Source organism: Amycolatopsis sp. NPDC047767 (genome assembly GCF_040704195.1).
Classification (GTDB): domain Bacteria; phylum Actinomycetota; class Actinomycetes; order Mycobacteriales; family Pseudonocardiaceae; genus Amycolatopsis.
The window spans coordinates 281,834-394,303 of the sequence record NZ_JBEYSJ010000001.1 but is presented as its reverse complement, the minus strand read 5'-3'; the positions used below and the strand labels follow the sequence as shown (position 1 = coordinate 394,303).

The following is a 112,470-nucleotide window of genomic DNA, read 5'->3' as shown; positions in this document are numbered from 1 at the left end:
ACCTTGGCCGCCTCGGTGCAGTCCGTGGTCGTCGAACGCGCCGCCACCTACGCCGAACGCTGGTCCGACCACGCCCCCGTCACCGCGACTTACGACGTGCCTTTCCCCCGCTGACCCGCGGTCGAGGCGCAGCTCCGGCGCCGGGGCTGATTTCCTTACCGGCCAAGCAGAAGGGCTCCTCAGCCGCCACTGAGGAGCCCTTCTGTCGAGCAACCTGCAACAGCCTCAGCAGCTGAGGTTGCCACCCGGGTCGACGCCCAGGATGCCGGTGATCTTCTGGTACGCGTCGATGCGGCTCTGGACCTGGGCGGGGTTGCCGCCGTTGCATTCGATGGAGCCGTTGATGCTGCGGATCGTCTCGCCGAAGCCGCGGCCGTTGACCATGGCGTCGTGCGGGGTCATGGTGCCGGGGCCGGACTGGGTGTTCCAGTACCAGAGGCCGGTTTTCCAGGCGACGGCCGAGTCGTTCTGCACGAGGTTCGGGTTGTTGAGCAGGTCGATGCCGAGCGCGTCGCCCGCGGCTTTGTAGTTGAAGTTCCAGCTGAGCTGGATGGGGCCGCGCCCGTAGTACGCGGCGGTGCCCGCCGGGCAGCCGTACGACTGGCTGGTGTCGCAGTAGTGCGGGTAGTTCGCGGTGTTCTGCTCCACGATGTACACGAGGCCACCGGTTTCGTGGCTCACGTTCGCCAGGAAAGCCGCGGCTTCCTGCTTCTTCACCGTGTCACTGCCCGAATTCGCGAAGCCCGGGTACGCGCCGAGGGCGTCGGTCAGTCCACTGTAGCTGTAGAACGAGTTCCGCCCCGGGAACATCTGGTTGAACTGCGACTCGCTGACTACGAAGCTCGCGGCCGGTGCGGCGTTCGCGGCCGTGGTGGCCGGCACGAGCACCGTGATCGCGGCCGCGGCGGCCAGCCCGACGGCGGTGAGGATCCTTCGGAGAGACATGGGCTCACTCCTTTGTTCGCCCCTGAAGTGGTCTATACCACAGAGGTATAGACCAATCACAAGAGCGACAACAGGCCCCGAAGGTCAAAAAGACGCGATCAGACCAACAAGGTTGGTGAATAACTTGCTTTCCGTAGTTCGGCGCCGCCAAACGGGTGAACGTTTTTCACGTTTTGCTCGCGCCGTGCGACCGGAACCGGACCAAGCCGACACTCGAGACAGCCGTTCGAGCGACCCGGACGGTCCGGAAAACCGGCAGCAGAGCGCTGACCACCAGTGACACCGTCAGCCCGGGGGTGGTCACCCGCCTTCCCCGGACGGGCGCTAGTCTCGGCGCCCGAGTTGATCAGAACCGACAGGTCTTGACACGCTCGGTAGTTTTTTCACTGTATGACTCATCCTTACGGGTGAGAGATCTCGCCAGGAACATCACTTCGCGGGAGGCACTCCGGTGCGCAACCCAGGTCATCTCCTGTTGCGGTCCACGCTGCACTCGGCCCGGTCGGCGACGCTCGTCGTGCTGCCGGCCGTCCTGCTGCTCGCGGGCAGCGGCACGGCGCTCGCCGATGACGGCGTGGTCCGTGCGGAGACCCCTTCGGCGGCGGGCTTCGGCTTCCTCGGCCCGGTCGGGCTGGTCGCCGTGGCCCTGGGCATCGTCGGCATGGCCCTCGGCGTGCTGCGCCAGCGGCGCAAGGCGCGCGCGGCGACAGCCACGGCTCTGCCCGCCCCTGAGCCAGCCGACGCCGAGGAGCCCACCCGGCCCCTCGCGCCGATCCAGCACCCCTAGAAGCCCGCCGGAACCCCCGCCGAAGCGCCTCAGGGAGACCTCCCTGTGACCCGCCTCTCCGGCTCCTGAAAGAATCGCCGACGTGTCCGACGAACAGAACGGGCGCCTGCGGGTGCTTTCCGGGATCCAGCCGACGGCCGACTCGTTCCACCTCGGCAACTACCTCGGCGCCCTGCGGCAGTGGGTGAAGCTGCAGGACACGCACGAGACCTTCTACTGCGTCGTCGACCTGCACGCCATCACGGTGGAGCAGGACCCGAAGGTGCTGCTGGAGCGCACGCGCCGTTCGGCCGCGCAGCTGCTCGCGATCGGCGTCGACCCTGACCGAAGTGCCCTGTTCGTCCAGAGCCACGTGCCCGAGCACGCGCAGCTCGGCTGGGTGCTGGAGTGCCAGACCGGCTTCGGCGAGGCCAGCCGGATGACGCAGTTCAAGGACAAGTCGGCCAAACAGGGCGCCGACCGCGCCAGTGTGGGCCTCTTCACGTACCCGATCCTGCAGGCCGCCGACATCCTGCTCTACCAGGCCAACGCCGTGCCGGTGGGCGAGGACCAGCGTCAGCACCTGGAGCTCACGCGCAACCTCGCGCAGCGCTTCAACAACCGCCTCGGCAAGACGTTCACGGTGCCCGAGCCCTACATCGTCAAGGACACCGCGAAGATCTACGACCTGCAGGACCCGACGGCGAAGATGAGCAAGTCGGCGTCCGCGGCCAACGGTCTCGTCGAACTGCTCGAAGACCCCAAGCGTTCGGCCAAGAAGATCCGCTCCGCCGTGACCGACACCGGCCGCGAGGTCAAGTTCGACGCGGAGAACAAGGCCGGCGTCTCCAACCTGCTGAGCATCTACTCGGCGCTCACCGAGCGCTCGATCGCCGACCTCGAAGCGGCGTACGAGGGCAAGGGCTACGGCGACCTCAAGAAGGACCTCGCCGAGGTGCTCGTCGAGTGGGTCACGCCGCTGCAGACCAAGGTCCAGTCCTATTTGGACGACGTTGCCGAGCTCGACAAGGTGCTCGCGCGAGGGGCGCAACGCGCCCGGGAGGTGGCAGCGCCGACGCTCGCCACCGTATACGAGCGGTTGGGCTTCTTGCCCGCTGCTCGCTGAAAATCACTTGCCGGGGGGCAAAAGTGAAGAAACACCTGTCCATTTTGGCTGCCGTCGTGCTGCTCGCCGGGTGCGGTGAGTCCACTCCGGACAGCCAGAAGGCGATGGCGGTCTCGGACGGCCAGACCATCCAGCGGCCCGGCTACGAAGGTTCCGACTACCCGGACGCCGGGCCGCTGAAGGAAACGGCGGACCCACAGGTCGCGCAGGTCGGCGGGAAACCGGTGATCGAGGCCTGCAACCTGTTGTCGCTGAACGACCTGAAGGACTTCGGCATCCGGGTCGGCTCGCGGCCGGACCCGAACATCGTCAACTTCGAGCGCGTCTACCTGGTGGGCGACGGCACCGGTCCGCTCAAGAACTCGTTCCCGTCCTACTCGAAGGCCGACGGCGAGGCGCTCAACAAGTGCACCTACGCCCTCGAATCGAAGGACGGCACGCTGCAGGAAACCCTGGCGGTCGCGGTGTCTCAGCCCGCCTACGTGCCCGACACGGCCGAGGCGGCCGCCGCGTTCGACGGCGCTCCGGCCGGCATCACGCTCGGCCCGGTGCACCTCTATTCGAAGCGCCGTCCGGTTCCCGAGCCCGACGCGTCGGGCCAGGCGACCGTGATCCTCGGCGACACCATCGCCAGCTTCGACTTCGACCTCAAGGGCAACGGCAGCGCCGGCAAGCTGCAGGACATCGCCAAGCGCGTGATGCAGAACCTCGAGAAGCAGACGAACGCGCCGGCCGGCCCGAGCACCGTCGACTACTCGAGCCCGGTGTTCCCGAAACCGGTCGCCCAGCCGTGCCCGCTGCTCCCCGCCGGTGTGGTGAGCCCCGCCATCGGCGCCGACGTGTCGCCGTTGGTCTCCGAGATGCCGGGTACGGCCGTCGGCGACATCGTGTTCCCGAAGGACCCGCAGCAGCGCAACTACGTGCAGCTCGAGTGCGAACGCGGCACCGGCGAGGACGACCCGCTCTCCCGCAAGGCGCTGTCCCTGACGGCCACGAGCTTCCTGTCCGACGACGCCGCCAAGGAATACGTCGACAACACCGCGGGCGCGCACGGTGGCCAGGCCCCGTCGGCCGCGATCGGCGACGAGTCGCGGATCATGACCGACACGATGTCGGTGAAAACCCAAGGCGTGCTGATCTTCCGCAAGGGCCGCTTCGCCTTCGAGCTGTACCTCGACGACCACGACGCGCACCCCAACGGCATCAGCCTGGCCGAAGCCAACACTCTGCTGGTGCCGGCCGGGCAGAAGATCGCCCAGGCTTTTCAAGGGGTCTAGGTGCGGCTGATCGTCCTCAACGGACCGCCCGCCATCGGCAAGTCGACGCTGGCGGAGCGGTTCGCCGAGGACCATCCGCCGACGCTGAACCTCGACGTCGACCGCGTGCGTTCGCTCGTCGGTGGCTGGCGCGCGCAGCCGGCAGAGTCCGGCTCGGCGGCGCGCGCGTTGGCCCTCGCGGCCGCCCGCGCGCACCTGACCGCGGGCCACGACGTGGTCGTTCCGCAGCTGCTCGCACGCCCGGAGTTCCTTGTGCAGCTGGAAGAACTGGCTCACGACGTCGGCGCTGAGTTCCACGAGCTGATGCTCACGGACACCCGCGAAAACGTCCTCGACCGCTTCGCCGCCCGCGCGCCCGGGCCGCACCACCACGACACCACCGCGGCCGACGTCGCCGCGTTCCACGACCGCCTCGAATCCCTCCTCGCGGACCGGCCGCGGGCGCGGGTCATCACGACGTCGGCCGGTCACGTCGACGCCGCCTACCGAGCGGTGCTCGCCGCTCTGGACTGACCCTCGGGTACCCGCTCGCGTTGCGGCTCTCACTCACCGTGGTTAGCGTTTTACGGTGGCGACAAAGACTGGTGACCAGGAAAAGCTGCTGCCTCGGCTGCGGCGGAAGTACCCGTGGCTGGATCACCTGATCCGAGCCAACGAATCCTTCGGCGAGCACTACGGCAACCACTACGCCGCCGCCATCACCTATTTCAGCGTGCTGGCGGTATTCCCGATCTTCATGGTCGCGTTCGCGATCGTGGGCATCGTCGTGGGCGGCGACCAGGCGGTGATCGACCAGATCACCAACGGCATCAAGAATTCCGTGCCCGTGGCATTGCAGGACCTCGTGAACACGATCGTCGACGCGGCGATCAAGTCCGGCAGCGGCATCGGGATCTTCGGTCTGCTGCTGGCGCTCTATTCCGGCATCGGCTGGATGTCGAACCTGCGCGACGCGCTCACGGCGCAGTGGGGGCAGGAGAAGAAACCACAGCCGATCGTGTCGACGACGATCAAGGACCTGCTTTCGCTCGTCGGGCTCGGCGTGGCGCTGATCGTGTCGTTCGCGGTGACGGCGGCGGGCGGCGGGGTGGGGCAGTACCTGCTCGAGCTCGTCGGCCTGGAACACCAGACGTGGGCGGTGTGGGTGCTGCGCGTGGCCACGATCATCCTCGGCCTGGCGGCCAACACGCTCGTGTTCATGTGGGTCATCGCGCGGCTGCCGCGTGAGCACGTGGCCATGCGCAGCGCGGTGAAGGGCGCGATCGTCGCCGCGATCGGGTTCGTCATCCTGCAGCAGGTGGCGTCGATCTACCTGGAGAGCGTGACGAAGTCCCCGGCGGCGGCGATCTTCGGGCCGATCATCGGTCTGCTCGTGTTCGCGAACCTCGTGTCGCGGTTCCTTCTCATGGTCACCGCGTGGACGGCGACCGCGAAGGAGAACCAGCGCAAGGTCGTGCGGCCGCCGGCGCCCGTGCTGCTGGAGCCGAGCGTGACCGTCCACCGCGGGTTCGGACTGGGCACGGCCGCGGGCGTGTTCAGCGTGGGCGCGCTGCTCGGCTGGATGGGTCGAAGGCGGGACTAGGCTCGCGCTACTGCCGGGCCTGCTTCTTGCGCTGGTGGCCGATCACGAACCCGCCGACGATGATCAGGGCGACCACCAGCGTGAGGATCCAGCCCGTGGTGCCGAACGGGTCTTCCTTCGCCTGGGCGGCCGACGAAGCGGCGCCGGCCGCGACGTTGGCCGGCGGAGCGGGCGGCGCCGTGGCCACCAGGGCCTCGTACGCGATGCGCCCGACGGGCTCGGCGTGGTCGGCTTCGAGGGCGAAGCCGTAGTCGAGCAGCTTGCCCGCCTGGTCGACGACCTTCGTGGGCCGTTGCTCCGCACGCATCATCACCACGGCGAGGCGGCGGCCGTCCTTCTCCGCGGCACCGACGTAGGTGTGGCGGGCGTCGTCGGTGAAGCCCGTTTTGCCGCCGAGGAAGCCGGGGTAGACGCCGAGGAGCTTGTTGTCGTTGTAGACCGGAATGGCGGGTTTGCCGCCCGCCGGCGGAATCGTGTACGACTGCGTGGCCACGGCCTGCGCGATCTCCTGCTGCTTCATCGCGTAGTGGAAGATCAGGCTCAGGTCGTAGGCCGAGGTGGACATCCCGGGCCCGTCGAGCCCCGACGGCGTCGCCGCGCGCGTGTCCATGGCGCCGATGCGCTTGGCCAGCAGGTTCATCTTCGTGGTCGTGACGTCGACGCCGCCGAGCGCGGTCGCGAACGCGTGGGCGACGTCGTTGCCCGAGTGCATCAGCAGGCCGTGCAGCAACTGGTCGACCGTGTAGGACGCCCCGGCGACGATGCCGACGCAGGTGCACTCCTGCTCGGCGTCCTCCTTCGTGGGCACCACGATCTGGTCGGGCTTCATCTCACTGGTCACGACCAGCGCGAGCAACGTCTTGATCAGCGACGCCGGCCGCTCCCGCGCGTGCGGGTTCTTCGCCGCGATGACGTCGCCGGTGTCGAGGTCCTGCACCACCCACGAAGCGGCGGTGTTGCCGTCCGGCGGGTTGAGCGCGCCGTCGGGCAGGATCATCCCGCAGCCGCCCATGCGCAGCCCGCCGACGGGCTCCGCGGGCACCGGCAACGGTGGCGGCACCGTCTGCCCGGGCGCCGGCTTCTCGGAGGTGTCCACCGGCGCCGGAGGTGCGGCCTGGTCCTGACAGGGTTGAGCCTGGGCTACCGCCGCGGTGGGACTTCCTGCGCCGAACAGCCCAAGGGCCACCACCGCGACGAGGACCGGGAGCGACCGGGAGAAAACGCTGTGCACCCACGCAATCTAGCGTCGAGAGCCCGGTTGCATACTCAGGGGCATGCGCATTTCACGAGGTACTGCGGTCTTCCTGCTGTTGTTCGGCGTGTGGTCCTGGATCATCTGGATCACCTTCGCCAAGAACCTCTGGGCCAGCTCCCAGTCCTGGTCAGCCGATGGGTCCCCCACGGCGTACTTCATCGTGCACGCGGTGCTGACGGTGGTGTCGTTCGTGCTGGGGACGATCATCGGGATCCTGGGCTGGCGAGCGCTGCGGTCCACCCGATCGAAGGAACGTTCCCCGGCCGACTCCTGATCAAGGGGCAGGGTGGCTCGGCGGTCGCCGGATACGGCCGTCCGCCGGTATGACAGCGGGGCGCAAATGGAGTAGGGTCAGCGCTCTCGCGAGCCACTCCAGCGTAGGCTCGCACTATCCGAATGGAATTCGTATGTCCGGCGGTTCCGAAACGGGTGGCAACTGATCGGTGTTCCGATCGCGCACCCGAAAAACCCGGAGTCCGCACTCCGGGTTTTTTTATGACCGTCACGAATCCGGTGAATAGTCGGCGATGAATCCCATGTACTGAGACATTTTCGGGTTCGCCGCGGAGAACTCCACGATCACGTCCTTGCCCTGCCGGAGCCGCCGTAGCCCTTGCGCGCCCTGGTTTCGCACGACGAAGGCGGAGTCGCGTTTGACGTTGCGGAAGATCACCCGGTGCTCGAACTTGCTGATTTCCTTGCGGAACATCACGTCGAACGATTCGGGCTCGGTGCCCGACATCAGGTCCACCGAGTACTTCGGCCACGTCCATTCCACGGTGACCACGTCGCCTTCCTGAACGATCGTGCCGAGATGGATGTAGATGTCCAGTTTCGGTTTCCCGTTCGCGGACGTGGACCAGATCGAAGTCGCGTTGGCGCGGGTCTTCTGGTCGATGTCTTCGGTGCCGGCGTGGAAAGCCTTGCACTGCACCAACCGGCGGTCGCGCTCGGTCATCGGCGTGGTGCCGTAGTAGACGAGGTTCACGGACAGATAACGCGGGATGTTGTCGTTCGCCTCGTGGAGCACGAGCACCCGGCGGCAGAACGCGTCGCCATTGTCCTCAATGGTCACTTCCTGCATCCACTCCTGCACGGCGATGGGCTTGCGCGTGCGCATGGCGAGCGCGTCGGCGTACCTGTGCAGCAGCTCCTCGCTGTGCTGCACCTGGTTGCGGAGCTTGTGGGTGCCGGCGAAGGAGATCGCGCTGGCGATCACGAACAACCCGCCGGCGATGCTGGCGAACGTCGTGCGCAGCCACTCCATGCCGACCACCTCGCCGATCAGGCCCACGCTGCCGAGCATGGCGACCGTCGCCGCGAACACCCGCAAGTAGCCATGTCGGAACACGAGTTCTTCGAGATCTGCGATGAACGGTGTCAGGTGTTGGGAAAGCACCTTCCGCAGTTCCGTACCAGCACTCATCTGTTCGTTCCCCGTCGCACGACCGTCCGAGTCATCGGTAACGGGTAAGAATAGCTCAGTCACGCAGGGTCGCGTTAGCGCCGAACAGGGGAGTTTTGTCTGTCTTGGCTGCGAATCGGCAACGAAAAGGCCCCCACCCGGCGAACCGGGCGAGGGCCTCCCCGCAACGAAATTCTCAGACGCGCTTGAACAGCAGCGCCCTCTTCACTTCCTGAATCGCCTTGGTCACCTGAATCCCGCGCGGACAAGCGTCCGTGCAGTTGAAGGTCGTGCGGCAGCGCCAGACGCCCTCGGAGTCGTTCAGGATGTCGAGGCGCTCCTCGGCCGCGTCGTCGCGGGAGTCGAAGATGAAGCGGTGCGCGTTGACGATGGCGGCGGGGCCGAAGTACGAGCCGTCGTTCCAGTAGACCGGGCAGGACGACGTGCAGCAGGCGCAGAGGATGCACTTGGTGGTGTCGTCGAAGCGGTCGCGGTCGGCCTGCGACTGGATGCGCTCGCGGGAGGGCTCGTGGCCGTAGTTGATCAGGTACGGCTTGACCGACCGGTAGGCCTCGAAGAACGGGTCCATGTCGACGTAGAGGTCCTTCAACGTCGTCAGGCCCTTGATCGGGGCGATGGTGATGGTGGTCTTCTTGCCGCCGGTCTCCAGCAGGTCCTTCATGAGCACCTTGCAGGCCAGCCGGTTGATGCCGTTGATCTGCATGGCGTCCGAGCCGCACACGCCGTGGGCGCACGACCGGCGGAACGAGAACGTGCCGTCGATGTAGTCCTTGACGTAGAACAGCAGGTTCAGCAGCCGGTCGGTGCGCTGCGCCGGGACGTCGTAGGACTCCCAGTGCGGCTCGGTGTCGACCTCGGGGTTGAAGCGCAGGATCTTCAGCGTGACCGTGATCGGCGTGTGGTCCTGCGAGGCCGCGGGTGCTTCTTCGGTGGTTGCCGCAGTCATCAGTACTTCCGCTCCATCGGCTCGTAACGCGTGAAGGTCACCGGCTTGTAGTCGAGGCGGATGTCGGCCGAGAGGCCCTCACCCTGCTTGTACGCCATGGTGTGGCGCATGAAGTTCGTGTCGTCGCGGTTCGGGTAGTCCTCGCGGGCGTGGCCGCCGCGCGACTCCTTGCGCGCCAGGGCGCCCACGATCAGGACCTCGGCCAGCTCCAGCAGGAAGCCCAGCTCGACGGCTTCGAGCAGGTCGGTGTTGTACCGCTTGCCCTTGTCCGACACGGTGATCCGCGTGTACCGCTCCTTCAGCGCCTGGATGTCGGTCAGCGCCTGCTTGAGCGTGTCCTCGGTGCGGTACACCGAGGCGTGCGAGTCCATCGTCTGCTGCATTTCCTTGCGGATGTCGGCGACGCGCTCGTCACCGTGCTCCGACAGCAGGCCGGCGATCTGGTCCTCGACGAGCTTGGTCGGCAGCTCCGGCAGCTCGACGTGCTCGTGTGCCAGCGCGTACTCCGCGGCCGCGATGCCGGCGCGGCGGCCGAACACGTTGATGTCGAGCAGCGAGTTGGTGCCCAGGCGGTTCGAGCCGTGCACCGACACGCACGCGACCTCGCCGGCCGCGTACAGGCCCGGGATCACGTTCTCGTTGTCCCGCAGCGCTTCGCCGTGGATGTTGGTCGGGATGCCGCCCATCACGTAGTGGCAGGTCGGGAACACCGGCACGGGTTCCTTCACCGGGTCGACGCCGAGGTAGGTGCGCGAGAACTCGGTGATGTCCGGCAGCTTGGTCTCGAGGACCTCCACCGGCAGGTGCGTCACGTCGAGGACCACGTAGTCCTTGTTCGGGCCCATGCCGCGGCCCTGCAGCACCTCCTGGACCATCGAGCGGGCGACGATGTCGCGCGGCGCGAGGTCCTTGATGGTGGGGGCGTAGCGCTCCATGAACCGCTCGCCGTCGGCGTTGCGCAGGATCCCGCCCTCGCCGCGGACGGCTTCGGAGATCAGGATGCCCAGGCCCGCGAGGCCGGTCGGGTGGAACTGGAAGAACTCCATGTCCTCCAGCGGCAGGCCCTTGCGGAAGATGATGCCGAGGCCGTCACCGGTGAGGGTGTGCGCGTTCGACGTCGTCTTGAAGATCTTGCCCGCGCCGCCGGTGGCGAACACGATGGACTTGGCCTGGAACACGTGCAGCTCGCCGGTGGCCAGCTCGTAGGCCACGACGCCCGACGCGATCGGGTTGCCGTTCTCGTCCTCGCTGGTCACGAGGTCGAGCACGTAGAACTCGTTGAAGAACTCCGTGCCGTACTTGACGCAGTTTTGGTACAGCGTCTGCAGGATCATGTGGCCGGTGCGGTCCGCGGCGTAGCAGGCGCGGCGCACGGCCGCCTTGCCGTGGTCACGGGTGTGGCCACCGAAGCGGCGCTGGTCGATCTTGCCCTCGGGCGTGCGGTTGAACGGCAGGCCCATCTTCTCGAGGTCGAGGACCGCGTCGATGGCCTCCTTGGCCATGATCTCCGCGGCGTCCTGGTCGACGAGGTAGTCGCCGCCCTTGACGGTGTCGAAGGTGTGCCACTCCCAGTTGTCCTCTTCGACGTTCGCCAGCGCGGCGCACATGCCGCCCTGGGCGGCGCCGGTGTGGGACCGCGTCGGGTACAGCTTCGTGAGGACCGCGGTGCGGGCGCGCTGGCCGGCCTCGATGGCCGCGCGCATGCCGGCGCCGCCGGCGCCGACGATCACCACGTCGTACTTGTGGAACTGCATAGGGATTGCTCCGCTTATCAGGAATCGAGCACTGTATGTGGTGGGTGCGCCTAGCTGGCGGGCATCTCGGGGTCGAACGTGAAGATCACCAGCGTGCCGACGGCCAGGATCAGGACCATCGAGACGTACAGCAGGATCTTCAGCCAGAACCGCGTGGAGTCCTTGCGGGCGTAGTCGTCGATGATCGTGCGCAGCCCGTTGCCGCCGTGGATCTCGGCGAGCCACAGCATCGCGAGGTCCCAGAACTGCCAGAACGGCGAAGCCCAGCGACCGGCGACGAAGCCCCAGTTGATGCGGTGCACACCGCCGTCGAGGATGTTCATGATCAGCAGGTGGCCCAGCACCAGGATGATCAGCGCGAGGCCCGAGATGCGCATGAACAGCCAGCTGTAGAGCTCGAAGTTGCTGCGGCGGGCCGCCGGGCGCTTGGGGGTGCGCGGCGATTCGATGACGAGCGAGTCGGCCATGGTCAGTTACCCCCGAAGAGCGTCTCGACCGTGCGCTTCAGCATGAAGAACGCACCCGGAATCATCACGACGACCCACACGACACCGATCACCCACAGCATTGTCTTCTGGAACTTCGGGCCCTTGGACCAGAAGTCGACCAGCATGACGCGGACGCCGTTGAGGGCGTGGAAGAGGACCGCCCCGACCAGACCGACCTCGAGCAGGTTCACGAGCGGCGTCTTGTACGTCTCGATCACCTGGTCGTAGGTGTTCGGCGACACGCGGACGAGCGCGGTGTCGAGCACGTGCACGAACAGGAAGAAGAATGTCAGCACGCCGGTGATGCGGTGCAGTACCCAGGACCACATGCCGGGGTCGCCCCGGTAGAAGGTCCCCTGCCGGCGTGAGGCACCCGCCCGATCGCTCGCTCCTGCCTCGGTGGCAGTGCTCGCCGTGGTGGACATCGGTGAACGGCCTCCAACGTCATCTGTTGTGCCCGGCTGACCGGTGAGGTCCGCACCCGCTTCAGCGTCGGTCCACTGGGGACAACGCCGGCAGCGGTGCCGAGATCTAAGGCCATCGAGCGTGGATGAAAGGATGCTAGACCCGCCATCTGGACCCGGCTCACCTCCGGGTTCGTCTCTGTGATGGACCAGACACCCCGAGCGTCCCGCACCACTCGGACGTGTGGCGCCGGCCACGCTCCACGGGCGGTCCAGGGCGAATCCGACCTGGGGCTCCCGGCCCGGTCGATTCGATTCAGCAGACCGGAACCGGATCCGGTCGCGAGTGAAAAACCAGCCGGGCCCGAACGGGTTTCGTGATGTCCGCAACGCCCGTCCGGCGAGGCCTTCGCCGGGCGGTGGACGAAGATCGTCCGGACGGGTTCCGTCGCGCGGCGACGACGGGCCGCGGTGCCCCGGACTGTGACAGCTGGTGAGCACTTGCCTGATTCAGTTGATCACCGTAAGTACACGATCGGTCGCGAATCAGACCGCTGAGTAAACGTTTGTGTTACGTAGCGTGCCTTTCCTATGGCGGTTGTCTGGCGGTTGGGTACGGTCTGGCGGTTGAACTCGGCACTGACGAAGAACTGCCGGGTCGCTTCCACTTAGTCCGCTGGATCAGCGGGGAGGGAGACACACGTTGCGTCGCATGCGTGGAACCGCGCTGGCCGCCGCGACCATGGCCGGGGTCCTCACCTTGGCAGGGTGCGCGAAGGACACCGGCGGGGGCAGCAGCAACAACACGGCCGCGGCCGGCAGCTCGGACTCGAGCTGCGTCACCGCGCCGAAGCCGCCCGCGGCTCCGGCGGCAGCCACGACCAGCAGCTCGTCCGGCGAGAAGGTGGACGGCAGCAAGCTCAAGGTCGGCCTGGCGTTCGACATCGGCGGCCGGGGTGACGCCTCGTTCAACGACGCGGCCGCGGCCGGCGTCGACAAGGCGAAGTCCGAGCTCGGCATCACGACCGTCAGCGAGAGCACGGCCAGCCCGAGCGAGAGCGAGTCGGCCAAGCAGCAGCGGCTCGAGCAGATGGCGTCGCAGGGCCTGAACCCGATCATCGCGGTCGGCTTCGCCTACGCGCCGTCGGTGGCCGCCGTCGCGCCGAAGCACCCGAACACCCGCTTCGCGATCGTCGACGACGACACGATCAAGCTCCCCAACGTGACGCCGCTGGTGTTCGCCGAGGAACAGGGCTCGTTCCTGGCCGGCGTCGCCGCGGTCTACAAGAGCAAGAACTGCCACATCGGCTTCGTCGGTGGCGTGGACACGCCGCTGATCCAGAAGTTCGAGGCCGGCTACCTGCAGGGCGCCAAGGCCGTGTCGAACAAGGTCAAGATCGAGGACGAGTACCTCACGCCGGCCGGTGACTTCTCCGGTTTCCAGGACCCGGCCAAGGGCAACGTCAAGGCCGCCGCCGAGATCAACAACGGCGCGGACGTGATCTACCACGCCGCCGGTGCCTCCGGTAAGGGCGTGTTCGACGCCGCCAAGACGTCGGGCAAGGCGTTGGCCATCGGGGTCGACTCCGACCAGTACAACCAGGCCACGGTCGCCGCGGACAAGGACATCATCCTCACCTCGATGATGAAGCGCGTGGACGTCGCGGTGTTCGACTTCCTGCAGGCCGACGCGAAGGGCGACCTGAGCGTGCTGCCGAAGCGCTTCGACCTGAAGGTCGACGGCGTCGGCTACGCCACCTCCGGCGGCAAGGTCGACGACATCAAGGACGTGCTGGACGGTTACAAGGCCCAGATCATCTCGGGCGCCATCCAGGTTTCGGACAAGCCGGCCAAGTAGTACCCGCCACGTGCCAGGGCTCGGAAGGATCTTCCTTCCGAGCCCTCACGCGTTTCGACAGAACTGGATGCCCCAGCAATGAGCACTGCCGAGGCCGATGCCGTCCCCGACCGGGGCACGACGGCCGTCCAGCTGACCGGGATCACCAAGCGCTTCCCGGGTGTGGTCGCCAACTCCGACGTCAACCTCACCGTGGCCGCGGGCGAGGTGCACGCCCTCTGCGGCGAGAACGGCGCGGGCAAGTCGACCCTGATGAAGATCCTCTACGGGATGCAGCAGCCCGACGAGGGAACCATCGCGATCAACGGCACCGAGGTGAAGCTGCGCAACCCGCAGGACGCCATCCAGGCCGGGATCGGCATGGTGCACCAGCACTTCATGCTCGCCGACAACTTCACCGTCTCCGAGAACGTGTTCCTCGGCGCCGAGGCCCTCCACGGCATCGGCGGCGCGGCGCGCGCCCGGCTCAAGAAGCTCTCCGAGCAGACGGGCCTGCGCGCCAAGCCCGATGCGTTGCTGGAGGAGCTCGGCGTGGCCGACCGCCAGCGCGTGGAGATCGTGAAGGTCCTCTACCGCGGCGCGAAGATCATCATCCTCGACGAGCCCACCGCGGTGCTCGTGCCGCAGGAGGTCGACGCGCTGTTCGCCACGGTCCGCGAGATGCAGGCCGACGGCTACACCTTCCTCTTCATCTCCCACAAGCTCGACGAGGTGCGCTCGATCGCCGACACCGTCACGGTGATCCGGCGCGGCACCACCGTCGGCACGGTCGACCCGAAGTCCATCACCAGCCGTCAGCTGGCGGAGATGATGGTGGGCTCGGAGTTGCCGAGCCCGGAGACGCGCGAGTCGACGGTGACCGACCGCGGCGTGCTGCGCCTGACCGGCATCAGCCTCACGGCCGAGAACTCGTCGCTCCAGCTGCTCGACGATATCGACTTCACCGTGCACGCGGGCGAGGTGCTCGGCATCGCGGGCGTCGAGGGCAACGGCCAGACCGAGCTCGTCGAGACGATCATGGGCATGCGCAAGGCCAGCGGCGGGCACATCGAGCTCGCCGAGGCCGACGGCAAGACCCACGACCTGGTGAAGCTGGGCACGCTCGCGCGGCGCGAGGCCGGCATCGGCTACATCGCCGAAGACCGCACGCGCCACAGCCTCCTGCTCACTCAGCCGTTGTGGGCCAACCGGATCCTCGGCTACCAGACGCGCAAACCCGTCTCGAGTGGACAGTTGCTCGACATCGCCGGCGCGCGTCGCGACACCGAGCGCATCGTCCGCGAGTACGACGTGCGCACGCCGGGCATCGACGTGCCGGCCGCCGCGCTCTCGGGCGGCAACCAGCAGAAGCTGATCGTCGGGCGCGAGCTGTCGGGCAATCCCGTGCTGCTCATCGCTTCGCACCCGACGCGCGGCGTCGACGTCGGTGCGCAGGCCATGATCTGGGAGCAGATCCGGCAGGCGCGCGCCGACGGGCTCGCGGTGCTGCTGATCTCCGCCGACCTCGACGAGCTGATCGGGCTCTCCGACACGATCCGCGTGATGCTGCGCGGGCGCCTGGTGAGCGAGGCGAACCCCGCCACGGTGACCCCGCAGGAACTCGGTTCCGCCATGACCGGTGCCGAAGAAGGTGAAGAAGCGTAATGACTTCGTGGCGCACGCGGCTGCTGCCGCCCCTGCTCGCGATCGTGTTCGCCGTGCTGCTCTCGGCGATCGCGCTCGTCATCTCCGGCGCCAACCCGCTGGAGGCGTACGGGACCATGGTGGGCCAGCTCTTCAAGGGCTCCACCGCCGTGGACACGGTGAACCTCGCGACGGTGTACTACCTGTCCGGGCTCGCGGTGGCCATCGGCTTCCAGATGAACCTGTTCAACATCGGTGTCGAGGGCCAGTACCGGTTCGCGGCCGTGGTCGCCGCGATCATCGGTGGCGCGCTGCAACTGCCGCCGGTCCTCCACACCCTCGTGATCCTGATCGTCGCGGTCGCGTCGGGTGCGCTGTACGCGCTGGTCCCCGCCGTGCTGAAGGTGACCCGCGGCGTCAGCGAGGTCATCTCGACGATCATGCTGAACTCGATCGTCGCCGGCATCATCGCGTTCCTCGTCAACGCCGACCAGTTCGGCGTGCAGACGGGCAACAACATCGGCACGCGCACGATCGCGCCGTCGGGCCGGATTCCCGGCATCCCGCTCGGCTCGGGCGTGCTGTTCGGGTTCTTCTTCATCGCCATCGTGATCGGCATCGCCTACTGGTTCATGCTCAACCGCACGCGGTTCGGCTTCGAGCTCAAGGCGAGCGGCGAGTCGTCGACGGCCGCGGCGGCCGGTGGCGTGAGCGCGAAGCGGATGACGCTGATCGCGATGCTGCTCTCCGGCGCGGTGGCGGGTCTCGTCGCCATGCCGGAGCTGCTCGGCCGCGACTACAGCTACGGCATCACGGCCACGCAGATGTACGGCTTCACCGGCATCGCCGTGGCGCTGCTGGGCCGCAACCACCCCGGCGGCATCGCGTTCGGCGCGCTGCTGTGGGCGTTCCTCGACACCTCGGCGGTGTCGCTGGAGCAGATCAACGTGTCCAAGGAGATCGCGACGATCATGCAGGGCATCATCGTGCTGTCGGTCGTCGTCGCGTACGAGATCGTGCGCCGCGCCGACCTCGCGGCGGAACAACGCAGGGTGGGCCGCGCGCTCGCCGGCAACGGGCGCAAGGGTTCGTCCGTCGCGGAAGGCGGTGCGGTGTGAGCCAGGTGACGGAGTTCCCGATGCCGGATCCCGCCTCCGGGATCACCGAGCCCGTGAAGCCCCGGCGGCGGATGCCCGGCTGGCTGCGCGGCGCGATCTGGGCCGTCGTGGCGATCGCGGTGATGTCCACGGCGTCGTACTCGACCGGTGTTTCGGCGCTGACGTCGAGCAACACGGCGTCGACCGCGCTGCGGCTCGCGCTGCCGATCCTGCTGTGTGCGCTCGGCGGCCTGTGGTCGGAGCGCGCGGGCGTGGTCAACATCGGCCTCGAGGGCATGATGATCCTCGGCACGTTCGGCGCAGCCTGGGGCGCTTACTACGGCGGCGTGTGGGTCGGCCTGATCTCGGCGATCGCGTTCGGCGCCATCGGTGGCCTGCTGCACGCGGTGGCGACGGTGACCTTCAACGTCAACCACATCGTCTCCGGTGTGGCGATCAACTTGCTGGGCTTGGGCGTCGCGAAATACCTGGCGAACCTGATCTTCGAGCCGATCTCGGGCAACCCGCGGCAGTCGCCGCCGGTGCCGAAGTTCGACACGTACTCCGCGTCGGGCCTGTCCGACTGGCTCGGCACGCTGGAGAACGAGCAGCGCGTGGGGATCTCCGACGTCGCCGGCATTCTGCGTGGCCTGGTCACCGGCATCGCGCCGCTGACGATGATCGCGATCATCCTGGTGCCGGTCAGCTACTGGATCCTCTGGCGCACGCGGTTCGGCCTGCGCCTGCGTTCGTGCGGTGAGAACCCGGTGGCCGCGGAGTCGCTGGGTGTCAACGTGTACCGCTACAAGTACCTCGGCGTGCTGATCTCCGGCGGCTTCGCCGGCATGGGTGGCGCTTCGCTGGTGCTGCTCAAGGGCGGCGCCGACTACCTGGAGAACCAGACCAACGGCCGCGGGTACATCGGTCTGGCCGCCATGATCTTCGGCAACTGGCGCCCGGGCGGCCTGCTCGGAGGTGCGGCGCTGTTCGGGTACGCGGACGGCCTGCAGCTCGCCGGCGGTGGCACCGCGGTGCTGGCGCTGTTGTACGGCGCGGTGATCCTCGTGGCGATCATCGTGATCGTGCAGCTGTTCCGGAAGCGCTGGCTGTCGGCCGCGCTCGGCGTGATCGCCGCCGGCGCGCTGTACGCGATCTACTGGACCAACGACACGTTGCCGAGCGACCTGATCCCGTACACGGCGCACTTCGTGACGCTGATCGTGCTGGCGGTGGCGTCTCAACGGCTCCGTCCGCCGAAGGCCGACGGCGCACCGTATCGACGAGGGGAGGGCGACTGATGTCGTTCGACTGGGACGCGCTGCGGGCCGCCGCGGTCACGGCCGCTGCTTCGGCGTATGCCCCTTACTCCGGCTTGCACGTCGGCGTCGCGGGCATCGTGGACGACGGCCGCATGGTGACGGGCTGCAACGTCGAGAACGCTTCGTACGGCCTGGGTCTGTGCGCCGAGTGCACGATGGCGGGCCAGCTGCGGCTGTCCGGCGGCGGCCGCTTGGTGGCCGTCGCCTGCCGCAGCGGCGCGGGTGAGCTGCTCATGCCGTGCGGGCGGTGCCGGCAGATCCTGTTCGAGCTGGGCGGGTCTGCCTGTCTGGTCGACACGCCACGCGGAATCCTGCCGATGTCCGACGTCCTGCCCGACGCCTTCGGGCCCGAGGACCTCCCGTGACCTTCGCCGCGGTCGACATCATCCGAACCAAACGCGACGGCGGCGAGCTGTCCGACGCGCAGATCGACTGGGTGGTGGACGCCTACACGCGCGGGGTTGTGGCCGAGGAACAGATGGCCGCCCTGGCGATGGCCATCTTCCTGCGCGGGATGGCCCCTTCGGAGATCTCCCGCTGGACGGGCGCGATGATCGCGTCGGGCTCGCGGTTGTCGCTGCCGGTCGGGCGCCCGACGGTGGACAAGCACTCGACGGGCGGGGTCGGCGACAAGATCACCTTGCCGCTGGCGCCGCTCGTCGCCGCTTGCGGTGCCGCCGTGCCGCAGCTGTCCGGCCGCGGCCTCGGCCACACGGGCGGCACCCTGGACAAACTGGAGTCCATCCCGGGCTGGCGCGCGGCTCTGTCGCTGGACGAGATCACGGCGCAGTTGTCTTCGGTGGGCGCGGTCGTGTGCGCGCCCACCGAGGGCTTGGCGCCGGCGGACAAGAAGCTGTATGCGCTGAGGGATGTCACTTCGACCGTGGAGTCGATCCCGCTGATCGCCTCGTCGATCATGTCGAAGAAGATCGCCGAGGGCGCTTCGGGCCTGGTCCTGGACGTGAAGGCGGGCTCGGGCGCCTTCATGAAGACAGTGGCGGACGCTCGTTCGCTGGCCTCGACTCTGGTCTCGATCGGCGCGGCTCACGGCGTCGCGACGACGGCTCTGATCACGGACATGAACGTGCCCTTGGGCCGCGCGGTCGGCAACGCCGTGGAAGTGGCCGAGGCAGTCTCGGTCCTCCAGGGCGGCGGTCCGGCCGACGTGGTCTCCCTGACGATCGCCCTGGCCCGCGAGATGCTCGCTCTGGCCGGTTTGTCCTCAGTGGACCCCGCGGCCGTACTGGCTTCGGGCGAGGCTTACGAAACGTGGGCCCGCATGATCACCGCTCAGGGCGGGGATCCTTCGGCTCCGCTTCCTACACCTGCGCACGTCCACGTGGTCCCGGCTCCTTCGTCGGGGGTGCTGGCCTCGCTGGACGCCTACGCGGTCGGCGTGGCGGCCTGGCGCCTCGGCGCGGGCCGCGCCCGCAAGGAAGACCCGGTGCAGTCGGCGGCCGGCGTGCTGTGCCTCGCGAAGCCGGGGGATCCGGTTGTCGGCGGCCAGCCTTTGCTGGAGCTGCACACCGACACACCTGACGCAGTGGCCGGCGCTCTGGCGGCTTTGGAGGGGGCTTTCTCGGTGTCGGACACGGCTCCGGCTGTGGGGCCGATCGTCCTGGAGACCATCCGCTCCTGACTCGCGGCCGAGTTGTTCACACCATCCCTGAGTTGTGGACAACTCGGCCCCCGATCGCCTTGGCCACCGTTTTTGTCGGTGGGGGCCGATAGATTGGACCAGCCCCGAACACAAGAGTGTCCCGCAGGAAGCCTGCGGGACACGTTCGCCAGGTGGTCCAGACGAAGAAAGCCCCCGCCGAGGCAGGGGCTTTCTCCAAGAGGACTAAACCTCACTCACCAGCAGCGTCTTCCGGCTCAGACCCGTTCTTCGCCTTCGGGTCCACCGCCTTCGGGGACCGGCCGTTGCGCGAGCTGCGGCGCGGCTGGCGCGGCGCCGGGGCGGGCGGGGCGATCTGCTGCACGGCCGGGCCGCCGCCCAGCATCAGTTCGGCGAAGGTGGCCATGGCCTCGTCCAGCTGGCCGCCGATCCGGCGCACGGACTCGTCGTTCGAGCGGCGCACCAGGGAGTCGACGGAGTCGGTGTCGGGCTGCTTGGCGAGCGTGCCCTCGACCTTGGAGAGGCCGGTCTTGATGGAGCCGTCCAGGTCGCCCAGCTGGGAGACGAAGCCGTCTTCGACCTTGTCGAGGCGGTTGCCCAGGTCGTCGAGGCGCTGGGTGACCGTGTCGAGGCGGTTGACCAGACCTTCGAGGCGCTCGGAGGCGTCGACCATCTCGCCGGTCTCGGTGATGGCGGTGCGCAACGCGTCCGTGGTGCTGCCGAAGCGCTCGCGGGTGGCGCGGTCGAGCTCGTCGACGCGGGTGCGCAGCTCGTGGTCGGCCGTCTCGATGCGCTCGCGCAGGCTGGCGTCCGAGATCTCGATGCGCTCGCGCAGGGTGGCCTCCGCCAGCTCGATGCGCTCGCGCACCGGGCCCTGCGTGGTCTGCGGGATCGAGTCGAGCTTCGCGTCCTGCTTGTCCAGGTGGCCGCCCAGCTCGTCGAGCCGGCGGTGGATGTTCTGCAGCTTGTCCTCGAGCCCGTCCATCCGGCCGGCGACGCCCTCGAAGCGCGCGGCGACGCCGTCGAGCCGGCCGTCGAGCTGCGCGAACGGCTTGGCCAGCTTGTCGACGATGCTCTCGACCGCGTGGGTCAGAGCGGCGATCGCGTTGTCCTGGGCCTCCAGGCGCGTCATGGCCTCGTCGAGCCGCTCCGCGATCACGCCGACCTCGGTGCGGTCGGGCATCTCGGACAGCCGCTTGCGCACGGCGCCCAGCGAGTCGACCGGGGCGAGGCGCGCGTAGATGTCGTCCAGCGCGTCGAAGATCTGCTGCTGTTCGCTCTCGCGCACTTCGGCCGCGCGCACCAGCATGTTGCGCATCCGGTCGAAGGACGGAGCGGCAATGTGGTTGTCAGTGGTCACTGCTGTGTCCTTCGTCGGCGGGGAAATGGAAGGGACGTGGCCCGAAGCTTATCCAGTGAAAAATTGCTGTGTGTATGGGCCCCGCTAAGACCGGATAACGGCGGCGTTACCCGGATGGCCGATTCCTTCCTTGATCGTCAAAGCTCAGGGTTGCCTCGACGCTCAGAGTTACCGCCATGTAGGGGAATGACAACAAGACTACCGTTGGTGCATGTCAGACGTAACCCCGCTCGACGCAGCGACCCTGCTCCGAGCCCCCAAGGTCCTGCTGCACGACCACCTGGACGGCGGCCTTCGCCCGGCCACCGTCGTCGAGCTCGCCGAAGCGACGGGCTACGACGCCCTGCCGACCACCGACGTCGAGGCCCTCGGCCGCTGGTTCCGCGAGGCCGCCGACTCCGGCTCGCTCGTGTCCTACCTGGAGACGTTCGCCCACACCTGCGGCGTGATGCAGACCGAGGAAGCGCTGGTCAGGGTCGCGGCCGAGGCTGTGGAAGACCTCGCGGCCGACGGGGTGGTCTACGCCGAGCTGCGCTACGCACCGGAGCTGTTCGTCGAACGCGGCCTGTCACTCGATGCGGTGGTCGAAGCGGTCCAGACCGGTCTCGACGAGGGAACACAGCGCGTGGCCGCCGCGGGCGGTGCGATCAAGGTCGGCACGTTGCTCTGCGCGATGCGTCAGCACGCCCGCGCGCTCGAGATCGCCGAGCTGGCCGTGCGCCACCGCGACGCCGGCGTGGCGGGCTTCGACATCGCCGGCCCCGAGGACGGCTTTCCGCCCACCCGAAATCTCGACGCATTCGAATATCTGCGTCAGAACAACGCGCATTTCACGATTCACGCCGGCGAGGCATTCGGTTTGCCGTCCATTTGGGAGGCCCTCCAGTATTGCGGCGCCGAACGGCTCGGCCACGGTGTCCGGATCGTCGAGGACATCAAGACCGATTCGGACGGAACGGTCCACCTTGGACGGTTGGCGAGCTACGTTCGGGACCGCCGCATACCCCTGGAGATCTGCCCGACGTCGAACGTCCAGACCGGCACCGTCTCCTCGTTGGCCGACCACCCGATCGCGCAGCTCGCCCGCCTGCACTTCCGGGTCACGGTGAACACCGACAACCGGCTGATGAGCGGATGCACGATGACCAGTGAATTCACCGCTCTGGCGACCACGTTCGGGTTCGGTCTTGATGATCTTCGCTGGTTCACGATCAATGCCATGAAATCCGCGTTCCTCGATTTCGACGCCCGGTTGTCGCTGATCAACGACGTGATCAAGCCCGGGTACGCCGCTCTGGCCTGACGCCGCTTGCTGCCGAACGCGACCGCCCGCCTGGTGGTTGCGTTCGTTAGCATGCCCAACTAAAGTTCAGAATGTAGGAACTAATTCTCAATATGTGAGACGGTGAGGAAGATGTCGCAGGTCGCGGCCGGGGAGTCGATACGCGAAAAGCCCAGTTCTCGACGGTGGCTCATCCTCGCGCTCGGCCTCGCCGCGCAGACCGCGAGCTGTTCCTTCCTCTACGGCCTGCCGTTCCTGGTCCCCGCGATGCGCGCCGCCGACGACCTGACGCTCGCCGAGGCCGGCACTGTCGTCGCCGCGCCGAGCATCGGCCTGCTGCTCACCCTGATCGTGTGGGGCGCGGCTGCGGACCGTTACGGAGAGCGTCTGATCATGGCCCTCGGACTTGGCGTTTCGGGGTTACTCCTGGTGTACGCCGCGCTGTGGCATCACCCGGTCGGGCTTCTCTTCGGCGTGTTCCTTGTTGCCGGAGCGTGCACGGCGTCGGTCAACGCGGCGAGCGGCCGGGTCGTGATGGGCTGGTTCTCGAAGTCCGAGCGCGGCATGGCGATGGGCATCCGGCAGACGGCCCAGCCACTGGGCGTCGGCGTCGCCGCGCTGGGCCTGCCGCCGCTGGCCGCGCGCTGGGGGTTCCAGGCCGCGATGCTGTTGCCGGCCGTGCTGGCGATCCTGGTCGCGTTGCTGGTCGCGGTGTTCGTGATGGACCCGCCGCGGCCGCCGCGCCCCGCCGCCGGAGCTTCGAAGCCGCCTTCGCCGTATCGCAAGCCGTGGTTGTGGCGCGTGCACGGCGCGAGCGCGCTGCTGGCCGTGCCGCAGTTCACGGTGTCGGCGTTCGCGCCGGTCTACCTCGTGTCGCAGCAGCACTGGAGCCCGTCGGGCGCCGGCGTGTTCCTCGCGGTGGCCCAGGTGCTCGGCGCGGCGGGCCGGCTGGCATCGGGCTACTGGTCCGACCGCGTCGGCAGCCGCCTGCGCCCGATGCGCCAGCTCGCGATGGCCGGCGTGGTCGTGATGCTGCTCGTCGCCCTCGGCGACGCGACCTGGTTGTGGCTCGTGCTGCTCGCCCTGGTCCTCGCCGCGATCATCACGGTCGCTGACAACGGCCTCGGCTTCACCGCCTCCGCCGAACTCGCCGGCGTCGCCTGGTCCGGCCGCGCGATGGCCACCCAGAACACCGCGCAGAACATCGCGGGGGCCCTCACGCCACCCCTGCTCGGCCTCCTGATCGGCGACAGCCGCTACGCGCTGGCGTTCTGCGTGGTGGCGGTGTTCCCGGCGCTGGCGATCGCCGTGGTGCCGGTGCGCGCGGAGGCCGAAGCACACCACTGAGCGGGACGGATTCCGAACCGTTGTGCGGTGGGCCGGGCTCACGCGGGCCTGGAAAGACGCCGGCGGCCGCACTCTGGATTCGAGTGCGGCCGCCGGCGGTGCGTCAAGAGGTTCAGACCACCGTCAGGCGGTTCTCGAACGACTCCACCAGCTTGCGCCACGCGCTCTGCTCGGTGTCGAACGGCGCGCTCGGCTCGAGGCGGGTCGGGTCGGGGCGCAGGACGAACGAGACCAGCCAGCCGAGGCTTTCGTTCTGGGACAGGGCGGTCTCGACCGAGTCGTCCTCGGCCCAGTCGGCGGCGTCGGTGATGAGCTCGACCGCCAGCTCCAGCTGGTTGGGGTCGATGGACTCGACGCCCGCGGCGATGTCGTCGTCGAGGCCGGTGAGGACGTAGGTGTTCTCGGCATCGATGTCGATCTCGAGGTCGTCCGCCGCGGCCTTGGTCAGCACGTCGTCCCAAGTGGACACGTCGGCGAGGTCGGTGTCGGCCACGTCCTTGCCGTCCTTGAGAGCGGCGAGCAGGGCCTTCTCGGAGGGGAAGACGTCGATCTCGCCCTCGCTGCCGAGGAAGATCGGCTTGTCGTCGAGGTAGCAGCGCAGCGTGTAGTACTCGGCGCCGGCCGTGACGATCTTGATCGGGTCGATGCCGACCTCGCCCCAGAAGCCGACCGGCTCGTCGTCCTCGTCCTCATCGGAGTCGGGCGCGTCCACGGCTTCGAGGTCCTCCGGCTGCGCGGCCTCGGCCTCGGCCGACTCCTCGTGGAACGCAGCCAGCTCCTCGGCCGTCTGCTCCAGCACGGCGGCGTCGACCTCGGGCACGGTCACGAGATTGTCGATCGCGTCGAGCACGATGTCCCACTTCTCGGACACGGCCTTCGACAGGTCGTTCCACAGGGCCTCGCCCTCGCGGCCGGTGAACGGCAGCCGGCCCTGCTCCAGGAGCGAGAAGCCCTCGTACGCGTCGAGGACCTCGTGCACCTCGTCGAGCTCGCAGACGTCGGCGAGCGACCGGACGATGCCGACGATCTCCGCGAGCTCCGCGATCGTCCACGAGTCGGGCTCCTCGGCGACCAGCTCGGGCACGCCGACGAGGTCGTAGGAGTGGTCGTCGTCCGGGATCAGCTCGGGCACGTTCAGCGCCGGCACCGCGTCCCACGCCGGGTGGTCGAGCAGGTCGTGCTGGTCGGACGTGCGCACGAAAGCGGCCAGGTGAGCGGCGTCGGGGAAGGCGTACAGGTCGTCCTCGTCGCCGAGGAACGCTTCCCACTCCTCGCCGTCCTCCCGCCACCGCGGAGCCCACAGGGTGACGACGTCGCCCTGCGGCAGCCCGAGCTCGATCGGGATGATGTCCTGTGCCATTCTGCGAACCCTCCGGAGTACCGCCCGTGTACGCGCGCCCGCCCGGAAGTATCCCCCGGTCGGTGCGCGGTACCGCGAAGCCTACGGGTTGGGGCAAGCAGCCGCGATCGCCCCTGGGGAACTGGCGGCCCGGGGATGGCACGATGGGCACCGCGATGACACTCACAGACCTCCTGCCAGCGGATCCCGACGCCGACTCCCTGTTCGAAGCCTTCTCCACGTGGACGGCCGAGCGGGGCATCCAGCTGTACCCGGCCCAGGAGGAGGCGCTGATCGAGGTCGTCTCCGGCGCCAACGTGATCCTCTCGACGCCCACCGGTTCCGGGAAGAGCCTCGTGGCCGTCGGCGCCCACTTCACGGCGCTCGCCCACGGCCGCCGCAGCTACTACACCGCCCCGATCAAGGCGCTGGTCTCGGAGAAGTTCTTCCAGCTCATCGAGATCTTCGGCGCCGACAAGGTCGGCATGATGACCGGCGACTCCAGCGTCAACGCGGATGCCCCGATCATCTGCTGCACGGCGGAAATCTTGGCGAACATCGCGTTGCGCTTCGGTGCCGACGCGCCCGTGGGCCAGGTGGTCGCCGACGAGTTCCACTTCTACTCCGAGCCCGACCGCGGCTGGGCCTGGCAGGTCCCGATCATCGAGCTGACGGGCGCGCAGTTCGTGCTCATGTCGGCCACGTTGGGCGACGTCTCGTTCTTCCAGAAGGACCTCACGCGGCGCACGGGCCGCTCGACGGCCGTCGTGACGTCGGCGCAGCGGCCGGTTCCGCTGACCTTCCGGTACGCGCTCACGCCCATCCACGAGACCATGTCCGAGCTGCTCCACGGCGGCCAGGCGCCCGTGTACGTGGTGCACTTCTCGCAGGCCGCGGCCATCGAGCGGGCGCAGACGTTGATGAGCATCAACGTCACGACGAAGGCCGAAAAAGACGCGATCGCCGACCTGATCGGTGATTTTCGCTTCTCCGCGGGCTTCGGCAAGACGCTCTCGCGGCTCGTGCGCCACGGCATCGGCGTGCACCACGCCGGCATGCTGCCGAAGTACCGGCGCCTGGTCGAGACGCTCGCGCAGTCCGGGCTGCTCAAGGTGATCTGCGGGACGGACACGCTCGGCGTCGGCATCAACGTGCCCATCCGCACGGTCGTGTTCTCCGCCCTGACCAAGTACGACGGCGTGCGCCAGCGCCACCTCAAGGCGCGCGAGTTCCACCAGATCGCCGGCCGCGCGGGGCGCGCCGGGTACGACACCGACGGGTACGTGGTCGTCGAGGCGCCCGACCACGTCGTGGAGAACGCGAAGGCCCTGGAGAAGGCGGGCGACGACCCCAAGAAGAGGAAGAAGATCGTCCGGAAGAAGGCGCCGGAGGGGTTCGTCAACTGGACGGAGAGCACGTTCGACCGCCTGATCGCGGCCGAGCCCGAGCCGCTCACGTCGAGCTTCCAGGTGTCGCATTCGATGCTGCTGAACGTGATCTCCCGGCCGGGCAACGCGTTCGACCACATGCGGCACCTGCTGGAGGACAACCACTCCGACCGGCCGACGCAACGGAAGCTGATCCTGCGGGCCATCGCCATTTACCGGGCGCTGCTGGCCGCGGGCGTCGTGGAGCGGCTGTCCACTCCGGACGCCGACGGCCGGATCGTGCGGCTGACGGTGGACCTGCAGTTCGACTTCGCGCTGAACCAGCCGTTGTCGCCGTTCGCGTTGGCGGCGGTGGAGCTGCTGGACGTGGAATCGCCGTCGTACGCGTTGGACGTCGTGTCCATTGTGGAGTCCACCGTGGACGACCCGCGACCGGTGCTGTCGCAGCAGCAGTTCAAGGCCCGCGGCGAGGCCGTGCAGGCGATGAAGGCCGAGGGCATCGAGTACGACGAGCGCATGGAGCTGCTCGAGGCGGTGACGTACCCGAAGCCGTTGGAGGAGCTGCTTTCCGCGGCGTACGCCAGCTATCGGCAGGGGCACCCGTGGGTCGCGGACTACGAGCTGTCCCCGAAGTCCGTGGTGCGCGACATGTACGAGCGCGCGATGAACTTCGTGGAGTACATCGGCTTCTACCAGCTGGCGCGCTCCGAGGGCCTGGTGCTGCGCTACCTGGCGGACACCTACGACGCGCTGCGCCACACCGTCCCGGACGAGGCGAAGACCGAGGCGCTGCAGGACCTCATCGAATGGCTGGGCGAGCTGGTCCGCCAGGTCGACTCCAGCCTGCTGGACGAGTGGGAGGCCTTGCGGCACCCGTCGGCCGACGGTTCTCCGCTGGAGCGCACGCCTTCCGAACCACCCGCGGTCACCCGCAACGAACGCGCCTTCCGCGTCTTGGTGCGCAACGAGCTCTTCCGCCGCGTCGAACTCGCCGCCCGCCGCAACTACTACGCCCTCGGCGAGCTCGATGCCGCCACCGGCTGGGACGCCGACGCCTGGGAAGACGCCATCGAGGACTACTTCGACGAACACGACACCCTCGGCACCGGTCCCGACGCCCGCGGCCCGGCGCTGCTGCTCATCGAACAGGAAGCCGACTTGTGGCGCGTCCGCCAGATCTTCGACGACCCCGCCGGTGACCACGACTGGGGCATCAGCGCGGAGGTGGATCTGCGCGCGTCGGACGAGGTGGGTTCGGCCGTGGTGCGGATCGTGGACGTGAACCAACTCTGACGGCCGCGTCCGTTTGAGTGAGGTTTGTCTGAGTGGTCGTGGGGTCCTCCGGTGCGCTCTAACGTTTGGGCGAGCCGAGAAGGAGGAGGGGGCCATGGTGGAGGACAAGAACAACAGCGGTGGTGACGTCGAGGCCAAGCCGGCGAGCGGCGGAGATGTGGAAGCGAAGCCGGCGAGCGGTGGGGACGTGGAGGCCAAGCCCGCCAGCGGTGGGGACGTCGAGTAGACGAGCGTCAGGCCACGACCAAGCGCTGCCGCCGTCCGCTGAGCAGGACGACGAGCATCACCAGCGACAGCGCGGGCAACGGGTAGCCCAGCACCAGACCCGCGGTGGTGTCGAGAACCGGCGCGACGATCGCCGCCACGAACACCCACGTGGGCGCCGTCGCGGGTTTGGTGGTGGGGGACCAGGGCGTGCGGGACCAGGGCTTCGCCACGGAAATCCACGCCTGCACGGCCAGTCCGCCCGCCATGAGCCCGGCGCCGGCGGCCTGTTGCCACGTCGGGGTGGCCGTCGCGGCGGCGTTCTCCAGGGCGGGGGACAGCAGGAAGATCCCGGCGTACAGCTGCACGAGCGTGAGCCCGAACTTCACGAGCACCCACCAGTGCCGGAAGAAACCCCAGGCGGTCGCGCCTGCCAGGACGAGGCCGGTGAACGCGGCGGCGTTGGCCATGGGCGCCAGCAGCGCCGTGTCGAGGTGCTGCGCCATGTTCATCGCGGCGGCGCGGGTGGTCCCGTCGCCCCGCAGCGCCACGACGGTCAGCGTCATGAGCCCGAACGCCTGGCTCATCCACGCGATCGACGACACCGCGTGCAGCCACACCACCGCCTGCCGCCACCGCGGCGAAACCCTTGTCACACCAGTAACAATCGCCTGGACACCACCGCGGGCACATCCGGTGAACACCCTGAGATCACCCCGAGACGAACGCCGCCCGCGTGTCGAAGCCGGCGCGCCACAGACCGATCGCGAACGCGGCGGTCGCTTCCAGCAACGTGGCACGCTCCAGGCGGCCGGCGGCCAGGGGAGTGCAGCCGACCACGGGCGTTGTCGCAGGCTGCTTGTGCTCGCGGCGGTCCGGGAAGTCCGCGGATTCGCTGGTGTTACAAGTCCGCGTATCGGCGAGCTGTGAACCCGGTGGGCTCTTCCCGCGACGTGTTCTGAGTCGCGGCCGGCTGCGAGCGCACTACGCCACGGCCCGCGCCGCCACGGTGAGCTGCTCGCGCGCATCGGCGGGATCAGCGCGAAGGTGCTGACCGAAGCCGTCCGCCGCCTCGAGCGCGACGGGCTCGTCCGCCGCGTAGACGGCCGCTACACCCTCACCGCGCTGGGCGAGAGCTTCCTCGGGCCGATCGAGGCGTTCGGCCGATGGGCTGACAATCACGGGGATGAAGTGGTCAAGGCCCAGAACGCCTGAAGGCTTCGTCACAAACCCAGCCCCTGCCGGACAAACGCGGGTTACCGTCCCCCGGAACGAAATCCGAGGAGGCGAGCGATGGTCGACTGGGCCGGTTTTGTCCCCGCCGCGGTCCTGGTGTCGCTCATCCCGGGCGCCAACCAGCTGCTCGGCCTGCGCAACGCCGCCCGCTACGGCATCGGCTACGCCATGGCCGGCATCGGCGGCCGGTTCGCGGCGTTCGTGGTTCTGATCGGCCTCGTCGCGGCCGGTCTGGGGACGCTGCTGGCCGCGTCCGCCGAGCTGCTCACGATCCTCAAGTGGATCGGCGTCGCCTACCTGCTGTGGCTCGGCATCAGCAGCATCCTGCGCGCCCGCCGCGAGATGAGCCAGGCGCCGGAACCGCCGAAGAGCAAGAACCTGCGGGCCGTCGTGGTCAACGAGTTCGCCGTCGCGATCAGCAACCCCAAGGCGTTGCTGCTCTTCGCCGCCCTCCTGCCGCAGTTCACCACCACCGGCAGCCCGACCGCGCTAGCCGAGCTCGGCGCCGCCTACCTCGGGGTCGAGCTCGTCGTCGGCCTCGCCTACGTGCTGGTCGGCCGCGCCATCGGCGTCGCCGGCGTGAAGGCCAGGACCCAGCGCAAGGTCGACGCCGGCTCCGGCATCTGTTTCGTCATCCTCGCCGGTGTGCTCGCGGTCGACAGTTCACTCTGACAGCGGCCGCTTCTCCGCCAACTCCAACAGCGGCACCGCAGCCGCCGCGTCTGTGATGAGCGTGGACACCATGCCGGACCGCAGCACGGCGTCCACAGCGGCCGCCTTCGGGGCGCTGTAGCCGATGGCGATCACCTCCGGTACGGCGAGCAGTTCTTCCGTGCTGATGGCCAGGACGTGGTGCGCCAGGCCGGTCGACAGGGCGTTGCCCGAGGCGTCGAACAGGCGGGCGGCGACCTCGGCCGTCGCGCCGCGGGCGGCGATGGCGGCGCGCTCGGCTTCGTCCAGGGCGTCGTAGACGGTGGACTCGCCGGGTAGCCAGGCGCCGATGCTCACGACGGCCTTGGTCAGCTTGCCGAACTGCCCGAAAGTCTCCGCGATGCCGGGCTGGTGGCGCAGGATCTCCGTGGTCCGGCGGTCGGGGAGCACGAGGGGGCCGAAGATCGGATAAGCGTCGCCGCCGGAGACCGAGGTCACGCGGCTCACGGTTTCGACGGAGCGCCCGCGCATGTCCATGCCGGCCTGCACGCCGCACAACTGCACGATCGGGCAGCGCGGAAGTGTTCTGATGGCCTCGGTCATCGCGTTGACCGACCGGGCCCACGACAGCCCGATGACGTCCGTCGGGCGGGCGATCTCCTCGAGGAGGTGAGCGGCGAGCGTCCCGACCTTCTTGCGCACGACCTCGCGCGGCTCCTTCGCCGCCGCTCGTTCGAGCACCAAAGCGCGCCGCAGCCCGTAGGCGCGCCTGACCTCGTCGGACAGCTCCACGTCGAGCGGCGCCGGCAGGTCGAACTCCACCCTGACCAGGCCCGTTTCGCGGGCGGTGTCGAGCAGGCGCGCAACCTTGAACCGGCTGACGCCGAACTCCTCGGCGATCTCCAGTTTCGACCGGCCCTGCACGTAGAAGCGGCGGGCCATGGTGGCCAGCTCCAAGCTCTCGGTCAGCAGGGGCCGAGCCTTCTTCCTGCTCATATGAGCACTATACCGCAGAATCCCACCCAAAAGGTTGACGAAACCCCTAGAAAACACCTGTAATGCTTCCACCAATTAGCTGCGTGATACGTCAATACTGCTCAGATGAGCGCCTAGGAAGGGGATGAGGCATGCGTGCCGCGATCGTGGACCGGCCCGGGGAAATCCGGGTCGGCGACGTTCCCGATCCGAAGCCCGGAGAGCGCCAGGTCGTCGTGAAGGTCGGCGCCTGCGGGATCTGCGGGACCGACCTGCACATCGCCGACGGGCACTTCCCGCCGACGCCGTACCCCATCGTTCCCGGCCACGAGTTCGCCGGCGAGATCGTCGAGCTCGGCGCCGACGTGCCGGGCGAGTGGAAGATCGGCGACCGCGTGGCCGTCGACCCGTCGCTGTACTGCGGCTACTGCACGCCGTGCCGCTCCGGCCACGGCAACCTCTGCGCAAACTGGAACGCCACCGGCGACACCGTCAACGGCGCGTTCGCCGAGTACGTCGCCGTCCCGGCCGACACCTGCCACAAGATGCCCGACTCGATGACGTGGGAACAGGGCGCGCTCGTCGAACCCGTCTCGTGCGCCGTGCACGGCGTGCGCCGCATCGGCGTCGGGGCGGGCGAACGCTTCCTCGTGGTCGGCGCCGGCACGATGGGCCTGATCATGCAGCAGCTGCTCCAACGAGCGGGTGCCGAAGTCACCGTCGTCGACCGCAACGCGAGCCGCCTGCCGCGTGCCACCGACCTCGGCGCGACCGCCGTGGCCGAGGACGTGTCCGCTTTGGACGGTGAGCTCTACGACGCCGCCGTCGACTGCACCGGCGCCGCCCCCGCCATCGAGTCGGCCTTCGACGCGCTGCGCCGCGGCGGCCGTCTGCTGGTGTTCGGCGTCGCGCCTGCCGAGGCCCGCGTGGCGCTGTCGCCGTTCCGCATCTACAACGACGAGATCACCATCGTCGGCTCCATGGCCGTGCTCAACAGCTACGGCAACGCCCTCGGCCTCGTCAGCAAGGGCTACATCGACACCGAAGCGCTGATCACCGACACCCTTCCGCTGGAGCAGTACCCCGACGCGCTGGCCAAGATGCGCAGCGGCTCCGGCCTCAAGATCCAGGTGTTCCCCGGAGGCGGCCGTGCGTAAACTCCTGTGCCTCCTTGCCGCAACAGCGTTGTTCGTCACGGGATGCGCCGGAGCCGGGTCGTTCGGCAACGGTGGGCGGACGCTCGTCATCGCGATCGTCTCGAACCCCCAGATGAAGGACGCCATCTCGCTCTCGAGTGAGTTCGAGAAGGCGAACCCGGGCGTGCACCTCAAGTTCGTCTCCCTGCCGGAGAACGAGGCGCGCGCGAAGATCACCGCCTCCACCGCCACCCAGGGCGGCGAGTTCGACGTGGTGATGATCAGCAACTACGAGGCCCCGCAGTGGGCGGCCAACGGCTGGCTCGAGAACCTCGAACCGCACATGAAGGCCACCCCGGGCTACGACGAGAACGACTTCATCCCCAGCATCCGGCAGTCGCTCTCGTACGAGAACCAGATGTACGCGGTGCCGTTCTACGGGGAATCGTCCTTTGTGGTCTACCGCAAGGACCTCTTCCAGAAGGCCGGCATCACCATGCCGGCGCACCCGACGTGGCAGCAGATCGCGGACTACGCGGCGAAGCTCGACGACAAGAACGCCGGCATCGCGGGCATCTGCCTGCGCGGCAAGCCGGGCTGGGGCGAGAGCCTCGCGCCGTTCACCACCGTCGCCAACACCTTCGGTGCGCAGTGGTTCGACAAGGATTGGAACGCCAAGCTCACCAGCCCGGAGTTCACGCAGGCGGCGAACTTCTACGTGAACCTCGTGCGCGACCACGGTGAGGTCGGCGCCTCCAGTGCGGGGTTCTCCGAGTGCGGCACGCGCTACGCCCAGGGCCAGGCCGCGATGTGGTACGACGCCACGTCGATGACCGGCACCACCGAAGACCCCACCAGCAGCAAGGTCGTCGGCAAGAACGGCTACGCGCCGGCCCCGGTCGAGAAGACGCAGGCCAGCGGCTGGCTCTACACGTGGGCGTTGGGTATCCCGAAGGTCGCCAAGGACAAGGACGATGCCTGGAAGTTCATGGCGTGGATGACCGACAAGGCGTACGCGAAGAAGGTCGGCGAAACGTACGGCTGGAACCGCGTACCGCCGGGCACCCGCCAGTCGACGTACGAGATCCCGCAGTACCGCGACGCGGCCAAGGCGTACGCCCAGCCGACGCTCGACGGGATCGCCGACGCCAACCAGCAGAAAGCCATGGTGAGCCCGGTGCCGTACCCGGGGATCCAGTTCGTCGGGATCCCGGAGTTCCAGGACCTCGGCACGCGCGTCAGCCAGCAGTTGTCCGCGGCGATCGCGGGCCAGACGTCGGTGGCTGATGCGCTCGCGCAGTCGCAGAAGTACGCCGCAACGGTCGGCAAGTCCTACCAGGAGGTGCAGGGATGAGTACGATCTCGGTCCCCGCCGGCACCGCGCCGGCCCGCACTCGTACGAGCACCACCAAGAAGGCCACCGGGACGGCCGGCAAGCGGCGCCTGCCGTTGCTGCCCGCGTTGATCTTCGTGATCGCGGTGACGCAGATTCCGTTCCTGCTCACCATCTACTACTCGTTCCAGTCGTGGAACCTGGTGCGGCCGGGCTCGTTCCACTTCGTCGGCTTGCAGAACTACGCCGACGTCTTCACCGACACCACGTTCCTCGGCGCACTGCTCAACACCGTGGTGCTCACCGTGGTGTGCGTGTTCGTGTCGCTGCTGCTCGGGCTCGGCCTGGCGATCCTGCTGGACCGCAAGTTCGTCGGCCGCGGTTTCGTGCGGACGTTGCTGATCACGCCGTTCCTCATCTTGCCGGCGGCCGGCGCGCTGCTGTGGAAGACCACGATGTTCGACCCGACGTACGGCTTGCTGCACTTCGTGTTCGGCACCGACGTCGACTGGCTTTCGCAGTTCCCGCTCGCCGCGGTGATGGCGCAGATCATCTGGCAGTGGACGCCGTTCATGATGCTGCTGACGCTCGCCGGCCTGCAGAGCCAGCCGAAGGACGTGCTGGAGGCCGCCTCGGTCGACGGCGCCGGCCGCTGGCGCACGTTCGTGTCGATCACGCTGCCGCACCTGTCGCGGTTCCTGCAACTCGCCACGCTGCTGGGCGCGATCTACATCGTGAACAGCTTCGACGCCATCTTCCTCATGACGCAGGGCGGTCCCGGCACGGCCAGCACCAACCTGCCGTTCTACATCTACCAGCGCGCGTTCGAGGGCTTCGACATCGGCCAGTCGTCGGCGATGGGCGTGGTGGTCGTGATCATCACGATGATCGTCGCGACGTTCGCCCTGCGCCTGATGTTCCGCGCGTTCTCCGTGGACGGAGGGACGAAATGACCACGGCTGTTTCCGGGATTTCCGGGCGCAAGCGCCGCTACGGGGCGGGTTCGCTCACCGTCGCCACGTGGATCGTCGCCATTCTTTTCGTGTTCCCGCTGCTGTGGATGATCCTCACGGCGTTCAAGCAGGAATCCGACGCCTACACGGACCCGCCGAAGCTCTTCTTCAGCCCGACGTTCGACCAGATCTCGGGTGTGCTCAAGGGCGGTTTCCTGCCGTACCTGGCGAACTCGGCGTTCGTCACGGTGGTGTCCACGCTGCTGGTGCTGCTGCTCGGCATCCCGGCGGCGTACGCGCTTTCGCTGGCGCCGGTGAAGAAGACGAAGAACGCCCTGAGCTTCTTCCTGTCCACCAAGATGCTGCCGATCGTCGCGGCCATCATCCCGCTGTACGTGATCTCCCAGAACACCAACCTGCTCGACACGGTGTGGGCGCTCATCATCCTGTACACGTCGATGAACCTGCCGCTCGCCATCTGGATGATGCGCTCGTTCTTCCTCGAGGTCCCCGGCGAGATGATCGAAGCGGCCCACATCGACGGCGCGAATCTGCCGACGTTGCTGCGAAAGATCATCATGCCGGTGGTCGCTCCGGGTGTTGCCGCGACGGCTTTGATCTGCGTGATTTTTTCTTGGACGGAGTTCTTCTACGCGGTGAACCTGACAGCGGCTCGGGCTGGGACTGTGCCGGTGTTCCTGGTCGGGTTCATCACCAGTGAGGGGTTGTACTGGGCACAGCTGTCGGCGGCGGCGTTGCTGGCTTCGCTGCCGGTGATGATCGTGGGGTGGTTCGCGCAGAACCACCTGGTGCGAGGGTTGTCGATGGGGGCGGTCAAGTAGGTTCTGTTTTCGGGTGGCCGTCCTTGTTGGTTCGGGGGTGGCCACCTTTTTACGCGAGAACACCCGACAGCACTGCCGCGACCATGGGGCGCAACGACGACGCCTCGGTGGAGCGGTCGGCAAAATGAAGATGCCCGGCGCCCACCAAAGTCGGGGCGAGGGTGTCGACGTCGGCGTTCGGGGTGAGGCGGCCGAGGGTGCGTTCGGCGGTGAGGTAGCGGGCGAGCATGCGGGCGGCGTCGGAGGCGAGGGGGACGCCGGTGCCCGGGCGTGCGGTGCGGAGGCGGGTGCGGAGTTCGTCGCGGAAAGTGATGAGGGCGACGATAGAGATGGCGACCGAGGTGAAGACGTCGTGCAGAGCGGAGCAGACGTTGTCCACCACTGAGCCGGTGCCGGCGGAGGCGGCCAGGGTGTCGGAGAGGGCGTGGACCTGGGCGATGCGGTCGAGGACCAGCTCGGTGAGGAAGCCGTCGAAGTCGGTGAAGTGTTTGTGCAGCACGCCTTTCGCGCAGCCGGCCTCGTCGGTGACAGCGCGGCTCGTCAGGGCGCTGGGGCCGCCTCGAAGCAAGACGCGTTCGGCGGCGTCGAAGAGCTGGGCACGCACGTCGCGGAGGTGGACACCGGTCGGCAAAGCAAACTCCGGTAGCTAAGTGGGCGAGTGCCCATTAGAGTGGGCGCATGCCCACCTTACCGGAACAGCAAGGCGAGTCGCGGCCTGAGCCGCACGAGTTGAGGCAGACGGCTGAGTCGTTCGGGGTCGACGCCGCGCGCTACGACCGTGCGCGTCCGGCGTATCCCGAAGGGCTGATCACCGAGATCATCGGAAACGCCTCCGGCGCGAGCATTCTTGACGTCGGCACCGGCACGGGCATTGCCGCGCGGCAGTTCGAAGGCCGAGGTTGCCGAGTGCTCGGAGTGGAACCCGACGGGCGCATGGCCGACTTCGCCCGAACCACCGGGATCGACGTCGAAGTGGCCACGTTCGAAGAGTGGGACTCGAAGAACCGCACGTTCGACATCCTCGCCGCCGGCCAAGCCTGGCACTGGGTGGATCCGCAGAGCGGCGCCGAGAAAGCTGCCCGAGTGCTCAAGCCGGGAGGCACCTTCGCGGTCTTCTGGCATCTCTTCCTGCCACCGGACGACATCGCGGAAGTCTTCGGGGAAGCGTTCCACAAGGTGGCCTCGAACTTCCCCATCAAGGTCGGCAGAACACCGAACAGGGAACCATACAAACCCATCATCGACAAAACCGAAGAAGCCCTGGACAAAATCGGCTTCCACAACCCGAAGAGGCACCTCTACACCTGGCAACAGAACTACACCCGCGCCGAGTACCTCGACCTGCTGCCCACCCAGGGCGGCCTCACTCGCGTCCCGCAGGCACAGCAGGAGGAAGTGCTGACTGCCGTGGGTGCCGCCATCGACGCTCGCGGCGGTCAGTTCGCCTGCGACTACACCACGGTGCTCTTCACCGCGACCCGCTAGTACTGCAACGGCAGTCAGGTGAGTGGACAGCCGCGTTGTTCGTAGTGGCTGAGGCGTGCTTGGTGTTGTCGTCGGCGGACCCAGCGAGATCAGGACCAAGCGTGCTCGATGGCGTCGGCGACACGCAGGATCAGCTTGGCGAGCAGGCGTCGGATCTCCGGTAGCGTGAAGCCGATCATGTGCGGCTCGGCGGCGCAGATTCCCCTTTTGTGGCAAGAGATCTGGCCATGGCGAGCCACGCGTGAGCGAGCGCGGCCAAGGCGATGTGGGCATACCACGCCCGCCAGGATCGGACCTGGTAGTGACCCAGCCCGGCCTCGGTTTTTGGCCTGCTGGGAGCATTCCTCGATCCGCTGGCGGACCCTTGCGATCCAAGCCAGGTCCAGCAGCGTGGACCGGCGGGGTCCATGGCAGACGTAGTAGGCGATCTCGCTCGGATCGGTGACCTTGCGGCGGGCGAGTAGCCAGTGCCCGCCCCGGGCTGCCAGTCGATCCGGATCGGCGTCCGCGCCCACTCGTACTCACGCGGCCCGTGCGCGCCCGCGCCGATCGACAAACGCTGCCGCGGCCGGCCAGGCAACGCTGAAATGAGCTCATCGGCGGGGACGTCGCGACCGTCGGTGGTGACCAGGGTGTCGTTGACCTTGGCGGGAAGCACACAGGAGGCATCGTGGGCTTCCAGCCACAATCGCAGACACTTGACAGAACGGCACACCCGCTGCGAACGCCCGAGCCGGCATCGACATCGCCTGCTGCGGCTTCGTTTCAAACCCGACCTCGTTCTGGGACCCCCGCCAGCAGCGGTCCCGATCGGCGATCCACGGCTCGGGCACGTACGACGCCTGGTCGGTCAGTGCATGCCTGCGAGACGACGCATAGCCAAAAATGTGCCGATCTGGCAGCACTCGATCCAGCCCGCCCTTCCCGAGTACTGGCGCCGCATCCCGTCCGGCGACACTTCACCGGCTTGCTTCCAGCCGGTCTTCCGCTCCGAGCCCGCAACCAGCCCGGACACGTACCCCCGGCAGGCGCCCGCGGCTGTTAGTCGGTTGGCGCTGGCGCGGGGGTTCCGCGTTTCTTGGCCGCAGCGGTGAGGTGGCAGCCGAGGTTGATGCGGAGGCTGGTGTTCTGTGCGGTGCCGAACGAGATCTCGCCGTCGTCGTGTGTGTTGTGGAAGATGGCGTCGTGAGATCCGGGACTGTCGTGCAAGCGCTGAGGTTGCGGTGTGAACCCGTACTTCTGCGCCACGGTTCCAATCACGGTCAAAGCCTTCTCATAGTCGCTGTCGGGCAGGTTTCCCGCGACGATGTGACTTGCCAGACTGGCGGTGACGCCGTCGGCGTCGATTCCGGGGTAGTCAGCGGCGCAGGAGGCCCGTGAACCTTCGCTGCCGTTGGTCCAGGTTTTCAAGGATGCGATCTCGCGCGACAGCGATTGGCGAAGCTCGGTATCGATGGCGAGGTATTGCTGCGTCGCATCTTCGATGTTCGGTCGTTGCATCAGCGCCGCGAACGTCTTCGCGGTATCCGCGTTCACGTTTCCTCCTGAAGAGTCGTCGGTCGCGCCGCATGCGGCAGCGCTGCCTACGGCAAGGACGACCAGCAGGTTCATCGTCCACCGCGCGCCGCGGTGACGCCTCATCGGGGAGCTCCAGCGATGACAGTGCCCTTGTATTGCGCAAGGTCGGGGTGTCCGGTGGTGATAGCAGCCATGTTGTAGAGACTGGTGGATTTGCCGTCGAGGTATCCACTGTGGCCGCTCGTGGCGTTGAGCTGGCCGAGCTCTGTAGCGCTGGCGTCGGTGGACATCTGGTGGTACTGCGACATCGCGTCCGGGCTGTAATAGGGGCTCGGTCCGAGTGTCCCGTGGATGTTCGGCACCAGGTCGTCACCTGCGTCGTGTTCGTTGAACAAGTGGCCCCGCGGAACGTTGAGATGGTCGGAACCCTGTCCGGGGGAGCCGAACAGCACGGCGTCGTCGACAGGGGTGTCGTGTCCGAGAGCGAACCCGGTGGTGGTCGAGCCGTAACTGTGTCCGAGAGCGGTGAGGTGCAGTGGCGTATTCGATGCGTCGTGACCGGCGCCGATTCCGTTGTAGAACTTCGCGAGGCTGTCTCCCCCGGCCTTGGCGAGTTCGGGGCTGGCCACCGACTGGCTGGGATCCGCGACACCGTCCCACTGTGGAGCCTGATATCCGATCCAGGTGACTGTCGCGGTGGGGCCGCCTCCGTGGCGGTCGGTGATGTCGTTGGCCATTCCCTTGAGGTCGTTCATGTTCTGGTCGTACTTGCCCAGGGAGCCGTCGACTGTCGTGGTGAAGCCCGGGGTGAAGACCGCGACGTTTCTGGCCTTGTCTACGTCGCCGACCGCGATCGCGGCTTCGACGCGGGGATGGGTGGTGTCCAGCAGGAGAAGTTGGCGACCCCCCTGGCCCATTGTTGTCGCGATCGCATCCAGTGACGCGAGTTTGTCGTTGGCTTGCTGCAGTTGGCCCAGGGCTGCCTTCATGATTCCACCCGACGGGTCATAGACCGCTTTCGCTTGTTCGATCATGGCCTGCGCGGCGGTGCGTTGTTGCTCCAGGGCAGCGCGTTCGGCCGGCAATCGGGCCATGTTGGCCTGGGAGCGTACGGCGGCGGGCAGCCCGTCGCGGTTGCCGAGCCAGTCAGGGTGATCACGAAGCAGGATCGCCTGCCCCGCGGCTGAGAGGGTGGCCCACCAGGCCGCGTTCTCGGCCGGGGTCGCATGGGGTGGGGGTTCGGGCAGGGTGAGCCCGGGATCTTTGACTCCGTCTGCGGCAGCGGCGGCGACCGTGGATTCGTCGCCGGTACCGAACTGGCCTGCCGCTGCCCGGTCCAGCACCGAGGCCAGGTCCGTGTCGATGTCATCGGCGGTGCGCAGGATCTGCGCGACGTCGTCCACCAGCTGGGTGTGGGTGCGTGCCCGGTCCTGGGGGTTCAGGTCCGGGGGCACTTGCTGTCCGGCGAAGGCGTCGGCGACAGCACCGGCGTCGGTGATCTGGTAGCCGTATTTGTGGGCCAACTCCTCCGCATTGGTGAGGGCGCTCTGGACACCGGTGATGGCGTCGGCGGCTTGCGCGATCGTTTTGCCGAGGGCTGCGGCTCCCGCGGCGACGGTATCCAGCCCGCGTGTCAGGGCGCGGTGCTGGGCGGCGGCGTTGTCAGCGGCATCGCCGCTCCATCCCACGACGGGGAGGGTCTTGGCGAAGTCGTCCCCGTCATTGATCAGGGTCTGGGTACGAGCCTGCAGCAGCGAGAAAATGTCCTCCAACGCGGCGGGGCTCCAGGCCCGGACATCGGCGAGCGACACCATCAGCGCGGCCCTCTCATCCCCGGCGCCGCCCGCGGGAACACCCCAGCCAGTGCATGATCGCCCTGACGGTAGCGGTCAGCCGCCGTGCCCAGGTGCTCGGCCAGCCGCTGCGCTTCGTCGCACCACTCCGTGAACGTGGCCGCCAACGCCTCCCGGCACCGCCCCGCCGCGGCCGCAGCCTTGCCCCCGGGCACCGCCGCAGCCACTCGTCCGGCCGGCTCAGCGCAGTCAGCACCACGCAGGCCGTCCACCTTCTCCCCGGCTGCCCGGCCCGCCGCACTGAGCGCGTCGGGCACCGCCGTGAAGCCTCCCGACGCCATCGCCCCGCCTCCCCTGCCACCAAGCCCTGTCGCCAGTGGCGTCGTGTCACCGCATGGTCACCGTACGACAGTGATCACGCCGGGTTCAACGCCGCAGGTCACGGACGCGTAGATCTACTCAAGCCCGCCGGGGCCGATCTCGGGTCCCGTTCCACCACGGCCAGGTACAGGGCCACTACTGGGCGCTCTCCCGGTTCGGTGATGCCGGCGAGCCTGACACCTCCAGCCCAAGGGCGTGTACGACAAATGCTGCGTGGTGTTGCCGGATGGCCTGGGACGGCACGTGGCACATCGTGTTGCGGCGGCTGTTCACCGCTGCGGACGCGGCCGGATGGTGGAGTGGTCGGCGTCGGTGGATTCGACGATCGCGCGGGTGCAGCAGCACGCCACCAACGTCAGGCGTGTCACGGGGCTGGGTCGAACTACACGGATCTGCTCGCCGAGCCGCTTGATCCTGCGATCGCCCGCTCCCGCGGCGGCTGGAGCACCAAGGTCCACCATCTCGTCGACGGCAACGGCCGGCCGCTGGAAAGTCTGGTCGGTCCCGGCCAAGCCGGAGACGCGCCGATGTTCCCGCACCTGATGCGACATCTGCGCGTCGACCGAACCAGGTCGGGCCGGGCGCGCACGCACCCGGCCCGACGTGGTTCGGGGCGACAAGGCCTATCCGTCGCGGGCGATCCGTTCGACGCCCGCGATTACCGTGGGCGCAACGTCGTCGAACACGGCTTCAACCTGCTCACGCAATGGCGCAGCTTGGCCACCCGCTACGACAAGCTCGCCGTCGTCTACCGCTCCGCCACGCTCTCGCACGCCGTGATCGCCTGGATCAAGGCATTGTCAGACACGGCTTAGCTCACTCCTGCAGCGAAAGCGCCTGGCTCGGGCAGACGTTCACGGCCTCGCGGGCCTTGTCCACGAGCTCGCCCTCGGGCGTCTCGTTCAGCACGATCACCGTGCCGTCGTCCTCGCTCTGGTCGAACAGGGCGGGCTCGGTGAGCACGCACTGGCCGGCGCCGACGCACTTGCCGGTGTCCGCGATGATCTTCATGGTTCCTTCTTCCTTGCTCGTGGTGGGAGCGTTGTGATGTTTACCAGCTCACGGGCAGCCGGCGCAGCCCGTAGACCGAGGCCTTCTCCTTGCCGGGCAGGTCGTCCACCGCAGTGGCCAACTTCAGCGTCGGGATGCGGCGGAACAGTGTTTCGAACACGATCTGCAGCTCGGCGCGCGCGAGGTTCTGGCCCAGGCACTGGTGTGGCCCGAATCCGAAGGCCACGTGGTGCCGGGCGCCGCGAGTGAAGTCCAGCTCCGAAGGCGAAGAAAACGCCGCCGGGTCCCAGTTCGCGGCGTAAAGCGACGGGAGCACCCCGTCACCCGCCTTCACGATCACCCCCGCGACCTCGACGTCCTCCACTGCGATGCGCAACGGCACCGTGTCCGTGATCGAGAAGTACCGCAGCAGCTCCTCGACGGCGTCGGGCACCGCGGCGGCAGTCAGGGAGGCCGGCAGGTGCTCCAACAGCCCGAGAACGCCCAGCGAGATCATGTTCGCCGTGGTCTCGTGGCCCGCCGCGAGCAGCAGGAACGCGAGCCCCACCAGGTAGGTGTGGTCGTGGGCGCCCGCGGCGATCTGGCGGCTGAGCAGGTCGTCGCCGGGCTCGGTTTCCTTGGCCTTGACCAGCTCGCCGAGGTAGCCGTAGAGCCGTTCGAACGCGGCCGCCGCGACCTCGGGCGGCATCTCGCGCGCGAACAGCGTCGCGGTGCTCTCCTGGAAGAAGCTGTGGTCCGCGTACGGCACGCCGAGCAGCTCGCAGATCATCAGCGACGGCACCGGCAGCGCCAGCATTTCCACCAGGTCCACGGGCCCGCCGGCCGCCAGCATGTCGTCGACCAGGCCGTCGACGATCTCCTGGATCCGCGGCCGCAGCGCGGCGACCCGTCGCAGGGTGAACTCGCCGAGCACGGCGCCGCGGGCGGCCCGGTGCTCCTCCGCGTCCATGCCGAGCATCGTGCGCATGGACTCGCCGCCGCCACCGGCCGACAGGCTCGGGAAGCCCGGTTTCGAGCGGTCCGAGGAGAACCGCGGATCGCTCAGCACCGTGCGCACGTCGTCGTAACGGGTCACGAACCACGCGGACCGGCCGCTCGGGGTGCGGACCCGGGCGACCGGTTCGTGCTCACGCAAGCGCGGGTGCAGCTCCGGTGGCGCGAACGGGCACGTCCGCGCCACCGGCAGCTCCGGAATGGTCATCTACCAGGTCACCGGCAGCCGGTAGAGCCCGTAGATCGACGCGTCCTCCTTGAACGGCAGGTCGGCCACGTCGACCGCCAGCCGCAGTGAAGGAATGCGCCGGAACAGCGTGTCGAACACGATCTGCAGCTCGGCGCGCGCGAGGTTCTGGCCCAGGCACTGGTGCGGCCCGAACCCGAACGCGACGTGATGCCGGGCGCCGCGAGTGATGTCCAGCTTCGCGGGCTCGTCGAACACCGCCGGGTCCCAGTTGGCGGTGTACCCGAGCGCGAGCACGCCTTCACCCGCCTTGATGGTGACGCCGTCGAGCTCCACGTCCTCCACCGCGACGCGCGCGGTGGCCGTGTCGACGATGGTGAAGTAGCGCAGCAGCTCCTCCACCGCGTCGAGCGTCTTGCCCGGGTCGGCCTTGATCGTCTCCAGCTGCGACGGGTTCTGCAGCAGGCCGACGGTGCCCAGCGAGATCATGTTCGCCGTGGTTTCGTGGCCGGCCACAAGCAACAGGAACGACAAGCCCAGCACCGCGCCGTGCTCGTAGTTGCCTTCCTCGCGCAGCTTCACGATCTGCCGGCCGAGCAGGTCGTCGCCCGGGTCGGCTTCCTTCTTGGTGATCAGCTGGTCGAGGTAACCCCGCACGCGCTCGAACGCCGCGCGCCGCTCCTCGAAGCTCACCGTGCGCTTCAGGATCTTCGCGGTGTTCTCCTGGAAGAAGTCGTGCTCGGAGTACGGCACGCCCAGCAGCTCGCAGATCACGAGCGACGGGACCGGCAGCGACAGTTTCTCGACCAGGTCCACGGGCTCGTCGGACTTGAGGATGTCGTCGATCAACCCGTCGACGATCTCCTGGATCCGCGGCCGCATCGCGTTCACGCGTTTCACCGTGAACTCGCCCAGCACCGACTTGCGCGCCGGGCCGTGCTCCGGCGCGTCCATCGTGATCATCGTGCGCTCGGCGTTGGTCTGGCGGAAGACGTTGCCGCCCTTGACCAGGATGGGGAAGTTCGGGTTGAAGCGGTCGGAGGAGAAACGGCGGTCGTTGAGCACCGTCCGCACGTCCTCGTGCCGCGAAACCACCCAGGCTTCCTTGCCGTCGGGGATCTTCACGCGGGTGATCGGCTGTTCCTCGCGGATCTGCGTGTACTCCTCGGGCGGTGCGAACGGGCACTTCCGCGCCACCGGCAGTTCGAGTTCTTCGGCCGTGGTCATCGCTCCTCCTTCACCGGGTCACGGGCAGTTCGTAGAGGCCGTAGATGAGCGCGTCGTCCTTGAACGGCAGGTCGTCGACGTCCTGGGCGAGCTTCAGCGTCGGGATGCGGCGGAACAGCGTGTCGAACACGATCTGCAGCTCCGTCCGCGCGAGGTTCTGGCCCAGGCACTGGTGCGGCCCGAACCCGAACGCCACGTGGTGGCGCGCCCCGCGCTCGATGTCGAACGCCGACGAGTCCTCGAACACCTCCGGGTCCCAGTTCGCCGCGTACGTCATCACCACCACGCCGTCGCCGGCGGGGATGGTGACGCCGCCGATCTCGACGTCCTCCTTCGCCATGCGCGTGGTGTTGTCCACGATGGAGAAGTAGCGCAGCAGCTCCTCGACGGCGGTGAGCGTCTTGGCCGGGTCGGCCTTGATCAGCGCCAGCTGCTCCGGGTTCCGCAGGAACGCGACGGTGCCGAGCGAGATCATGTTCGCCGTGGTCTCGTGCCCGGCCGCGAGCAGCAGGAACGCGAGGCTGACGAGCTTCGCCCGATCGTAGGTACCTTCTTCGCGCCGCTTCGCGATCTGCCGGCTGATGAGGTCGTCACCAGGGTCGGCTTCCTTCTTCGCGATGAGCTCGCCCATGTAGGCCTGTACACGCTCGAACGCGGCCCGCCGGTCTTGCGCGGTGGTCGCGCGGTTGATCAGCTGTTTGGTGTTCTCCTGGAAGAAGTCGTGGTCTTCGTAGGGCACACCGAGCATTTCGCAGATCACGAGCGAGGGGACCGGCAGCGCGAGCTTCTCCACGAGGTCGACGGGTCCGTCGGCCTTGAGGATGTCGTCGATCAGGCCGTCGACGATCTCCTGGATCCGCGGCTTCAGCTCGGCGACGCGCTTGACGGTGAACTCCCCGAGCACCGCCTTGCGTTCCGGGCCGTGCTGCGGCGCGTCCATGGCCAGCATCGTGCGCTCGGCCTCGGTGCGGCGGATGACGTTGCCGCCCGGGACGAGCGTCGGGAAGTCGGGGTGGAGGCGGTCGGCGGAGAACCGCGGGTCGTTGAGCACGGCTCGCACGTCCTCGTGCCGCGAGACCGTCCAGGCTTCCTTGCCGTCCGGGATCTTCACCCGGTGCACGGGCGCCTCTTCGCGCGTGGCCGTGTACTCCTCCGGCGGCGCGAACGGGCACTTCCGGGCGACCGGGAGTTCCTCCATCGTGCTCATGCTTCCTCCCTCACCAGGTGACGGGCAGACAGTGCAGACCGAAGATCGCGGAGTCGTGCTTGAACGGCAGCTGGTCGACCGGGGCGGCCAGCTTCAGGGTCGGGATGCGGCGGAACAGCGTGTCGAACACGATCTGCAGCTCCATGCGCGCGAGGTTCTGGCCGAGGCACTGGTGCGCGCCGAAGCCGAACGCCACGTGCTTGCGCCCGCCGCGGGTGATGTCGAGCTTTTCGGGCTCGGGGAAGGCGTCGCCGTCGAAGTTGGCGGCGTAGCTGAGGCCGATCACGCCGTCGCCGGCGGGGATCGTGACGCCCGCGAGCTCCACGTCCTCGGTCGCGACGCGCGTGGTGGCGAACTCGGCGATGGTGAAGTAGCGCAGCAGTTCTTCGACGGCGTCGAGCGTCTTGCCGGGGTCGGCCTTGATCGCCTCGAGCTGGTCCGGGTTCTCCAGCAGGGCGACGGTGCCGAGCGAGATCATGTTCGCCGTGGTCTCGTGGCCGGCGATGAGCAGCAGGAACGCGAGCGACGTGAGGTCGTTGCGGTCGTACTCGCCCTCTTCGCGCTTCTTCGCGATCTGGCGGCCGAGGAGGTCGTCGGTGGGCGTCTCCTCCTTGGCGGCGACCAGCTTGTCGAGGTACTCCTCCAGGGCGAGCACGGACTCGAGCCGCTCGTCGGAGGTGATGTCGCGGCTGAGGATGCGCGAGCTGTGCTTCTGGAAGAAGTCGTGGTCGCTGTAAGGCACGCCGAGCTGCTCGCAGATCACGAGCGACGGGACGGGCAGCGACAGCGCCGAGACCAGGTCGGCGGGCTTGTCGCCGGCCAGCATCGCGTCGATGTGCTCGTCGACGATCTCCTGGATGCGGGGCTGAAGCGCCTTCATCCGCTTCACGGTGAACTCGCCGACGACCTCGCGGCGCGCGGGGCCGTGCTCCGGCGCGTCCATGTTGATCAGCGACGGGTTGAGCTTGCGTTCGCGGCGCGGTGCGCCGTCGCGGAACAGGACCGGGAAGCCGGGGTTGAAGCGGTTGGAGCTGAACCTGGGGTCGTTCAGCATCGCGCGCACGTCCTCGTGCTTCGACAGCACCCAGGCGCGCTGCCCGGAGTCGAGCTCGACGAGCTTCGCCCGCGCGTCCTCGAAACGCTCGTACTCCGGCGGCGGCGCGAACGGGCACGTGCGCGCCATCGGGAAGCTGGCGAGCTCGGGTTCGGCAACTTCTGTCATGGTGGGATCCCCTTTTGGTGGTTTTGAACCTTTACGCAATGTATGTGGAGGATTACATTCCGGTTCATTGCCCACGGTACCGAAGCGGAGGATCTCCGTCCACTAGCAAAGGGGTGACGGGTTGTGGTTGCAGTGCGTGGAGCGGTGTCCATGCGAGAATTTGCGCGCGTAACGAGTTCCCGGCGAGCGGAAGGTGGGCCATGAGTGCGGATCCCCAGGTCCCCTTGCGTGCGGACGCGCGACGCAACCGCGACCAGATCATCGCCGCGGCGCGCGCGATCTTCGCGGAGTTCGGGCCCGAGGTGCCGATGGAGGAGATCGCCCGCGCGGCCGGCGTCGGCGTCGGCACGCTGTACCGGCGCTTCCCCGACCGCGACGCGCTGATCCGGGCGGTGGCCGTCGACAACTTCTCGCGGGTGCTGGACGACGCTCGCGAGGCGGCCGAGCAGGAGCCCACGGCTTGGCGCGCGCTGGTGCGGCTGCTGCACCAGTCCGTTGAGCTGCACCTTTCCGTGCAGCTGGCGATGTTGTCGAAGAAGGCGCACGAGATCCTGAAGGAAGACCCGGCGATCGCGAGGTTGCGCGAAGAGCTGCTGGTGGAGCTCGAAGCGATGGTGCAGGGCGCGCAGAACGAGGGGACGTTGCGCCCGGACGTCGCCGAGGGCGACGTGGCCATGCTGTTCGCGCTGTTGCTGCGTCAGCTGGAGTCTCGTTCGCCGGAAATCGCCCGGATGTCCACGGCGCGGAGTATCGCGATCATGATCGACGGGCTGCAGGCCCGGCCGGGGACGCCGCTGCCGGGTCGGCCGTTGGGACGGCACGACATCAACTGACCCGCGCTCGCGCGCGTGTTCACTCTTTGTGACGCTTCGGGGCGGTTGGGGTTGCGTTTCTGCGGCTGATCCCACAGCCGAACATCCCACGTGTGGCGTGGACGTCTTTCCCGGTGAGAGCGACGGAGGGGAATGAATCACCAAACCGGTCGTTCTGCCGGGCAGAGAGGCTGCCCGGGGTTCGAACAAGGGGAGAGTCCGACATGACCACACGCAAGACCATCAGCCGCGTTGTCGCCGCCGTCGCCGTGGCCGGGATCGCCGCCGGGGCAACGGCTCTGGCTGCCGGGACCGCGAGCGCCGCGCCTGCTTCGGCTGCTTCGGCCGGGTCGTCTGCGTCGTCTGTGCAGCCGTGCACGTCGAACCAGTTCACCTCGAAGCTCGTCTACGGCGGCGCGGGTGCGAGCAACCGCTACGGCGCCCTGCAGTTCACCGCCAACCCGGGCGAGCGCTGTTACCTGCCCGGCAACCTCGAGGTGGACCTCGTCGGCGCGCACAACGTGCTGATCAACAACACGGCCCCGGCCGACGCGCCCGCCGTGGCGCTCGTCGACGGTTCTTCGGCCTACGTGCCGCTGCACTGGACCGGCATCGAGCCCTACGCCCAGCAGCAGACGCCCAACGCGGTGAACGTCGTGGCGCCGTCCGACTCCAACCAGCACGGTGACTACATCAACCCGAACATCACCGTCGACTGGACCCTCGGCGTGGTCGACGCCGACTCGGTCAGCCACACCATCGACGTCGGCGCGGTGACGCAGGGGCTCGCGCCGACCGCGTGACGGTTCTTGTTCCAGGAGCGGGCGGCACACCAGGGGGTGCCGCCCGCCCCTTTCTGTTGATCCAGGCCGGCTGTTGGTTTGGGCCGGCTGTTGGCCCGGGTTGGCTCAGACGCCCAGCGGGTGCCAGACGGTCTTCGCCTCCAGGTACCGGCGCAGCCGCGAGAGGTCCGGCGTCGGCGTCCAGTCGGGTTCGGCGTCGGGGACCGTGAGCACGCGCTTGACCGTGCCCGCCGCCTCACGCGCCAGCGTGATGCGGTCCTCCGGCGTGGCGCCCGTCGGGTCGAGGGCGTTGACGTCACCGTGCGAGGCCAGCCACGGGCCGAGCTCGGCCGCGCGGCCGGTCAGCACGTTGGCGACACCGCCCGGCAGGTCGGACGTCGCGAGGACCTCCGACAGCGTGATTGCGGGCAGCGGCCGCTCGGCGCTCGAGACGACGACGGCCGTGGAGCCACCGGCCAGCACCGGCGCCAGCACGCTGACCAGGCCGAGCAGCGACGACTCCTGCGGCGCGAGCACGCCGACCACGCCCGTCGGCTCGGGCACGGTGAACGAGAAGTACGGCCCGGCAACGGGATTCGCCGCGCCGAGCACCGACGCGATCTTGTCCGTCCAGCCCGCGTACCACACCCAGCGGTCGATGGCAGCGTCCACAAGGGACTCCGCCTGGCTCGGCGCGAGACCTTCCGAGGCGGCGACCTCGCTCACGAACTGCTCGCGCCGGCCCTCCAACATCTCGGCGACGCGGTAGAGCACCTGGCCGCGGTTGTAGGCCGTGGCGCCCGACCAGCCGGGGAAGGCTTTGCGCGCCGCCACCACGGCGTCCCGTACGTCTTTGCGCGACGCGTGCGCCGCGTTGGCCAGGAACTTCCCCTGCGGGTCGGTGACGGGGTAGACCCGGCCGGACTCCGAGCGGGGGAAGGCCCCGCCGATGTAGAGCTTGTACGTCTTGGCCACGGAAATCCTGGACTCAGACATCGAGGTAAGCCTCCAGACCGGTGCGTCCGCCCTCGCGGCCGAACCCGGACTCCTGGTAGCCGCCGAACGGCGCGGCGGGGTCGAAGCGGTTGAACGTGTTGGCCCAGACGACGCCGGCCCGGAGCTTGTTCGCCATCCAGAGGATGCGCGAGCCCTTCTCGGTCCAGATGCCGGCCGACAGCCCGTACGGCGTGTTGTTGGCCTTCGCCACGGCCTCGTCCGGCGTGCGGAACGTGAGCACCGACAGCACCGGCCCGAAGATCTCCTCGCGCGCGATCCGCATCGACTGGTGCACGTCGGAGAACACCGTGGGAGCGAAGAAGAACCCGCGGTCGGGCACCGGGCACGGGCTGGTCCAGCGCTGCGCGCCCTCGGCGTCGCCGGATTCCACGAGCCCGCGGATCTTCGCCAGCTGCTCGGCGGAGTTGATGGCGCCGATGTCGGTGTTCTTGTCGAGCGGGTCGCCCATCCGCAGCGTCGAGACGCGGTAGCGCAGCTTCTCCATGACCTCCTCGGCCACGGATTCCTGCACCAGCAGCCGCGAACCCGCGCAGCAGACGTGGCCCTGGTTGAAGAAGATCCCGTTGACGATCCCCTCCACGGCCTGGTCGAGCGGCGCGTCGTCGAACACGACGTTGGCCGCCTTGCCGCCCAGCTCCAGCGTGAGCTTCTTGCGCGTGCCCGCCACCGTGCGCTGGATCAGCTTGCCGACCTCGGTGGAGCCGGTGAACGCGATCTTGTCGACGTCACCGTGTTCCACCACGGCCGCACCGATGTCGCCGGCGCCCGGGAGGATGTTCACGACACCCGGCGGGAGTTCCGCCTGCTGGCAGATCTCGGCGAACACCAGCGCCGTGAGCGGCGTGGTCTCCGCCGGCTTGAGCACCACGGTGTTGCCGGTGGCCAGCGCGGGCGCGATCTTCCACGCCAGCATCAGCAGCGGGAAGTTCCACGGGATCACCTGACCGGCGACGCCCAGCGGCTTCGGGTTCGGGCCGTAGCCCGCGTACTCCAGCTTGTCGGCCCAGCCGGCGTGGTAGAAGAAGTGCGCGGCGGCCGTGGGGATGTCGGAGTCGCGCGATTCCTTGATGGGCTTGCCGTTGTCGAGCGACTCCAGCACCGCCAGCTCGCGCGAGCGTTCCTGGATCAGGCGCGCGATGCGGAACAGGTACTTCGCCCGCTCGCTGCCCGGCATCCGCGACCAGACCGTTTCATAGGCGGCGCGCGCCGCGCGGACGGCAGCGTCCACATCGGACACCGACGCCGTGCCGACCTCGGCGAGGATCTCCTCGGTGGCCGGGTTCACCGTCTTCAGCGGCTCGCCCGAACCGTCGACGAACTCACCGCCGATGAACGGCCGGTAGTGGTCCTTGAGGTTCGCGATGTCGCGCGACTCGGGGGCGGGGGCGTATTCGAAGATGCCCATGGTCAGTCCACCGTCACGTAGTCGGGGCCGCTGTAGTGGCCGTCCACCTGGGTGCGCCGCTGCAGCAGCAGGTCGTTGAGCAGGCTGGACGCGCCGAAGCGGAACAGGTCCGGGGTCAGCCACTGCTCGCCGGCCACCTCGTGCACGGCGACGAGGTACTTGATCGCGTCCTTGGTCGTGCGGATGCCGCCCGCGGGCTTGACGCCGCGCAGCTCGCCGGTCTGCTCGTGCCAGTCGTGTACCGCCTGCAGCATCACGTGCGTGACCGGCAGCGTCGCCGCGGGGGAGACCTTGCCGGTCGACGTCTTGATGAAGTCACCACCGGCGAGGAGCGCCAGCCACGACGCGCGGCGGACGTTGTCGTACGTCGCCAGCTCGCCGGTTTCCAGGATCACCTTCAGGTGCGCTCCGCCGCACGCCGCCTTGATCGCGCGGATCTCGTCGAAGACGTCCATGTAGCGGCCCTCGAGGAACGCGCCGCGGTCGATCACCATGTCGACCTCGTCGGCGCCGTACTCCACGGCCAGGCGCGTGTCGGCCAGCTTCACCTCACGGCTGGTGCGCCCGGACGGGAACCCGGTCGCGACGCTCGCCACGTGCACGGCACTGCCCTTGAGCGCGTCGACCGCGGCCTCGACCATGTCGGGGTACACGCACACGGCGGCCACGCGCGGGCAGTCCTGCCGCTCCGGGTCGGGGCGCAGGGCCTTCGCCGCGAGCCCGCGGACCTTGCCCCGCGTGTCGGCGCCCTCGAGCGTGGTCAGGTCGACCATCGAGATGGCGGTGTCGATCGCCCAGCGCTTGGCGTCTTTCTTGATGCTGCGTGTGCCCAAGGCCGCCGCTCGCTGCTCGACCCCGACCTGGTCGACGCCGGGCAGCCCATGCAGGAACCGCCGCAGGCTCGCCTCGTCGCGAGTCACGTCCGCCAACGGCGCCGGGGTGTCCGGCACCGCGTTCGGGCTGGTGGTTGTGGTCATGCCTGTGAGTGTAGGTGGGCCACGTCCTGTGCCGGGTCACTCACGGAAATCTGTGGATTACTCGTCGGTGGTGTGCACAACTCCGGGCTGGTCCCCGCTCGCGAGGAACTCGTGCAGCCCGCGGCGAACTGTGGCCACCGGCACTTCGACGCCTGCGAGGACTTCGGGCACGTTGCCCTGGTACACGTACTCGACGAGCTCCCCGGGATCGCCGTCGCCTCGGATGCTGCCGCCTCGGGTGTCGTGGTGGCGATGAAGCCGAGGTTTGCGCCGAGGCCGACTTCGAGCACGGGGTCGAGCAGCTGGTCGAGCGCCGTAGGAGTGGCCACGACGATTGCCGGGCCACCCTCGGCGAAATCGTTGTCAGGTTCCTGGTCGTACCAGATCTCTGGCTCGACCACTTGTTCCTCGCCAGAACCCTGCGCTGTGCCGGGTAATTCATTGGGTGAGTTGTCCACAGATTTCGATCGAGGGCTTGCAGCGGCGAAGGGTAAGGCGGGTCATCGGTACCGCAACCTTCGCTGGACCTTGTTGGCGAATCGTCGGGTGGTCGAAACGTGAGACGACTCCACGAGATCGAGTCCTCTGGTGTGGGATTCGCTTCGCCCGCTGAAGCGAGGAGGTTTGCGAGCTGTGTCGGAAGAGACGAAATCAGGCTGGGTGCATCGCTGTGCTGCAGCAGCGCCAGCAGGAGGTCGGTGCTTCGGACCGCGACCGAGGTGCTGGTGCGGGTTCGGGTGTTTTCCCATGCCGCGCGAAGGATCTGCTTTGTCGTCGCGGAAAACGGAGGAGGCGAAACATCACCCGGTGTCGACGTTTGTCGCACGGCGACCAGCCGCTTCTCGCTGCGCAATCGACACAGCCTGCGCTGCGGCCGTGCTGAACCGCTCGAACATCGGCCCGCTCCTGTGCCGGCTTTCGTCAGGTCGCGCGTAGCGCCGCTGTAGGTCTCTCGCGGTCAGGACTCCAGCTGCCGGTTGTCCTTCTTCGCGGGTTTGCGGTAGACGACCACGCCGCCCCAGAAGGCGAGGCCGTTGACGGTCAGGGTGGGGGCCGTGGGGGGTGCGGGTGGGGCGCCGGACTTGTCTTCGAGGATGAAGCCGCCCATGAGGCCGAGGCCGGTGACGTCGACGTTGATGTCGTCGGGGACCGTGATCTCGATGCCGCCCATGATGGCGACGGCGGTGATGGTGGACTGTTTGTCGGCGAAGCGGGCGTTGCGGAGGTCGATCTCGGCGCCGCCCCAGAAGGCGACGCTCGTGTGTTGCGGCGGGAGGACCCAGCTGCCCTTGCGGACGGCGCCGGAGAGGACGCCGATCGAGACGTTCGAGCCCGGGTGGCCGCCGATGCGGCTGTCGGGGAGGCCGAGGGCGCGGCTGGTGGCCGGCTGCAGAGCCGAAGAGGGCGTTGACGGCGTGGCGCCGATCGGCAGGTCGCGGGTCACGGGCTTCAGCTCGCCGATGGTCTTCGCCGCGTAGACGGTGGAGAGCCGTTCCTCGAGCTCCGTCATCGTGATGCGGCCCTCGGACAGCGCTTGGTGCAGAACCTGCGCGACCTGCTCGCGGTCGGCGTCGGAGGCCCGCATCTGGTCGGGGCTCGGAAGGGCTGCGTCGTCACTCACCCGGGGCAGCCTAGCCCGATCGTGGGTGGTCCGGGGTCCATCGAACGACGGATAAGGGCCAAGATGGGGCGATGGCATCTGCTCTGGTGGGGACCCTCGCACTGCCCGACGGCGCCGTCGTGCGCGGCCGCGGCCTCGGCCGCCCCGCGCCGGAAGGCCCGGCTCCCGCTTACGGCCTCTACCTGGGGTCCAACCGCCTGCGCCGCAAGCACGACAACGCGCTCACCTGGGACCACGACTGGATCCGCTGGCCGGACTTCCTGCTACCGCTGAACTGGGCCGACGCCCGGCGCAAGATCCTCGCGCTCCACGCCCGCGCGCTGGCGGGCGAATCGGTGGAGGTGGCCTGCTACGGAGGCGTCGGCCGCACCGGCACGGTCCTCGCCTGCCTAGCCACCGCCGCCGACTTGTCCCCGGACGACGCCATCAAGTGGGTACGCGAGAACCACCACCACCGGGCCGTCGAAACGGCCTGGCAGCGGCGGTGGGTTCGCTGGTTCGCTAGCGCGCGGAGCTGAGGAAGGCGGTCCACGCGGTCGGCGACACGGTGAGGTGGCCGCCCGCGCGGTCCTTCGTGTCGCGGATCCCGATCTCGACCGGCGAGGTGGCGACCTCGACGCAGTTCGACTGGTCTGTGCTGTGCGAGCTCTTGTGCCAGGCCGCGAACTCGACGCAGTTGGAGTCGTTCGTGGTGTAGGAACTCTTGCGCCACGCGGCCTGGGCGAAGTCTGGGGCGATCATGGTTCGTACTCCTCAGCTGGTGTCGGCTCGCCGATGATATCGGCAATCATCCGGGCCGAGTCGCCAGTTGACAGCGCGATGGAGCGAATATCACGCCAAGCGGCCTTGACGTTGTCGACAAAGTCATCCTCTTCGAGGAAGCTGCTTGTCCCTCGGCTCTCGACGTGTGCCAGCGTGGGTTCGTTGAAGAACTCGAGGAGAACGAATGGACCGCGAAGCCCGGCATGTGCACGAGTTGAAAAGGGCACGATCTGGAACGTGACGTTCGATCTGCGCCCAAGGGTCAGGAGGTGGCGAAGCTGGGCGCGCATGGTTTCCTGATCGCCGATCGGTCGGTGCAGAGCCATCTCATCGACCATGACATGGAAGGCAGGAGCGTCTCTTCGGCTCAGAATCAGCTGGCGCTTGATCCGGGCGGCGACTAGCCCTTCGAGTTCAGGGTCGGTCAGGTTGTGATCGCCACCGTGAAGCAGCGCTCGGGTGTACTCGGGGATCTGCGCGATGCCGGGGATCAGCAGAGTCTCATAGTTCTTGATGGCCGAAGCCTGCTCCTCGAACCGGATCAGGTCCTTCCACGTCGGTGGCAATTTCCCGTTCACTTCATGCCAGTTGCGCTCCTCGCCGCCCCTCACGAGGGCCATGAGCTCTTGCCGCAGATCCGACGGGGCCTGCAGGAAACCCAGGATCGCGGCGACGTCGTCGGGATACAGGCCGCGGTCGCCCGTTTCCATGCGGGAGATCTTGCTCTCCGAGAAGTCCACGCCCTGCGCCACCTCTTTGCAGGTCATCTTCCGGAGTAACCGCAGGCGGCGGAGTTCGCCGGAAACTCTGCGTTGGCGAACCGAAACGCCTTTGTTCTTCGTCATGGGCACACTTTGTCCTCTTGCCACGGTGGCACGAAAGATCGCTCACCTGAAGGAAGGTTGCGTGCGGTTCTGGCATCGGGAGAACGTTTGGCTCGTGTTCTCGCGGAGGAGGAAAACCATGCGCCAGTCTTGGAAGATCAGTGGAGCGTACGCCAACTGGAGGATCATTGTCAGCATCGAGCCGCCGGATGACGCGAACGGTCCCGATGTGCCGGAGTGGCCGTACGACAAGCTGGCGCCGGTCGTCGGGCATTTCTTCGAGGCGGTGAACTACTACGAGATGAGCCGAGACGCGGACGACACCCGGCAGCTAAGTTAGGCGGCATGGATGTGCACGTCGTCGATCACCCGCTGGCCAAGGCCCGTCTGTCCACGATGCGTGACGCGCGGACGGACAGCGCGGCGTTCCGGGCCGCGCTGCACGAGCTGACCATGATGCTCGTGTACGAAGCCACCCGTGACGTGCCCGTGCGCACCGAGCGGATCCACACGCCCGTCGCGCGCACGGAGGCCTACCGGCTGGCCAGCCCGCCGCTGCTGGTCCCCGTGCTGCGCGCCGGCCTGGGCATGGCCGACGAGGCGCACAAGATGATCCCCGACGCGCAGATGGGGTTCGTCGGGCTCGCGCGCGACGAGGAAACCCTCAAGCCGACCCCGTACCTGGAGTCGCTGCCGGAGTCGCTGGCCGACCGGCCCGTGATGGTGCTCGACCCGATGCTCGCCACCGGAGGCTCGATGGAGTACACCATCCGGCTGCTCACGGACCGGGGCGCCACGGACGTCACGGCCATCTGCGCGCTGGCCGCGCCCGAAGGTCTGGAGCACCTGGAGAAGACCGGGCTGCCGGTGCGGGTGGTCACCGCGAGCATCGACGAGCGGCTCAACGACTCCGGCTTCATCGTCCCCGGGCTCGGCGACGCGGGAGACCGCCAGTACGGCGCGGTCTGAACCAAGCAGCCCGAACCAAGCAGCCTGAACCAAGCCGTACTGAACCAAGCGGCCTGAACCACCAGAAAGACACCCACAACACTTCCGAGGTTCCCGGCCACTTCCCGGTGTGACCATCCAAGGGGTGACCGTGGACGCCGAGCTCTTCGGGCGCGCGGCAGGCGGGGACGAGAGGGCGTTCGGCGAGCTGTTCGAACGCCACGCGCAGGCGGTGTGGAACCACGCCTACCGGTTGACCGGGTCGTGGGCGGTGGCCGAGGACCTGACGTCGAACACGTTCCTGATCGCCTGGCGCAAGCGGGCCGAGCTGAAGCTGATCAGGGACAGCGCGTTGCCGTGGCTGTACACGGTCGCGGGCAACCTCGCCCGCACGGAACACCGCGGCGCGCGCCGTCGTCTGCGGTTGCTGACGCGCATCCCCGAGCCGCCGGCGGTGTCGGATCACGCCGACGAAGTCGCGGCCCAGCTCGACGGCGAAGCACGCCTGAAAGAAATCATCGAGGCCGTCTCCGGATTGCCGAAGGCGCAGCGCCAGGTCGTGGAGCTGTGCCTGCTGGGCGACCTGCCGACCGCCGACGCGGCGGCGCTGCTTGAAGTCGCCGAGGTCACCGTCCGCTCGCACCTGTCCCGGGCGCGAGCCCACCTGCGTGCCCTCCTCGACGACAAGACTCTGGAGGACAAATGATCGACAACCTCCCGCCGCGCCGCGAACTCCCGCCCGAGGTGCGCGACCGCATCCGGCTGCGGGTACGGGCCGGGCTCGCCGAGGAGAAGAGGCCCGCTCACCGGCGGCGTTCCGTGTGGCTCGTGGCGGCGGCCGTCGTGGTGGTGGCCACCGGTGTCGTGTTCGCGGCCGGCGTACCGCGCGATGACTCGGCGGGTCCGCTCGCTCCCGCCAGACCGCGCGACCCGGGCCACGACATGCTCGACCGCTGCTGGAACGCGATGAAGCCCTACTACCCGACCATCGCCGATCCGAGCGCGTGGGACATCCCGTTCATCCTGAGCCACGGCGCCGCGACCCTGACCGCGGCGATGATCGACGGCCGGCCGCTGTTCTGCGAGACGACCGCGACGACGGTGACCGTCTCGGACCCCGACGCGGTTCCTTCGCCCGTGCCCGGGTCCCAGGCCAAGGTGTACCTGCGCACGGCCGACGGCCTGGTGGCGGGGATGGCGGACCCGGCGTGGCAGGGCGTGCGGGCCGTCACGCCCGACGTGACGCTGCAGCCGGACGGGCCGACGGCAGAGTGGGTCTCGCCGCTGTCGCACCAGTTCGCGTTGTTCACGGGCGCGGGCCCGGCGGTGCGGCTCGCCCTGGGGCCGGATGGCAGCGAGGTGGACCCGTCCGCCCTCGTCTCGGCCCCGGCCGCGCTCACCATCAGGGTCGACCGGCCGGCGTCGGCGGATCGCCGGTCCGAGGCCGGCAGGTTCCTCGACGAATGCCTCGCGTCCGCTCCACAGCAGGTGCCCGACCGAGGCGCCTACGTCGCCGGGCCGTACCTCACCTGGAACGACCGCAAGCTGGTCGTCGCCCGGCTGGGGCAGCACATGCTGGCCTGCTCGGCGCGACCGTATCCGGGACGGGCCGGAGCGACCTACTACGCGATCGACCCTTCCTCGGTGCAGGAGCTGAAGGCGGGCGCCGGCGGCGCTGCGCTTATCCCCGTGTCAGCGCCGGTGAAGGACACGGGCGAGCCGGAGCGGCTCGTGCTCGCCGGGGGCGTGCCGGACAACGTGACGAGGGTTTCGGTCACCTACCCGGGAGGGACGCCGAGGGATGCGACGGTGGCGCACGGGACGTTCGCGGTCTGGCACACCGACGCCGACAATTCGTCCACAGTGGACGCCAGGACCAATGTGAAGGCCTACGACGCCGCGGGCAACTTGGTGATCGAGGCGTCGCTCAAGCTGTTCTGACCGGCTTCGACCCCATCACCCAGCGGATCTGGGCGATCGGGTCGTCGACGGTCGGGTCGGGGCCGCGGCCGTAGCGGGTGGTGAAGTCGGCGACGGGGGAGCTGGTGACCGTCCAGCCGGCGGCGCGCAGGGAGGCGGCCGAGTCGGGGCGGGTGCCGTCGTCGAAGAGGCGGCCGATGTTGGTGCCAGTGCCGGCCTCGGTGGCGGCGTAGAGGTCGTGGGAGCGCAGGGACTCGTCTTCCTGGCCGAGCACGATTTCGTAGCCGATCTGGCTGTCGGGCGCGGAAAGGCGGTCGACGGTGGCCATCAGCCGGGCCTCGGCGGCGCCGGAGAGGTAGGGCAGCACGCCTTCGACGAGCCACGCGGTGGGCTCGCCGGGCTCGAAGCCGGCGTCGGTGAGCACGGCGGCCCAGTCGTCGGTGAGGTCGGCGACCAGGAACTCGTGGCGAACCCGCGGCGCCGCGCCGGCGAGGACGCGGCGTTTGAAACCGAGGACGTCGGTGCGGTCGAGCTCGAAGAACCGCAGGCCGGCGGGCAGGTCGAGGCGCCAGGCGCGGCTGTCGAGACCGGAGCCGAGCAGCACGGCCTGGGTGACGGTTTTGCTCGCGGCCAGGAGGAAGTCGTCGAAGACGCGGGTGCGCAGGCCGGAGTAGGCGCCGCCGCGGCCCCAGAGCGGGTCGGCGTCGCCCTGTTCGACGTCCTCGATGCGGGTGGGCAGATCCACCGCCCGCGCGGACGAAGCGTTCGGCCCACTCGTCGCGGATGAGGCCGTCGGGGCGGTTGGTCTCTATGGCGCGGGCGGCGGCGATCATCAGCGCCGTGGCGCTCACGCCGGGTTCGGTCACTTCAGCCAGCCGGAAGCGTTGGCGCGCAACGCTTCCTCATACGCGCCGCCCACGCTGAACTCCGGCGGCAGGTTCCCCGACAGCTCCAGAGACACCAGCCCGTGGGCGATGCCCCACGAGCTGACGACGATCACCTCGGGCGCGACGTCGACGAGCTGCCCCGACGCGATGCCCCGCCGCACGGCGTCCTCGAGTGGCTCGAGGGTCGCGCGGGCCTGGCGGTCGGCCTCGGCGTTGGGCTCGAAGCCGGGCACGGAGCGGGTGAACATGATCGCGTACAGGTGCGGATCCGCCTGCGCGCTCGCGCGGTAGGCGACACCGAGGCGCACCAGGTCCGCGACGGCGTCGGCGGTCCGCGCCACGGCGTTCAGCCGCGCGCCGAAGCGGCGGAAGCCCTCGACGTACAGCGCGTTGACCAGGTCGGGCTTGCTGCCGAACAGCGAGTACACGGCCGTGGTCGACGTCCCGGCGTCGGCGGCCAGCTTGCGCAGGGACAGGGCCTTGGGGCCGTCGGCGGAGATCAGCTCGCCGGCCCGGTCCAGCAGCTTCAGCCGGAGGGCTTCGTCGTGCGTACGGGGACGGGGCATGTGCTCAGGGTAACGCAACGGTGTTACGGTACGCGACCCTTCGCGGGGTGATCTTGGGTGCGGGAACCGGTTCCGCCTCGGCCGATCCGCTCCGCGGGGCCGACATTGTGGCGCCGGTCGCCTGCTGACCTGCACAATCCAGGCATCACCCCACCCGGTCGGGATTTGACCTGGAGCGCACTCCAGGTCGTACTGTCGAGCGCATGAGCTACTCGATAGCGGAAGCCGCACGACGTAGCGGCCTGTCGATCGACACCCTTCGGTACTACGAGCGGATCAAGCTCCTGGACCCGCCGGCCCGCGACGCGGCGGGGCGGCGCGCGTATTCGGACGACGATCTGAACTGGCTCGGGTTCCTCACCAAGCTGCGGCTCACCGGCATGCCCATCAAGAGCATGCGCGAGTACGCGTCACTGCGGCGCCACGGCGTCGCGAGCGCCGGACGCCGCAAGGCGATCCTCGTGGAGCAACGCCAGTCGGTCGCCGACCGGATCGCCGAGCTCCAGGGGTGCCTGGACATTCTGGACTACAAGATCAGCAACTACGACCAGGTGGAACGCAAGGTCCTCGGCCACGTGTCCGCCATGGAGGAGATCTCCGCGTGATCGCTACGAGGAAACTCGGTGAGCTGGAAGTAAGCGCCCAGGGGCTGGGCTGCATGGGGATGAGCCAGGCGTACGGGGTGCGCGACGACGAGGGTGAGTCGATCGCCACCGTGCACCGCGCGCTGGAGCTGGGCGTGACGCTGCTGGACACGGCCAACGTGTACGGCGCGGGAGAGAACGAGAAGCTGGTCGGCCGCGCGATCGCGGACCGGCGCGACCAGGTGGTGCTCGCCACCAAGTTTGGCATCGTCTGGAAGGACGGCGGCATGAGCGCGCGCGGCGACGCCGCGTACGTGAAGCAGTGCTGCGACGAGTCGCTGCAGCGCCTGGGCGTCGACCACATCGACCTCTACTACCAGCACCGCGTGGACCCGGACACGCCCGTCGAGGAGACGTGGGGCGCGCTGGCCGAGCTGGTGGCCGCCGGAAAGATCCGCTACGCCGGGATTTCCGAGGCGAACGCCGACACGATCCGGCGCGCCCACGCGGTGCACCCGGTCACGGCGCTGCAGAGCGAGTGGTCGCTGTGGACCCGCGGCATCGAGGACGAGATCCTCGCGACCTGCCGTGAGCTGGGCATCGGCGTGGTGCCGTTCTCGCCGCTGGGCCGCGGTTTCCTGACCGGCGCCGTGACGTCGGTGAAGGACCTGCCCGAAGACGACATGCGCCGCGGGATGCCGCGCTTCGCCGACGGGAACTTCGAGCGGAACATGGCCATTGTGGACGCTCTGCGCGCGCTGGCCGAGCAGAAGGGCGTGACCGCCGGGCAGCTCGCGCTCGCGTGGGTGCAGGCCCAGGGTAACGACGTGGTGCCGATCCCGGGGACGAAGCGACGCAAGTACCTGGAAGAGAACGTCGCCGCGGCGCAGCTGGAACTGTCCGAAGAGGACATCGCCGCGATCGAGCAGGCGGCTCCGGCCGACGCCGTGGCCGGGGCTCGCTACCCCGAGCGGCTCGCGCGGGCCGCCGGCAAATGAGCAACCGCCACTTCACTAATCGGGAGACGACATGACGCTGCCCGCCCGCCGCCTCGGCACGCTCGAAGTGAGCGCGCAGGGCCTCGGCTGCATGGGGATGAGCGAGTTCTACGGCGAGGGTGACGACACCGAGTCGATCGCCACCATCCACCGTGCGCTGGAGCTGGGCGTGACCCTGCTCGACACCGCCGACATGTACGGCATGGGGGCCAACGAAGAGCTCGTCGGCCGCGCGATCGCCGACCGGCGCGACCAGGTCGTGCTCGCGACGAAGTTCGGCTTCGTGCGCGACCCCGAGGACCCGAGCAAGCGCGGGGTGCGCGGCGACGCGGCGTACGTGCGCGAGGCCGTGGAGAACTCGTTGCGGCGCCTGGGGATCGACCACATCGACCTCTACTACCAGCACCGCGTGGACCCGAACGTGCCCATCGAGGAGACGGTCGGGGCCATGGCCGAGCTGGTGCAGCAGGGCAAGGTGCGCCACCTCGGCCTGTCCGAGGCCGGCGCCGAGACGATCCGCCGCGCCCACGCCGTGCACCCGATCTCGGCCGTGCAGACGGAGTGGTCGCTGTGGTCGCGCGACATCGAGGACGCCGTGGTGCCGGCGTGCCGCGAGCTCGGCATCGGCCTGGTGCCGTACTCGCCGCTGGGCCGCGGGTTCCTGACCGGCAAGTTCACCTCCGCCGCGGACTTCGGCGAGGACGACTTCCGCCGCCGGACGCAGCCGCGCTTCGCGGACGAGAACCTGGCGAAGAACCTCGCGATGGTCGAGGCGCTGCGGGCGCTGGCCAAGGAGAAGGGTGTGACCGCGGGGCAGCTCGCGCTCGCCTGGGTGCAGGCCCGCGGCGAGGACGTGGTGCCGATCCCGGGGACGAAGCGGCGCAAGTACCTCGAAGAGAACGTCGGTGCCGTCGCGCTCGAACTGTCCGAAGAGGACATCCGGGCGATCGAGACCGCCGTGCCCGCCGCCGAAGTGGCCGGCCCGCGCTACTCCGAGACGGCGATGAAGCTGCTGTCACGCTGAGCCACCAACGGTGAAGGGCACCTCGAGGGACAGTGGTTCCCGCGAGGTGCCCTTCCCGGATTTTCGCCCGCCCGCTGATCGGGATCTCTGAGCCTTTTCTGAGATCTCCGGATCAGGCTGTCGGCCGTCAGGCGAAGATCGAGGCTGGAGGCCGGTGTGGTGGACGACGTTCTGGACTATCTGGTGGTCGGCGCGGGGCCCGCGGGCCTGCAGCTCGGCCGGCAGCTCGAACAGGCAGGCCACCGCTACCTCGTCCTCGAAGCGGGCAGCACGCCGGCCACGTTCTTCACGAGGTTCCCGCGTCACCGCACGCTGATCTCGGTGAACAAGAAGCACACCGGCTGGACCGACCCCGAGCTCAACCTGCGCGTCGACTGGAATTCACTCCTCGACGACGGTCCCGACCCCCTGCTGTTCACCGACTACAGCGCCGAACTCTTCCCGCCGGCCGAGACGTTCCTGCGTTACACCGCCGACTACGCGGCGAAGCACAAGATCGCCATCCGCTACGGCACCCGGGTGACGCGGATCGGCCGTGACGCGGAAAGCGCTCTCTTCACGCTCACTGACGGCGACGGAAACACCTACACCACGAAGCGCCTGATCATGGCGACGGGCGTGACGAAGCCGTACATCCCCGACGTTCCGGGCATGGAGCTGGTCGACCAGTACGCCGACTTCGACACCGACCCCGCGCAGTTCACCAACAAGCGCGTGCTCATCCTCGGCAAGGGCAACTCGGCCTTCGAGACCGCCGATAGCGTGAACGCGTACGCGGCGGTGCTGCACGTCGCCGGTCCGCGCCCAGTGAAGCTGGCCTGGCGCACGCACTTCGTCGGCCACCTGCGCGCGTTCAACGCCGGCGTGCTCGACATGTACCAGCTCAAGCTGCAGCACGCGATCCTCGACGGCGACGTGCGTGAGATCCGCAAGGACGAAGACGGCTACCACGTGAAGTTCGCCTTCGCCCGCGCCGACGAGGTGGTGAAGGAGATCCGCTACGACCGCGTGATCGCCGCCACCGGCTTCCGCTTCGACGCCTCGATGTTCGACGAGGACTGCCGCCCCGAGCTCGCGATCAACGGCCGCTTCCCGGCGCAGACGTCGTCGTGGGAGTCGGTGAACGTGCCCGGCCTCTACTTCGCCGGCACGATCACGCAGGTCCGCGACTTCAAGAAGGCCACCAGCGCCTTCATCCACGGCTTCCGCTACGGCGTGCGCGCGCTGTCGAAGGTGCTCGAAGAGCGCTACCACGACAACGAGTGGCCGCAGACCGTGCTCAAGGCCGAGACCGGTGAGCTGGTCGACGCCGTGCTCAAGCGGATCAACCGCACGTCGGGGCTGTTCCAGCAGTTCGGGTTCCTCGCCGACGTCCTCGTCGTCGAGGGCGGCCAGGCGCGTTACCTCGAAGAGATGCCGGTGGCCCGCTTCGCCGACACTCCGCTCAGCGAAGCCGAGAACGCGTTCCTCATCACGCTCGACTACGGCCCCGACCACGACAAGGTCGACCCGTTCGACTTCACCGTGAAGCGGGCGAGCCAGGACGTCGCCAACGACAGCGGCGAGGGCCACTACCTGCACCCGATCGTCCGCCACTACCGGCGCGGCGAGCTCGTGGCCACCCACCACGTGACGGAGAACCTCGACAACGAGTGGGACCGGCCCGTGCACGTGGAGGCGCTCACGAAGTTCTTCACCGGCCAGCTGGCCTGAGCCGTGCGCACGATCGCGGAGCTCGAGGCCGCGGCGCGCGAGCGGCTCGACCCGGTGCACTACGACTTCTACGCGGGTGCCGCCGGCGACGAGCTGACGCTGCGGGCCAACGAAGAGGCGTTTTCCCGGCGTGTGCTCGTGCCCCGCGTGCTGCGGGGCGCGGCCAAGCGCGACCTGGCGACGGAGCTGGTGGGCTCGCCGCTGTCGATGCCGGTGCTGGTGTCGCCGACTGCGTTCCACCGGCTCGCGCACCCCGAAGGCGAGCTGGCGACGGCTCGCGCGGTGGCGAAGGCCGGCACGGTGCTGGTGGTGAGCATGGCCGCGACCACGGCCGTCGAGGACATCGCCGCCGCTGCGCGCCAGGCCGCGGCCGACCCGGCGCTGTGGTTCCAGCTGTACCTGCAGCCGGACCTGGAGTTCACGGAGTCCGTGGTGCGCCGGGCCGAACGCGCGGGCGTGCGGGCGTTCGTGGTCACGGTCGACTCGCCGGTGTTCGGCCGGCGCGAACGCGACCACCGCAACGGGTTCCACGACCTGCCGCCCGGGCTGGTCGTGGAGAACCTGCGTGACGGCTCGGGTCGCGTGCGCGACATCGAGATGTCGGCCGAGTTCACATGGGAGCACGTCGCCTGGCTCAAGCGGACGACGGCGCTTCCCGTGCTGCTCAAGGGAGTGCTGCACCCGGACGACGCCCGCCTCGCGGTGGAGGCGGGCGTCGACGGGCTCGTGGTGTCGAACCACGGCGGCCGTCAGCTCGACACCGCCGTGTCTACTGTGGACGCTCTGCCCGCGCTGGCCGAGGCCGTGGCGGGCGCGATCCCGCTCGTGCTCGACGGCGGTGTGCGGCGGGGCACCGACGTGGTGAAGGCGCTCGCGCTGGGCGCCACCGCCGTCGGCGTCGGCCGGCCCGTGGTGTGGGGCCTCGCCGCGGCGGGTGAGGAAGGGGTGACGGAAGTGCTGGAACGCCTCCGGGAAGAGACCGACCACACGCTCGCGCTGTGCGGGGCCACCGCACTCGGCGACCTGACCGCGGACCTCGTCCGATGAGGCGCCTGCTCACGGCGGCGCTGGCGGCCGGGCTCGTCGGTTCGCTGCCGAAGTGGCTGCCCGGCCGCGTGGTCGCGTTGCGGGTGAAGATCTTTGCACTGGTCAACGGCGAGGAAGGCCTGCCGATCCCCGGCGACCGCGTGGGCGTCGAGAACTTTCGCCGGGTGTACGCCGATCCGGCGGCCAATGGGCGCAGCAAGGGCGCGGCGCTGTCGGACCTGTTCTGGTACTGGCTCGCGCCCGGACCCGAGGTCCACCAGGAGCACCTGGAAGCGGGACCGCGTTACGACGAGGTCGCCAAGACCACGCGCCACATCCTCGTGAAGACGCGCGCGGAGTCGGAGGAGCTCACGCGCCGCGTGACCGAGCACGTGCTCGACGGCCTGGAGGTCGGTGACGGCCGGCTGATCCGGTTGCGCGACGAGATGATGCCGATCTGGGCCGAGCTGTACTACGAGCTGGTGTTCGGCGAACCGTGCCCGCCCGAGGCGCGCGACCTCATCGTGGGCCACGCCGACGACGTCGTCTCCGCGCTGAAGTGCGTGCGGCCCCGCAACATGCGCCGCCGCGCGAAGCTCACGAAGTACCTGCGGCGCCGCCTCGGCGACATCCCGCACGCGCTGCCGTCCCGGCTCACACGCGACGAGCAGGTCTTCTACCTGCAAGGCACGTTCTTCAACACCGCCGTGGTGCAGATGTCGGAGGCAATGGCGCACCTGCTGATGATCATCGCGCAGCACCCGGACGTGCAGCGTCGGCTGGTCGCCAACCCGGACGACGACGAGTACCTCGACCGCGTGATCGACGAAGGCCTGCGCACCTACCCGCTCTTCGGCATCGCCCACCGCATCACCACCGGCGACATCGAGCTCGACGACACGACGATCGACGCGGGCACCGTGCTCCTGTTCAGCTACCCCGACTTCCACCACGCGGGCTTCGAACGGCCCGAGGAGTTCGATCCGTCGCGCTGGGAGCCGCCGGCCGGTTGCCCGGCGCACGCAGGATTGTCGAAGAAGGACGCGAACTTCCTGCCCTTCGGCGTTGCGCAGAACCGCGCGTGCCCGGCCCGCGGGCTCGCGCCGATCACCATGCGCGTGGTGACGCGGGAGTTCCTGCGCCGCTACTCCGTCGCGTCGAGCGCGGCCCACACGCGCTCGATCCCCAACCGCGGCCCGGTGTTCCTCACCCCGCGTGGCTCGGCGCGCTCGACCCGCGGCCCGCTGGCGTACCTCGCCGTGCGTGACCGCTGGGAAGACGTGTGGCGCAGCCTCGCCCAGCTCGTGTTCGGCACCTACATGGTGCTCGACGCGCGGCAGAAGCGTTTGTGCGTGAACTACTTCGCGAACCACGGAGGCGAATGATGACCCCGACCGAGGCCGCGCCGGCGTTCTTCCTGGCGGTGGTGGTGATCCTCGCCGTGGTGCGGCTGGTGAGCGCGCTCGCGGTGAAGGTGGGCCAGCCGCCGGTGGTGGGCGAGATGATCTCCGGGGTGTTGCTGGGACCGTCGCTGCTCGGGCTGGTGCTGCCCGGCGTGCAGGCGGCGCTGTTCCCCGACACGGTCCGCACGTTGCTGTACCTCGGCGGGCAGATCGGGCTCGTGATCTACATGTTCGGGGCCGGTTACGAGTTCCGCGTGGGCTCCATCAAGGATTCGGCCCGGTCGGTGGCGGCGGTCTCGGCCGCGGGCACGGTGGTGCCGCTCGCGCTCGGAGTCGGCGTCAGTGTGCTCGGCGCGAGCTGGGTCGGGATCCTCAAACCCGGGGTCTCGCCCGTGGTGTCGGCGGCGTTCGTCGGGGTGGCCATCGCGATCACGGCGTTTCCGATGCTCGCGCGGATCATCACCGAACGCGGCCTCGGCAGCACGCGGTTCGGCTCGCTCGCGCTGGCGTGCGGCGCGCTCGACGACGTGCTGGCGTGGATCCTGCTGGCGGTCGTGCTCGGCATGCACGCCGGCTCGGCGGGGCCGGTCGTGACCGCGATCGGTGGGGGGGTGCTGTTCGCGCTGCTCGTGTGGCTCGTGGTGCGGCGGGTCCTCGTGAAGACCATGGCGAGCCCGCGGGTGAGCGAAAGCCAGCGCATCCTCGTGACGGCGATGATCCTGTTCGCGGCGGCGTGGTTCACCGACACCATCGGGCTCTACGCGGTGTTCGGCGCGTTCGTGATCGGCATCGCGTTCCCGCGCGGCGAGGCGGCGGACAAGGTGCTCGCGAAGATGATGCCGCTCGGGCAGATCGTGTTCCTGCCGCTGTTCTTCACCTATTCGGGCCTCAACACGCGGTTCGCGCTGCTGGCCGACCCGAACCTGTTGCTGTTCGCGGTGGTCTGCGTGGTGGTCGCGGTGATCGGGAAGCTCGGCGCTTCATGGGGCGCGGCGCGGCTGGCGGGGGAGCCGCAGCCGATCGCCGTGCGCGTCGGGGTGCTCGTGAACGCGCGCGGGCTGATGCAGCTGATCGCGCTGAACGTCGGGCTGGCCGCGGGGATCGTGTCGCCGGCGTTGTTCACCGTGCTCGTGCTGGTGGCTCTGGTGACGACGATCATGACCTCGCCCGTGCTCGGCTGGCTCGACCGACGGGATCGGCGGAAGTACTCCTCCGATCAGCTGCCGGAGTTCCTCCTTTCGGCCCAACCGGCGGGTAAATGATCGATTCCCTACGAAAGTTGAGGGTTCAATCGACGCTCTGACTGCGAGTATGGACACGTGCACGGAGAGGCAGGAACCGCAGCCCGAGTGCTCCTCGTGGAGGACGATCGTGAACAGGCCGGAATGCTGTCCGAGCTGCTCACCGACGAGGGCTACGAGGTCGAGCTCGCCCACGACGGCCAGCGCGGCCTGCACCGCGGCCTCACCGGCCACCACGACGTGATCATCCTCGACCGGCGGCTGCCGGTGATGGACGGGCTGGAGGTGCTCGCCGGGCTGCGGCGCCGGGCCGTGACCGCGCGCGTGCTGGTGCTTTCGGCGCTGGGCGAGCTGGCCGACCGCGTCCACGGTCTCGACGCGGGTGCCGACGACTACCTGGTGAAACCGTTTGAGACCGACGAGCTGCTGGCCCGGCTGCGCGCGTTGTGCCGGCGGGATCTCGACGGCGCCGAGTGCCTGCCGCTGGGCACGGCGGCGCTCGACCTGCTGCGCCACGAGGTCGTGCTGTCCCGCGGCGAGCGCGTGACGCTGTCGGGTCGTGAGTTCGAGCTGCTGCGCACGCTCGCGCAGCGGCCGAAGGCCATCCACCCGCGGGAGGCGCTGCGCACCCACGTGTTCGCCGACTCGACGGGGGAATCCATTGTGGACACCTACGTGTACTACCTGAGGCGCAAGCTGGGGCGCGAGGTGGTGAAGACCGTCCACGGCCTGGGGTACCAGATCGGGGCTATGTGACGGTGATCGTCGATCCCGACGCGCGGGCGCTGCGGCGCGCGCGGCGGACGATCGCGAGCCAGATCGCCGTCGTGATCACGCTGGTCGTGCTCGCCGCCGGCGCCATCGCGTACTGGGTGCTGGTGCACGGCCAGCGCGAGGAGGTCGACCGGCAGATCGACTACACGCTGGCCCAGGGCCTGTCGGCGACGCCGCCGGGCTGCGTGTTCCTGGTGACGCCGGCCGGGCACGTGCCCGCCGCGTTGCCGTTCGTGCCGCCGCCCGCGCCCGCCGTGCCGCCCGGCAGTTCCGTGACTACGGAGCAGGAGCTGGCCGGCTCGACGTTCACGGTCCGCGCGGTCGACCACGGCGGCCAGGTGTGGCAGATCTTCGTCGACCAGCGCTACCAGGCCGCCGACCGGCAGCAGCTGCTGATGGGCCTGGTGATCGCGGAACTGGTGGTGCTGCTGGTTTCCGTCTTCAGCGGCTACGTCCTGGCCGCGCGCGCGATCCGGCCGCTGGGCGAGGCGTTGCGGCGCCAGCGCACCTTCGTCGCCGACGCGTCGCACGAGCTGCGCGCGCCCCTCACCCGCCTGCACACGCGCGCGCAGCTGCTGGCGCGCCGGGCGCGGGTAGCGCCGGTGCCGTCGGACGACCTGGACCTGCTGGTGTCGGGCACGCGCGAGCTGGGTGAGGTCGTGGAGGACCTGCTGCTGTCGACGCAGGCGTGCAACGAGCGGCCACTGCTGGAGCCGGTGGAGCTGGGTCTGCTGGCCGAACAGGCGGTGGAAGCCGAAGCCGTGCGCGCGGGGGACCGGCGTGTGCGGATCGAGGTGCGCCGTTCGCCGGGGCTGCTCGACGTGGTGCCAGGGGTTCCCGCGGCACTGCGGCGGGTGCTGTCGGCGTTGCTGGACAACGCGATCGGCCACACCCCGCCGGGCGGCTCGATCGAGGTGACGCTGGAGAACCCCGACGATCGCCACGTCGAGATCCGCGTCGCCGACACCGGAGTCGGCTTCGCGCAACGGGACGCGGAGCGGCTGTTCGAGCGCTTCGCCCACGGCGGCCAGGGCGAGGGCCGCCGGTTCGGCCTGGGCTTGGCCCTGGTGCACGAAGTCGTGACAGGCCACGGCGGCACCATCGCGGCGGCGGGGGTTCCGGGTGTCGGGGCGACGTTCACGTTGAGGTTCACGCGGGCCTGAGTGCTCGATCCCGAGGTCAACGATGGGCGCGGCATTAACCGTGACAGTGTTTTAAAACAGTGTTACGCTCCCGGGGAACGCTCTGGGAGGAGAAAGCCATGCACGGACCGGTCCAGCTGTTCACCGTCATCGCCCTCGTGTCGCTGCCCACCGTGATGTACGGGGGTTACGCGCTGATGGGGCTGCTCAAGCGCGGGGTGCTCAACGACCAGCAGAAGAGCTTCTTCCGCGCCGGCCACGCGCACGCGGGGGTGCTGCTGGTGCTCGCGCTGGTGGCGTTGCAGGTGCTCGACCGCAGCGGGCTGTGCGATACCGGGCGGTGGGTTGCCTGCTTCCTGCTGCTGTTCGGCGTACTGGCGCAGTCGGGTGGGTTCTTCCTGGCGATGCTGCGCACGCGGGTCGGCATGTCGATCACCACGGTCGGCGCCGTGCTGCTGGGTGCGGCGATGCTGCTCACGGCGTATGGGGTGGCGTTCCTCTAACGGTTGGGCGCGGTCGTTAAGCTTGATGACGTGCCTGAATACCTGTCGACCGCGCCTGTCAAGGGGACCCGAGACTTCCTCCCCGCCGAAATGTCCGTTCGCACGCAGGTGTTCGGCCATCTCTACGAAGTGCTGGAGCGCTACGGCTTCCTCCGCTACGACGGTCCCGTGCTGGAGCCCGCCGAGATCTACGAGCGGAAGTCGGGCCAGGAGATCGCCGACCAGCAGCTCTACACGCTGACGACGAAGGGTGGCGAGCGCCTCGCGCTGCGCCCGGAGATGACGCCGTCGGTGGCCCGGATGATCGCCGGCAACGCGAAGTCGCTGTCGTTCCCCGTGCGCTGGTACAGCCACCCGAACTGCTTCCGCTACGAGCGCCCGCAGCGCGGCCGCGTGCGCGAGCACTGGCAGATCAACGCGGACATCTTCGGTTCCGAGAGCGCGAACTGCGAGATCGAGATGTTCGAGCTCATCCACGACCTCATGCAGTCGGTGGGCGCGTCTTCGGACATGTTCGCCGTGCGCGTGAACGACCGGAACCTGCTGACGTCGGCGCTCACCGACGTCGTGGGCGTCTCCCCGGAGCACCTGCCGGCCGTGTTCGGCCTGGTGGACCGCTGGGAGAAGACGTCGGCGGAGGAGCACGCCACGTCCGCCGAGGAGATCGGGCTCACGGACAAGCAGTTCGAGAAGCTCACCGAGGCCCTGGGCTCCGGCGCCGCGCTGCTCGACGAGCTGCCCGCGGAGGTCAAGGAGCGGTCCAACCTGGTGCGCGTGCTGTCCAGCTCGGCCGCGAGCCTGGTGAAGTTCGAGCCGATGATCGTGCGCGGGCTGGCCTACTACACGTCCACGGTGTTCGAGGTCTTCGACACCTCGCCGAAGAACCGCCGCGCCCTCTTCGGCGGCGGCCGCTACGGCGACCTCGCGTCGCTCTTCACCAAGGAACGCATCCCCGGCATCGGCTTCGGCATGGGCGACGTCACGCTCATCGACTTCCTCGACACCCACGGCCTTACGCCCGCCCCGCGCAACGAGGTGGACGTGATGGTCATCCCGGTCACGGAGGACCTCGCCGACGCCGCCCGCCAGGTCGCGACCTCCCTGCGCCGCGCCGGGCTCCGCACGTCGACCCCGATCGAGCACCGCAAGCTGGGCAAGGAGCTGACGCGCGCCGACAAGGCCGGCGCCGCCGCCGTGGTGATCGTGGGCCAGGAGGACTGGGACGGTGGGAACGTGACCGTTCGCAGCCTGGCCACGCGGGAACAGCAGCAGGTCGCGCTGGCGGATGTCGCCGCGATCGTGGGCGGGATGGTTACGCCGGCTTGAGTTTTTGCTGGTAGATCAATCGAAAAACAGCCCCGCCGGCGCGATGCCGGCGGGGCTGTTTCGTGCCTCCCGTTGCCACTGCGGCGGTCCCGCCCCCTCGGCGGGGCCGGGTCAGGGCGCGAGGGAGAAGGAGGCGACCAAGGCGGCCACTTCGGCCGGCTGGTCGGTGAACGGGGTGTGGCCGGCGTCGAGGAAGGCGACGTCGGCGCCGGCCGCGCGGTAGCGGGTGGCGCTGCCGGTGTGGTCGTAGAGGCGGTCGCGGCGGCCGAGGACGGCGAGGGTGGGCAGGCCGAGCGCGGAGACCTGCGCGTCGAGCGGAGTGGCGGCCAGGAGGCGGCGCCGTTCGGTGAGGACGGCGTGGGCCATCGCCGGGCTGGTGGCGGAGAAGTCGGCGTGGGCCTGGCGCAACGGGGTGGGGCGCAGCACGAAACCGAGCGGGGCCAGTGAAACCAGCCGGTGCAGCGAACGCCCGATGAACGGTGCCGCGAGCAAACCGTTGCCCGGCGGGAAAGTGGCGTGGCTGTAGTCCGGTGCCTGTCCGATGAGGACGGTCCGGGTCACGGCCCCCGAAAGCGCAGCGAGCGCCAGGACCACGTCGGCGCCGAAGGAGTGCCCGACGGCGGTCAGCCCTTCGGCGCCCACGATCTTCAACGCGCCGGCCAGGGTCGTGGCCTGGGAAACCGCGTCGAGGCCGGTGTGGCCGCCGGTACAGCCGTGGCCGCGCAGGTCGGGGCGCAGCACGCGGAAGCGGTCGGACAGCAGGGGCGCCAGCCGGTCGTAGGAGTGCAGCGAGCCGCTGAAGCCGTGTACGAGCAGCACGGCCGGGGCGTCGGCGGGTCCGTCCTCACGCAGGTGCAGGGCGATCCCGTCGACGTCCAGGACCGTGCCCGTCGTCCGCCGCGTCACTCCACCGCCCGGGCCATGGCGCGCCCGGCGGCGCGGCCCGAGAAGATGCAGCCGCCGAGGAAGGTGCCCTCCAGCGCGTTGTAGCCGTGCACGCCACCACCGCCGAAGCCCGCGACCTCGCCCGCCGCGTACAGGCCGGGCAGCGGCTCACCGTCGGCCCGCAGCACGCGCGAGTCGAGGTCGGTCTGCACGCCGCCCAAGGTCTTGCGCGTGAGGATGTTCAGCCGCACGGCGATCAACGGCCCGTGCGCCGGGTCGAGGATCCGGTGCGGCTTCGCCACGCGCGCCACGCGGTCGCCGACGAACTTGCGCGCGTTGGCCACCGCCATCAGCTGCAGGTCCTTCGAGTACCGGTTGCCGACCTCCAGGTCCCGCGCCACGATCTGGCGCTCCAACGCGGCAACGTCCAGCGCCGGCCCGCGCGCGATCTTGTTCATCCCGTCGACGAGCGTCTCCAGGTCGTCGGCCACCACGAAGTCGACACCGTGCCGCTTGAACGCGTCCACCGGTCCCGGCGCGCCCTTCGCGGCGCGGCTGAGCAACGTCTGCTTCAGGTCCTTCCCCGTGATGTCCGGGTTCTGCTCGGAGCCCGACAGCATGAACTCCTTCTCGAGGATCGACTGCGTGAGCACGAACCACGAGTAGTCGTACCCGGTCGAGAGGATGGTCTTCAGCGTCCCCAGCGTGTCGAAACCCGGGAAGTTCGGTGCGGGCAGCCGGACCCCGTTGGCGTCGAACCACATCGACGACGGCCCGGGGATGATCCGGATCGCGTGGTCCGGCCAGATCGGGTCCCAGTTGTGGATGCCCTCCACGTAGTGCCACATCCGGTCGCGGTTCACCACACGCGCGCCCGCGGCCTCGCTGATGCCGATCATGCGACCGTCCACATGGGCCGGAACGCCCGGGATCATCGTCTGCGGCGCCGGGCCCAGCCGGTCGGCGGGCCAGTTCTGCCGCACCAGCTCGTGGTTGTGGCCGATGCCGCCGGAGCTCACCAGCACCGCCGGCGCCGACAGCTCGAACTCGCCGGCCGCGACGCGCGAAGACTTCTTGCCCCGCGGCAGATCGCTCGGCTCCAGCACGGTTCCGCGCACGCCCGTGACCACGCTGTCGGTCTCCACCAGCTCGTCGACCTGATGCCGGAACGCGAAACGCACCTGGCCGCGCTGCTCCGCAGCCAGCACCGGCTCGGCGAACACCCGCACCACCTCGGGCCCGGTGCCCCACGTCAGGTGGAACCGCGGCACGGAGTTGCCGTGCCCGCCGGCCTTGCCGCCGCCACGCTCCGCCCAGCCGACCAGCGGCGTCACGCGCAGGCCCAGCTCGTGCAGGTAGTCGCGCTTCTCGTACGTGGCGAAGCGGACGTACGCCTCGGCCCACTTGCGGGCCCACAGGTCCTCGTCCTCGCGGTCGAAACCGGCCGAGTCGAGCCAGTCGCGCAACGCCAGCTCGTAGGAGTCTTTGATCCCCAGCCGGCGCTGCTCGGGGCTGTTCACGAACAGCAGCCCGCCCAGCGACCAGAACGCCTGCCCGCCGAGGTTCGCGCGGTTCTCCTGGTCCAGCACGAGCACACGGCGCCCGGCCTTCACCAGCTCGTGGGTCGCGACGAGACCGGCGAGGCCGGCGCCGACCACGATCGCGTCCGCTTCGAAGTCCAACTCAAGTCTCCTCGGTGTAGGCCGTGATCACCTGTACGCACAGGTCGCGGCGCCGCTGCCACACGAGCGGGTTGTCGGGGTCCATCAGGCACTGCACGCTGGTGCCGTCGTGCATCGCGACGAGCGCCTGGCCCAGCGCCACCGGGTCGGGGATCGAGCGGCCGGCCCGCGCGAGCAGCTCGACCATCAGCGGCATGAGCGCTTCGGCGATGGCTTCCTCGCGCGCGGTCATCACGCGCCGCAGGCCTGGGTTGCGCAGGGCGTGGGCGGTGAACTCGGCGCTCACGCGGAACCACGCGTCGTCCACGGGGATCGCGGGCAGCACGCGCTCCACGATCGCTCGCACGTCGGGCAGCTCGACCGGCGCGAACGCGTCGAACGCCGCGCGCACGGCCGCGATCATCGCCGCCGACCGTCCTTCCCACATGGCCAGGAACAGCTCGTCGAGCGAGGCGAAGTTCGAGTAGAACGCACCGCGCGTGTAGCCCGCGCGCTCGCAGATCTGCTCCACTGTGGACCGTCCGAAGCCCTCCTCGGCGAACACCGGGAGAGCGGCTTCGAGCAGACGCCGGCGGGTCTCCGCACGACGGCGCGGCACGCGGTCCGCCGTCGGTTCGATCATCAGGCCTCCCGCTTTCGATACACGAGCGTACTCAATACGTCGGTGTATCGAAAGGGAGCGTGATCAAGGTCAAGATCGACCCTGCTCAGAAATTCAGGCGGCCACGACGCCCTGCGCCATGACCAGCAGCGGCTTGCCCAGCGCCGCCAGCTCGGCCAGCGGATCACCGTCGACCACCAGCAGGTCGGCCGCCAGCCCGGGCTCCAGCCGGCCCGTGACCGAGCCGAGGCCGAGGCCCGCCGCGCTGTCCTCGGTGGCGATCTCGAGGATCCGCCGCCGCGAGAAGCCGAGCCATTCGTACAGCTCCAGCGCGCCCACGGGGTCGTCGAACGGGGAGCCGGGCAGGCCCGCGTCGGTGCCCGAGAGCAGGCGCACGCCGTGTTCCTCCAGCCACGGCAACCGCCCGTAGACGCGGCGTGCGAGGTCCTCGCCCATGCGCTCGACCATCATCCGCCAGTTGCGGCTGCTCGTGGAGCACGCCGAGACGCCGCCCTTGGCCATGCGGCGCGCGACCTCCGGGCGCAGGTCGGTCTGCTGCGGCCCGGTCATGAACGTGCAGTGCTCGATCGTCGCGACACCGGCCTCGGTGCAGTCGGCGATCGCGTCGGCGCCGTGGGCGTGCGCGGCGACCGGCAGACCGCGGCGCGCGGCCTGTGAGACGACCACGCTCAGCTGCCGCGCGTCGAACTGCGACTCCCACATTTCCGCGCCACCGGGCGTGATCTGGCCGCCGCCGGCCATCACCTTGATCACGTCGGCGCCCGCGGCCGCGTTGGCGTCGATCCGCGCGCGGATCTCGGCGTCGGAGGAGACCACGCCGCCGAAGAAGTGGCAGTGTCCCTCCGGGACGGTCAGCGGCGGCCCGGCCGCGAGCACCCGTGGTCCGCCGGCCGGCTTCAGCACGGTACGGCCGCCGAGGTCGCGGACGGTCGTGACGCCGGCGCGCAGCAGCTGCCCGAGCCGTTCCTCGGCGCCGATCGCGACCTCGGTGTCGTCACTGGCCAGGAAGTTCGGCAGCATCTCGCGGGTGGCGTCGAAGCACAGGTGCACGTGGGAGTTGACCAGCCCCGCCAGCACCGTCGCGTCCGGGAAGTCGCGCACCACGGGGTTCACGGCCGCCGCGGCCACCTCGTCGGGCCGGCCGACCGCGACGATCTCACCGTCGCGCACCAGCACGGCGCCGCCGTCGATCGGGGTCGAGGGCCGGGGCAGCACCCGGGCCGCCGTGATCAGGGTGTCCACCGTTCAGCTTTCCTTTCCCACCAAAGAAGTCGACAGCGACAGCAACGGCCGCACGTCCGATTCCAGGTCCGCGCCACCGCCCGGCAGCACGAGCTTGGCCCGCCCGTCGCTCACCTCACCCGACGCCTGCCGGGCCAGCGCGGCGCGCAGTGCCGCGGCCGCGGCGGACGGATCGTCGGCCGCGAGCGAGGCCAGGTCCGTCTCCAGGTACGGGCTCAGCTGCACCAGCCCGTCGCGGATCTCGATCACGCGCCGGTAGTAGCGGCGGTGCACGGCGAACCGGTCGCGCAGTCCGCTGCCCGGCGGCGTCCGCAGCACGATGCTCGGGTACGCGGCCACGAGCAACGTCCACAGTGGAGCGAGCCGGTGGTGGTCGGCCCGGTGCCGGCGCCGCCGGACGACGGCCGCCACGCGGGCGCGCACGCCGGGGTAGGTGATGCCGGCCAGGAACAGCACGCTGCCGAGGATCACCAGCGGCACCCCGAGCCACAGCAACGCCGGCACGGTCACGTCGAACACCCACGCCAGCACCAGGTACAGGGCCCGGAACACGCTGCCGGCCGCCGCGGCGACGAGGCTCGCCGCGCCGATGCGCAGGCCTGTGCGCAGGTGCGGGTCGGCCACGCGCTGGTAGCGCCCGATCCACACCGCGCACGCCGTGATCGCGTAGATCAGGTACGCGCCACCACCGAAGTAGAACAACGCGATCCCGGGCTCGTGCACGGTGTCCGGCCCGAGCGCGGCGCCCCGCAGCGGCACCGGCGTGATCGCCAGCGCCACCGTCATCACGGCGATCGCGGCGGCCAGCGGCACGAGCTCCAGCGCGACGCGGCGGGCCTGGCGCGGGCCGAGCGCGGAGCCGAGGAAGAAGATCAGCAGCGAGCAGACGCCGCACGAGAGCAGCACGTTGTTCGCCAGTCGCGCGCCACCGGGCGCGGTCAGGCCGTCGAACCACGTGGTGACCCCACGTTGCTGGGCGAGGAACGCCAGGGCGAACGCGGCGATCGTGACCGTGACGGCCCAGTTCGGCAGCCGCGGCGAGCGCACCAGCTGGTAGACGCGCCAGGCGAGCGCAGCGGAGAAGAGGACGAAAAGCGCGGCGGTCACAGCCAGCCCTGGTGGTCGCCCAACGTGCCTTGGATGCGCCGCAGGTCGTGGTCGGCCGCAGCGCGCGGGATCGTGTAGTTCAGCACCGACGCCCACTCGAGGATGATCGTGGCCACGGTCTCGGCCTCCCACTCGTGGGCCTCGTCGTAGGAGGTGCGACGCAACGCGCGGCGCACGGCGTCGCCGTCGAGGCTTTCCACGGCCGGGCCCCGCAGGAAGTCGGCCGGCTCCGCGTCGCCGCCCGGCTCGTGGTCGGCGAGCAGGTGGCCGAGCTCGTGCAGGATGATGTGGTCCTGGTGGGCTTTCGTGGTTTCCTGCTGGAAGAAGATGTAGTCGGCGGTGGCGGTCGCGATCCAGCAGCCGAACGGGCCGGGCACCTCGAGCGGGTAGGCCATGAGCCGGATCGGGCGGCCGCGGCGCTCGCCGAGGCGTGCGCAGAGCTGCCCGACGTCGAGCGGCGGGCTGATACCGAGGTCCTTCAGCAGCCGCCGGCAGCGTTTGCGGAGTTCGCGTTCCTTCACGGTCCGCTGTGGCCTTCCCGTTCGGCGCGCTCGTAGCGCTCGACGAGGTCGAGCAGGTCCATCACCTGCCGCCGGCCCTGCGGAGACAGCTCTTGCGCCCGCATGGCCATCAGCTTGGCCTCGAGGGTCGGGGCGTCTCCGGAAGCGCGCTCGTCCTCGTCGTCGAAGAAGTACGTGACCGGCACCCCGAACAGCTTCGCCAGCGCCTCGACGTAGTGGATCTTCGGGTTGATCCGCTTGCCCGTCGCCAGCTGCTGCAGGTATGCCGGGGACATCGCGGGCCCGCCCGCACGCTCGATCGCCGCCGACATCTCCCGGTAGCTGTGCGGTGCGCGGCCGTCCGCCCGGGACGAGTCGATGAGCGTGCTCAGCTTCTCCGCGAAGGTGCGTTGGCGTGGCATCACCGCCCCCTTCTCCCTTGTCCGGATAGTAGCGCCGAGTCCACTGTACGCACCTGTTGACACCACCTGTATGCAGTGGTTTACAGTGGCCGTGTCCCGCTTCGGACACGTCCGCACTCTGGGGGTGTTCGGAACCCGGAGCGGGATCTTGTCCTGCGCCTGGCTCGCCGTGATCAGCCATTTGTAGTACGCTTGCGTGGTCAAGGTTGATCGCCTCGTAGCGAACCCTTGATCTGGCCTGTTGCCGGAGGTCGACCCCCAGGGCTTCCGGTGACAGGCCCCTTTAATTTCCGGGTTGTCTCTCCGGGCCGGTCAGTCCATGAGCGTCGCGGCCACCGTCGCACCCAGCTCCTGCAACGCTTCTAGCGCCGCCTTGTCGGGTTCGCCCGTGAGCAGCACGGGGTCCGCGACCTGCGTCCAGCCCAGCCCCGTGGTGATCGACGCGAGCTGGCGCGCGGTGCCGGCCGTGTCGTTGTTGCCGTGCACGTACGCGCCGAACGGCCGGCCGCGCGTCGAGTCGAGGCACGGGTAATAAACGGTGTCGAAGAAGTGTTTCAGGGCACCGCTCATGCTGCCGAGGTTCGCGGGAGTGCCGAGCAGGTAACCGTCGGCGGCCAGCACGTCGGCGGCGGTCGCGCCGAGCGCGGGGCGGCGGACGACGTCGACGCCTTCGATGTCCGGGTGCTTCGCGCCGGCGAGCACGGCTTCGAACATCGCCTGCATCGACGGCGATGGGGTGTGGTGCACGAGTAACAGCGTGGCCATGACCGCAGCCTGCCACTTGTGCCCGTGTCCACGCGCGGGCAGGCTGGGTCCGGTGATGGGGGAGAGACTGCGGCCCCTTCTTTCCGTGGCCGCACTCGTACTGCTCGGCATAGCCGGGCTGGTCTGCACGATCGCACTGGTCTTCTCCGCGTTCGCCGACGCGATCTTCTCGCCCGGCGACTGGACCGGCGAGGTGGACCGGCTGTGGCCGTGGATGGTGCCCGCGGTGGTCGGCCTGATCTTCGCCGTCGTCTTGCGGCGGCGGGAGTTCATCGTGGCGTTCGTGGTGCTGCTGCTGGTCGACGTCGTCGGCCTGCTCGGACCGAGCCTGCTCGGCCGCGACGTCGAACCCGGGATCCCGGTCCCGCTCAGCTCAGCAGCGTGTTTATGTCCGCCCGCACCGCGCTGAGCCGCGCGGAAGCGGTTTCGCGCGCCGCCGCGAGGTCACCGATCACCGGCGTGACCACCTGCAGGTAGGCCTTCAGCTTCGGCTCGGTGCCCGACGGGCGGATCACCACGCGCAGGCCTTCGCCGCGCAGCCGCAGCACGTCGGCGTCGGGCAGGAGGTCTTCCTGCGTGACAGGTGTGCCGCCGAGTGTCACCGGCGGCTCGGCGCGCAGGCCCGCCATCAGCCGGCCGCGCACGGCGAGGTCGGTGACGCGCAAGGAAACCTGGTCCGTCAGGTGCACACCGTGGCGGGTGGCGATGTCGTCGAGCACGTCGAGCGGCGTCCGGCCCGCGGCCTTGAGCTCAGCGGCGAACCCGGCGGCGAACACCGACGCGGCGATGCCGTCCTTGTCCCGCACGAAGCCCGGGTTCACGCAGAGGCCGAGCGCCTCCTCGTAGGCGAAGATCAGTCCCTCGCCCGCGCGGACCAGCCACTTGAAGCCGGTGAGCGTCTCCGCATAACGCGCGCCCGCGGCCTTCGCCAGCTCGCCGAGCAGCGAGGAGGACACGATGGTGGTGGCCACGAGCGGGTCGGGACTGTCCGTTGTGGACAGCAGGTGCGAGCCGAGCAGCACGCCTGTCTCGTCGCCGCGCAGCATGCGCCACTCGCCGTCGCGGCCGCGAACGCCCAGGGCGCAGCGGTCTGCGTCCGGGTCGAGCGCCACGGCGAGGTCGGCGTCCACTTCGGACGCGAGCGCCAGCAGCAGGTCGGTGGCGCCGGGTTCCTCGGGGTTGGGGAACGAGACGGTGGGGAAGTCGGCGTCGGGCCGCGACTGCTCGGCGACGAAGTGCACGTCGGTGAACCCGGCCTGGGTGAGCGCCGTTTCCAGCGTCGCCGCGCCGACGCCGTGCAGCGCGGTGGCGGCGATCCGCAGCTCGCGCTCCGGGCTCTGCGGCAGGTTGGCGACTTCGCCGAGGTACGCGGCGCGCGGGTCGACGACCTCGGCGCCGGGCGCGCGCGGCACGTCGACCGCCGCGGGCGTGGCCTGGATGGCCTGCTCGATCTCGCCGTCGGACGGCGGCACGATCTGGCCGCCGGTGCTGTCGTAGAGCTTGTACCCGTTGTCCGCGGGCGGGTTGTGCGACGCGGTGATCTGGATCCCGGCGATCGCGTCGTAGTGCTTCACCGAGTACGCGAGCAGGGGCGTCGGCAACGGCAGCGGCATCGTCTTCACGGCGAAGCCCGCCGCGACGAGCACCTCGGCGGCCGCTTGCGCAAACGCTTCCGACCCGTGCCGCGCGTCGCGCCCGACCACGACCACGCCACCCGCGAGGCCCTTGTCTGCGAGCCACCGCGCCACACCCGCGGTGGTCCGCGTGACGACGGCGACGTTCATCCCGTTCGGCCCCGCCCGCACCGGCCCGCGCAGCCCGGCCGTGCCGAACTCCAGGGGTCCCGCCATCCGGTCGGCGACGTCGCCGGCCGCGGTGGCGTCACCCGCGAGCGCGCGGTCGAGCACTTGCCGCAGCTCCTCGCGCGTCGACGGGTCGGGGTCTTCGGCGATCCACCGGTGGGCGGCGTCGCGCAGCTCGGGGGTAATCGTGTTCTGCACCGGGTCACTCTACGGGTTTGGACCGCCGAACCCCGGCCACGACGACGGTGAGCAGGGCGTCGGCCCGCTCGGCGTCGTCCTCGGTGGCCTGGGAGATCGCGTTGACGAGCAAGAGCAGGTCGTCGATGTCGGTGGCTTCGTTCGCCTCGCCCGCCTGCTGCGCTCGCGACAGGAGGCGGTGGCCGGCGTCGAGGATTTTCGCGTGGTGCTCGCGGCCTTCCTCGGCACCGAGCAGCTCCGCGACGACCTCGACGGCGGTCGCGAGCAGCCGCTCGTAATTGCGGCGGGCGTTGGCGCGCATCGGGGCTGCCTACCTGGCTGAGGTGGGGTGGATCTGGATGGATCTCGGGTGGCCTCCTGGCCGGACTGGCCTTGAATGGGTCGGCGCCCCGTTCGAGTGGTGTGAAGCTTCATGGCGAGGCCTTGTCGCGGTTGTCCACAGGCGACGCGCTCGCGGCGAGGTTGTCCACAGATTCGGCTCGGGACGTTTTTCGAGGTCAGGGGCCGATAGACTGGGACGGGGACGCCCCCCAGGGAGGGCCAGGGTTCCGGCAAAGTCTTGTGGCCTGGTTGCAGGGCGGGCACGACTCTCGTTGATCATGTGATTGTCGAAGTCCCATGATCGTGTGAGAGAGCCGTGCCCGCTGCGTCATCGTGCCTGATCCCTGTCGTGCGTGATCGTCTGGCCCCGGTCATTGCCGCCGATACCGACCCGGGCTGGGCTGGTGACCTGCGCAGACATTTCGCCGATGTGCCTGATCCACGAGATCGACGAGGTGTGCGGCATTCCCTCGGGTCAATCCTGGCGCTCGCCGCCGCGGCCGTGGTGGCGGGAGCGCAGTCGTTCACCGCGATCGGCGAATGGGCCGCCGACGCCCCGCAACCGGTGCTGGCCACACTGGGCGCCCGATTCGATCACCGCCGAGACCGGTTTGTGGCGCCCGATGAAGCCACCGTGCGCCGCGTGGTCGGCCGGGTCGACGGCGACATTCTCGACGACGCGATCAGCAGCTGGCTCGCCGAGCGCGACACCGATAACACCGACCCGGGCGAGACCGCGCCGGTGGCAGTGGCGGTCGACGGCAAATCCTTGCGCGGCACGTTCACCCGTGCCGGCGGCGCCGGAGTACACCTGCTGTGCGCGATCACCCACGACACAGCCATGGTCCTCGGTCAACGCCAGGTTCCGGTCGGGAGCAGCGAAATCACCTGGTTCCAACCCCTGCTGGACCAGATCGAGCTAACGGGACGGGTCGTCACCGCCGACGCCCTGCACACCACCGCCGACCACGCCCGCTACCTGCATCACCGCGGCGCGGACTACGTGTTCACCGTCAAACAAAACCAGCACCGCCTCTACGGCCTGCTCGACACCCTGCCCTGGCACCAGATCCCCACCCACATCGCCGATGGCCGCGGGCACGGCCGCAGCGAACGCCGCACCGTCCAACTCGCACCCCTGGGCCCATTCAACGACTACCCCACCATCGACTTCCCCCACGCCACCCACGCGTTCCTCATCGAGCGCTACACCACCCACCACACCAGCCGGAAACGCTCCGCCCACGCCGCACTCGGCATCACCAGCCTCACCGGCCCCTGGGCTCACCCCGCCCACATCGGACACTACGTCCGCGGCCACTGGCACATCGAAAACAAACTCCACTGGGTCCGCGACGTCACCTACAACGAAGGCACATCCCGCGCCCGCACCGGCACCGCACCCCGCGTCATGGCCAGCCTCCGCAACCTCGCCACCAGCGCCCTCCGCCAAGCCGGACACACCAACATCGCCCAAGCACTCCGCCACACCGCCCGCGACGCCACCCGAGCCCTCACCCTGCTCGGAATCCCCACCTAACCAACACAAAGACTTTGCCGGAACCCTGCCAGGGAGGGCGGGGGCTTTGTCTCGGCGGGGTCGGCCGGCCCGTCGGAATCTGCCGGGTTTCGGGACCGGTTCGGCCTCGCGAACGCCGCCAGGATCTGCTCCGCTGTCTTGGTTGACGTCGGGGTGGGGATCGCCAGGATGGTGGGGCTGCCGGTGGGTCGGCGGGTGCGGGAGTGCCACGAGGTGCTGATTCCGTTGCTGAGTGGGGAAAGCGTCGCGTTTTCCGGCGAGTTGCTCACGGCGTTCGGGTCCGTGGTGGTGCCGTGTGCGCGGCCGCCGTCCGTGGGCGTGGCGGCCTTGGGCCCGCGATGCTGCGGGTCGCCGGCGAGCTGGCCGACGGCACGGTGACGTGGCCGGCCGGGCCGCGGACGTTGGGGGAGTACGTCGTGCCGTCGATCCGGGGTGGCAAGCGGGTGATCGCCGGGCGTCACCGCCGAGGAAACCGGTCCGGTAACGGATTTCGGCGAACTTCGCGCTGGCCGCTTCGTCGCCGGAGTACGCCGCGGTCTTCGAGCGCGAAGGCGTGGCCGGGGCGGGTGACGTGGCAGTGGTGGGAGACGAGGACTCCGTCGCCACTCAGCTGGGGCGGCTGCGTGACGCCGGAGTGACCGAATTCGTCTTTTCGCCCCGAGGATCCGTTACGGAGCAACGAAGAACTGCCGAGGTTCTGTCGGAAACTGCCTCGAGGTGGCGGGAAAAGCCGTTACTCTCGGGAAAGTGCGATTGATCTTCACCTCCCTCGCGTCCTATGGCCACCTCTACCCGCTGCTCCCGCTCGCCGTCGCCGCCCGGAAGGCCGGGCACGACGTCGTGTTCGCGACGGCGGCCGACTTCCACCCGACGGTGGAGAAGGCCGGGCTGGAGCCCGTCGACGTCGGGCTGACGATCCAGGACGCCTTCATGGCGCAGTACGACGGCGACCTGAGCAAGCGCAACGAGGTGGCGCCCGCCGAACTCGAGGCGACCATCGCCCGCGTGTTCAGCCGGGTGCTGCCCGATCGTTTCATCGCGGATCTCGACGCGGTGTTCGAGAAGCAGCGACCCGACCTGCTGGTCTACGAGATCGGCAACCCCGGCGGCGCGTTCGCGGCGATGAAGGCCGGGATCCCGGCGATGGGCCACGGCTTCGGCCGGGTCGCGACCGGCGGGATCGCGGACGGGATCCGCACGGCGATCCAGGAACACGCCGTCGAGCTCGGGATCGCCGGCGACGAGCAGTTCTCCTGGGGCAACCCGTTCGTGGACATCTGCCCGCCGTCGGTGCAGTCGCCGGAGTTCCTGGCGGGCGCGCGGCGGCTGCCGTTGCGTCCGGTGGGCTGGAGCGAGCCGGGTGACCTGCCCGCGGGCGTCGTGGATCACGAGCGGCCGCTCGTCTATCTGACGCTGGGCACCACGCCGATGAGCCAGGCCCACATCCTGACCTCGGCGATCAGCGGGCTAGCGGCGCTGGACGTCGACGTGCTGGTGGCGACCGGGCCGTCGGTCGACGTCGCTGCGCTCGGTGAGGTGCCGGCGAACGTGCGGCTCGAGGCGTGGGTGCCGCAGTCGGAGCTGTTGCCGCACGTCGACCTCGTGGTGCACCACGGCGGCAGCGGTACGACGATGGGTGCCTTCACCGCGGGGGTGCCGCAGCTCGTGCTGCCGCAGGGGGCGGACCAGTTCAGCAACGCCGAGGCCGTGACCGCGGCCGGCGTGGGTGACCAGCTGGTGGGCGACGCCGTGACGACGGAAGCCGTGCGGGAGAAGGCCCGGCGGCTGCTGGCGGACTCGGCCGTGGCCGACGCCGTGCGGGCGCTGGCGGCCGAAGTCGCGGCGATGCCGTCGCCGGACGAGGTTGCCGCGCAGCTGCCCGACTACGTCTGATGTGAAGGGCGCCTCGATTCCTCGAGGCGCCCTTGTGTCACGCGCGGGCGATGAGTTCCTTGAGCAGCGAACCCATGCGCGTGGCCGCCTGGCGGCCGGCTTCGAGGACCTCTTCGTGGTTGAGCGGCTCACCCGTCATGCCGGCGGCGAGGTTGGTGACGAGCGACAGCCCGAACACCTCGACCCCGGCGGCGCGGGCCGCGATGGCCTCCAGGACCGTCGACATGCCGACGAGGTCCGCGCCCATCGTGCGCAGCATGCGGATCTCGGCGGGCGTCTCGAAGTGGGGGCCGGTGAGGCCGGCGTAGACGCCTTCCTCCAGCGAACCGTCGATCTCCTTGGCGAGGCCGCGCAGGCGGGCGGAGTAGAGGTCGGTGAGGTCCACGAAATTCGCGCCGACGATCGGCGAGCGGGCCGTGAGGTTGAGGTGGTCGGAGATCAGCACCGGCTGCCCGACGCTGAAGCCCTCGCGCAGGCCGCCGGCCGCGTTGGTGAGCAGCACGGTGCGCGCGCCGGCCGCGGCCGCGGTGCGCACGTTGTGCACCACCGGGTCGATGCCCTTGCCCTCGTAGAAATGCGTGCGGCCGAGCAGCACCAGCGCGCGCTTGTCGCCGATCTTCAGCGACCGGACGGTCCCGCCGTGCCCCACGGCGCCGGGAGTGGTGAAACCGGGCAGCTCTCCGAACGGGATCTCCGCCTCGGCCGTCCCGATCACGTCCGCGGCCGGGCGCCAGCCCGAGCCCAGCACCACGGCGATGTCGTGCTTCTCGACGCCGGTCCGCTCGGCGATGGCGGCCGCGGCCGCTTCCTCGTGGTTGGTCATGGCGCCGAGCGTATCCGGGCACTGCGCAGCGCCAGGAACACCACCAGCCCGAACGGCGACAGGAAGATCGTCAGCACCAGCACTGGGCTGACCTGCCACCACGGCATCTTCAGCCGGCGCCCCTCGAAGAACATCCACCGCCCGAGGAACAAGTCGAACGCGATCAGCTGCGCCCAGACCAGAGCCGCCCCCGCCGGCGACCCCGCAAACGCTTGCAACAGGGAAAGGTCCGGCCGGCTCACCGCCTGCCACAGCTCCCCGAAGTGCGGGACCGCGATGGCGAAGTAACACACCAACGGCAACAACGGCACCCACGGCGACGCCATGACCCGCCGCGTCCACCGCCAGCCGGGGGCGAAGATCATGAGCAGCCAGAAGGGCGTGGCGAGGGGGAAGGTCCAGGTGAACAACTGCTGGGTCATCGCGGGACCTCCCGACGAGGTGGGTGGCTGAGCGCGGTCATCGCACGAGCTCGCGGGTCGGGCGGTGCACCGAGGCGAAGCCGGCCAGTGCCACGGCGGCGAGCAGGGCGCCGAAGGCCGCGAGGGTCGGGGTGGTCGGGTGGATCAAGGACTCGCCGCGCAGGGCTTGCCAGGTGACGAGGGCGACGAGGCCCGCGTAGCCGAGGCTCGCGACCCACACCAGCCGGACGCGGACCGCGCTGTCGCGAAGGCGCGGTACTCGCGACGCGAGCAGGCCCAGGCCCAGCGCGACCAGCGGAAGTAGCTGCAAGGCGTGCATCCCCGTGAAGTGCGGGATCCGCAGGTCACCGCCGGTGGTGCTCCAGCCGAGGATCGGCAGGCCGGGGCCGCCGTCGGCGACGCCGACGCTGTGGGCGCCGATCAACGCCGACGTACCGGTGGCGTTGAGCGACGCCTGCTGGGCGGCCGTGGGGCCCGTCATGAGGGCGCCGAGGCCGATGCCGATGAGCGAGATGACCGCGCCGGTGCGCACGGCCCAGTGGGTGGCGCGGTCTTCGAGGCGCGTGAACATCAGCAGGATCGTGAGCACGAGCGTCGCGACCCAGAGGACGGCGATCATGCCGCCCATGATCTGGAACAGCGTGTTGTCCAGGGGCGTCGCGTTGTTGAAGTGGCTGGGCCGGCCGCGCGCGGCCTGGAACACCATCACCACGTACTCGGCGGTGAACACCGCGATGGCCACGTTCGTGGCGACGTGCGCGGTCCGGCGGAAGCGGGGCAGCAGCGACACGAGCCAGCCCCAGGTGAAGAAGTACAGCGCACCCGAAATGGCGAACTTCAGCAGCTTCGCCCACACGGGCGCGCCCAGCACCGTGCGCTGGTCCACCACCATCGCGATGACGCAGGCCAGCGCCGTGACGACGAGCGCCGCCGCGAAGAGCGTGGACGGTCGGTGCCAGGTGTTCGTTCGGCTCGGAAGCCTCGAAAGCAAGGTCATGGCGTCCCTCCCAGGATGGATAGTCACAGTATCCATTATGGGAAGCTAGACTATCCAAGCTGAGAAGTCCTCAGGGTTTTCCCCCGAGTTCCAGGGAGTTGATGCGGCCGTGCGGATGGCCGAACTGAGCGCCGAGTCCGGCATGCCGGTCGCGACGATCAAGTACTACCTGCGCGAAGGCCTGCTCCACCCGGGCGAGCGCACCAGCCCCAACCAGGCGCGTTACGGCGACGAGCACGTGCAGCGCCTCAAGCTCATCCGCGCGTTGCTCGACGTCGGCGGCCTGTCGGTGGCCACCGTCGGCGGCGTGCTCGCGGCGATCGACGCGGGCGAGCCCACCAACGAGGTCCTCGGCGTCACCCAGCGCGCCCTCGTCGGCGGCGCGACCGACGTCGACGAGGAGGCCCGCGCGTGGGCGCTGGACGTCCTGGAAAAGGTGACCGCCGCCCACGGCTGGAAGTTCGCACCCGAGCACCCCGCGGCGCCCGGGCTGATCACCACGCTGTGCACGATCCGCGCGCTCGGTCACCCCGCGCTGCTCGACCGCATCGAGGACTACGCCAAGCTCGCCGACCGCATCGCCGAGGTCGACCTCGACACGCTCGCCGCGCAGCCGTCGCTGGACCGGATCGTGGAGGCGGCCGTGGTCGGCACGGTGCTGGGCGACCGGCTGTTCGCGGGCCTGCGCCGCCTCGCGCAGGCGGCCGAATCCGGCCGGCGTTATCCCAACGGACTGGGCTGAACCCCTACCGCTGAGCCCTACTGCTCGGCCGGGAACGACAGCGTCGGCTCGATCTTGTCCCACGTGGTGACGCCGTCGGGCTCGATCTCCGACGGCACCGTGAGCGATACGGCCCACAGCGCGTCACCCGAGGACTTCAGCACCGCGAAGGTCGTGCGGGTGACCGAGGAGTCGGCGCCGCTCTGCCCGGAGCGGCCGCGCTCCGCGGTGCGGTAGACCATCTCGGTTCCCGTCGCTGTCTTGGCTTCCTTGACGAGGGCGAACGCGCCGGCGTCGGTCCCGGCCCGCACGCTCGCCTCGTAGTCCGAGACATCGTGCTTCTTGAAAAAGTTCGGGAAGCGCTCGATGCGCAGCGACTCGCGCCCGTCCGGCGAGACGTACTGCACGACCGTGGACGAGCCGACGATGTTCGACGTCCGTGCGGCGATGAAGCGCAGCCAGCCTTCCGGCACCGAGACGACGTACGCGGTGTCGCGCGAGACGTTGGCCGTTTCGCTCGCGTTGCCGCGCTGCTCCACCAGCTTCACGTCCTGCGGCGGCGCGGTCGTGCTCGGCGCCCCGGCGGAGGCCGCGCTGCCGGCCGGCGGGATCAGCGACTGCCCGCTGATCAACCGGGCCAGCGCGAATCCGCCGACACCGGCGATGAGGAACAGCACCACCACCGCCACCGCCAGCAACGCCGACGCCCGCGGACTGCGGCGCGGCGAGACAGAAGCAACCGGAGCCGCGACAGCAGGTGCCGGGCCCTGACGCAGGAACGGCAACGGGCCCGGGTCCGCCGCCAGCGCGCCACTGGCCTCCGACTTCTTGTCGGTCGGTGCCACCGTCTCCAGCACCTGCGTGTCGGTCGCGTCGAGCTGCGCCGAGGTCTTCTTCCCGTCCGGCGTGCGGAACAACTCCGGGCCGAACAGGTCCAGCGCTGTCTTGCCCTGCAACGGGTACAGGCGGTGGCGCACCTCGCGCAGCGAGATCCGCTTCTCCGGCTCCTTTTTCATCAACGCGGCGATCACGTCGGCCAGCGGGCCCGGCTTCGGCTTGGGCACCGAGCCGTTCACGACCTTGCCGACTGTCTCCAGTGGATCGCCGTCCGCGTCGTACGGCGGCGCACCCTCGACCGCGGCGAACAGCGTCGCGCCCAGGCCCCACAGGTCGGCCGCCGGCGTGACCGCGCCCCCCGACGCGACCTCCGGCGCGATGTACGCGGGCGAGCCGAGCATGATCCCGGTGCGCGTCATCGTGGCTTCGGAAACGTTGCGCGCGATGCCGAAGTCGGTGAGCTTGATCCGCCCGTCGCCGGCCACGAGGACGTTGCCCGGCTTCACGTCGCGGTGCGTGATGCCCGCGTCGTGCGCCGCTTCGAGCGCGGCGGCGACGGCGATGCCGACGGCGGCCGCCTGCTCCACGCTCAACGGCCCGTGGTCGCGCAGGATGTGCGCGAGGCTGCGCGAAGGCAGCAGCTCCATGACCACGAACGGTTCGTTGTTGTCGCGCGCGACGTCGTGAAGGATGATCACGTTCGGGTGGGACAGCACCGCGATCGCGCGCGCCTCGCGCAGCGTCCGCTCCCGCAGCTCGTCCGCCTGCGACGCCGGCACGCCCGGCGGCAGCTTCATCTCCTTGACGGCCACCGGCCGGTGGAGGAACTCGTCGTAGGCCGACCACACCGTGCCCATCGACCCCGAACCGAGCACGGATCGCAGCCGGTAGCGCCCGGCGACCACACGGGACTGCGGCTCGGCGGCACCCGACTCTGCTGGGGTCGGCTCTTCCTTCGAGGAGGACACCCCCTGATTGTGTCGTAAGGCACCGACACTCTTCGACCCAGTGTGCAAGACCTGCCCACCCGTGTTCCGCGGATACCCCTGAACACTCTGGTGGGGCGACTAGAGTCACAGGTGCCGGCACTGGCGTGCCTCTACCATCACTGGGTATGACGAACGTGGCTGGGCCGGAGTCGGTGCCGATCTCCGAACCCGAGCTCGCGCTGGCGGCCGAGTTTCCGGCCGCCGACCGGGCCCGGTGGCAGGAACTCGTGGCGGGAGTGCTGCGCAAGAGCGGCCGCCTGCCGGAGGACTTCGCGGGGGCGCCGGAGAGCAAACTCGTCACCCACACGTACGACGGCATCGACATCCAGCCGCTGTACACGCGCGAAGACGCCGTCGGTGAGCCCGGCTACCCGGGGCTGCCGCCGTTCGTCCGCGGCACGCGGCCCGAAGGCGTGATCGGCACCGGGTGGGACGTGCGAGTGCGCCACCTGCGCGCCGACGCGAAGGCCACCAACACCGCGATCCTCGCCGACCTCGAAGGCGGCGCCACGTCCGTGTGGCTGCGCGTCGGCGGCGAAGCGCTCCCGCTCGACGCGCTGGCCGACGCGCTCAACGAGGTCTACCTCGACCTCGCGCCCGTGGTCCTCGACGCCGGCGCCGAGTACGCCGCCGCGGCCGAAGCGCTGCTGGACGTGTTGGCCGAGCGCGAAATTCCGCCCAGTGAGGCGATCGCGGTGCTCGGCGCGGACCCGATCGGCGTCGGCGCGCGCACGGGTGAAGCGCTGCCCGTCGCCCCGGCCGCCGAGCTGGCCGCGCGCGTCGCGGCGAAGTACCCGAAGGTGCGCACGCTCGTGGCCGACGGCCTGCCGTTCCACGAGGCCGGCGGTTCCGACGCGCAGGAGCTGGGCGCGACGATCGCCGTCGGCGTCGCCTACCTGCGGGCGCTGACCGAAGCCGGTCTGGACGTCTCCGCCGCGGCCGCGCAGCTGGAGTTCCGCCTGGCCGCCACGGCCGACCAGTTCCTCACCATCGCCAAGTTCCGCGCCGCGCGCCGGCTGTGGGACCGTGTGCTCGAAGTTTCGGGTGCGCCCGCCGGTGCGCGTGGTATGCACCAGCACGCCGTGACCTCGCCCGCGATGCTGACGCAGCGCGACCCGTGGGTGAACATGCTGCGCACCACCGTCGCGTGCTTCGCCGCGGGCGTCGGCGGTGCGGACGCCGTGACCGTGCTGCCGTTCGACTCGGCGATCGGCCTGCCCGACGCGTTCTCCGCGCGCATCGCCCGCAACACCAACGCGGTGCTGCTGGAGGAGTCGAAGCTGGGCAGCGTGATCGACCCGGCCGGTGGTTCCTGGTACGTAGAGCAGCTCACCGACGAGCTGGCCAAGGCCGCGTGGGCCGAGTTCACCGCGATCGAAGGCGCGGGCGGCGTCGAGGCCGAGCTGGCCTCGGGAGCGCTGGCCGGGCGGCTGGCCACGACGTGGGAGAAGCGCGCGAAGCGGCTGGCCACGCGCCGCGACCCGATCACCGGCGTGAGCGAGTTCCCGAACCTGGGCGAGAAACCCGTGACCAGGGAAGCGGCCGGCTCCACTGTGGACGGTGGGCTGCCGCGGCACCGCTACGCCGAAGCGTTCGAGCGGCTGCGCGACGCGTCGGACGCGTACCTGGCCGCGCACGGGGAACGGCCGAAGGTCTTCCTCGCCACGCTCGGCCCCGTCGCCGCGCACACCACGCGTGCCGGGTTCGCCGCGAACCTGTTCCAGGCCGGCGGCCTCGAGGCCGTGAACCCGGGCGCCACCGACGATCTGCCCGCCGCGTTCCGGGAAAGCGGGGCGCGCATCGCGTGCCTCTGCGGCACCGACGCCGCGTACGAAGAGCAGGCGGCCGACGTCGCCGCGTCGCTCGGCGCCGATACGGTGTTGCTCGCGGGCAAGGCGAGCTACCCGGGCGTGAGCGGCAACGTCTTCGCCGGCTGCGACGCGCTCGAAGTCCTGACCGGCATCCACGCCAAGCTGGGAGTGTCCGCATGAGCATCCCGAACTTCGCCGACGTCCCGCTCGGCACACCCGAGCCGGGGGACCGCGCCGCGTGGGCGCAGGCCGTGCAGGACGCCACCGGCAAGGGCCCCGACGCGCTGGCCTGGGAGACGCCCGAGGGCATCGGCGTGAAGCCGGTGTACACGGCCGAGGATCTGTCCGATGTGGACTTCCTGGGCACGTACCCCGGCATCGCGCCGTTCCTGCGCGGGCCGTACCCCACGATGTACGTGAACCAGCCGTGGACGATCCGGCAGTACGCCGGGTTCTCCACCGCGCAGGAGTCCAACGCGTTCTACCGTCGCAACCTCGCGGCCGGGCAGAAGGGCCTGTCGGTCGCCTTCGACCTGGCCACCCACCGTGGCTACGACTCCGACCACCCGCGCGTGTCCGGCGACGTCGGCATGGCGGGCGTGGCGATCGACTCGATCTACGACATGCGCCAGCTCTTCGACGGCATTCCGCTGGACAAGATGTCGGTGTCCATGACGATGAACGGCGCCGTGCTGCCGGTGCTCGCGCTCTACGTGGTCGCGGCGGAGGAGCAGGGGGTGAAGCCGGAGCAGCTCGCGGGGACGATCCAGAACGACATCCTCAAGGAGTTCATGGTCCGCAACACCTACATCTACCCGCCGCAGCCCTCGATGCGGGTCATCTCCGACATCTTCGCGTTCACCTCGCAGAACATGCCGAAGTACAACTCGATCTCGATCTCCGGCTACCACATGCAGGAGGCCGGGGCGACCGCCGACCTGGAGCTGGCGTACACGCTGGCCGACGGCGTCGAGTACATCCGCGCCGGCGTCGACGCGGGGTTGGACGTGGACAAGTTCGCGCCGCGGCTGTCGTTCTTCTGGGCGATCGGCATGAACTTCTTCATGGAGGTCGCGAAGCTGCGGGCGGCGCGGCTGTTGTGGGCGAAGCTGGTGAAGCAGTTCGATCCTCGCTCGGAGAAGTCGCTTTCGCTGCGCACGCACTCGCAGACGTCGGGCTGGTCGCTGACCGCGCAGGACGTCTACAACAACGTCGCGCGCACCTGCGTCGAGGCGATGGCCGCGACCCAGGGCCACACGCAGTCGCTGCACACCAACGCCCTCGACGAGGCGCTTGCGCTGCCCACCGACTTCTCCGCGCGCATCGCCCGCAACACGCAGCTGCTGCTGCAGCAGGAGTCGGGCACCACGCGGGTGATCGACCCGTGGGGCGGCAGCGCGTTCGTGGAGAAGCTGACCTACGACCTCGCGCGCAAGGCGTGGGGCCACATCACGGAGGTCGAGAGCGCGGGCGGCATGGCGCGCGCGATCGACGAGGGCATCCCGAAGCTGCGCATCGAGGAGGCCGCCGCCCGCACGCAGGCGCGCATCGACTCCGGCCGCCAGCCCGTGATCGGCGTGAACAAGTACCAGGTCACCGACGACATCGACATCGACGTGCTGAAGGTCGACAACGCCGGCGTGCGCACGCAGCAGCTGGAGAAGTTGCGGCGGCTGCGAGCCGAGCGTGACTCCGCTGCCACGGAAGACGCGTTGCGGCGGCTGACCGAGGGCGCGCAGAACGGCGGGAACCTGCTGGCGCTGGCCATCGACGCGGCGCGGGCGAAGGCGACCGTCGGCGAGATCTCCGACGCGCTGGAGACGATCTGGGGCCGCCACTCCGGGCAGATCCGCACGATCTCCGGTGTGTACCGGGAAGAGGTGGGGAAGTCGGACAACGTCGAGAAGGCCCGTGCGCTGGTCGAGAAGTTCGCCGAGGACGAGGGGCGCCGGCCACGCATCCTGATCGCGAAGATGGGCCAGGACGGCCACGACCGCGGCCAGAAGGTGATTGCCACCGGCTTCGCCGACCTCGGCTTCGACGTCGACGTCGGCCCGCTGTTCTCCACGCCCGGCGAGGTCGCGCGGCAGGCTTCGGAGGCGGACGTGCACGTGATCGGCGTGTCCTCGCTGGCTGCCGGGCACCTGTCGCTGGTGCCGGCGCTGCGGCACGAGCTGGCGGAGCTGGGCCGGTCCGACATCATGGTCGTCGTGGGTGGCGTCATCCCGCCGCAGGACTACGACGAGTTGCGTGCCGCCGGTGCCGCCGCCATCTTCGGGCCCGGCACGGTCATCGCCGACGCGGCGATCGGCCTGCTGGAGCAGCTCGCGCACCAGGAGTCCTGAGCCTTGCCGCGCAGGATCGACGTCGCCGCCTACGCGAAGGGCGTGCTCGCGGGCGACCGCGGCACCCTGTCCAAGGCGATCACGCTGGTCGAGTCGCACCGGGCCGACCACCGGGCCCAGGCGCAGGAACTGCTCGTCGAGCTGCTGCCACACGCCGGCGGCGCCCAGCGAGTCGGTATCACGGGCGTCCCCGGCGTCGGCAAGTCGACTTTCATCGACCAGCTGGGCACCGACCTCACGGCGGCCGGCCACCGCGTCGCCGTGCTGGCCGTCGACCCGTCGTCCACCCGCACGGGGGGCTCGATCCTCGGTGACAAGACCCGGATGTCCCGCTTGGCCGTGGATCCCCGGGCCTTCATCCGGCCGTCGCCGACCTCGGGAACTCTGGGCGGGGTCGCGCGGGCGACTCGCGAGACGATCGTGCTGATGGAGGCCGCGGGCTTCGACGTGGTGCTGGTGGAGACCGTCGGCGTCGGCCAGTCCGAGGTCGCGGTGGCCAACATGGTCGACTCCTTCCTGTTCCTGACTCTGGCCCGCACGGGCGACCAGCTGCAGGGCATCAAGAAGGGCGTGCTCGAACTGGCGGACGTCATCGCCGTGAACAAGGCCGACGGCCCGCACGCGCGCGACGCCGCCCGCGCCGCCCGGGAGCTGTCCGGCGCCCTGCGGATGATCTACGGCAAGGACGCCCCGTGGACGCCGCCGGTGCTCACCTGCAGCGCCCTGGAGGGCTCGGGCCTCGACGAGGTCTGGGCGACCATCGGCCGGCACCGCTCGCTGATGCAGGAATCGGGCGAGCTCGCCGACCGCCGCCGCCAACAACAGGTCGACTGGACTTGGTCGATGGTCCGCGAGCAGTTGCTGGACCGCCTGACCTCGCACCCTTCGGTGCGCGCCCAGGTCGCCGACGTCGAACGCGCCGTCCGCGCCGGCGAACTCACGGCGACACTGGCGGCGGACCGGATCTTGACGGCGTTCGGGGAACCAACGGACGGCTGAGCTGGGTTTTGTGCCGGGGCGGCCTCCGCCGATGGATACAGCTCCCGCCTGGCGTTGCCGGTCGTTCTTCAGCGATCGCGCTGGTGGTATGCGGCGGCCCTGGTCTCGTCTGGCTGCGGTGCTCAGTTGATCGTGGAGACCGGCCGACTTGGCGCGGCCGCAATCGCCCGCTGTGCCTCCGCGGGTCGATCCCCGATTCCGAATCCCCGATGGTGATCCGCTCGGCCAAGCTCCGGGCGGGCACCACCGGCTTGGCAACCCGCGCAGCTGCTGCCGCCGCAACTTTTCGCCGTCCGAAGGCTCGCTAGTTGAACCTCACCGGCCCCGCCAGACAGCCCCCGCCCTCCCTTGGGGGTCGTCCCCATCCCAGTCTATCGGCCCCTGACCTCGGAAAACTGCCGAAACGAAATCTGTGGACAACTCCGCCCGCCGCGAGCGCCTTGTGGATGAATGCGGAGTAACAAGGCGACACTTCGTAGACGGTGGAGCCACCTTTGCCAACTCCGTAGATGGTTGTGAGGCCACCGCCCGCCAACCCTGCGGAGGGCGGAGCCAACACCGCCAACTTCACAGTCGATTGCGGAGTCCCCGCCCGCCAGCCCAACTGTCGACGGAGCCATCACCGCCTACTTCGCAGCCGATTGCGGAGCCATCGGCCGCCAACCCAGCTGACGGGGGAGCCGCCACCGCCAATGTCGTAGTCGTTTGCGCAGTCACCGCCCGGAAACTCAGCTGCCAGCGGAGCCGCGATCGCCAACTTCGCGGTCGATTGCGGAGCCACCACCCACCAACCCCGACGGACGGCTGACCCACCACCCACCAACCCCCGTTCGAGACACCGACGCAGTGAAACGCCCACCAGACCCACCCTCGGTGGACCAACGGCCCCGTTCGGCTGACGAACGGTCCCCCGAAGTGACTTTGGTCTGACCTCATGACCGCTCCACGCTCCGTGACGACCGGTTACCGTGCGGAGGTGCGGTCGGCGGGCGGTGGCGCGAGCTGAGCGGAGGGGCTCCACCGCGTGGCGGCTGACGTCGCGGGCGTTCGGCGGGCAGAATGCGACGCAGTGCCGTAGAAGGGATGTCATGGCGAAGGTGCGGGGACTGCTGCTGGTCGGCCTGCTGGGCGCGTTGTTCTACTGCGCGGCTCCGGCGGAGGCGGCCGTCGTCGTGGCGCCGGCTCAGGCTCACGTGCAGGTGCCGGCGCGGACGGCGGCACCTGCGGAAGCGCTGCTCCCGGCCCCGCAGCAGGCGGCGCCGGGCCCGGTGCTGGACCCGACGCAGACCGACAAGGCCAACGCGCAGAAGACGCGGAACAAGCTGATCGCGGGCGGGATCGCCGTCGTGCTGCTCGCGATCGTGTTCTTCGGGCGGCGGAAGCGCAAGAAGGGCAACGGCTGAACGGGCCCGTTCACCCAGACCGAATTTCGTCGGGCCGTTCAACGCAGATCCGGTACCGGCCGTCTCGGCTCCCCCGCCGCGGCGAGCGGCTTGCCACCTGCATGGTGCACGATCATCTGCAAATGCGTACGACAGATCGAACGGCACGGTGCGGGTCCCCAGGCACCACCCGTGTTGCGGGAGGAGGTGCGGCGTGACTGTGCTTGATTCACGTCCGGACGTTCCAGGTGATTCCGAGGGGCGCATGGCCAACCCGATCGAGGCGCCCACCGCGCTGATCACCGAAGCCGGCGTCAGCATGGCACCTGTGGAGGATCTCGGTGCGGGTCGCGGCCCGTTCTGGCTGGACGACTGGCTGCGGGCCAACGTCACCGACGTGCTCGCGTGGCGCCGCCACATTCATGCCCACCCGGAGCTGTCGCGGCACGAGTTCGCGACGACCGAGCTGGTCGTGTCGCTGCTGCGCGCCGTCGGTCTCAAGCCGTGGGTGCTGCCCGGCGGCACCGGCGTGGTGTGCGACATCGGCCAGGGCGAACGCTGCGTCGCGCTCCGGGCCGACATGGACGCGCTGCCGCTGACGGAGGACACGGGGCTGCCGTACGCCTCCACCACGGAGGGCGCGGCCCACATGTGCGGGCACGACGCCCACACCGCCATCCTGCTGGGCGCGGCCCGCGCGCTGGCCGGCGCGCCCGAGCTGCCCGGCCGTGTGCGCCTGATCTTCCAGGCCGCCGAGGAGGTCATGCCCGGCGGCGCGCTGGACATGATCGCGGCGGGTGCGCTCGAAGGCGTCGAACGGATCTACGGCCTGCACTGCGACCCGCGGTTGGAAGTCGGCAAGATCGGCACCCGCGTGGGCGCGCTGACCTCGGCCGCCGACCTGATCGAGCTGCGCCTGACCTCGCCCGGCGGCCACACGTCGCGGCCGCACCTCACCGCGGACCTCGTGTACGCGCTGGGCACGGTCATCACGTCGCTGCCGTCGGTGCTGTCCCGCCGCGTCGACCCGCGCTCGGGCACGGTGCTCGTGTGGGGCGCGGTGCACGCCGGCCAGGCCGCCAACGCGGTCCCGCAGGACGGCGTGCTGCGCGGCACCCTGCGCACGGCCGACCACGAGGTGTGGACGGCGCTCGAACCGCTCGTCGCGTCGTCCGTGGAGTCGCTGCTCGCGCCCACCGGCGTCGGCTTCTCGCTCGACTACCGCCGCGGCGTGCCCCCGGTCGTCTCCGACCCGGAGTCCACGGCGCTGCTGCGCGCGGGCGTCGAAGCCGCCCTCGGCGAACAGGGCCTGGCCGGCACGGAGCAGTCCTCCGGCGGCGAGGACTTCGGCTGGTACCTCGAGCACGTCCAGGGTGCCTTCGCCCGCCTCGGCGTGTGGCCCGGCCCACCCGCGCCCCAAGCCGACATCCACCGCCCCACCTTCACCCTCGACGAGCGGGCGCTGATGGTCGGTGTCCGCACACTGGTTCACACGGCGCTGGCCGCCCTGGCCTGAGGTTCGGGCCGCGGTTGGCCCCGGCCATGAGGTCGGCCCGCCCCGTCAGGGCGGGCCGACGGGGTCGCGGGAAGGGCGAGCGCAGCGCTGCGGTTGACGTCCGCACGCTGGTCCACGAGGTGCCGGCCGCTTTGGCCCGAGGTTCGGGCCGGCGCTGGCCTCTGGCCGAGAGGTCAGCTTGCCCCGTCGGGGCGGGTCGGCGGGCGCTGCGGTTGACGTCCGCATGCTCGACCACGAGGTGCCGGCCGCTCTTGCCTGAGGCTCGGGCCGCCGATGGCCCCCGGCCGCGACGGCGGCCTGTCCCGTCGGGCCGGGTCGGTGGGTCGTGGGAGGGGCGAGCGGGGCGGCGGCTGATGTTCGGACGCTGGACCACGAGGCGCTGGCCGCTTTGTCCTGAGGTTCGGGCTGTGGTTGGCCCGGCCGCGACGGCGGCCTGTCCCGTCGGGCCGGGTCGGTGGGTCGCGGGAGGGGTGAGCGGGCGCTGAGGTTGCCGTTCGCACACTGGTGCACACGGCGCTGGCCGCCCTGGCCTGAGGTTCGGGCCACGGTTGGCTCGGCCGATAAGGCCGACAGGCGAGGTGCTGCGGCGAGCGGGTCGCTGAGGTTGACGTGCGAACGCTTGTCCACACGGATCTGGCCTGAGGTTCGGGCGCCGGCTGCGGTTGGCGCGGCCACGAGATCGGCGGGCTCGGGCGTGTCCGCGGCCGAGGAGCGAAGCGTCCCCGGCGAGCGGGCGCCGACGGTCGGTGTCCGAACGCCGGGCCACCCACCGCAGGCCGCGCTGGCCTGAGTTATCCACAGGCTCACCCGGTTGAGTTATCCACAGCTCGGCCGAGTTGTGGATAACTCAAGCGGGTGGTTTTTGCGTCTACGCAAAGCCCTGTGGACACCTATTTCACCCGGTCTCGTGAACCCTCAGCACGCCGCCACCCGGCCTATTCACCGCGGGTGATCGCCAGCCGCCGCAGCACTTCCGCGAAAGTGGTTGAAACGAGCGTTTTTACTTACCCCCCAACGGATCCACGCCACCTATAAGCACGTTCGACAACACACGCGACGGCCGCAAAACAAAGCGTCGCAAGCAGAAAACGTGAAGGGGTGTCAGACCTTTACCGGCTGATGGTGAACACCGTTCATGATGCCCAGGTCAGCGCGTGAATCGGCCGAGTTGTCCACAGGGCTGTGGTCAGCCGGTGATCCCGGAGCACGGCCGGGTGCGCAGGTCATCCACATAGTCCGCGGGGGCTCCGGCGGCCTCGGCGGCGTCGGCGAGCACGCCCAGGTAGCGGGCGGACGGTAGGCCGCCCTCGTAGGCGTCGAGCACGTACAGCCAGGCGAGCACCGAGCCGTCCATGGTCTGGACGCGGAGGCGGATCTTGTTGTGCATGCCGAGCTCGCCGCCTTCCCAGCGGTCGAGGCCGGCCTCGTCGAGGGAGGTCACGTCGTAGAGCACCACGAAGACGCGGGAGGCCGGGTCCTCGACGATGGTGGCCAGCGCGCCTTCCCAGCCGAGGTCCTCGCCCCCGAAGGTCAGCCGCCAGCCCTCCAGCCAGCCGGTGCCGGCCATCGGTGCGTGCGGGGCGCGCTCCAGCATCTGGGCGGGCTCCATGTTCGATCCGTAAGCGGCATACAACGGCACGGGCGACAGCCTAGCGACCCGCCCCGCGCACAAGCGGATGCACATGCCGTGTCCGGCCACTTCGCTGGTCGCGGACCCCTCCGCGTAACGTTGGGACCACCGGCCACACGCGTATCGAGGAGGACCTCAGGTGACCAGGATCGTGATCATGGGCGGGGGCCCGGCGGGTTACGAAGCCGCCTTGGTCGCCGCCCAGCACGGCGCCGACGTGACGATCGTCGAGCGTGACGGCCTGGGCGGCGCTTGTGTCCTCTACGACTGCGTTCCGTCGAAGACGTTCATCGCGTCCTCCGGCGCGCTGGCGAAGATGCACGACCTCGGTGAGCTGGGCATCAACACCGACCTGGCCGACACGAGCGTCGACCTGCCGACCGTCCACGGCCGGGTGAAGGGCCTCGCGCTCGCGCAGTCGGCCGACATCCGCGCCCGCGTGCAGCGCGAGGGCGTGCGGGTGGTCAACGGCACCGCCCGCTTCTGCGACGAGGAGCCGGGCCTGGCGACGCACAAGGTCGCCGTGACCCACGCCGACGGCACCACGGAGGCCCTGCAGGCCGACGTCGTCCTCATCTCCACCGGCGCCACCCCGCGCGTGCTGCCCGGTGCGGTGCCCGACGGCGAGCGCATCCTCGACTGGCGCCAGCTCTACGACCTCACCGAGCTGCCCGAGCACCTCGCCGTGATCGGTTCGGGTGTCACCGGCGCCGAGTTCGCGTCGGCCTACACCGAGATGGGCGTGAAGGTCACCGTGGTGTCCAGCCGCGACCGCGTGCTGCCCCACGAAGACGCCGACGCCGCCGCGGTGCTCGAAGAAGTCTTCTCGCAGCGCGGCACCACCGTCGCGAAGCACGCGCGCGCCGAGCGCGTGGAGCGCACGGAGAAGGGCGTGGAGGTCCACCTGGCCGACGGCCGCGTGATCGAGGCCAGCCACGCGCTGATGACCGTCGGGTCCATTCCGAACACCGCCGACATCGGCCTCGACCGCGTGGGCATCGAGCCCGGCCCCGGCGGCTTCATCACCGTCGACCGCGTTTCGCGCACCAGCGTTCCCGGCATCTACGCCGCCGGCGACTGCACCGGCGTGCTGATGCTCGCGTCGGTCGCGAGCATGCAGGGCCGCATCGCGATGTGGCACGCGCTGGGCGAGGGCGTCGCGCCGATCAAGCTGAAGACCGTGGCCGCCAACGTGTTCACGCACCCGGAGATCGCGACGGTCGGCATCAGCCAGCACGCCATCGACTCCGGCGAGGTGCCCGCGCGCACGATCATGCTGCCGCTGGCCACCAACGCGCGCGCCAAGATGGAAGGTCTGCGCCGCGGTTTCGTGAAGCTCTTCTGCCGCCCCGCCACGGGTGTGGTGGTCGGCGGTGTGGTCGTGGCGCCGTCGGCGAGCGAGCTGATCCTGCCGATCGCGCTGGCCGTGCAGAACCAGCTGACGGTGGACCACCTGGCCCTGACGTTCTCGGTGTACCCGTCGCTGTCGGGTTCGATCACCGAAGCCGGGCGCCAGCTGATGCGCCACGACGATCTCGACTGATCTCGACTGATCCGGTACGAAGGTTTTTCCGTTCCCGCGCAACCCCACGTGGCTCGCCGCGTCTTGTGCGGTGACAGGCTGATGTGACGACGCACGACAAGGGGTCAGCGGGTGCGCAAGAGGGCGGTTTTCGTTGCGGCGATGGCGATCGGGACGATCGCCATCGCCGGCCAGGCAGTGGCGGCGACCGGAAGGCCCGCGCTCGCCGCGGCGCCCGCACCGGCCGTGACCGTGCAGCTGAACCAGGACACGGCGGCCCTGCACGGGCTGGTGAACCACTTCCAGCGCGGCGAGTCCAACGTCGCCCTCGCCGACTGCCCCGGTGCCAAGGCCGGCTCGACCACGTTCAGCTCACCAGTGCTGAAGTTCGCGAACTACGACTTCGGTCCCTTCATCGGCGTCAACGCGACCGTCTCGGCCGACGCCGACCTCGTGTCCGGCACCGCCGCCGGCGACTACCCGCTCACGGTGGCGTGCGGCGGAAAGACCTACAGCGCCACGTTCACCGTGCCGGCCGCCCAGGTGGCGACAGTTCCGGAAGGTGCCGCGAAGGCGGGCGACGGAAGCCTCGCCGAATAACGCAGCCAGACCCACGAAAAAGCCGCCGGGAACCATTTCCGGCGGCTTTTTCGTGTGCTTCGAACCCAGTTCCCGATGTGCCCGAATCGTTACCCTGATTGACAACCCGGCGCAGGTCAGGGACGTCTTCATGGTGTCGGAGGAGCACGCCCGTGCGGCAGGGGGAACTGCGCACGCGGGGTTGCAGAATCCGCTGTTCTCCGTTGCGAAAAATCATTTGAGGGGAAATTCCATGAAACGCATTGCGGTAATTTCGTCGATTGTCGCGGCCGGCTTCCTCCTGGCGGCGCCGGCCTTCGCGGCCGAAGCCACCACGCCGACCACGCCGACCACGCCGGAGCAGCCGACGTCGAGCACACCGGTCCCGCCCACCTCGGACAAGCCCACGCCACCGACGGGCGACCACAAGCCGCCCAAGCCGTCGGTGTCGGTCCTGCCGCGCGCGGCCAGAGCCGGTGACTCGGTCACGGCGCGCGTGGTGTGCACGCCGAAGACGACCATGACGCTGTCTTCGTCGGTGATCACGTTCGGGAAGCTCGAAGCCGTCGGGACCGACGTGGACCTCGACACCGCGACCGTCTACCAGACGCTCGCGGACGTGAACAAGAACGCGAAGCCGGGCACCTACACCGTCACGTTCCTGTGCGGCAAGGTCAAGCTCACGGAGAGCTTCAAGGTCCTGCCGGCCAAGGACGCCGTGGCGACCCCGCCGACGACGCCGAAGCAGGTCACCAAGGTGCCGGTGGGGGCGCCGCAGACCGGTGGCACCGACGGTCCGGTCGACGACTCGTCCTCCGGGCTCGCCGTGGCCGCGGGCGCGATGGGCGTGCTCGCCGTCGGCGGCGCGGGCATGGTGCTGGCGCGGCGGCGCTCGCGCGGCTGACGAATCCCGGTCGCCGGAGGGGAGTCGCGGCCCCTCCGGCGACCGCGCTCGGTCACCTGGTTGGGTGCTCAGTGCGCCCTCGGGACCCGAAGGGGGAGACATGTTCAGGAAGAGTTTCGCCGCAGTGGCTCTGGCCGCGCTGGCCGTGCTGGGTGGCTGCGCCGCCCCGTCCGCTTCGTCCCCGCCGCCGGTGGGGCATTCCCTGACGCCGCCGGCACCCGAGACGTCCGTGGTGCTGCCGAAGTCCAGACCGGTGTCGTTGGACATCCCGAAGATCGACGCGCACTCCACGCTCGTCCCGCTTGGGCTCAACGCCGACAACACCGTGCAGGTCCCGCCGGTGAGCACGCCGTTGCAGGCGGGCTGGTACGAGTACTCGCCGACGCCGGGGGAGCGCGGGCCGGCGGTGGTGCTCGGGCACGTGGACGGCAACAAACACGAGGGGATCTTCTTCCACCTCAAGGAAATGGCCCCCGGGGACCAGGTGTCGATCAAGCGCGAAGACGGCAGCACGGCGCACTTCGAAGTGACCAAGGTGGACCAGGTGCCGAAAGATGTGTTCCCGAGCGACGCGGTGTACGGCGACACTCCCGACGCGCAGCTGCGGCTCATCACGTGCGGCGGCGCGTTCGACCGCGCGGCGCACAACTACGAGGACAACGTGATCGTCTACGCGCGACTCGTCGCCGACGGTCACTGATCGCTGCTCGTTCGTGATGGTTCGGGTTTTTGTCGGTCGCCGGTGCAAGACTGTGGCCGCAGACACAATCCGCAACGGATCATGGGGAGTGCAGATGTTGTTCCGCGACGAACGCTGGCCCGACGGCACGCCGTGCTGGGTCGACCTGATGGTGCCCGACAGAACCGCCGCCGCGACGTTCTACCAAAGCCTGCTGGGCTGGGACGTGCAGTTCGGCGGTGCCGAAACCGGCTACTACGGCATGGCGCAGCTCGCCGGCCGTCCGGTCGCCGGGGTGGGGGAGATCCCGGCCGAGCAAGCCGGCATGCCGGCCGCGTGGACCACTTACCTGGCCGTGTCCGATGTGGACAAGACGGTGGCCGCCATCACCGAGGCCGGCGGCCACGTCGTCGCCCCGCCGATGGACGTGATGACCCAGGGCCGCATGGCGATCGCGACGGACTCGACGGGTTCGGTGTTCGGCCTCTGGCAGGCCGGTCAGCACAAGGGCACGGAGGTCACGCTCGCGCCGGGCGCGCTCGCGTGGAACGAGAACATGTCCCGCGACTTCGCCGCCGCCAAGACGTTCTACGGCAACGTCTTCGGGTATTCGTTCAACGACATCTCCAACGACGAGTTCACCTACGCCACCCTCGACATCGACGGCCGCCCGGCCGGCGGCCTCGGCCAGGCGAACGGCGACTACGAACCGGGCTGGATGACCTACTTCTGGTCGGCCGACGTCGACGCCGCGGCGGCCAAGATCCCCGAGCTGGGCGGCACCGTGACCGAGAACCCGGTGGACACGCCGTTCGGGCGGATGCTCATGGCCAAGGACAACCAGGGCGCGTCCTTCCAGCTCATGGCGCCCAACGAGCAGTCCGGGACCCAAGAGGGCTGGGGCGCCTGACCCGGACGACGCCGCACAGCCGTTTCCACGAACGCGAACGGCCCCCGCCCGAACCCGGACGGGGGCCGTTCGCCGGCCGAAGCAGCGGGTCAGTCGACCCAGTCGAACGTCTTCGTCACGGCCTTCTTCCAGTTGCGGTACTCCGACTCGCGGCGCGACTCGTCCATCGACGGGTCCCACTGCTTGTCCTGCGCCCAGTTCGTGCGGATGTCGTCCTCCGACGCCCAGAACCCGACGGCCAGCCCGGCCGCGTAGGCCGCGCCCAGCGCGGTGGTCTCGGCCACCACCGGCCGGATCACGGGCACGCCGAGGATGTCGGCCTGGAACTGCATGAGCAGCTCGTTGACGACCATGCCGCCGTCGACCTTCAGCGACTTCAGCGGCACGCCGGAGTCGGCGTTCATCGCGTCGATGACCTCACGCGACTGGAACGCGGTCGCCTCGAGCACGGCCCGCGCGAGGTGACCCTTGTTGACGAACCGCGTGAGGCCGACGATCGCGCCGCGCGCGTCCGAGCGCCAGTACGGCGCGAACAGACCGGAAAACGCCGGCACGAAATACGCGCCGCCGTTGTCCTCCACCGTGCGGGCGTGCTCCTCGATCTCGGCGGCCGAAGCGATCATGCCCAGGTTGTCGCGCAGCCACTGCACCAGCGAACCGGTGACGGCGATCGATCCCTCGAGCGCGTAGACCGTGTCGTTGGAGCCGATCTTGTAGCAGACCGTGGTGAGCAGGCCGTTGTCCGACATGACTTTTTCAGTGCCGGTGTTGAGCAGCACGAAGTTGCCGGTGCCGTAGGTGTTCTTGGCCTCGCCGGGCGACAGGCACGCCTGGCCGAACGTCGCGGCCTGCTGGTCGCCCAGGATCCCGGCGATCGGCACACCCGCGAGCGCGCCCTTTTCGCGGACCTTGCCGTATTCCTCCGAGGACGAGCGGATCTCCGGCAGCATCGAGAGCGGAATGCCCATCTCAGCGGCGATGTCCGCGTCCCACTGCAGCGTCTCGAGGTCCATCAACAGCGTGCGAGACGCGTTGGTCGGGTCGGTGACGTGGATGCCGCCGTCGACGCCGCCCGTCATGTTCCACAGCACCCAGGTGTCCATGTTGCCGAAGATCAGGTCACCGGCCTCGGCTTTCGCGCGGGCGCCGTCGACGTTGTCGAGGATCCACTTGACCTTCGGGCCGGAGAAGTACGTCGCCAGCGGGAGGCCGACCTTCTGGCGATAGCGTTCCTGGCCGCCGCCCAGCGCGCCGAGCTCGCCGACGATCTTGTCCGTGCGCGTGTCCTGCCAGACGATCGCGTTGTACACCGGCTTGCCGGTGGTCCGGTCCCACACCAGCGCGGTCTCGCGCTGGTTGGTGATGCCGACGGCGGCGATGTCCTTCGAAGTCAGGTCCGCCTTGGCGAGCGCGCCCGCGGCGACGGCGCGCGTGTTCTCCCAGATCTCCTCGGCGTTGTGCTCGACCCAGCCGGCCTTTGGGAAGATCTGCTCGTGCTCGCGCTGGTCGACGGCGACCACCCGTCCGGAGTGGTCGAAGATCATGCAGCGAGTCGACGTGGTGCCCTGGTCGATCGCGGCTACGTACGAAGTCATCGTTGCTCCCTCGCTCTGGCGAGATCCGTCGGAACGGCGATCTTGTCGGTCATTCGGCGGCCGTCCGCTGGCCTTCCGCCGATTGGTCGGCAGGGACCCGTCCCGGCTCAGGCAGGAACTCACCGGGAGCCTTCTCCCGCGCCGTGAGGACCTGGCCGATGAGCAGGTCGTAGATCAGGATGCCGACCAAACCACCGACGAGTGGCCCGACGATCGGGATCCACCAGTAGTTGCTGAACCAGTCACCGTTGCCGGGGAACGCCTTGTTCCCCCACCCTTCGAACAAGGTCAGCAGCCTCGGTCCGAAGTCACGCGCCGGGTTGATCGCGTAACCGGCGTTCGTGCCGTACGACAGCCCGATCCCTACGACTACGAAGCCGATCAGGGCCGGCCCCAGGTTGCTCTCGGGGGCGTTGTTCCGGTTGTCGATCAACGCCGCGATGATCCCGACGAGGATCGCAGTGCCGACGATCTGGTCGAGCAGCGGTCCCCACACCCCGCCGCCGAAGTACTTGGCCGGGAAAGTCGCGAAGATCGAGAACGTGCCCAATGAGTCCGGTCGCGACAGTGGTGGGTTTTGCGCTGCGTTGAAGGCGTCGATGGCGTCGTGGTAGACGGCGTAGACCACTGCGGCGCCGGCCAGCGCGCCGAGTACCTGGGCCAACCAGAATGGCGCCACCTTGGCCCAGGCGAACTTCCGCCGCACGGCGAAGGCCAGAGTCACCGCCGGGTTGAGGTGCGCGCCGCTGACGCCGGCTGTCATGTAGACCGCGAACATCACCGCGAAGCCCCAGCCGAACGCGATGATCAGCCAGTTGGACGCACCGAAATCGACCGATTGCCGGCCGGATCCGGGGAGACCGACCACGGCGACCGCGACCGAGCCACAGCCGAGCAGGATGATGACGGCTGTCCCGAGAAACTCGGCGAGCATTTCGCCGCCAATGTTCGAGCGTAGTCGGCTCCAAGCGTTTGACCTCTGAGAGTTTTGCTCGCTCATCGCTTCCCCTCTCAATTCGACGCCTCCTTGCGTCGAGACCTACCATGCTGCTCTGCCTCGCCGGAACGGACAAGTTTCCGGTTGGGCGGAACGCTCGGTCCTCGTGCGATGCTGGGAGTGTGTACAACCGTAAGTTGCAAGGAGGGCAGGCGCTGTGACGGAAGCGAAGCTGGGACCGGCGGCGCGTGAGGAGTCCTGGCAGCGCCTCGGCAAGGAGACCTTCGACCTGGTCGTGATCGGCGGTGGGGTCGTGGGTGCCGGGACAGCACTCGACGCGGCGACGCGCGGCCTGCGCGTGGCCCTCGTAGAGGCCCGTGACCTGGCATCCGGCACGTCCAGCCGGTCGAGCAAGCTCTTCCATGGTGGCCTGCGCTACCTGGAACAGCTGGAGTTCGGATTGGTCCGCGAAGCGCTCCACGAGCGCGAGCTGATGCTGACCAAGCTGGCCCCGCACCTGGTCAAGCCAGTGAGCTTCCTGTACCCGCTGACCCACCGCGGGTGGGAGCGGCCGTACACCGCCGCGGGCCTGTTGATGTACGACACGATGGGCGGTGCGCGGTCCGTTCCGGGGCAGAAGCACCTCACCCGCGCGGGTGCTTTGCGGATGGTTCCTGCGTTGAAAAGGTCGGCCTTGATCGGTGGCATCCGCTACTACGACGCGCAGTCCGACGACGCCCGCCACACCATGACCGTCGCCCGCACCGCCGCGCACTACGGCGCCGTGGTGCGCACGTCGACCCAGGTGGTGGGTTTTCTGCGCGAAGCCGACCGCATCTCGGGCGTGCGGGTGCGGGACGTCGAGGACGGGCGTGAAACGGAGATCCAGGCCGGCGCGGTCATCAACTGCACCGGTGTCTGGACCGACGAGCTGCAGCGCCTCTCGGGCGGGCGCGGGCGGTTCCGCGTGCGCGCGAGCAAGGGCGTGCACATCGTGGTGCCGCGCGACCGGATCGTCTCGGAGTCGGGGCTGATCCTGCGCACTGAAAAATCTGTCCTGTTCGTCATCCCGTGGCGCAACCACTGGATCGTCGGGACCACGGACACCGACTGGCACCTCGACCTGGCGCACCCCGCGGCCACGAAGCACGACATCGACTACATCCTCGACCACGTGAACACGGTGCTGGCCACGCCGCTCACGCACGACGACATCGAGGGTGTGTACGCCGGCCTCCGTCCGCTGCTGGCGGGCGAAAGCGAGGAGACGTCGAAGCTCTCGCGTGAGCACGCCGTCGCGCGCGTCGCGCCGGGCCTGGTCGCCATCGCCGGTGGCAAGTACACGACGTACCGCGTGATGGCGGCCGACGCCGTCGACGCGGCCGTGGTGGACCTGCCGGGCCGGCCGCCGTCGTCCATCACGGACCAGGTGCCGCTCGTCGGTGCCGACGGCTACCACGCGCTCGTGAACCAGGCCGACCACCTGGCCGCGCAGCACGGCCTGCACCCGTACCGCGTGCGGCACCTGCTCGACCGCTACGGCTCGCTGGTCCACGAGGTGCTCGCGCTGGCCGACGGCCGTCCGGAGCTGCTCAAGCCGATCGACTCCGCGCCCGACTACCTGGGTGTCGAGGTCGTCTACGCCGCCAGCCACGAAGGCGCGCTGCACCTGGAAGACGTGCTCGCGCGACGCACCCGCATCTCCATCGAGTACGCCCACCGCGGCGCCGACTGCGCCGACCAGGTCGCGCGCCTCGTCGGCGAGGTGCTGGGCTGGTCCGCGGAGACGATCAAGCGCGAGGTCGACGTCTACACGGCCCGCGTGCAGGCCGAACGCGAATCGCAGTCGCAGCCGACGGACGAGTCGGCGGACGCGCTTCGCGCCGCGGCGCCGGAGGCTCGGTCGGGCATCATCGAGCCGGTGAGCTGAGGTTCCGTCGTTGCCGTGGAGGGCACCACGAGGTGCCCTCCACGGCGATTCACCGTCGCTGAATTTTCACCGCTGGTTCAGGCCTTGCGAATCCACCTGATCAACGGCTCGCCGGTCGGCGCCGGCGTCCGCTCCGGCCCCACGTACGTGAACCCGCACTTCGCGGCGACCGACGCCGACACGACGTTGCTCTCCTCGTGCCGGTAGCTGATCTCCTGCAGCCCGAGCCCGCCGAAGCCGTAGCGGAGGGCCGCGCTGAGCGCCGTGGTCGCCACGCCCTTGCCGCGCTCCGTGGGATGCGTCCAGACGGACGCTTCGGCCGTGTCGAACGTCAGGTCCAGGTCGCGCAACCCGACCTCCCCGAGCAGCCGCCCGGTCGTCGGCTCCGCGACCGCCCACGAGCACCGCTCGTCGCACGACCACTGCGCCGTGCGCAGCGCGATGTACTCGGTGGCTTCGTCGAGCGTTCGCAGCCGGTAGTTCAGCACGTACCGCCGGTGCTCGGGATCGGCGAACGCCTCCATCAACGCGGCCCGGTCGTCGAGGTGCCGGTCCGCCCGTAGCTGGCGCAGGTAGTACGCGCCCGCGTTGATCTCCACGGGTTCCACGTCACGAGGGTAACCAGAGTCGGGTGCTCAGCGCTTCCGCATGACGGGTGCGCCACTCTGGTCGAGCGGCCGGTTGGACGCGATTTCGGGCCGGCCTCACCGACGGATCGGTCAGAGCAGCCCGCGCCGGTACGCCTCGCCGACGGCGGCCGCGCGGTCGTTCACGCCCAGCTTGGCGTAGACGTGCAGCAGGTGGGTCTTGATGCTGGCCTCGCTGATGAACAGCTGGTTCGCCGCCGCGCGGTTGGTCGCACCGGCCGCGACCAGGCGCAACACGTCGAGTTCGCGGGCAGTCAACGCGCCCGGCGCCGGACGTCGAAGCGGCGCCATCAGGCGCGCAGCCACCGCGGGTGCGAGCACCGACTCGCCGCGGGCGGCGGCGCGCACGGCGTGCTGCAGATCGGCGACGGGCGCGTCCTTCAGCAGGTACCCGGTGGCGCCCGCCTCGATGGCGGGCAGGACGTCGGCCTCGGAGTCGTAGGTGGTGAGGACCAGGACGCGCACCGCGGGGTGCTCGGCGGCGAGCCGGCGGATCGCGCCGACGCCGTCGAGTTCGGGCATGCGCAGGTCCATGAGGACGACGTCGGGGTGGTGGCGCGCGACGAAGGCCAGCGCCTCGACGCCCGTGGCGGCCTCGCCGATCACCTCGATGTCGGCGCAGCCCTCGAACGCGCCGCGCAGGCCGTCGCGGACGATGGGGTGGTCGTCGGTGAGCAGGAGGCGGATCATCGGTCCGCCGGGATGGCCGGGAGCTGCACGTTGACCGCGGTGCCTTCGCCCGGCGCCGATTCGAGCGCGAACGTCCCCGCCACGCGCCGCACGCGCTGGCGCATCGCCTGCAGGCCGAAGCCGGTGCCGTCGCCGCGCTCCGGTGAGGCGGGGTCGAAGCCGGCGCCGTCGTCACGGACGTCGAGGAGCACCACCTCGCCGGCGTAGGTCAAGGAAACGGCGATCCGCGAAGCGCGGGCGTGTTTTTCCGCGTTGGCCAAGGCTTCCTGCGCGACGCGGTACAACGTCACCTCCAGCTCCGGCAGCAGCGGCACGGGTTCGCCACTCGTCTGGGCGGTCACGGCGACACCCGAAGTGCCGGTGACGCGCCGCGCCAGCTCCGCCAGTGCGTCGGGCAAGCGCGAGTCCGTGAGTGGTTCGGGCCGCAACGCCTGCACGGCGCGGCGGGCCTCCGTGAGGCTGTCCTTGGCGAGCGTGTGGACCTGGCTGAGGTGCCGCTGCCGGGAGTCCGCGGACGAAGCCCGGTCCGCGGCCTGCAGCTGCGTGACGATGCCGGTGAGGCCCTGCGCGAGGGTGTCGTGGATTTCGCGGGCCATGCGCTGGCGTTCGTCGTGCACGCCCGCCTCGCGCGCCTGGGTGAGCAGCTGCGCGTGGAGCCCGGCGTTCTCCTCGAGCGCGGTTTCGAGGCGGGCGTTGGCCTCGGCGAGGGCCGCGTTGGCGCGCCGCCGTTTGTCGTTCTCCGCGCCGACGAACCACGCGGCGTACAGCATCGGCCCGACGACCGAAGCCACGGACACCCACGCCGGCGCCGGCGTGTCCGTGCCCAGGATTTCCTTGGCCAGTAAGGGAATCGCGGCCGTCGCGGTCACGGCGAAGACGCTCCAGCGCGCGGCGAACAGCACGAACGCGATGGGGTAACCAACCGACGCGAAGGCGGTGTACGTGGTGTCGAGCGTCGTGAGGGCGGCCGCCCCGGCGAGCAGCCCGGCGAAGAACCCGACCGCGAGCCACGGGTGCCGCTCCCGTTGCGGGAACAGCGGCACGAGCAACAGCAGCCACGCTGCCGACAGGCCCGCGACGACGAGCGTCACCGTGCCGACGTGGTCACCCGCCGCCCAGATCGTGCACACCGCGAGCACCACGATCCCGATCGCGGCGAACAGCGGCCCGGCCAGCCGCTCCCCGCGCGGGTGCACGGCACCCGGCACCACACCCATCATGGGCGCGATTCTCGCAGCTCGACGCCGCCGCGGGGGTCCACCGTTCGACGCCGGCCTCCACCGATCGGTGGATCAGCGCCGGCGCCAGCCCGTGATCAGCAGGATGGCCAAGGGCAGCGCGAAAACGAGGATGAGCCGCCCTCGCGAGAGCACGAACACCGCGATCGCCACCACCACGGCGATCGGCACGGCGAACCGCAGCGCGAAGCGCATCAACGCGCTGTCGCCGGCGGGGCTCGGAGCGGGCACGGCGGTGGCCCCGGCCCGCGGAATCGCCAGCAGCGCGCTGGGCCGGGGTGAGGGCAGGTCGTCGAAGAGGGGTTCCAGGTCGCTGACCCGCTTGGCGGCCGTGACCTTGGCCGAACGGGTGCCGTATTCGTCGACGTCCAGGCGGCCGGTGCGGACGTGCTCGGAAAGCACGTCCAGCGCGTCCTGGCGTTCTTCGTCGCTCAGCCGCATGTCGGGCACGGGGTCCGCCTCACCAGCGGTCTCGTCGGCGGCGGTCGCGGAACTCGTCACGAATTTCCCGACGAGCCTCGCGGTGGTCGAGCCGGTGTTCGCGGCGCGCGCGGTCCCGATGGTCGTAGCGGTCGCCGCCGTGGCCCCACAGTGCTCGGCCGATGATGCTGAGCGCGATCGGCGCGATGACCAGCGGCCACGCGGGCAGCGTGCTCGTCGCGATCAGCGCGATGGTCGCGATCCACACCAGCGGCACCAGCGCGGCCACTGCTCGCTGGCCACCGTTCCAGCCGTCCGGCCGGGCCACTGCCGTCTGCGGGGCCGGGGCGGGAACCGGAGGCGCGGCGGGAGCAGCGACGGGCGCCGCGCCGCCGTACACCGGGTGCGGAGCGGGCAGGTCGTCGAACAGCCCCGCCAGCTCACCCCGCGTCTTGGCCGCGGTGATGCGCGCCGAGCGCTCGCCGTACTCGTCGATGTCGATCCGCCCCGCGCTCATGTGCTCACCGAGCGCATTCAGCGCGGATTCCCGTTCCTGGTCGCTGATCCGCAGTTGCGGAGACGGCACCTCTGTCACACCGACGATGGTATGCCGCCCGGGCCTGCGGACCCACGACATTCAGCACAACTTCAGTCCTTGAGCTCCAGAAGTTGCGTTCCCTGAGTCACGGCGGCGCCGACCTCGACCGAAAGCCCCGTGACGGTGCCCGCTTTGTGCGCCGTGACCGGGTTTTCCATCTTCATCGCCTCGAGGACCACGATCAGCTCGCCCGCTTCGACGTGCTGGCCTTCCTCCACGGCGATCTTCACGATCGTGCCCTGCATCGGCGCCGTGACGGCGTCGCCACTCACCGCTGCCTTCGCGCCGCCCGAGCGCTTGCGCGGCTTGGCCTTAGTGGCCGTCGCCCCGCCGCCCGCGCCTTCGAGCGCGAAGCCGCCCGGCAGCGACACCTCGAGCCGCCGGCCGCCGACCTCGACCACCACGTTCTGGCGCGGCGCTTCTTCCTCGGCCTCGGTGTCGGGTGCGGTGAACGGCTCGATCTTGTTGTCGAACTCGGTCTCGATCCAGCGCGTGTGCACGGAGAAGCCGTTTTCGTCGCCGATGAACGCCGGGTCGTCCACGATCACGCGATCGAAGGGCAGCACGGTCGCCATGCCCTCCACCACGAACTCGGCCAGCGCGCGCCGGCTGCGCTCGAGGGCGTTGTTGCGGTCGGAACCGGTGACGATCAGCTTCGCGAGCATCGAGTCGAACTGGCCGCCGATCACGCTGCCGGACTCCACGCCGGAGTCGACGCGCACGCCGGGGCCGTTGGGCGAGATGAACTTCGTGACCGTGCCCGGCGCCGGCAGGAAGCCGCGGCCGGCGTCCTCGCCGTTGATGCGGAACTCGATCGAGTGCCCGCGCGGCTCGGGGTCTTCGGTGATGCGCAGCTTCTCGCCGCGCGCGATGCGGAACATCTCGCGCACGAGGTCGAGGCCCGTCGTCTCCTCGGAAACGGGGTGTTCCACCTGCAGGCGGGTGTTCACCTCGAGGAAGGAGATGGTGCCGTCGGTGGCCACGAGGTACTCGACGGTGCCGGCGCCGTAGTAACCGGCCTCCTTGCAGATCGCCTTGGCCGAGGAGTGGATCCGGGCGCGCTGGTCGTCGGTGAGGAACGGCGCGGGCGCCTCCTCGACGAGCTTCTGGTGGCGGCGCTGCAGCGAGCAGTCGCGCGTGCCGACCACGATCGCGGTGCCGTGCTGGTCGGCCAGCACCTGCGCCTCGACGTGGCGCGGCTTGTCGAGGTAGCGCTCCACGAAGCACTCGCCGCGGCCGAACGCGGCCACCGCCTCGCGCGTCGCGGATTCGAACAGCTCGGGGATTTCCTCGCGCGTACGGGCGACCTTGAGGCCGCGCCCGCCGCCGCCGAACGCCGCCTTGATCGCCACGGGCAGGCCGTGCTCGTCGGCGAACGCGATGATCTCGTCGGCGTTCTTCACCGGCTCCTTGGTGCCGGGCACCAGCGGTGCGCCGGCGCGCGTCGCGATGTGGCGCGCGGTCACCTTGTCGCCGAGGTCGCGAATGGACTGTGGGCTGGGGCCGATCCACGTGAGCCCGGCATCCAGTACGGCCTGGGCGAAATCGGCGTTCTCCGACAGGAACCCGTATCCCGGGTGGACGGAGTCGGCGCCGGAACGCTTGGCCACGTCGAGGAGTTTGTCGATGGAGAGGTAGCTCTCGGCGGCGGTCGTGCCGCCCAGCGCGAACGCTTCGTCGGCCAGGCGCACGTGGGGTGCGTCGCGGTCGGGATCGGCGTACACGGCCACACTTTCGAGACCCGCGTCCTTCGCCGCCCTGATCACGCGGACCGCGATCTCACCGCGGTTGGCGACGAGGATCTTGGTCACCGGACCACCCGTGCTCGCGACGTCCTGCTCGGTCACCCGGTACCTCCCGTGAGCTCCACTGCCTGGTGTCCCGGAGTCTACGGACCGCACTACCCGCTGGGATGAGAGCTGGACCACCCGGTGGTTTCGTTATACCCGCGCGGTGTGGCGCAGCTCGACCGGGAGTTCGGAGTCGAGCACGATCACGTCGTAGGGGTTGACCTGGTGGATCTTCGGCAGGTGCTCGGTGTTGATCATGATCCACGGCTGGTGCTCGCCGCAGCAGTCGATCAGCCGGTCGAGCGCGGTGAACGCGACCAGGGCCACGCGGCCGTCGGGGGTGCGGCGCAGCTCGATGTTGGCACCGGTGCCGCCGTCGGTGGTGCCGGAGACCGGTCCGGTCGGCAGGTACAGGGCCGGGGGGAGGTTGGGGTTCGTCACGGGAACAACATAGACGGACACCGTCCGCAAGGTCGCC

At 69.5% G+C, this 112,470-nt stretch carries 112 protein-coding genes and 3 pseudogenes (1 of these 115 running past the window's edge); 58 read left to right on the top strand and 57 right to left on the bottom strand.

What is annotated here, in order from left to right; genetic code table 11:
* Positions 1–114 carry the 3' end of an exodeoxyribonuclease III gene (locus AB0878_RS01955; RefSeq protein WP_366575594.1) on the top strand. Its footprint begins 702 nt before the window's first position, so only the last 114 of its 816 coding nucleotides appear in the window; its start codon lies off the left edge, out of view; its stop codon occupies positions 112–114.
* A 111-nt stretch (positions 115–225) separates the two neighbouring features.
* Here the strand turns inward: AB0878_RS01955 and AB0878_RS01950 are convergent, their stop codons facing one another.
* A complete protein-coding gene (locus tag AB0878_RS01950; RefSeq protein WP_366575593.1) occupies positions 226–945 on the bottom strand; it encodes a chitinase in 720 nt (239 codons plus the stop codon).
* A gap of 451 nt (positions 946–1,396) precedes the next feature.
* On the opposite strand from AB0878_RS01950, the gene AB0878_RS01945 reads away from it, so the two are divergent.
* The 5 genes from AB0878_RS01945 to AB0878_RS01925 all read left to right on the top strand — a co-directional run bounded on the left by AB0878_RS01945 (position 1,397) and on the right by AB0878_RS01925 (position 5,696).
* Positions 1,397–1,732, top strand: a complete 336-nt coding sequence (locus tag AB0878_RS01945; RefSeq protein ID WP_366575591.1) for a hypothetical protein — start codon at positions 1,397–1,399, stop codon at positions 1,730–1,732.
* 82 nt (positions 1,733–1,814) lie between these two features.
* On the top strand, positions 1,815–2,837 hold the full coding sequence (gene trpS / locus AB0878_RS01940; RefSeq protein WP_366575589.1) for a tryptophan--tRNA ligase: 1,023 nt from the start codon (positions 1,815–1,817) through the stop codon (positions 2,835–2,837).
* A gap of 23 nt (positions 2,838–2,860) precedes the next feature.
* The gene (locus tag AB0878_RS01935) at positions 2,861–4,114 is read left to right on the top strand and encodes a hypothetical protein (protein WP_366575588.1); all 1,254 of its coding nucleotides are present in this window, start codon (positions 2,861–2,863) and stop codon (positions 4,112–4,114) included.
* Complete coding sequence (locus AB0878_RS01930; RefSeq protein WP_366575586.1) at positions 4,115–4,627, top strand: AAA family ATPase; 513 nt, start codon at positions 4,115–4,117, stop codon at positions 4,625–4,627.
* A 55-nt stretch (positions 4,628–4,682) separates the two neighbouring features.
* Entirely contained in the window at positions 4,683–5,696 is a 1,014-nt protein-coding gene (locus AB0878_RS01925) for a YhjD/YihY/BrkB family envelope integrity protein (protein ID WP_366575585.1), read from the top strand.
* 7 nt (positions 5,697–5,703) lie between these two features.
* Here the strand turns inward: AB0878_RS01925 and AB0878_RS01920 are convergent, their stop codons facing one another.
* Complete coding sequence (locus AB0878_RS01920) at positions 5,704–6,927, bottom strand: peptidase M15 (protein ID WP_366575583.1); 1,224 nt, start codon at positions 6,925–6,927, stop codon at positions 5,704–5,706.
* Positions 6,928–6,970: 43 nt separating this feature from the next.
* Between AB0878_RS01920 and AB0878_RS01915 the strand changes: the two genes are divergently transcribed.
* Complete coding sequence (locus AB0878_RS01915) at positions 6,971–7,225, top strand: hypothetical protein (RefSeq protein ID WP_366575582.1); 255 nt, start codon at positions 6,971–6,973, stop codon at positions 7,223–7,225.
* A gap of 228 nt (positions 7,226–7,453) precedes the next feature.
* Here AB0878_RS01915 and AB0878_RS01910 read toward each other — a convergent pair whose 3' ends face one another.
* The 5 genes from AB0878_RS01910 to sdhC form a co-directional block, all read right to left on the bottom strand.
* Positions 7,454–8,440, bottom strand: coding sequence for a hypothetical protein (locus AB0878_RS01910; RefSeq protein ID WP_366575580.1), 987 nt, complete (start codon positions 8,438–8,440; stop codon positions 7,454–7,456).
* Positions 8,441–8,552: 112 nt separating this feature from the next.
* A complete protein-coding gene (locus tag AB0878_RS01905; RefSeq protein ID WP_366575578.1) occupies positions 8,553–9,323 on the bottom strand; it encodes a succinate dehydrogenase iron-sulfur subunit in 771 nt (256 codons plus the stop codon).
* Complete coding sequence (sdhA, locus tag AB0878_RS01900) at positions 9,323–11,077, bottom strand: succinate dehydrogenase flavoprotein subunit (RefSeq protein ID WP_366575576.1); 1,755 nt, start codon at positions 11,075–11,077, stop codon at positions 9,323–9,325. The genes AB0878_RS01905 and sdhA overlap by 1 nt, the downstream gene beginning before the upstream one ends.
* A 50-nt stretch (positions 11,078–11,127) precedes the next feature.
* A complete protein-coding gene (locus AB0878_RS01895) occupies positions 11,128–11,544 on the bottom strand; it encodes a succinate dehydrogenase hydrophobic membrane anchor subunit (RefSeq protein WP_220246220.1) in 417 nt (138 codons plus the stop codon).
* Positions 11,545–11,546: 2 nt separating this feature from the next.
* Entirely contained in the window at positions 11,547–11,990 is a 444-nt protein-coding gene (sdhC, locus tag AB0878_RS01890) for a succinate dehydrogenase, cytochrome b556 subunit (protein WP_364181685.1), read from the bottom strand.
* 691 nt (positions 11,991–12,681) lie between these two features.
* Here sdhC and AB0878_RS01885 point away from each other — a divergent pair.
* From AB0878_RS01885 to AB0878_RS01860, 6 genes are all read left to right on the top strand, one after another.
* Positions 12,682–13,827, top strand: a complete 1,146-nt coding sequence (locus AB0878_RS01885; protein WP_366575574.1) for a BMP family ABC transporter substrate-binding protein — start codon at positions 12,682–12,684, stop codon at positions 13,825–13,827.
* Positions 13,828–13,905: 78 nt separating this feature from the next.
* Positions 13,906–15,471: an ABC transporter ATP-binding protein gene (locus AB0878_RS01880; RefSeq protein ID WP_366575573.1), complete on the top strand. Its 1,566-nt coding sequence runs from the start codon at positions 13,906–13,908 to the stop codon at positions 15,469–15,471.
* A complete protein-coding gene (locus tag AB0878_RS01875) occupies positions 15,471–16,568 on the top strand; it encodes an ABC transporter permease (protein WP_366575571.1) in 1,098 nt (365 codons plus the stop codon). Before AB0878_RS01880 ends, AB0878_RS01875 begins: the two co-directional genes overlap by 1 nt.
* Positions 16,569–16,588: 20 nt before the next feature.
* Positions 16,589–17,845 carry an ABC transporter permease gene (locus tag AB0878_RS01870; RefSeq protein ID WP_366575955.1) on the top strand — a complete coding sequence of 419 codons (1,257 nt, stop codon included), beginning with the start codon at positions 16,589–16,591 and terminating at the stop codon, positions 17,843–17,845.
* Entirely contained in the window at positions 17,842–18,231 is a 390-nt protein-coding gene (locus tag AB0878_RS01865; protein ID WP_366575953.1) for a cytidine deaminase, read from the top strand. Before AB0878_RS01870 ends, AB0878_RS01865 begins: the two co-directional genes overlap by 4 nt.
* Positions 18,228–19,505, top strand: coding sequence for a thymidine phosphorylase (locus AB0878_RS01860; RefSeq protein WP_366575569.1), 1,278 nt, complete (start codon positions 18,228–18,230; stop codon positions 19,503–19,505). Before AB0878_RS01865 ends, AB0878_RS01860 begins: the two co-directional genes overlap by 4 nt.
* A gap of 211 nt (positions 19,506–19,716) precedes the next feature.
* Here AB0878_RS01860 and AB0878_RS01855 read toward each other — a convergent pair whose 3' ends face one another.
* Entirely contained in the window at positions 19,717–20,844 is a 1,128-nt protein-coding gene (locus AB0878_RS01855; protein ID WP_366575567.1) for a PA containing protein, read from the bottom strand.
* Positions 20,845–21,055: 211 nt separating this feature from the next.
* Between AB0878_RS01855 and AB0878_RS01850 the strand changes: the two genes are divergently transcribed.
* Both AB0878_RS01850 and AB0878_RS01845 read left to right on the top strand, forming a co-directional pair.
* Positions 21,056–22,147 carry an adenosine deaminase gene (locus AB0878_RS01850; protein WP_366575566.1) on the top strand — a complete coding sequence of 364 codons (1,092 nt, stop codon included), beginning with the start codon at positions 21,056–21,058 and terminating at the stop codon, positions 22,145–22,147.
* A 111-nt stretch (positions 22,148–22,258) separates the two neighbouring features.
* Complete coding sequence (locus AB0878_RS01845; RefSeq protein ID WP_366575564.1) at positions 22,259–23,473, top strand: MFS transporter; 1,215 nt, start codon at positions 22,259–22,261, stop codon at positions 23,471–23,473.
* Between the two features lie 112 nt (positions 23,474–23,585).
* Here the strand turns inward: AB0878_RS01845 and AB0878_RS01840 are convergent, their stop codons facing one another.
* The gene (locus AB0878_RS01840; protein ID WP_366575562.1) at positions 23,586–24,833 is read right to left on the bottom strand and encodes a primosomal protein; all 1,248 of its coding nucleotides are present in this window, start codon (positions 24,831–24,833) and stop codon (positions 23,586–23,588) included.
* Between the two features lie 155 nt (positions 24,834–24,988).
* Between AB0878_RS01840 and AB0878_RS01835 the strand changes: the two genes are divergently transcribed.
* Both AB0878_RS01835 and AB0878_RS01830 read left to right on the top strand, forming a co-directional pair.
* Entirely contained in the window at positions 24,989–27,493 is a 2,505-nt protein-coding gene (locus AB0878_RS01835; protein ID WP_366575560.1) for a DUF3516 domain-containing protein, read from the top strand.
* A 94-nt stretch (positions 27,494–27,587) separates the two neighbouring features.
* On the top strand, positions 27,588–27,719 hold the full coding sequence (locus AB0878_RS01830) for a hypothetical protein (protein WP_255638653.1): 132 nt from the start codon (positions 27,588–27,590) through the stop codon (positions 27,717–27,719).
* A gap of 7 nt (positions 27,720–27,726) precedes the next feature.
* Here the strand turns inward: AB0878_RS01830 and AB0878_RS01825 are convergent, their stop codons facing one another.
* Complete coding sequence (locus AB0878_RS01825) at positions 27,727–28,353, bottom strand: hypothetical protein (RefSeq protein ID WP_366575558.1); 627 nt, start codon at positions 28,351–28,353, stop codon at positions 27,727–27,729.
* Positions 28,354–28,408: 55 nt separating this feature from the next.
* Entirely contained in the window at positions 28,409–28,537 is a 129-nt protein-coding gene (locus AB0878_RS01820; protein WP_366575556.1) for a hypothetical protein, read from the bottom strand.
* 153 nt (positions 28,538–28,690) lie between these two features.
* Between AB0878_RS01820 and AB0878_RS01815 the strand changes: the two are divergent.
* Both AB0878_RS01815 and AB0878_RS01810 read left to right on the top strand, forming a co-directional pair.
* Positions 28,691–28,912, top strand: a pseudogene (locus tag AB0878_RS01815) (helix-turn-helix domain-containing protein); the annotation flags it as partial.
* Positions 28,913–28,990: 78 nt separating this feature from the next.
* The gene (locus AB0878_RS01810) at positions 28,991–29,605 is read left to right on the top strand and encodes a LysE family translocator (protein ID WP_366575554.1); all 615 of its coding nucleotides are present in this window, start codon (positions 28,991–28,993) and stop codon (positions 29,603–29,605) included.
* On the opposite strand, the gene AB0878_RS01805 is transcribed toward AB0878_RS01810, so the two are convergent.
* Entirely contained in the window at positions 29,597–30,580 is a 984-nt protein-coding gene (locus AB0878_RS01805; RefSeq protein ID WP_366575552.1) for a sugar-binding domain-containing protein, read from the bottom strand. The two genes, AB0878_RS01810 and AB0878_RS01805, sit on opposite strands and share 9 nt — an antisense overlap.
* A gap of 131 nt (positions 30,581–30,711) precedes the next feature.
* Here AB0878_RS01805 and AB0878_RS01800 point away from each other — a divergent pair, with 131 nt between their 5' ends.
* From AB0878_RS01800 to AB0878_RS01785, 4 genes are read left to right on the top strand one after another with little or no spacing between them, the layout of a single operon-like run.
* Complete coding sequence (locus AB0878_RS01800; protein WP_366575550.1) at positions 30,712–31,716, top strand: zinc-dependent alcohol dehydrogenase family protein; 1,005 nt, start codon at positions 30,712–30,714, stop codon at positions 31,714–31,716.
* Entirely contained in the window at positions 31,709–33,049 is a 1,341-nt protein-coding gene (locus AB0878_RS01795; RefSeq protein ID WP_366575548.1) for a sugar ABC transporter substrate-binding protein, read from the top strand. The genes AB0878_RS01800 and AB0878_RS01795 overlap by 8 nt, the downstream gene beginning before the upstream one ends.
* Entirely contained in the window at positions 33,046–33,981 is a 936-nt protein-coding gene (locus AB0878_RS01790; RefSeq protein WP_366575547.1) for a sugar ABC transporter permease, read from the top strand. The genes AB0878_RS01795 and AB0878_RS01790 overlap by 4 nt, the downstream gene beginning before the upstream one ends.
* Positions 33,978–34,823, top strand: a complete 846-nt coding sequence (locus tag AB0878_RS01785; RefSeq protein WP_366575545.1) for a carbohydrate ABC transporter permease — start codon at positions 33,978–33,980, stop codon at positions 34,821–34,823. The genes AB0878_RS01790 and AB0878_RS01785 overlap by 4 nt, the downstream gene beginning before the upstream one ends.
* A 49-nt stretch (positions 34,824–34,872) precedes the next feature.
* On the opposite strand, the gene AB0878_RS01780 is transcribed toward AB0878_RS01785, so the two are convergent.
* Entirely contained in the window at positions 34,873–35,454 is a 582-nt protein-coding gene (locus AB0878_RS01780) for a TetR/AcrR family transcriptional regulator (RefSeq protein ID WP_366575543.1), read from the bottom strand.
* Between the two features lie 47 nt (positions 35,455–35,501).
* Here AB0878_RS01780 and AB0878_RS01775 point away from each other — a divergent pair, with 47 nt between their 5' ends.
* Entirely contained in the window at positions 35,502–36,308 is an 807-nt protein-coding gene (locus AB0878_RS01775) for a class I SAM-dependent methyltransferase (RefSeq protein ID WP_366575541.1), read from the top strand.
* Between the two features lie 175 nt (positions 36,309–36,483).
* Here the strand turns inward: AB0878_RS01775 and AB0878_RS01770 are convergent.
* The 4 genes and pseudogenes from AB0878_RS01770 to AB0878_RS01755 form a co-directional block, all read right to left on the bottom strand.
* A pseudogene (locus AB0878_RS01770) lies at positions 36,484–37,332 on the bottom strand (transposase); the annotation flags it as partial.
* A 17-nt stretch (positions 37,333–37,349) separates the two neighbouring features.
* The gene (locus tag AB0878_RS01765) at positions 37,350–37,919 is read right to left on the bottom strand and encodes an LppA family lipoprotein (protein ID WP_366575539.1); all 570 of its coding nucleotides are present in this window, start codon (positions 37,917–37,919) and stop codon (positions 37,350–37,352) included.
* 26 nt (positions 37,920–37,945) lie between these two features.
* Positions 37,946–39,640, bottom strand: coding sequence for an alpha/beta hydrolase (locus AB0878_RS01760; protein WP_366575537.1), 1,695 nt, complete (start codon positions 39,638–39,640; stop codon positions 37,946–37,948).
* Positions 39,640–39,960, bottom strand: a complete 321-nt coding sequence (locus tag AB0878_RS01755; RefSeq protein ID WP_366575536.1) for a type VII secretion target — start codon at positions 39,958–39,960, stop codon at positions 39,640–39,642. The genes AB0878_RS01760 and AB0878_RS01755 overlap by 1 nt, the downstream gene beginning before the upstream one ends.
* A 339-nt stretch (positions 39,961–40,299) precedes the next feature.
* Between AB0878_RS01755 and AB0878_RS01750 the strand changes: the two genes are divergently transcribed.
* Positions 40,300–40,815 (top strand): transposase, encoded by a 516-nt coding sequence (locus AB0878_RS01750; RefSeq protein WP_366575535.1) that lies wholly within the window; start codon positions 40,300–40,302, stop codon positions 40,813–40,815.
* Position 40,816: 1 nt separating this feature from the next.
* Here the strand turns inward: AB0878_RS01750 and AB0878_RS01745 are convergent, their stop codons facing one another.
* From AB0878_RS01745 to AB0878_RS01725, 5 genes are read right to left on the bottom strand one after another with little or no spacing between them, the layout of a single operon-like run.
* The gene (locus AB0878_RS01745) at positions 40,817–41,011 is read right to left on the bottom strand and encodes a ferredoxin (RefSeq protein ID WP_204091560.1); all 195 of its coding nucleotides are present in this window, start codon (positions 41,009–41,011) and stop codon (positions 40,817–40,819) included.
* 40 nt (positions 41,012–41,051) lie between these two features.
* Positions 41,052–42,212: a cytochrome P450 gene (locus AB0878_RS01740; protein ID WP_366575533.1), complete on the bottom strand. Its 1,161-nt coding sequence runs from the start codon at positions 42,210–42,212 to the stop codon at positions 41,052–41,054.
* Positions 42,213–43,418, bottom strand: coding sequence for a cytochrome P450 (locus AB0878_RS01735; protein WP_366575531.1), 1,206 nt, complete (start codon positions 43,416–43,418; stop codon positions 42,213–42,215).
* Between the two features lie 10 nt (positions 43,419–43,428).
* Positions 43,429–44,625: a cytochrome P450 gene (locus tag AB0878_RS01730; protein ID WP_366575529.1), complete on the bottom strand. Its 1,197-nt coding sequence runs from the start codon at positions 44,623–44,625 to the stop codon at positions 43,429–43,431.
* Between the two features lie 10 nt (positions 44,626–44,635).
* On the bottom strand, positions 44,636–45,847 hold the full coding sequence (locus AB0878_RS01725; protein ID WP_366575528.1) for a cytochrome P450: 1,212 nt from the start codon (positions 45,845–45,847) through the stop codon (positions 44,636–44,638).
* Between the two features lie 200 nt (positions 45,848–46,047).
* Here AB0878_RS01725 and AB0878_RS01720 point away from each other — a divergent pair, with 200 nt between their 5' ends.
* Both AB0878_RS01720 and AB0878_RS01715 read left to right on the top strand, forming a co-directional pair.
* Positions 46,048–46,680: a helix-turn-helix domain-containing protein gene (locus AB0878_RS01720; RefSeq protein ID WP_366575527.1), complete on the top strand. Its 633-nt coding sequence runs from the start codon at positions 46,048–46,050 to the stop codon at positions 46,678–46,680.
* Positions 46,681–46,883: 203 nt separating this feature from the next.
* Positions 46,884–47,462, top strand: coding sequence for a DUF4232 domain-containing protein (locus tag AB0878_RS01715; protein WP_366575526.1), 579 nt, complete (start codon positions 46,884–46,886; stop codon positions 47,460–47,462).
* Positions 47,463–47,567: 105 nt separating this feature from the next.
* Here AB0878_RS01715 and AB0878_RS01710 read toward each other — a convergent pair whose 3' ends face one another.
* From AB0878_RS01710 to AB0878_RS01690, 5 genes are all read right to left on the bottom strand, one after another.
* Positions 47,568–48,437 carry an aldehyde dehydrogenase family protein gene (locus AB0878_RS01710; RefSeq protein WP_366575524.1) on the bottom strand — a complete coding sequence of 290 codons (870 nt, stop codon included), beginning with the start codon at positions 48,435–48,437 and terminating at the stop codon, positions 47,568–47,570.
* Positions 48,430–49,863, bottom strand: coding sequence for an aldehyde dehydrogenase family protein (locus AB0878_RS01705; protein WP_366575522.1), 1,434 nt, complete (start codon positions 49,861–49,863; stop codon positions 48,430–48,432). Before AB0878_RS01705 ends, AB0878_RS01710 begins: the two co-directional genes overlap by 8 nt.
* 2 nt (positions 49,864–49,865) lie before the next feature.
* Positions 49,866–50,840: a deoxyribose-phosphate aldolase gene (deoC, locus tag AB0878_RS01700; RefSeq protein WP_366575520.1), complete on the bottom strand. Its 975-nt coding sequence runs from the start codon at positions 50,838–50,840 to the stop codon at positions 49,866–49,868.
* 57 nt (positions 50,841–50,897) lie between these two features.
* Positions 50,898–51,065, bottom strand: coding sequence for an Imm1 family immunity protein (locus AB0878_RS01695; protein ID WP_366575951.1), 168 nt, complete (start codon positions 51,063–51,065; stop codon positions 50,898–50,900).
* 733 nt (positions 51,066–51,798) lie between these two features.
* Positions 51,799–52,425: a DUF1707 domain-containing protein gene (locus tag AB0878_RS01690; protein ID WP_366575949.1), complete on the bottom strand. Its 627-nt coding sequence runs from the start codon at positions 52,423–52,425 to the stop codon at positions 51,799–51,801.
* 107 nt (positions 52,426–52,532) lie between these two features.
* On the opposite strand from AB0878_RS01690, the gene AB0878_RS01685 reads away from it, so the two are divergent.
* Positions 52,533–52,979: a protein-tyrosine phosphatase family protein gene (locus tag AB0878_RS01685; protein ID WP_366575518.1), complete on the top strand. Its 447-nt coding sequence runs from the start codon at positions 52,533–52,535 to the stop codon at positions 52,977–52,979.
* Here the strand turns inward: AB0878_RS01685 and AB0878_RS01680 are convergent.
* Both AB0878_RS01680 and AB0878_RS01675 read right to left on the bottom strand, forming a co-directional pair.
* Positions 52,963–53,202, bottom strand: a complete 240-nt coding sequence (locus tag AB0878_RS01680; protein ID WP_366575516.1) for a DUF397 domain-containing protein — start codon at positions 53,200–53,202, stop codon at positions 52,963–52,965. The two genes, AB0878_RS01685 and AB0878_RS01680, sit on opposite strands and share 17 nt — an antisense overlap.
* Positions 53,199–54,068 carry a helix-turn-helix transcriptional regulator gene (locus tag AB0878_RS01675; RefSeq protein ID WP_366575515.1) on the bottom strand — a complete coding sequence of 290 codons (870 nt, stop codon included), beginning with the start codon at positions 54,066–54,068 and terminating at the stop codon, positions 53,199–53,201. Before AB0878_RS01675 ends, AB0878_RS01680 begins: the two co-directional genes overlap by 4 nt.
* Positions 54,069–54,093: 25 nt before the next feature.
* Between AB0878_RS01675 and AB0878_RS01670 the strand changes: the two genes are divergently transcribed.
* The 4 genes from AB0878_RS01670 to AB0878_RS01655 all read left to right on the top strand — a co-directional run bounded on the left by AB0878_RS01670 (position 54,094) and on the right by AB0878_RS01655 (position 56,936).
* Positions 54,094–54,387 carry a hypothetical protein gene (locus AB0878_RS01670; RefSeq protein ID WP_366575514.1) on the top strand — a complete coding sequence of 98 codons (294 nt, stop codon included), beginning with the start codon at positions 54,094–54,096 and terminating at the stop codon, positions 54,385–54,387.
* A gap of 5 nt (positions 54,388–54,392) precedes the next feature.
* Positions 54,393–55,016 (top strand): uracil phosphoribosyltransferase, encoded by a 624-nt coding sequence (gene upp / locus AB0878_RS01665; protein WP_366575513.1) that lies wholly within the window; start codon positions 54,393–54,395, stop codon positions 55,014–55,016.
* 124 nt (positions 55,017–55,140) lie between these two features.
* Positions 55,141–55,701 (top strand): RNA polymerase sigma factor, encoded by a 561-nt coding sequence (locus AB0878_RS01660; RefSeq protein ID WP_366575512.1) that lies wholly within the window; start codon positions 55,141–55,143, stop codon positions 55,699–55,701.
* A complete protein-coding gene (locus AB0878_RS01655) occupies positions 55,698–56,936 on the top strand; it encodes a hypothetical protein (protein WP_366575511.1) in 1,239 nt (412 codons plus the stop codon). Before AB0878_RS01660 ends, AB0878_RS01655 begins: the two co-directional genes overlap by 4 nt.
* Here the strand turns inward: AB0878_RS01655 and AB0878_RS01650 are convergent.
* From AB0878_RS01650 to AB0878_RS01640, 3 genes and pseudogenes are all read right to left on the bottom strand, one after another.
* Positions 56,923–57,660 carry an SAM-dependent methyltransferase gene (locus tag AB0878_RS01650; protein ID WP_366575510.1) on the bottom strand — a complete coding sequence of 246 codons (738 nt, stop codon included), beginning with the start codon at positions 57,658–57,660 and terminating at the stop codon, positions 56,923–56,925. The genes AB0878_RS01655 and AB0878_RS01650 overlap by 14 nt on opposite strands.
* A 37-nt stretch (positions 57,661–57,697) precedes the next feature.
* Positions 57,698–57,748, bottom strand: a pseudogene (locus AB0878_RS01645) (hypothetical protein); the annotation flags it as partial.
* 29 nt (positions 57,749–57,777) lie between these two features.
* Positions 57,778–58,368, bottom strand: coding sequence for a TetR/AcrR family transcriptional regulator (locus AB0878_RS01640; protein ID WP_366575508.1), 591 nt, complete (start codon positions 58,366–58,368; stop codon positions 57,778–57,780).
* Between the two features lie 203 nt (positions 58,369–58,571).
* Here AB0878_RS01640 and AB0878_RS01635 point away from each other — a divergent pair, with 203 nt between their 5' ends.
* From AB0878_RS01635 to hisS, 11 genes are all read left to right on the top strand, one after another.
* The gene (locus tag AB0878_RS01635; protein ID WP_220246259.1) at positions 58,572–58,973 is read left to right on the top strand and encodes a MerR family transcriptional regulator; all 402 of its coding nucleotides are present in this window, start codon (positions 58,572–58,574) and stop codon (positions 58,971–58,973) included.
* Complete coding sequence (locus tag AB0878_RS01630) at positions 58,970–59,950, top strand: aldo/keto reductase (RefSeq protein ID WP_366575507.1); 981 nt, start codon at positions 58,970–58,972, stop codon at positions 59,948–59,950. The genes AB0878_RS01635 and AB0878_RS01630 overlap by 4 nt, the downstream gene beginning before the upstream one ends.
* Positions 59,951–59,981: 31 nt before the next feature.
* Entirely contained in the window at positions 59,982–60,974 is a 993-nt protein-coding gene (locus AB0878_RS01625; RefSeq protein WP_366575506.1) for an aldo/keto reductase, read from the top strand.
* A gap of 156 nt (positions 60,975–61,130) precedes the next feature.
* Positions 61,131–62,687: an NAD(P)-binding domain-containing protein gene (locus AB0878_RS01620; protein ID WP_366575505.1), complete on the top strand. Its 1,557-nt coding sequence runs from the start codon at positions 61,131–61,133 to the stop codon at positions 62,685–62,687.
* A gap of 3 nt (positions 62,688–62,690) precedes the next feature.
* Positions 62,691–63,734 (top strand): alpha-hydroxy acid oxidase, encoded by a 1,044-nt coding sequence (locus AB0878_RS01615; RefSeq protein WP_366575504.1) that lies wholly within the window; start codon positions 62,691–62,693, stop codon positions 63,732–63,734.
* Complete coding sequence (locus AB0878_RS01610; RefSeq protein ID WP_366575502.1) at positions 63,731–65,098, top strand: cytochrome P450; 1,368 nt, start codon at positions 63,731–63,733, stop codon at positions 65,096–65,098. Before AB0878_RS01615 ends, AB0878_RS01610 begins: the two co-directional genes overlap by 4 nt.
* Positions 65,098–66,378, top strand: a complete 1,281-nt coding sequence (locus tag AB0878_RS01605; protein WP_366575500.1) for a cation:proton antiporter — start codon at positions 65,098–65,100, stop codon at positions 66,376–66,378. Before AB0878_RS01610 ends, AB0878_RS01605 begins: the two co-directional genes overlap by 1 nt.
* An 87-nt stretch (positions 66,379–66,465) precedes the next feature.
* The gene (locus AB0878_RS01600) at positions 66,466–67,113 is read left to right on the top strand and encodes a response regulator transcription factor (RefSeq protein ID WP_366575498.1); all 648 of its coding nucleotides are present in this window, start codon (positions 66,466–66,468) and stop codon (positions 67,111–67,113) included.
* Positions 67,110–68,294, top strand: a complete 1,185-nt coding sequence (locus tag AB0878_RS01595; protein ID WP_366575497.1) for a HAMP domain-containing sensor histidine kinase — start codon at positions 67,110–67,112, stop codon at positions 68,292–68,294. Before AB0878_RS01600 ends, AB0878_RS01595 begins: the two co-directional genes overlap by 4 nt.
* A gap of 98 nt (positions 68,295–68,392) precedes the next feature.
* On the top strand, positions 68,393–68,776 hold the full coding sequence (locus AB0878_RS01590; protein WP_366575495.1) for a hypothetical protein: 384 nt from the start codon (positions 68,393–68,395) through the stop codon (positions 68,774–68,776).
* A gap of 30 nt (positions 68,777–68,806) precedes the next feature.
* A complete protein-coding gene (gene hisS / locus AB0878_RS01585; RefSeq protein WP_366575494.1) occupies positions 68,807–70,102 on the top strand; it encodes a histidine--tRNA ligase in 1,296 nt (431 codons plus the stop codon).
* Positions 70,103–70,213: 111 nt separating this feature from the next.
* Here the strand turns inward: hisS and AB0878_RS01580 are convergent, their stop codons facing one another.
* From AB0878_RS01580 to AB0878_RS01545, 8 genes are all read right to left on the bottom strand, one after another.
* Positions 70,214–71,008, bottom strand: coding sequence for an alpha/beta hydrolase (locus tag AB0878_RS01580; RefSeq protein ID WP_366575493.1), 795 nt, complete (start codon positions 71,006–71,008; stop codon positions 70,214–70,216).
* Entirely contained in the window at positions 71,005–72,669 is a 1,665-nt protein-coding gene (locus AB0878_RS01575; RefSeq protein WP_366575491.1) for an FAD-binding dehydrogenase, read from the bottom strand. Before AB0878_RS01575 ends, AB0878_RS01580 begins: the two co-directional genes overlap by 4 nt.
* A 1-nt stretch (position 72,670) precedes the next feature.
* The gene (locus AB0878_RS01570; RefSeq protein ID WP_366575490.1) at positions 72,671–73,291 is read right to left on the bottom strand and encodes a TetR/AcrR family transcriptional regulator; all 621 of its coding nucleotides are present in this window, start codon (positions 73,289–73,291) and stop codon (positions 72,671–72,673) included.
* Positions 73,292–73,384: 93 nt separating this feature from the next.
* A complete protein-coding gene (locus AB0878_RS01565) occupies positions 73,385–74,533 on the bottom strand; it encodes an amidohydrolase family protein (protein WP_366575489.1) in 1,149 nt (382 codons plus the stop codon).
* A 3-nt stretch (positions 74,534–74,536) separates the two neighbouring features.
* On the bottom strand, positions 74,537–75,640 hold the full coding sequence (locus AB0878_RS01560) for an MAB_1171c family putative transporter (RefSeq protein ID WP_366575487.1): 1,104 nt from the start codon (positions 75,638–75,640) through the stop codon (positions 74,537–74,539).
* Positions 75,637–76,161, bottom strand: coding sequence for a hypothetical protein (locus AB0878_RS01555; protein WP_366575486.1), 525 nt, complete (start codon positions 76,159–76,161; stop codon positions 75,637–75,639). Before AB0878_RS01555 ends, AB0878_RS01560 begins: the two co-directional genes overlap by 4 nt.
* The gene (locus tag AB0878_RS01550; protein ID WP_366575484.1) at positions 76,158–76,562 is read right to left on the bottom strand and encodes a helix-turn-helix transcriptional regulator; all 405 of its coding nucleotides are present in this window, start codon (positions 76,560–76,562) and stop codon (positions 76,158–76,160) included. Before AB0878_RS01550 ends, AB0878_RS01555 begins: the two co-directional genes overlap by 4 nt.
* Before the next feature lie 312 nt (positions 76,563–76,874).
* Positions 76,875–77,327, bottom strand: coding sequence for an NAD(P)H-dependent oxidoreductase (locus tag AB0878_RS01545; protein WP_366575482.1), 453 nt, complete (start codon positions 77,325–77,327; stop codon positions 76,875–76,877).
* 85 nt (positions 77,328–77,412) lie between these two features.
* Between AB0878_RS01545 and AB0878_RS01540 the strand changes: the two genes are divergently transcribed.
* The gene (locus AB0878_RS01540) at positions 77,413–77,736 is read left to right on the top strand and encodes a hypothetical protein (protein ID WP_366575481.1); all 324 of its coding nucleotides are present in this window, start codon (positions 77,413–77,415) and stop codon (positions 77,734–77,736) included.
* Here the strand turns inward: AB0878_RS01540 and AB0878_RS01535 are convergent.
* Positions 77,696–79,327: a phospho-sugar mutase gene (locus AB0878_RS01535; RefSeq protein ID WP_366575479.1), complete on the bottom strand. Its 1,632-nt coding sequence runs from the start codon at positions 79,325–79,327 to the stop codon at positions 77,696–77,698. The two genes, AB0878_RS01540 and AB0878_RS01535, sit on opposite strands and share 41 nt — an antisense overlap.
* A gap of 4 nt (positions 79,328–79,331) precedes the next feature.
* The gene (locus tag AB0878_RS01530) at positions 79,332–79,628 is read right to left on the bottom strand and encodes a hypothetical protein (RefSeq protein ID WP_366575477.1); all 297 of its coding nucleotides are present in this window, start codon (positions 79,626–79,628) and stop codon (positions 79,332–79,334) included.
* A gap of 429 nt (positions 79,629–80,057) precedes the next feature.
* Here AB0878_RS01530 and AB0878_RS01525 point away from each other — a divergent pair, with 429 nt between their 5' ends.
* Together AB0878_RS01525 and AB0878_RS01520 are read left to right on the top strand one after the other, a co-directional pair.
* Positions 80,058–81,188, top strand: coding sequence for an ISAs1 family transposase (locus AB0878_RS01525; RefSeq protein WP_366575947.1), 1,131 nt, complete (start codon positions 80,058–80,060; stop codon positions 81,186–81,188).
* Between the two features lie 747 nt (positions 81,189–81,935).
* Positions 81,936–83,081: a glycosyltransferase gene (locus AB0878_RS01520; protein ID WP_366575475.1), complete on the top strand. Its 1,146-nt coding sequence runs from the start codon at positions 81,936–81,938 to the stop codon at positions 83,079–83,081.
* Between the two features lie 37 nt (positions 83,082–83,118).
* On the opposite strand, the gene AB0878_RS01515 is transcribed toward AB0878_RS01520, so the two are convergent.
* From AB0878_RS01515 to AB0878_RS01505, 3 genes are read right to left on the bottom strand one after another with little or no spacing between them, the layout of a single operon-like run.
* Positions 83,119–83,904 carry a purine-nucleoside phosphorylase gene (locus AB0878_RS01515; RefSeq protein ID WP_366575473.1) on the bottom strand — a complete coding sequence of 262 codons (786 nt, stop codon included), beginning with the start codon at positions 83,902–83,904 and terminating at the stop codon, positions 83,119–83,121.
* The gene (locus tag AB0878_RS01510) at positions 83,901–84,326 is read right to left on the bottom strand and encodes an ABA4-like family protein (RefSeq protein WP_366575472.1); all 426 of its coding nucleotides are present in this window, start codon (positions 84,324–84,326) and stop codon (positions 83,901–83,903) included. Before AB0878_RS01510 ends, AB0878_RS01515 begins: the two co-directional genes overlap by 4 nt.
* A 37-nt stretch (positions 84,327–84,363) precedes the next feature.
* Entirely contained in the window at positions 84,364–85,323 is a 960-nt protein-coding gene (locus AB0878_RS01505) for a hypothetical protein (protein WP_366575470.1), read from the bottom strand.
* 115 nt (positions 85,324–85,438) lie between these two features.
* On the opposite strand from AB0878_RS01505, the gene AB0878_RS01500 reads away from it, so the two are divergent.
* Positions 85,439–86,065 (top strand): MerR family transcriptional regulator, encoded by a 627-nt coding sequence (locus AB0878_RS01500; RefSeq protein ID WP_366575945.1) that lies wholly within the window; start codon positions 85,439–85,441, stop codon positions 86,063–86,065.
* 17 nt (positions 86,066–86,082) lie between these two features.
* Here AB0878_RS01500 and AB0878_RS01495 read toward each other — a convergent pair whose 3' ends face one another.
* Entirely contained in the window at positions 86,083–87,786 is a 1,704-nt protein-coding gene (locus AB0878_RS01495) for a serine/threonine-protein kinase (RefSeq protein WP_366575943.1), read from the bottom strand.
* 209 nt (positions 87,787–87,995) lie between these two features.
* Here AB0878_RS01495 and AB0878_RS01490 point away from each other — a divergent pair, with 209 nt between their 5' ends.
* The 5 genes from AB0878_RS01490 to AB0878_RS01470 all read left to right on the top strand — a co-directional run bounded on the left by AB0878_RS01490 (position 87,996) and on the right by AB0878_RS01470 (position 95,923).
* Positions 87,996–89,861 carry a methylmalonyl-CoA mutase subunit beta gene (locus AB0878_RS01490; RefSeq protein ID WP_366575468.1) on the top strand — a complete coding sequence of 622 codons (1,866 nt, stop codon included), beginning with the start codon at positions 87,996–87,998 and terminating at the stop codon, positions 89,859–89,861.
* Positions 89,858–92,026, top strand: a complete 2,169-nt coding sequence (scpA, locus tag AB0878_RS01485) for a methylmalonyl-CoA mutase (protein WP_366575466.1) — start codon at positions 89,858–89,860, stop codon at positions 92,024–92,026. Before AB0878_RS01490 ends, scpA begins: the two co-directional genes overlap by 4 nt.
* A 3-nt stretch (positions 92,027–92,029) precedes the next feature.
* On the top strand, positions 92,030–93,025 hold the full coding sequence (gene meaB / locus AB0878_RS01480; protein WP_366575465.1) for a methylmalonyl Co-A mutase-associated GTPase MeaB: 996 nt from the start codon (positions 92,030–92,032) through the stop codon (positions 93,023–93,025).
* 1,088 nt (positions 93,026–94,113) lie between these two features.
* Positions 94,114–94,428: a hypothetical protein gene (locus tag AB0878_RS01475; protein WP_366575463.1), complete on the top strand. Its 315-nt coding sequence runs from the start codon at positions 94,114–94,116 to the stop codon at positions 94,426–94,428.
* Between the two features lie 193 nt (positions 94,429–94,621).
* Positions 94,622–95,923: an amidohydrolase gene (locus tag AB0878_RS01470; protein ID WP_366575461.1), complete on the top strand. Its 1,302-nt coding sequence runs from the start codon at positions 94,622–94,624 to the stop codon at positions 95,921–95,923.
* Positions 95,924–97,109: 1,186 nt separating this feature from the next.
* Here AB0878_RS01470 and AB0878_RS01465 read toward each other — a convergent pair.
* Positions 97,110–97,562, bottom strand: coding sequence for a gamma-glutamylcyclotransferase (locus AB0878_RS01465; RefSeq protein WP_285970451.1), 453 nt, complete (start codon positions 97,560–97,562; stop codon positions 97,110–97,112).
* Positions 97,563–97,692: 130 nt separating this feature from the next.
* Here AB0878_RS01465 and AB0878_RS01460 point away from each other — a divergent pair, with 130 nt between their 5' ends.
* Both AB0878_RS01460 and AB0878_RS01455 read left to right on the top strand, forming a co-directional pair.
* The gene (locus tag AB0878_RS01460; protein WP_366575459.1) at positions 97,693–99,096 is read left to right on the top strand and encodes an NAD(P)H-quinone dehydrogenase; all 1,404 of its coding nucleotides are present in this window, start codon (positions 97,693–97,695) and stop codon (positions 99,094–99,096) included.
* 141 nt (positions 99,097–99,237) lie between these two features.
* Positions 99,238–99,675, top strand: coding sequence for a hypothetical protein (locus AB0878_RS01455; protein WP_366575458.1), 438 nt, complete (start codon positions 99,238–99,240; stop codon positions 99,673–99,675).
* A 213-nt stretch (positions 99,676–99,888) separates the two neighbouring features.
* Here AB0878_RS01455 and AB0878_RS01450 read toward each other — a convergent pair whose 3' ends face one another.
* Entirely contained in the window at positions 99,889–100,200 is a 312-nt protein-coding gene (locus AB0878_RS01450) for a hypothetical protein (protein ID WP_366575456.1), read from the bottom strand.
* Here AB0878_RS01450 and AB0878_RS01445 point away from each other — a divergent pair.
* From AB0878_RS01445 to AB0878_RS01435, 3 genes are all read left to right on the top strand, one after another.
* The gene (locus AB0878_RS01445) at positions 100,193–100,558 is read left to right on the top strand and encodes a hypothetical protein (protein ID WP_366575454.1); all 366 of its coding nucleotides are present in this window, start codon (positions 100,193–100,195) and stop codon (positions 100,556–100,558) included. The two genes, AB0878_RS01450 and AB0878_RS01445, sit on opposite strands and share 8 nt — an antisense overlap.
* A gap of 100 nt (positions 100,559–100,658) precedes the next feature.
* The gene (locus AB0878_RS01440; protein WP_366575452.1) at positions 100,659–101,258 is read left to right on the top strand and encodes a class F sortase; all 600 of its coding nucleotides are present in this window, start codon (positions 100,659–100,661) and stop codon (positions 101,256–101,258) included.
* A gap of 94 nt (positions 101,259–101,352) precedes the next feature.
* A complete protein-coding gene (locus AB0878_RS01435) occupies positions 101,353–102,147 on the top strand; it encodes a VOC family protein (RefSeq protein ID WP_366575451.1) in 795 nt (264 codons plus the stop codon).
* A gap of 89 nt (positions 102,148–102,236) precedes the next feature.
* Here the strand turns inward: AB0878_RS01435 and glpK are convergent, their stop codons facing one another.
* Positions 102,237–103,742, bottom strand: a complete 1,506-nt coding sequence (glpK, locus tag AB0878_RS01430; protein WP_366575449.1) for a glycerol kinase GlpK — start codon at positions 103,740–103,742, stop codon at positions 102,237–102,239.
* Positions 103,743–103,791: 49 nt separating this feature from the next.
* Entirely contained in the window at positions 103,792–104,742 is a 951-nt protein-coding gene (locus tag AB0878_RS01425; protein WP_366575447.1) for an MIP/aquaporin family protein, read from the bottom strand.
* A gap of 154 nt (positions 104,743–104,896) precedes the next feature.
* Here AB0878_RS01425 and AB0878_RS01420 point away from each other — a divergent pair, with 154 nt between their 5' ends.
* Positions 104,897–106,609 (top strand): glycerol-3-phosphate dehydrogenase/oxidase, encoded by a 1,713-nt coding sequence (locus tag AB0878_RS01420; protein WP_366575445.1) that lies wholly within the window; start codon positions 104,897–104,899, stop codon positions 106,607–106,609.
* A 77-nt stretch (positions 106,610–106,686) separates the two neighbouring features.
* Here AB0878_RS01420 and AB0878_RS01415 read toward each other — a convergent pair whose 3' ends face one another.
* The 7 genes from AB0878_RS01415 to AB0878_RS01385 all read right to left on the bottom strand — a co-directional run bounded on the left by AB0878_RS01415 (position 106,687) and on the right by AB0878_RS01385 (position 112,433).
* A complete protein-coding gene (locus AB0878_RS01415) occupies positions 106,687–107,217 on the bottom strand; it encodes a GNAT family N-acetyltransferase (protein ID WP_366575443.1) in 531 nt (176 codons plus the stop codon).
* Between the two features lie 111 nt (positions 107,218–107,328).
* Positions 107,329–107,946, bottom strand: a complete 618-nt coding sequence (locus AB0878_RS01410; RefSeq protein ID WP_366575441.1) for a response regulator transcription factor — start codon at positions 107,944–107,946, stop codon at positions 107,329–107,331.
* A complete protein-coding gene (locus AB0878_RS01405) occupies positions 107,943–109,166 on the bottom strand; it encodes a sensor histidine kinase (protein ID WP_366575439.1) in 1,224 nt (407 codons plus the stop codon). The genes AB0878_RS01410 and AB0878_RS01405 overlap by 4 nt, the downstream gene beginning before the upstream one ends.
* Before the next feature lie 72 nt (positions 109,167–109,238).
* Positions 109,239–109,625 carry a DUF1707 domain-containing protein gene (locus AB0878_RS01400; RefSeq protein ID WP_366575941.1) on the bottom strand — a complete coding sequence of 129 codons (387 nt, stop codon included), beginning with the start codon at positions 109,623–109,625 and terminating at the stop codon, positions 109,239–109,241.
* 19 nt (positions 109,626–109,644) lie between these two features.
* On the bottom strand, positions 109,645–110,199 hold the full coding sequence (locus tag AB0878_RS01395) for a DUF1707 domain-containing protein (RefSeq protein WP_366575437.1): 555 nt from the start codon (positions 110,197–110,199) through the stop codon (positions 109,645–109,647).
* Between the two features lie 53 nt (positions 110,200–110,252).
* A complete protein-coding gene (locus tag AB0878_RS01390) occupies positions 110,253–112,049 on the bottom strand; it encodes an acetyl/propionyl/methylcrotonyl-CoA carboxylase subunit alpha (RefSeq protein ID WP_366575435.1) in 1,797 nt (598 codons plus the stop codon).
* A gap of 93 nt (positions 112,050–112,142) precedes the next feature.
* Complete coding sequence (locus AB0878_RS01385) at positions 112,143–112,433, bottom strand: SAV_915 family protein (protein ID WP_285970436.1); 291 nt, start codon at positions 112,431–112,433, stop codon at positions 112,143–112,145.
* Between the last annotated feature and the right edge of the window lie 37 nt (positions 112,434–112,470).

Bases quoted from the DNA above. Each gene is read 5' to 3' on its own strand.
- sdhA (WP_366575576.1), bottom strand. From the start codon at position 11,077: ATGCAGTTCCACAAGTACGACGTGGTGATCGTCGGCGCCGGCGGCGCC.
- AB0878_RS01790 (WP_366575547.1), top strand. From the start codon at position 33,046: ATGAGTACGATCTCGGTCCCCGCCGGCACCGCGCCGGCCCGCACTCGT.
- AB0878_RS01715 (WP_366575526.1), top strand. From the start codon at position 46,884: ATGACCACACGCAAGACCATCAGCCGCGTTGTCGCCGCCGTCGCCGTG.
- AB0878_RS01505 (WP_366575470.1), bottom strand. From the start codon at position 85,323: ATGACCTTGCTTTCGAGGCTTCCGAGCCGAACGAACACCTGGCACCGA.
- AB0878_RS01800 (WP_366575550.1), top strand. From the start codon at position 30,712: ATGCGTGCCGCGATCGTGGACCGGCCCGGGGAAATCCGGGTCGGCGAC.
- sdhC (WP_364181685.1), bottom strand. From the start codon at position 11,990: ATGTCCACCACGGCGAGCACTGCCACCGAGGCAGGAGCGAGCGATCGG.
- AB0878_RS01570 (WP_366575490.1), bottom strand. From the start codon at position 73,291: ATGATCGAACCGACGGCGGACCGCGTGCCGCGCCGTCGTGCGGAGACC.
- AB0878_RS01805 (WP_366575552.1), bottom strand. From the start codon at position 30,580: ATGAGCAGGAAGAAGGCTCGGCCCCTGCTGACCGAGAGCTTGGAGCTG.
- AB0878_RS01830 (WP_255638653.1), top strand. From the start codon at position 27,588: ATGGTGGAGGACAAGAACAACAGCGGTGGTGACGTCGAGGCCAAGCCG.
- AB0878_RS01435 (WP_366575451.1), top strand. From the start codon at position 101,353: ATGTTGTTCCGCGACGAACGCTGGCCCGACGGCACGCCGTGCTGGGTC.
- AB0878_RS01690 (WP_366575949.1), bottom strand. From the start codon at position 52,425: ATGCGGGCCTCCGACGCCGACCGCGAGCAGGTCGCGCAGGTTCTGCAC.
- AB0878_RS01905 (WP_366575578.1), bottom strand. From the start codon at position 9,323: ATGACTGCGGCAACCACCGAAGAAGCACCCGCGGCCTCGCAGGACCAC.
- AB0878_RS01550 (WP_366575484.1), bottom strand. From the start codon at position 76,562: ATGCCACGCCAACGCACCTTCGCGGAGAAGCTGAGCACGCTCATCGAC.
- AB0878_RS01850 (WP_366575566.1), top strand. From the start codon at position 21,056: ATGTCAGACGTAACCCCGCTCGACGCAGCGACCCTGCTCCGAGCCCCC.
- AB0878_RS01895 (WP_220246220.1), bottom strand. From the start codon at position 11,544: ATGGCCGACTCGCTCGTCATCGAATCGCCGCGCACCCCCAAGCGCCCG.
- AB0878_RS01625 (WP_366575506.1), top strand. From the start codon at position 59,982: ATGACGCTGCCCGCCCGCCGCCTCGGCACGCTCGAAGTGAGCGCGCAG.
- AB0878_RS01915 (WP_366575582.1), top strand. From the start codon at position 6,971: ATGCGCATTTCACGAGGTACTGCGGTCTTCCTGCTGTTGTTCGGCGTG.
- AB0878_RS01840 (WP_366575562.1), bottom strand. From the start codon at position 24,833: ATGGCACAGGACATCATCCCGATCGAGCTCGGGCTGCCGCAGGGCGAC.
- AB0878_RS01400 (WP_366575941.1), bottom strand. From the start codon at position 109,625: ATGCGGCTGAGCGACGAAGAACGCCAGGACGCGCTGGACGTGCTTTCC.
- AB0878_RS01845 (WP_366575564.1), top strand. From the start codon at position 22,259: ATGTCGCAGGTCGCGGCCGGGGAGTCGATACGCGAAAAGCCCAGTTCT.
- AB0878_RS01875 (WP_366575571.1), top strand. From the start codon at position 15,471: ATGACTTCGTGGCGCACGCGGCTGCTGCCGCCCCTGCTCGCGATCGTG.
- AB0878_RS01455 (WP_366575458.1), top strand. From the start codon at position 99,238: ATGGCGATCGGGACGATCGCCATCGCCGGCCAGGCAGTGGCGGCGACC.
- deoC (WP_366575520.1), bottom strand. From the start codon at position 50,840: ATGACCACAACCACCAGCCCGAACGCGGTGCCGGACACCCCGGCGCCG.
- AB0878_RS01760 (WP_366575537.1), bottom strand. From the start codon at position 39,640: ATGGTGTCGCTCGCCGATGTCCGGGCCTGGAGCCCCGCCGCGTTGGAG.
- AB0878_RS01590 (WP_366575495.1), top strand. From the start codon at position 68,393: ATGCACGGACCGGTCCAGCTGTTCACCGTCATCGCCCTCGTGTCGCTG.
- AB0878_RS01835 (WP_366575560.1), top strand. From the start codon at position 24,989: ATGACACTCACAGACCTCCTGCCAGCGGATCCCGACGCCGACTCCCTG.
- AB0878_RS01735 (WP_366575531.1), bottom strand. From the start codon at position 43,418: ATGACCACGGCCGAAGAACTCGAACTGCCGGTGGCGCGGAAGTGCCCG.
- AB0878_RS01425 (WP_366575447.1), bottom strand. From the start codon at position 104,742: ATGAGCGAGCAAAACTCTCAGAGGTCAAACGCTTGGAGCCGACTACGC.
- AB0878_RS01685 (WP_366575518.1), top strand. From the start codon at position 52,533: ATGGCATCTGCTCTGGTGGGGACCCTCGCACTGCCCGACGGCGCCGTC.
- AB0878_RS01675 (WP_366575515.1), bottom strand. From the start codon at position 54,068: ATGACGAAGAACAAAGGCGTTTCGGTTCGCCAACGCAGAGTTTCCGGC.
- AB0878_RS01475 (WP_366575463.1), top strand. From the start codon at position 94,114: ATGGCGAAGGTGCGGGGACTGCTGCTGGTCGGCCTGCTGGGCGCGTTG.
- AB0878_RS01515 (WP_366575473.1), bottom strand. From the start codon at position 83,904: ATGACCAACCACGAGGAAGCGGCCGCGGCCGCCATCGCCGAGCGGACC.
- AB0878_RS01635 (WP_220246259.1), top strand. From the start codon at position 58,572: ATGAGCTACTCGATAGCGGAAGCCGCACGACGTAGCGGCCTGTCGATC.
- AB0878_RS01755 (WP_366575536.1), bottom strand. From the start codon at position 39,960: ATGGCGTCGGGAGGCTTCACGGCGGTGCCCGACGCGCTCAGTGCGGCG.
- AB0878_RS01720 (WP_366575527.1), top strand. From the start codon at position 46,048: ATGAGTGCGGATCCCCAGGTCCCCTTGCGTGCGGACGCGCGACGCAAC.
- AB0878_RS01490 (WP_366575468.1), top strand. From the start codon at position 87,996: ATGACGAACGTGGCTGGGCCGGAGTCGGTGCCGATCTCCGAACCCGAG.
- AB0878_RS01810 (WP_366575554.1), top strand. From the start codon at position 28,991: ATGGTCGACTGGGCCGGTTTTGTCCCCGCCGCGGTCCTGGTGTCGCTC.
- AB0878_RS01440 (WP_366575452.1), top strand. From the start codon at position 100,659: ATGTTCAGGAAGAGTTTCGCCGCAGTGGCTCTGGCCGCGCTGGCCGTG.
- AB0878_RS01705 (WP_366575522.1), bottom strand. From the start codon at position 49,863: ATGGGCATCTTCGAATACGCCCCCGCCCCCGAGTCGCGCGACATCGCG.
- AB0878_RS01740 (WP_366575533.1), bottom strand. From the start codon at position 42,212: ATGACCATTCCGGAGCTGCCGGTGGCGCGGACGTGCCCGTTCGCGCCA.
- AB0878_RS01880 (WP_366575573.1), top strand. From the start codon at position 13,906: ATGAGCACTGCCGAGGCCGATGCCGTCCCCGACCGGGGCACGACGGCC.
- upp (WP_366575513.1), top strand. From the start codon at position 54,393: ATGGATGTGCACGTCGTCGATCACCCGCTGGCCAAGGCCCGTCTGTCC.
- AB0878_RS01510 (WP_366575472.1), bottom strand. From the start codon at position 84,326: ATGACCCAGCAGTTGTTCACCTGGACCTTCCCCCTCGCCACGCCCTTC.
- AB0878_RS01680 (WP_366575516.1), bottom strand. From the start codon at position 53,202: ATGATCGCCCCAGACTTCGCCCAGGCCGCGTGGCGCAAGAGTTCCTAC.
- AB0878_RS01410 (WP_366575441.1), bottom strand. From the start codon at position 107,946: ATGATCCGCCTCCTGCTCACCGACGACCACCCCATCGTCCGCGACGGC.
- AB0878_RS01605 (WP_366575500.1), top strand. From the start codon at position 65,098: ATGACCCCGACCGAGGCCGCGCCGGCGTTCTTCCTGGCGGTGGTGGTG.
- AB0878_RS01730 (WP_366575529.1), bottom strand. From the start codon at position 44,625: ATGAGCACGATGGAGGAACTCCCGGTCGCCCGGAAGTGCCCGTTCGCG.
- AB0878_RS01885 (WP_366575574.1), top strand. From the start codon at position 12,682: ATGCGTGGAACCGCGCTGGCCGCCGCGACCATGGCCGGGGTCCTCACC.
- AB0878_RS01950 (WP_366575593.1), bottom strand. From the start codon at position 945: ATGTCTCTCCGAAGGATCCTCACCGCCGTCGGGCTGGCCGCCGCGGCC.
- glpK (WP_366575449.1), bottom strand. From the start codon at position 103,742: ATGACTTCGTACGTAGCCGCGATCGACCAGGGCACCACGTCGACTCGC.
- AB0878_RS01785 (WP_366575545.1), top strand. From the start codon at position 33,978: ATGACCACGGCTGTTTCCGGGATTTCCGGGCGCAAGCGCCGCTACGGG.
- AB0878_RS01870 (WP_366575955.1), top strand. From the start codon at position 16,589: ATGCCGGATCCCGCCTCCGGGATCACCGAGCCCGTGAAGCCCCGGCGG.
- AB0878_RS01745 (WP_204091560.1), bottom strand. From the start codon at position 41,011: ATGAAGATCATCGCGGACACCGGCAAGTGCGTCGGCGCCGGCCAGTGC.
- AB0878_RS01530 (WP_366575477.1), bottom strand. From the start codon at position 79,628: ATGCGCGCCAACGCCCGCCGCAATTACGAGCGGCTGCTCGCGACCGCC.
- scpA (WP_366575466.1), top strand. From the start codon at position 89,858: ATGAGCATCCCGAACTTCGCCGACGTCCCGCTCGGCACACCCGAGCCG.
- AB0878_RS01500 (WP_366575945.1), top strand. From the start codon at position 85,439: ATGGCCGAACTGAGCGCCGAGTCCGGCATGCCGGTCGCGACGATCAAG.
- AB0878_RS01655 (WP_366575511.1), top strand. From the start codon at position 55,698: ATGATCGACAACCTCCCGCCGCGCCGCGAACTCCCGCCCGAGGTGCGC.
- AB0878_RS01725 (WP_366575528.1), bottom strand. From the start codon at position 45,847: ATGACAGAAGTTGCCGAACCCGAGCTCGCCAGCTTCCCGATGGCGCGC.
- AB0878_RS01710 (WP_366575524.1), bottom strand. From the start codon at position 48,437: ATGTCTGAGTCCAGGATTTCCGTGGCCAAGACGTACAAGCTCTACATC.
- AB0878_RS01610 (WP_366575502.1), top strand. From the start codon at position 63,731: ATGAGGCGCCTGCTCACGGCGGCGCTGGCGGCCGGGCTCGTCGGTTCG.
- AB0878_RS01775 (WP_366575541.1), top strand. From the start codon at position 35,502: ATGCCCACCTTACCGGAACAGCAAGGCGAGTCGCGGCCTGAGCCGCAC.
- AB0878_RS01765 (WP_366575539.1), bottom strand. From the start codon at position 37,919: ATGAACCTGCTGGTCGTCCTTGCCGTAGGCAGCGCTGCCGCATGCGGC.
- AB0878_RS01405 (WP_366575439.1), bottom strand. From the start codon at position 109,166: ATGATGGGTGTGGTGCCGGGTGCCGTGCACCCGCGCGGGGAGCGGCTG.
- AB0878_RS01545 (WP_366575482.1), bottom strand. From the start codon at position 77,327: ATGGCCACGCTGTTACTCGTGCACCACACCCCATCGCCGTCGATGCAG.
- AB0878_RS01640 (WP_366575508.1), bottom strand. From the start codon at position 58,368: ATGCCCCGTCCCCGTACGCACGACGAAGCCCTCCGGCTGAAGCTGCTG.